Annotated in this window: 120 protein-coding genes, 13 pseudogenes, 1 riboswitch and 1 other annotated feature (2 of these 135 cut by a window edge); of the genes and pseudogenes, 33 read left to right on the top strand and 100 right to left on the bottom strand. The window is 47.4% G+C overall.

Translation table 11 applies throughout. The annotated features are described in order from the left end of the window. The 20 genes and pseudogenes from ACWGOO_RS08165 to ACWGOO_RS08070 form a co-directional block, all read right to left on the bottom strand. Positions 1-337: pseudogene (locus ACWGOO_RS08165) on the bottom strand (ABC transporter permease); its annotated part reaches 121 nt to the left of the window's first position; the annotation flags it as partial. A 271-nt stretch (positions 338-608) separates the two neighbouring features. Continuing rightward, positions 609-2,264: an ABC transporter substrate-binding protein gene (locus ACWGOO_RS08160; RefSeq protein WP_452482332.1), complete on the bottom strand. Its 1,656-nt coding sequence runs from the start codon at positions 2,262-2,264 to the stop codon at positions 609-611. A gap of 701 nt (positions 2,265-2,965) precedes the next feature. Then, the gene (locus ACWGOO_RS08155) at positions 2,966-3,934 is read right to left on the bottom strand and encodes a glycoside hydrolase family 25 protein (protein WP_452482330.1); all 969 of its coding nucleotides are present in this window, start codon (positions 3,932-3,934) and stop codon (positions 2,966-2,968) included. A 135-nt stretch (positions 3,935-4,069) separates the two neighbouring features. Continuing rightward, positions 4,070-4,516: a phage holin family protein gene (locus ACWGOO_RS08150; protein ID WP_452482328.1), complete on the bottom strand. Its 447-nt coding sequence runs from the start codon at positions 4,514-4,516 to the stop codon at positions 4,070-4,072. A gap of 83 nt (positions 4,517-4,599) precedes the next feature. After that, positions 4,600-4,866, bottom strand: coding sequence for a hypothetical protein (locus tag ACWGOO_RS08145; RefSeq protein WP_452482326.1), 267 nt, complete (start codon positions 4,864-4,866; stop codon positions 4,600-4,602). Positions 4,867-4,886: 20 nt separating this feature from the next. Continuing rightward, on the bottom strand, positions 4,887-5,498 hold the full coding sequence (locus ACWGOO_RS08140; RefSeq protein ID WP_452482324.1) for a hypothetical protein: 612 nt from the start codon (positions 5,496-5,498) through the stop codon (positions 4,887-4,889). A 12-nt stretch (positions 5,499-5,510) separates the two neighbouring features. Further along, on the bottom strand, positions 5,511-8,081 hold the full coding sequence (locus ACWGOO_RS08135; RefSeq protein ID WP_452482322.1) for a hypothetical protein: 2,571 nt from the start codon (positions 8,079-8,081) through the stop codon (positions 5,511-5,513). 1 nt (position 8,082) lies between these two features. Next, a complete protein-coding gene (locus ACWGOO_RS08130) occupies positions 8,083-8,679 on the bottom strand; it encodes a YmfQ family protein (protein WP_452482501.1) in 597 nt (198 codons plus the stop codon). A 13-nt stretch (positions 8,680-8,692) separates the two neighbouring features. After that, on the bottom strand, positions 8,693-9,844 hold the full coding sequence (locus ACWGOO_RS08125) for a baseplate J/gp47 family protein (protein WP_452482320.1): 1,152 nt from the start codon (positions 9,842-9,844) through the stop codon (positions 8,693-8,695). Continuing rightward, entirely contained in the window at positions 9,844-10,302 is a 459-nt protein-coding gene (locus ACWGOO_RS08120; RefSeq protein WP_452482318.1) for a DUF2634 domain-containing protein, read from the bottom strand. Before ACWGOO_RS08120 ends, ACWGOO_RS08125 begins: the two co-directional genes overlap by 1 nt. After that, complete coding sequence (locus tag ACWGOO_RS08115) at positions 10,295-10,702, bottom strand: hypothetical protein (RefSeq protein WP_014280222.1); 408 nt, start codon at positions 10,700-10,702, stop codon at positions 10,295-10,297. Before ACWGOO_RS08115 ends, ACWGOO_RS08120 begins: the two co-directional genes overlap by 8 nt. Beyond that, complete coding sequence (locus ACWGOO_RS08110) at positions 10,695-11,672, bottom strand: XkdQ/YqbQ family protein (RefSeq protein WP_452482315.1); 978 nt, start codon at positions 11,670-11,672, stop codon at positions 10,695-10,697. The genes ACWGOO_RS08115 and ACWGOO_RS08110 overlap by 8 nt, the downstream gene beginning before the upstream one ends. After that, positions 11,669-12,310: a LysM peptidoglycan-binding domain-containing protein gene (locus tag ACWGOO_RS08105; RefSeq protein ID WP_452482499.1), complete on the bottom strand. Its 642-nt coding sequence runs from the start codon at positions 12,308-12,310 to the stop codon at positions 11,669-11,671. Before ACWGOO_RS08105 ends, ACWGOO_RS08110 begins: the two co-directional genes overlap by 4 nt. A gap of 37 nt (positions 12,311-12,347) precedes the next feature. Further along, positions 12,348-14,369: a hypothetical protein gene (locus ACWGOO_RS08100; protein WP_452482313.1), complete on the bottom strand. Its 2,022-nt coding sequence runs from the start codon at positions 14,367-14,369 to the stop codon at positions 12,348-12,350. A gap of 177 nt (positions 14,370-14,546) precedes the next feature. Continuing rightward, entirely contained in the window at positions 14,547-14,981 is a 435-nt protein-coding gene (locus ACWGOO_RS08095; RefSeq protein WP_044645253.1) for a phage tail assembly chaperone, read from the bottom strand. Between the two features lie 74 nt (positions 14,982-15,055). Further along, entirely contained in the window at positions 15,056-15,463 is a 408-nt protein-coding gene (locus tag ACWGOO_RS08090) for a phage tail tube protein (protein WP_452482311.1), read from the bottom strand. A gap of 63 nt (positions 15,464-15,526) precedes the next feature. Then, complete coding sequence (locus ACWGOO_RS08085; RefSeq protein ID WP_354451272.1) at positions 15,527-16,993, bottom strand: phage tail sheath family protein; 1,467 nt, start codon at positions 16,991-16,993, stop codon at positions 15,527-15,529. 2 nt (positions 16,994-16,995) lie between these two features. Next, positions 16,996-17,214: a hypothetical protein gene (locus ACWGOO_RS08080; protein WP_452482309.1), complete on the bottom strand. Its 219-nt coding sequence runs from the start codon at positions 17,212-17,214 to the stop codon at positions 16,996-16,998. A gap of 10 nt (positions 17,215-17,224) precedes the next feature. Next, positions 17,225-18,196, bottom strand: a complete 972-nt coding sequence (locus ACWGOO_RS08075) for a hypothetical protein (protein ID WP_452482307.1) — start codon at positions 18,194-18,196, stop codon at positions 17,225-17,227. Positions 18,197-18,553: 357 nt separating this feature from the next. Continuing rightward, on the bottom strand, positions 18,554-19,033 hold the full coding sequence (locus tag ACWGOO_RS08070; protein WP_452482305.1) for an ArpU family phage packaging/lysis transcriptional regulator: 480 nt from the start codon (positions 19,031-19,033) through the stop codon (positions 18,554-18,556). A gap of 284 nt (positions 19,034-19,317) precedes the next feature. Here ACWGOO_RS08070 and ACWGOO_RS08065 point away from each other — a divergent pair, with 284 nt between their 5' ends. The 4 genes and pseudogenes from ACWGOO_RS08065 to ACWGOO_RS08050 all read left to right on the top strand — a co-directional run bounded on the left by ACWGOO_RS08065 (position 19,318) and on the right by ACWGOO_RS08050 (position 22,841). Then, a complete protein-coding gene (locus ACWGOO_RS08065) occupies positions 19,318-19,788 on the top strand; it encodes a helix-turn-helix domain-containing protein (RefSeq protein WP_452482303.1) in 471 nt (156 codons plus the stop codon). An 11-nt stretch (positions 19,789-19,799) separates the two neighbouring features. Then, positions 19,800-19,886: pseudogene (locus ACWGOO_RS08060) on the top strand (ImmA/IrrE family metallo-endopeptidase); the annotation flags it as partial. A gap of 204 nt (positions 19,887-20,090) precedes the next feature. Next, the gene (locus tag ACWGOO_RS08055; RefSeq protein ID WP_452482301.1) at positions 20,091-21,926 is read left to right on the top strand and encodes a 5'-nucleotidase C-terminal domain-containing protein; all 1,836 of its coding nucleotides are present in this window, start codon (positions 20,091-20,093) and stop codon (positions 21,924-21,926) included. A gap of 243 nt (positions 21,927-22,169) precedes the next feature. Continuing rightward, positions 22,170-22,841, top strand: coding sequence for an exonuclease domain-containing protein (locus tag ACWGOO_RS08050; RefSeq protein WP_452482299.1), 672 nt, complete (start codon positions 22,170-22,172; stop codon positions 22,839-22,841). A 45-nt stretch (positions 22,842-22,886) separates the two neighbouring features. On the opposite strand, the gene ACWGOO_RS08045 is transcribed toward ACWGOO_RS08050, so the two are convergent. The 3 genes from ACWGOO_RS08045 to ACWGOO_RS08035 all read right to left on the bottom strand — a co-directional run bounded on the left by ACWGOO_RS08045 (position 22,887) and on the right by ACWGOO_RS08035 (position 25,090). After that, entirely contained in the window at positions 22,887-23,870 is a 984-nt protein-coding gene (locus tag ACWGOO_RS08045) for a helix-turn-helix transcriptional regulator (protein WP_452482297.1), read from the bottom strand. Between the two features lie 71 nt (positions 23,871-23,941). Continuing rightward, positions 23,942-24,709, bottom strand: coding sequence for a hypothetical protein (locus ACWGOO_RS08040; protein WP_452482295.1), 768 nt, complete (start codon positions 24,707-24,709; stop codon positions 23,942-23,944). Between the two features lie 225 nt (positions 24,710-24,934). Further along, positions 24,935-25,090 carry a hypothetical protein gene (locus ACWGOO_RS08035; RefSeq protein WP_452482293.1) on the bottom strand — a complete coding sequence of 52 codons (156 nt, stop codon included), beginning with the start codon at positions 25,088-25,090 and terminating at the stop codon, positions 24,935-24,937. 246 nt (positions 25,091-25,336) lie between these two features. On the opposite strand from ACWGOO_RS08035, the gene ACWGOO_RS08030 reads away from it, so the two are divergent. From ACWGOO_RS08030 to ACWGOO_RS08000, 7 genes and pseudogenes are all read left to right on the top strand, one after another. Then, complete coding sequence (locus ACWGOO_RS08030; protein WP_452482511.1) at positions 25,337-25,531, top strand: hypothetical protein; 195 nt, start codon at positions 25,337-25,339, stop codon at positions 25,529-25,531. Further along, positions 25,470-25,668: pseudogene (locus ACWGOO_RS08025) on the top strand (hypothetical protein); the annotation flags it as partial. The gene ACWGOO_RS08030 and the pseudogene ACWGOO_RS08025, both read left to right, overlap by 62 nt. Positions 25,669-25,738: 70 nt before the next feature. Further along, positions 25,739-25,782, top strand: a riboswitch (PreQ1 riboswitch). Between the two features lie 134 nt (positions 25,783-25,916). Further along, a complete protein-coding gene (gene queC / locus ACWGOO_RS08020) occupies positions 25,917-26,600 on the top strand; it encodes a 7-cyano-7-deazaguanine synthase QueC (RefSeq protein ID WP_452482291.1) in 684 nt (227 codons plus the stop codon). Next, the gene (queD, locus tag ACWGOO_RS08015; protein ID WP_452482289.1) at positions 26,593-27,084 is read left to right on the top strand and encodes a 6-carboxytetrahydropterin synthase QueD; all 492 of its coding nucleotides are present in this window, start codon (positions 26,593-26,595) and stop codon (positions 27,082-27,084) included. Before queC ends, queD begins: the two co-directional genes overlap by 8 nt. Then, positions 27,077-27,883 (top strand): 7-carboxy-7-deazaguanine synthase QueE, encoded by an 807-nt coding sequence (gene queE / locus ACWGOO_RS08010; RefSeq protein WP_452482287.1) that lies wholly within the window; start codon positions 27,077-27,079, stop codon positions 27,881-27,883. The genes queD and queE overlap by 8 nt, the downstream gene beginning before the upstream one ends. 356 nt (positions 27,884-28,239) lie before the next feature. Continuing rightward, positions 28,240-28,737 (top strand): preQ(1) synthase, encoded by a 498-nt coding sequence (gene queF / locus ACWGOO_RS08005; RefSeq protein WP_452482285.1) that lies wholly within the window; start codon positions 28,240-28,242, stop codon positions 28,735-28,737. 305 nt (positions 28,738-29,042) lie between these two features. Next, on the top strand, positions 29,043-29,795 hold the full coding sequence (locus ACWGOO_RS08000) for a tetratricopeptide repeat protein (protein WP_452482283.1): 753 nt from the start codon (positions 29,043-29,045) through the stop codon (positions 29,793-29,795). Between the two features lie 48 nt (positions 29,796-29,843). Here ACWGOO_RS08000 and ACWGOO_RS07995 read toward each other — a convergent pair. Beyond that, positions 29,844-30,110, bottom strand: a pseudogene (locus ACWGOO_RS07995) (hypothetical protein); the annotation flags it as partial. Beyond that, on the bottom strand, positions 30,035-30,232 hold the full coding sequence (locus tag ACWGOO_RS07990; RefSeq protein WP_452482509.1) for a hypothetical protein: 198 nt from the start codon (positions 30,230-30,232) through the stop codon (positions 30,035-30,037). The gene ACWGOO_RS07990 and the pseudogene ACWGOO_RS07995, both read right to left, overlap by 76 nt. A 233-nt stretch (positions 30,233-30,465) precedes the next feature. On the opposite strand from ACWGOO_RS07990, the gene ACWGOO_RS07985 reads away from it, so the two are divergent. Beyond that, positions 30,466-31,734 (top strand): MFS transporter, encoded by a 1,269-nt coding sequence (locus tag ACWGOO_RS07985; RefSeq protein ID WP_452482281.1) that lies wholly within the window; start codon positions 30,466-30,468, stop codon positions 31,732-31,734. A 121-nt stretch (positions 31,735-31,855) separates the two neighbouring features. On the opposite strand, the gene ACWGOO_RS07980 is transcribed toward ACWGOO_RS07985, so the two are convergent. The 3 genes from ACWGOO_RS07980 to ACWGOO_RS07970 form a co-directional block, all read right to left on the bottom strand. Next, positions 31,856-32,065, bottom strand: a complete 210-nt coding sequence (locus ACWGOO_RS07980; RefSeq protein ID WP_452482279.1) for a hypothetical protein — start codon at positions 32,063-32,065, stop codon at positions 31,856-31,858. After that, on the bottom strand, positions 32,065-32,193 hold the full coding sequence (locus ACWGOO_RS07975; protein ID WP_452482277.1) for a hypothetical protein: 129 nt from the start codon (positions 32,191-32,193) through the stop codon (positions 32,065-32,067). The genes ACWGOO_RS07980 and ACWGOO_RS07975 overlap by 1 nt, the downstream gene beginning before the upstream one ends. A 123-nt stretch (positions 32,194-32,316) precedes the next feature. Next, complete coding sequence (locus ACWGOO_RS07970; protein ID WP_452482497.1) at positions 32,317-32,745, bottom strand: Lrp/AsnC family transcriptional regulator; 429 nt, start codon at positions 32,743-32,745, stop codon at positions 32,317-32,319. Between the two features lie 161 nt (positions 32,746-32,906). On the opposite strand from ACWGOO_RS07970, the gene ACWGOO_RS07965 reads away from it, so the two are divergent. After that, positions 32,907-33,659, top strand: a complete 753-nt coding sequence (locus ACWGOO_RS07965) for an MBL fold metallo-hydrolase (RefSeq protein ID WP_452482275.1) — start codon at positions 32,907-32,909, stop codon at positions 33,657-33,659. A gap of 231 nt (positions 33,660-33,890) precedes the next feature. Here the strand turns inward: ACWGOO_RS07965 and mmsB are convergent, their stop codons facing one another. Beyond that, complete coding sequence (gene mmsB, locus ACWGOO_RS07960) at positions 33,891-35,174, bottom strand: multiple monosaccharide ABC transporter permease (RefSeq protein WP_452482273.1); 1,284 nt, start codon at positions 35,172-35,174, stop codon at positions 33,891-33,893. Positions 35,175-35,333: 159 nt separating this feature from the next. Here mmsB and ACWGOO_RS07955 point away from each other — a divergent pair, with 159 nt between their 5' ends. Continuing rightward, positions 35,334-36,008, top strand: coding sequence for a CerR family C-terminal domain-containing protein (locus ACWGOO_RS07955; protein WP_452482271.1), 675 nt, complete (start codon positions 35,334-35,336; stop codon positions 36,006-36,008). A 56-nt stretch (positions 36,009-36,064) separates the two neighbouring features. Here the strand turns inward: ACWGOO_RS07955 and ACWGOO_RS07950 are convergent, their stop codons facing one another. From ACWGOO_RS07950 to ACWGOO_RS07940, 3 genes and pseudogenes are all read right to left on the bottom strand, one after another. Then, entirely contained in the window at positions 36,065-37,324 is a 1,260-nt protein-coding gene (locus tag ACWGOO_RS07950) for a M24 family metallopeptidase (RefSeq protein WP_137063111.1), read from the bottom strand. Positions 37,325-37,589: 265 nt separating this feature from the next. Further along, a pseudogene (locus ACWGOO_RS07945) lies at positions 37,590-37,742 on the bottom strand (nucleoside triphosphate pyrophosphohydrolase); the annotation flags it as partial. 128 nt (positions 37,743-37,870) lie between these two features. Beyond that, entirely contained in the window at positions 37,871-38,359 is a 489-nt protein-coding gene (locus tag ACWGOO_RS07940; protein ID WP_452482269.1) for a hypothetical protein, read from the bottom strand. A gap of 208 nt (positions 38,360-38,567) precedes the next feature. Here ACWGOO_RS07940 and ACWGOO_RS07935 point away from each other — a divergent pair, with 208 nt between their 5' ends. After that, positions 38,568-38,915, top strand: coding sequence for a helix-turn-helix domain-containing protein (locus tag ACWGOO_RS07935; RefSeq protein ID WP_452482267.1), 348 nt, complete (start codon positions 38,568-38,570; stop codon positions 38,913-38,915). A 45-nt stretch (positions 38,916-38,960) separates the two neighbouring features. Here the strand turns inward: ACWGOO_RS07935 and hcp are convergent, their stop codons facing one another. The 4 genes and pseudogenes from hcp to ACWGOO_RS07915 form a co-directional block, all read right to left on the bottom strand. Further along, on the bottom strand, positions 38,961-40,253 hold the full coding sequence (gene hcp, locus ACWGOO_RS07930) for a hydroxylamine reductase (RefSeq protein ID WP_452482265.1): 1,293 nt from the start codon (positions 40,251-40,253) through the stop codon (positions 38,961-38,963). Between the two features lie 145 nt (positions 40,254-40,398). After that, positions 40,399-40,870 (bottom strand): annotated as a pseudogene (locus ACWGOO_RS07925) (hypothetical protein); the annotation flags it as partial. Then, positions 40,851-41,181: pseudogene (locus ACWGOO_RS07920) on the bottom strand (substrate-binding domain-containing protein); the annotation flags it as partial. The pseudogenes ACWGOO_RS07920 and ACWGOO_RS07925, both read right to left, overlap by 20 nt. Before the next feature lie 418 nt (positions 41,182-41,599). Beyond that, entirely contained in the window at positions 41,600-42,118 is a 519-nt protein-coding gene (locus ACWGOO_RS07915; protein WP_452482263.1) for a hypothetical protein, read from the bottom strand. 191 nt (positions 42,119-42,309) lie between these two features. Between ACWGOO_RS07915 and ACWGOO_RS07910 the strand changes: the two genes are divergently transcribed. Beyond that, complete coding sequence (locus tag ACWGOO_RS07910; RefSeq protein WP_452482261.1) at positions 42,310-43,245, top strand: hypothetical protein; 936 nt, start codon at positions 42,310-42,312, stop codon at positions 43,243-43,245. Between the two features lie 73 nt (positions 43,246-43,318). After that, entirely contained in the window at positions 43,319-43,555 is a 237-nt protein-coding gene (locus ACWGOO_RS07905; protein ID WP_452482259.1) for an NHLP leader peptide family RiPP precursor, read from the top strand. 98 nt (positions 43,556-43,653) lie between these two features. Here the strand turns inward: ACWGOO_RS07905 and ACWGOO_RS07900 are convergent, their stop codons facing one another. The 3 genes from ACWGOO_RS07900 to ACWGOO_RS07890 all read right to left on the bottom strand — a co-directional run bounded on the left by ACWGOO_RS07900 (position 43,654) and on the right by ACWGOO_RS07890 (position 47,775). Beyond that, positions 43,654-45,543: an ATP-binding protein gene (locus tag ACWGOO_RS07900; protein ID WP_452482257.1), complete on the bottom strand. Its 1,890-nt coding sequence runs from the start codon at positions 45,541-45,543 to the stop codon at positions 43,654-43,656. Positions 45,544-46,196: 653 nt separating this feature from the next. Further along, the gene (locus ACWGOO_RS07895) at positions 46,197-46,898 is read right to left on the bottom strand and encodes a GNAT family N-acetyltransferase (RefSeq protein ID WP_452482255.1); all 702 of its coding nucleotides are present in this window, start codon (positions 46,896-46,898) and stop codon (positions 46,197-46,199) included. Between the two features lie 16 nt (positions 46,899-46,914). Beyond that, positions 46,915-47,775: a carbon-nitrogen hydrolase family protein gene (locus tag ACWGOO_RS07890; protein WP_452482253.1), complete on the bottom strand. Its 861-nt coding sequence runs from the start codon at positions 47,773-47,775 to the stop codon at positions 46,915-46,917. A 161-nt stretch (positions 47,776-47,936) separates the two neighbouring features. Beyond that, positions 47,937-48,209: a binding site (T-box leader), on the top strand. 85 nt (positions 48,210-48,294) lie between these two features. Here ACWGOO_RS07890 and ACWGOO_RS07885 point away from each other — a divergent pair. After that, the gene (locus ACWGOO_RS07885) at positions 48,295-49,377 is read left to right on the top strand and encodes a bifunctional 3-deoxy-7-phosphoheptulonate synthase/chorismate mutase (RefSeq protein ID WP_452482251.1); all 1,083 of its coding nucleotides are present in this window, start codon (positions 48,295-48,297) and stop codon (positions 49,375-49,377) included. Positions 49,378-49,762: 385 nt separating this feature from the next. Here ACWGOO_RS07885 and ACWGOO_RS07880 read toward each other — a convergent pair. After that, positions 49,763-49,963, bottom strand: a pseudogene (locus ACWGOO_RS07880) (MFS transporter); the annotation flags it as partial. Positions 49,964-50,101: 138 nt separating this feature from the next. Here ACWGOO_RS07880 and ACWGOO_RS07875 point away from each other — a divergent pair. Continuing rightward, on the top strand, positions 50,102-50,359 hold the full coding sequence (locus tag ACWGOO_RS07875) for a YqkE family protein (RefSeq protein WP_025685196.1): 258 nt from the start codon (positions 50,102-50,104) through the stop codon (positions 50,357-50,359). A gap of 44 nt (positions 50,360-50,403) precedes the next feature. On the opposite strand, the gene ACWGOO_RS07870 is transcribed toward ACWGOO_RS07875, so the two are convergent. Beyond that, complete coding sequence (locus tag ACWGOO_RS07870) at positions 50,404-50,574, bottom strand: hypothetical protein (RefSeq protein ID WP_200893490.1); 171 nt, start codon at positions 50,572-50,574, stop codon at positions 50,404-50,406. A 116-nt stretch (positions 50,575-50,690) separates the two neighbouring features. Here ACWGOO_RS07870 and ACWGOO_RS07865 point away from each other — a divergent pair, with 116 nt between their 5' ends. Further along, on the top strand, positions 50,691-51,368 hold the full coding sequence (locus ACWGOO_RS07865) for a peptidylprolyl isomerase (RefSeq protein WP_452482248.1): 678 nt from the start codon (positions 50,691-50,693) through the stop codon (positions 51,366-51,368). A gap of 277 nt (positions 51,369-51,645) precedes the next feature. Here the strand turns inward: ACWGOO_RS07865 and ACWGOO_RS07860 are convergent, their stop codons facing one another. Beyond that, on the bottom strand, positions 51,646-51,816 hold the full coding sequence (locus tag ACWGOO_RS07860; protein WP_452482246.1) for a hypothetical protein: 171 nt from the start codon (positions 51,814-51,816) through the stop codon (positions 51,646-51,648). Positions 51,817-51,819: 3 nt separating this feature from the next. Continuing rightward, positions 51,820-53,253, bottom strand: coding sequence for an N-acyl-D-glucosamine 2-epimerase (locus ACWGOO_RS07855; protein WP_452482244.1), 1,434 nt, complete (start codon positions 53,251-53,253; stop codon positions 51,820-51,822). 192 nt (positions 53,254-53,445) lie between these two features. On the opposite strand from ACWGOO_RS07855, the pseudogene ACWGOO_RS07850 reads away from it, so the two are divergent. Then, positions 53,446-53,594: pseudogene (locus tag ACWGOO_RS07850) on the top strand (SDR family NAD(P)-dependent oxidoreductase); the annotation flags it as partial. 240 nt (positions 53,595-53,834) lie between these two features. Further along, positions 53,835-54,047 (top strand): hypothetical protein, encoded by a 213-nt coding sequence (locus tag ACWGOO_RS07845; RefSeq protein WP_452482242.1) that lies wholly within the window; start codon positions 53,835-53,837, stop codon positions 54,045-54,047. A gap of 78 nt (positions 54,048-54,125) precedes the next feature. On the opposite strand, the gene ACWGOO_RS07840 is transcribed toward ACWGOO_RS07845, so the two are convergent. From ACWGOO_RS07840 to ACWGOO_RS07820, 5 genes are all read right to left on the bottom strand, one after another. After that, positions 54,126-55,397 (bottom strand): methyl-accepting chemotaxis protein, encoded by a 1,272-nt coding sequence (locus ACWGOO_RS07840; RefSeq protein ID WP_452482240.1) that lies wholly within the window; start codon positions 55,395-55,397, stop codon positions 54,126-54,128. 281 nt (positions 55,398-55,678) lie between these two features. Then, on the bottom strand, positions 55,679-55,942 hold the full coding sequence (locus tag ACWGOO_RS07835) for a transporter associated domain-containing protein (RefSeq protein ID WP_452482238.1): 264 nt from the start codon (positions 55,940-55,942) through the stop codon (positions 55,679-55,681). Positions 55,943-56,093: 151 nt separating this feature from the next. Beyond that, positions 56,094-57,014, bottom strand: a complete 921-nt coding sequence (locus ACWGOO_RS07830; RefSeq protein ID WP_452482236.1) for a PD-(D/E)XK nuclease family protein — start codon at positions 57,012-57,014, stop codon at positions 56,094-56,096. A 179-nt stretch (positions 57,015-57,193) separates the two neighbouring features. Further along, the gene (locus ACWGOO_RS07825; RefSeq protein ID WP_452482234.1) at positions 57,194-58,717 is read right to left on the bottom strand and encodes a copper amine oxidase N-terminal domain-containing protein; all 1,524 of its coding nucleotides are present in this window, start codon (positions 58,715-58,717) and stop codon (positions 57,194-57,196) included. Between the two features lie 102 nt (positions 58,718-58,819). Continuing rightward, positions 58,820-60,484, bottom strand: coding sequence for a PucR family transcriptional regulator (locus ACWGOO_RS07820; RefSeq protein WP_452482232.1), 1,665 nt, complete (start codon positions 60,482-60,484; stop codon positions 58,820-58,822). Between the two features lie 388 nt (positions 60,485-60,872). Between ACWGOO_RS07820 and ald the strand changes: the two genes are divergently transcribed. After that, positions 60,873-62,003 (top strand): alanine dehydrogenase, encoded by a 1,131-nt coding sequence (gene ald, locus ACWGOO_RS07815; protein ID WP_452482230.1) that lies wholly within the window; start codon positions 60,873-60,875, stop codon positions 62,001-62,003. A 97-nt stretch (positions 62,004-62,100) separates the two neighbouring features. Here the strand turns inward: ald and ACWGOO_RS07810 are convergent, their stop codons facing one another. The 11 genes and pseudogenes from ACWGOO_RS07810 to ACWGOO_RS07760 all read right to left on the bottom strand — a co-directional run bounded on the left by ACWGOO_RS07810 (position 62,101) and on the right by ACWGOO_RS07760 (position 74,509). Continuing rightward, positions 62,101-62,625 carry a mismatch-specific DNA-glycosylase gene (locus ACWGOO_RS07810; RefSeq protein ID WP_452482495.1) on the bottom strand — a complete coding sequence of 175 codons (525 nt, stop codon included), beginning with the start codon at positions 62,623-62,625 and terminating at the stop codon, positions 62,101-62,103. A gap of 116 nt (positions 62,626-62,741) precedes the next feature. Next, on the bottom strand, positions 62,742-64,061 hold the full coding sequence (locus ACWGOO_RS07805; protein WP_452482228.1) for a hypothetical protein: 1,320 nt from the start codon (positions 64,059-64,061) through the stop codon (positions 62,742-62,744). 141 nt (positions 64,062-64,202) lie between these two features. Continuing rightward, on the bottom strand, positions 64,203-65,657 hold the full coding sequence (locus ACWGOO_RS07800; protein ID WP_452482226.1) for a PstS family phosphate ABC transporter substrate-binding protein: 1,455 nt from the start codon (positions 65,655-65,657) through the stop codon (positions 64,203-64,205). Positions 65,658-66,293: 636 nt separating this feature from the next. Continuing rightward, on the bottom strand, positions 66,294-68,390 hold the full coding sequence (locus ACWGOO_RS07795) for a multidrug ABC transporter permease (protein ID WP_452482224.1): 2,097 nt from the start codon (positions 68,388-68,390) through the stop codon (positions 66,294-66,296). After that, positions 68,365-69,267 (bottom strand): ABC transporter ATP-binding protein, encoded by a 903-nt coding sequence (locus tag ACWGOO_RS07790; RefSeq protein ID WP_452482222.1) that lies wholly within the window; start codon positions 69,265-69,267, stop codon positions 68,365-68,367. The genes ACWGOO_RS07795 and ACWGOO_RS07790 overlap by 26 nt, the downstream gene beginning before the upstream one ends. Further along, complete coding sequence (locus ACWGOO_RS07785; protein ID WP_452482220.1) at positions 69,260-69,649, bottom strand: GntR family transcriptional regulator; 390 nt, start codon at positions 69,647-69,649, stop codon at positions 69,260-69,262. Before ACWGOO_RS07785 ends, ACWGOO_RS07790 begins: the two co-directional genes overlap by 8 nt. A 360-nt stretch (positions 69,650-70,009) precedes the next feature. Beyond that, positions 70,010-70,945 (bottom strand): nucleoside hydrolase, encoded by a 936-nt coding sequence (locus ACWGOO_RS07780; protein ID WP_452482218.1) that lies wholly within the window; start codon positions 70,943-70,945, stop codon positions 70,010-70,012. Positions 70,946-71,135: 190 nt separating this feature from the next. Further along, positions 71,136-71,715: pseudogene (locus ACWGOO_RS07775) on the bottom strand (family 4 glycosyl hydrolase); the annotation flags it as partial. Between the two features lie 93 nt (positions 71,716-71,808). Beyond that, positions 71,809-72,096, bottom strand: a pseudogene (locus ACWGOO_RS07770) (NAD-dependent malic enzyme); the annotation flags it as partial. A 66-nt stretch (positions 72,097-72,162) separates the two neighbouring features. Beyond that, a complete protein-coding gene (locus ACWGOO_RS07765) occupies positions 72,163-72,918 on the bottom strand; it encodes a response regulator (RefSeq protein WP_452482217.1) in 756 nt (251 codons plus the stop codon). Further along, positions 72,911-74,509 (bottom strand): ATP-binding protein, encoded by a 1,599-nt coding sequence (locus ACWGOO_RS07760; protein ID WP_452482215.1) that lies wholly within the window; start codon positions 74,507-74,509, stop codon positions 72,911-72,913. The genes ACWGOO_RS07765 and ACWGOO_RS07760 overlap by 8 nt, the downstream gene beginning before the upstream one ends. Before the next feature lie 87 nt (positions 74,510-74,596). Here ACWGOO_RS07760 and ACWGOO_RS07755 point away from each other — a divergent pair, with 87 nt between their 5' ends. Next, positions 74,597-75,631, top strand: coding sequence for a DctP family TRAP transporter solute-binding subunit (locus ACWGOO_RS07755; protein WP_452482213.1), 1,035 nt, complete (start codon positions 74,597-74,599; stop codon positions 75,629-75,631). A gap of 114 nt (positions 75,632-75,745) precedes the next feature. Then, entirely contained in the window at positions 75,746-77,050 is a 1,305-nt protein-coding gene (locus ACWGOO_RS07750; RefSeq protein ID WP_452482211.1) for a dicarboxylate/amino acid:cation symporter, read from the top strand. Positions 77,051-77,113: 63 nt separating this feature from the next. Here the strand turns inward: ACWGOO_RS07750 and ACWGOO_RS07745 are convergent, their stop codons facing one another. Then, positions 77,114-77,770 (bottom strand): DJ-1/PfpI family protein, encoded by a 657-nt coding sequence (locus ACWGOO_RS07745; RefSeq protein ID WP_452482209.1) that lies wholly within the window; start codon positions 77,768-77,770, stop codon positions 77,114-77,116. Between the two features lie 301 nt (positions 77,771-78,071). Here ACWGOO_RS07745 and ACWGOO_RS07740 point away from each other — a divergent pair, with 301 nt between their 5' ends. After that, a complete protein-coding gene (locus ACWGOO_RS07740) occupies positions 78,072-78,206 on the top strand; it encodes a helix-turn-helix domain-containing protein (protein ID WP_452482207.1) in 135 nt (44 codons plus the stop codon). Between the two features lie 126 nt (positions 78,207-78,332). Here ACWGOO_RS07740 and ACWGOO_RS07735 read toward each other — a convergent pair whose 3' ends face one another. From ACWGOO_RS07735 to ACWGOO_RS07725, 3 genes are all read right to left on the bottom strand, one after another. Beyond that, entirely contained in the window at positions 78,333-78,737 is a 405-nt protein-coding gene (locus ACWGOO_RS07735; RefSeq protein WP_452482205.1) for an ATP-binding cassette domain-containing protein, read from the bottom strand. Positions 78,738-78,912: 175 nt separating this feature from the next. After that, entirely contained in the window at positions 78,913-82,125 is a 3,213-nt protein-coding gene (locus tag ACWGOO_RS07730) for a DUF5704 domain-containing protein (protein WP_452482203.1), read from the bottom strand. 4 nt (positions 82,126-82,129) lie between these two features. Beyond that, positions 82,130-83,077 carry a copper amine oxidase N-terminal domain-containing protein gene (locus ACWGOO_RS07725; protein WP_452482201.1) on the bottom strand — a complete coding sequence of 316 codons (948 nt, stop codon included), beginning with the start codon at positions 83,075-83,077 and terminating at the stop codon, positions 82,130-82,132. An 846-nt stretch (positions 83,078-83,923) separates the two neighbouring features. Here ACWGOO_RS07725 and ACWGOO_RS07720 point away from each other — a divergent pair. Continuing rightward, complete coding sequence (locus ACWGOO_RS07720; RefSeq protein WP_452482199.1) at positions 83,924-84,469, top strand: N-acetyltransferase family protein; 546 nt, start codon at positions 83,924-83,926, stop codon at positions 84,467-84,469. Positions 84,470-84,529: 60 nt separating this feature from the next. Here ACWGOO_RS07720 and ACWGOO_RS07715 read toward each other — a convergent pair whose 3' ends face one another. Beyond that, positions 84,530-84,742, bottom strand: coding sequence for a helix-turn-helix domain-containing protein (locus ACWGOO_RS07715; protein ID WP_452482197.1), 213 nt, complete (start codon positions 84,740-84,742; stop codon positions 84,530-84,532). Between the two features lie 230 nt (positions 84,743-84,972). After that, a complete protein-coding gene (locus ACWGOO_RS07710; protein WP_452482195.1) occupies positions 84,973-85,218 on the bottom strand; it encodes a helix-turn-helix domain-containing protein in 246 nt (81 codons plus the stop codon). A gap of 318 nt (positions 85,219-85,536) precedes the next feature. On the opposite strand from ACWGOO_RS07710, the gene ACWGOO_RS07705 reads away from it, so the two are divergent. After that, positions 85,537-85,827, top strand: coding sequence for a DUF6809 family protein (locus ACWGOO_RS07705; RefSeq protein WP_354451424.1), 291 nt, complete (start codon positions 85,537-85,539; stop codon positions 85,825-85,827). A gap of 507 nt (positions 85,828-86,334) precedes the next feature. Here the strand turns inward: ACWGOO_RS07705 and ACWGOO_RS07700 are convergent. Beyond that, positions 86,335-86,727: a RidA family protein gene (locus ACWGOO_RS07700; RefSeq protein WP_452482192.1), complete on the bottom strand. Its 393-nt coding sequence runs from the start codon at positions 86,725-86,727 to the stop codon at positions 86,335-86,337. 105 nt (positions 86,728-86,832) lie between these two features. Between ACWGOO_RS07700 and ACWGOO_RS07695 the strand changes: the two genes are divergently transcribed. Both ACWGOO_RS07695 and ACWGOO_RS07690 read left to right on the top strand, forming a co-directional pair. Beyond that, the gene (locus ACWGOO_RS07695) at positions 86,833-87,174 is read left to right on the top strand and encodes a winged helix-turn-helix transcriptional regulator (protein ID WP_354451495.1); all 342 of its coding nucleotides are present in this window, start codon (positions 86,833-86,835) and stop codon (positions 87,172-87,174) included. Between the two features lie 302 nt (positions 87,175-87,476). Further along, a complete protein-coding gene (locus tag ACWGOO_RS07690; RefSeq protein ID WP_452482191.1) occupies positions 87,477-87,698 on the top strand; it encodes a hypothetical protein in 222 nt (73 codons plus the stop codon). A gap of 24 nt (positions 87,699-87,722) precedes the next feature. Here ACWGOO_RS07690 and ACWGOO_RS07685 read toward each other — a convergent pair whose 3' ends face one another. The 17 genes from ACWGOO_RS07685 to ACWGOO_RS07605 all read right to left on the bottom strand — a co-directional run bounded on the left by ACWGOO_RS07685 (position 87,723) and on the right by ACWGOO_RS07605 (position 103,404). Then, the gene (locus tag ACWGOO_RS07685; RefSeq protein ID WP_452482189.1) at positions 87,723-88,475 is read right to left on the bottom strand and encodes an amino acid ABC transporter ATP-binding protein; all 753 of its coding nucleotides are present in this window, start codon (positions 88,473-88,475) and stop codon (positions 87,723-87,725) included. A 14-nt stretch (positions 88,476-88,489) separates the two neighbouring features. Further along, on the bottom strand, positions 88,490-89,149 hold the full coding sequence (locus ACWGOO_RS07680) for an amino acid ABC transporter permease (protein WP_452482187.1): 660 nt from the start codon (positions 89,147-89,149) through the stop codon (positions 88,490-88,492). A 40-nt stretch (positions 89,150-89,189) separates the two neighbouring features. After that, positions 89,190-89,957, bottom strand: a complete 768-nt coding sequence (locus tag ACWGOO_RS07675) for an amino acid ABC transporter substrate-binding protein (RefSeq protein ID WP_452482185.1) — start codon at positions 89,955-89,957, stop codon at positions 89,190-89,192. Between the two features lie 473 nt (positions 89,958-90,430). Beyond that, on the bottom strand, positions 90,431-90,976 hold the full coding sequence (locus tag ACWGOO_RS07670; RefSeq protein ID WP_452482183.1) for a hypothetical protein: 546 nt from the start codon (positions 90,974-90,976) through the stop codon (positions 90,431-90,433). 316 nt (positions 90,977-91,292) lie between these two features. After that, positions 91,293-92,393: a toxic anion resistance protein gene (locus ACWGOO_RS07665; RefSeq protein ID WP_452482181.1), complete on the bottom strand. Its 1,101-nt coding sequence runs from the start codon at positions 92,391-92,393 to the stop codon at positions 91,293-91,295. A gap of 97 nt (positions 92,394-92,490) precedes the next feature. Then, positions 92,491-93,171 (bottom strand): hypothetical protein, encoded by a 681-nt coding sequence (locus ACWGOO_RS07660; protein WP_452482179.1) that lies wholly within the window; start codon positions 93,169-93,171, stop codon positions 92,491-92,493. Between the two features lie 58 nt (positions 93,172-93,229). Next, the gene (locus ACWGOO_RS07655) at positions 93,230-94,261 is read right to left on the bottom strand and encodes an ATP-grasp domain-containing protein (protein WP_452482177.1); all 1,032 of its coding nucleotides are present in this window, start codon (positions 94,259-94,261) and stop codon (positions 93,230-93,232) included. Beyond that, positions 94,258-95,091, bottom strand: a complete 834-nt coding sequence (locus ACWGOO_RS07650; RefSeq protein ID WP_452482176.1) for an HAD family hydrolase — start codon at positions 95,089-95,091, stop codon at positions 94,258-94,260. The genes ACWGOO_RS07655 and ACWGOO_RS07650 overlap by 4 nt, the downstream gene beginning before the upstream one ends. Next, positions 95,088-96,239 (bottom strand): cysteine protease StiP family protein, encoded by a 1,152-nt coding sequence (locus ACWGOO_RS07645; protein WP_452482175.1) that lies wholly within the window; start codon positions 96,237-96,239, stop codon positions 95,088-95,090. Before ACWGOO_RS07645 ends, ACWGOO_RS07650 begins: the two co-directional genes overlap by 4 nt. Further along, the gene (locus ACWGOO_RS07640) at positions 96,236-97,576 is read right to left on the bottom strand and encodes a phosphoribosyltransferase family protein (RefSeq protein WP_452482493.1); all 1,341 of its coding nucleotides are present in this window, start codon (positions 97,574-97,576) and stop codon (positions 96,236-96,238) included. Before ACWGOO_RS07640 ends, ACWGOO_RS07645 begins: the two co-directional genes overlap by 4 nt. A 52-nt stretch (positions 97,577-97,628) precedes the next feature. After that, positions 97,629-98,843: an HpcH/HpaI aldolase/citrate lyase family protein gene (locus tag ACWGOO_RS07635; protein WP_452482174.1), complete on the bottom strand. Its 1,215-nt coding sequence runs from the start codon at positions 98,841-98,843 to the stop codon at positions 97,629-97,631. 124 nt (positions 98,844-98,967) lie between these two features. Continuing rightward, entirely contained in the window at positions 98,968-99,702 is a 735-nt protein-coding gene (locus ACWGOO_RS07630; protein ID WP_452482173.1) for a TerC family protein, read from the bottom strand. A 26-nt stretch (positions 99,703-99,728) separates the two neighbouring features. Then, the gene (locus ACWGOO_RS07625; RefSeq protein ID WP_452482172.1) at positions 99,729-100,997 is read right to left on the bottom strand and encodes a TerD family protein; all 1,269 of its coding nucleotides are present in this window, start codon (positions 100,995-100,997) and stop codon (positions 99,729-99,731) included. A 102-nt stretch (positions 100,998-101,099) separates the two neighbouring features. Next, the gene (locus tag ACWGOO_RS07620) at positions 101,100-101,681 is read right to left on the bottom strand and encodes a TerD family protein (RefSeq protein WP_452482171.1); all 582 of its coding nucleotides are present in this window, start codon (positions 101,679-101,681) and stop codon (positions 101,100-101,102) included. A gap of 31 nt (positions 101,682-101,712) precedes the next feature. Continuing rightward, on the bottom strand, positions 101,713-102,288 hold the full coding sequence (locus ACWGOO_RS07615) for a TerD family protein (RefSeq protein WP_452482170.1): 576 nt from the start codon (positions 102,286-102,288) through the stop codon (positions 101,713-101,715). Positions 102,289-102,335: 47 nt separating this feature from the next. Continuing rightward, positions 102,336-102,929 (bottom strand): TerD family protein, encoded by a 594-nt coding sequence (locus tag ACWGOO_RS07610; RefSeq protein WP_431090231.1) that lies wholly within the window; start codon positions 102,927-102,929, stop codon positions 102,336-102,338. A 28-nt stretch (positions 102,930-102,957) separates the two neighbouring features. Then, entirely contained in the window at positions 102,958-103,404 is a 447-nt protein-coding gene (locus tag ACWGOO_RS07605; protein WP_452482169.1) for a tellurite resistance TerB family protein, read from the bottom strand. A 410-nt stretch (positions 103,405-103,814) separates the two neighbouring features. On the opposite strand from ACWGOO_RS07605, the gene ACWGOO_RS07600 reads away from it, so the two are divergent. Next, complete coding sequence (locus ACWGOO_RS07600; RefSeq protein WP_452482168.1) at positions 103,815-104,018, top strand: hypothetical protein; 204 nt, start codon at positions 103,815-103,817, stop codon at positions 104,016-104,018. Here ACWGOO_RS07600 and ACWGOO_RS07595 read toward each other — a convergent pair. The 5 genes from ACWGOO_RS07595 to ACWGOO_RS07575 all read right to left on the bottom strand — a co-directional run bounded on the left by ACWGOO_RS07595 (position 104,010) and on the right by ACWGOO_RS07575 (position 106,188). After that, positions 104,010-104,153 carry an ATP-grasp domain-containing protein gene (locus tag ACWGOO_RS07595; RefSeq protein WP_452482167.1) on the bottom strand — a complete coding sequence of 48 codons (144 nt, stop codon included), beginning with the start codon at positions 104,151-104,153 and terminating at the stop codon, positions 104,010-104,012. The genes ACWGOO_RS07600 and ACWGOO_RS07595 overlap by 9 nt on opposite strands. Before the next feature lie 222 nt (positions 104,154-104,375). Beyond that, the gene (locus tag ACWGOO_RS07590) at positions 104,376-104,684 is read right to left on the bottom strand and encodes an SH3 domain-containing protein (protein WP_452482166.1); all 309 of its coding nucleotides are present in this window, start codon (positions 104,682-104,684) and stop codon (positions 104,376-104,378) included. Positions 104,685-104,852: 168 nt separating this feature from the next. Beyond that, entirely contained in the window at positions 104,853-105,116 is a 264-nt protein-coding gene (locus ACWGOO_RS07585) for a hypothetical protein (protein WP_452482165.1), read from the bottom strand. Between the two features lie 42 nt (positions 105,117-105,158). Next, positions 105,159-105,413 carry a hypothetical protein gene (locus ACWGOO_RS07580; protein ID WP_452482164.1) on the bottom strand — a complete coding sequence of 85 codons (255 nt, stop codon included), beginning with the start codon at positions 105,411-105,413 and terminating at the stop codon, positions 105,159-105,161. A 136-nt stretch (positions 105,414-105,549) separates the two neighbouring features. Beyond that, positions 105,550-106,188: a WXG100 family type VII secretion target gene (locus tag ACWGOO_RS07575; RefSeq protein WP_452482163.1), complete on the bottom strand. Its 639-nt coding sequence runs from the start codon at positions 106,186-106,188 to the stop codon at positions 105,550-105,552. Between the two features lie 198 nt (positions 106,189-106,386). On the opposite strand from ACWGOO_RS07575, the gene ACWGOO_RS07570 reads away from it, so the two are divergent. Beyond that, complete coding sequence (locus tag ACWGOO_RS07570) at positions 106,387-107,169, top strand: Cof-type HAD-IIB family hydrolase (protein WP_452482162.1); 783 nt, start codon at positions 106,387-106,389, stop codon at positions 107,167-107,169. A 53-nt stretch (positions 107,170-107,222) separates the two neighbouring features. After that, positions 107,223-108,011 (top strand): formate/nitrite transporter family protein, encoded by a 789-nt coding sequence (locus ACWGOO_RS07565; protein ID WP_452482491.1) that lies wholly within the window; start codon positions 107,223-107,225, stop codon positions 108,009-108,011. A gap of 96 nt (positions 108,012-108,107) precedes the next feature. On the opposite strand, the pseudogene ACWGOO_RS07560 reads toward ACWGOO_RS07565, so the two are convergent. The 12 genes and pseudogenes from ACWGOO_RS07560 to ACWGOO_RS07505 form a co-directional block, all read right to left on the bottom strand. Further along, positions 108,108-108,275 (bottom strand): annotated as a pseudogene (locus ACWGOO_RS07560) (HPr family phosphocarrier protein); the annotation flags it as partial. A 108-nt stretch (positions 108,276-108,383) separates the two neighbouring features. After that, a complete protein-coding gene (locus ACWGOO_RS07555) occupies positions 108,384-109,403 on the bottom strand; it encodes a DL-endopeptidase inhibitor IseA family protein (protein WP_452482489.1) in 1,020 nt (339 codons plus the stop codon). 111 nt (positions 109,404-109,514) lie between these two features. Continuing rightward, on the bottom strand, positions 109,515-109,748 hold the full coding sequence (locus ACWGOO_RS07550) for a hypothetical protein (RefSeq protein ID WP_452482161.1): 234 nt from the start codon (positions 109,746-109,748) through the stop codon (positions 109,515-109,517). Between the two features lie 159 nt (positions 109,749-109,907). Next, entirely contained in the window at positions 109,908-110,018 is a 111-nt protein-coding gene (locus ACWGOO_RS07545) for a hypothetical protein (protein WP_452482487.1), read from the bottom strand. Positions 110,019-110,127: 109 nt separating this feature from the next. Next, positions 110,128-110,271: a rhamnogalacturonan lyase family protein gene (locus ACWGOO_RS07540; protein ID WP_452482160.1), complete on the bottom strand. Its 144-nt coding sequence runs from the start codon at positions 110,269-110,271 to the stop codon at positions 110,128-110,130. Between the two features lie 112 nt (positions 110,272-110,383). After that, positions 110,384-110,944 (bottom strand): SLOG family protein, encoded by a 561-nt coding sequence (locus ACWGOO_RS07535; RefSeq protein ID WP_452482159.1) that lies wholly within the window; start codon positions 110,942-110,944, stop codon positions 110,384-110,386. Positions 110,945-111,132: 188 nt separating this feature from the next. Further along, positions 111,133-111,474: a cupin domain-containing protein gene (locus tag ACWGOO_RS07530; protein WP_452482158.1), complete on the bottom strand. Its 342-nt coding sequence runs from the start codon at positions 111,472-111,474 to the stop codon at positions 111,133-111,135. Between the two features lie 110 nt (positions 111,475-111,584). After that, entirely contained in the window at positions 111,585-111,923 is a 339-nt protein-coding gene (locus tag ACWGOO_RS07525; protein WP_452482157.1) for an iron-sulfur cluster biosynthesis family protein, read from the bottom strand. Between the two features lie 369 nt (positions 111,924-112,292). Next, complete coding sequence (locus ACWGOO_RS07520) at positions 112,293-112,481, bottom strand: DUF5724 domain-containing protein (protein WP_452482156.1); 189 nt, start codon at positions 112,479-112,481, stop codon at positions 112,293-112,295. A gap of 87 nt (positions 112,482-112,568) precedes the next feature. Next, positions 112,569-112,766: pseudogene (locus ACWGOO_RS07515) on the bottom strand (MetQ/NlpA family ABC transporter substrate-binding protein); the annotation flags it as partial. An 11-nt stretch (positions 112,767-112,777) separates the two neighbouring features. Continuing rightward, on the bottom strand, positions 112,778-113,569 hold the full coding sequence (locus ACWGOO_RS07510) for an energy-coupling factor transporter transmembrane component T family protein (protein ID WP_452482155.1): 792 nt from the start codon (positions 113,567-113,569) through the stop codon (positions 112,778-112,780). Beyond that, positions 113,544-114,245, bottom strand: partial view of an ABC transporter ATP-binding protein gene (locus tag ACWGOO_RS07505; RefSeq protein WP_452482154.1) — the 3' end only. 783 nt of this gene lie beyond the right edge of the window; the window shows 702 of its 1,485 coding nt (coding positions 784-1,485); its start codon lies off the right edge, out of view — the gene reads right to left on this strand; the stop codon is at positions 113,544-113,546. The genes ACWGOO_RS07510 and ACWGOO_RS07505 overlap by 26 nt, the downstream gene beginning before the upstream one ends.

Genomic DNA, 114,245 nt, shown 5'->3' with positions numbered 1-114,245 from the left:
CCAAGCGCCGCCGCTTCAATGATCGCCGTTCCAATTCCCAGCGTGCCCTGTACGATAATCGGTGTTAGGCTATTCGGCAAAATGTACCGGAGTATGATTCGTACATTATTTGCCCCTAGCGCTCTGGCAGAAGGGATGTATTCCTCGGTTTTGACACTGAGCACTTTGGAGCGAACCAACCGTCCGTATGTCGGCACGTTGACGATAGCAATCGCCAGCAGAATCCCTGTAAACGCCAGTAAAATGTCGAACAGCCGCGAGATGATATGTCTGCCCATTTTCCGTAAAATCCCGCAACTAAACCTGGGGCCGTTCCTACGATCATTGAACCAATGACGACTGATTACTGATAACGGATACGCCGATCCAGAACCGTGTACAGCAAATCGACAATTAGATTAATGATGACAAACAGGAACGCAATGATTAGAATTCCGCTTCCAGGCGCTCACGATAACCGCATTCATTCCAACAACAATAGCAAAAAACATACTCGCCACCGTCAACTCCAGCGTAGCCGCCAAGTACTGGAATCAAAACGGCCAGCCTTTTTACAATATATGAGTTCATACCAGAATCACTGCCTGCTTGCGCTTGAGCTATTTGAACTATTCAAAATAAACGCTGCTATACGATTCAATACCTGCCGGAGCAGGTACGAAACCCTTGAGATTCGCTTTACCTGCCATCAGCGGTGTGCTGTGAACCAGTGGAATCCATGGCGCATCCTGTTTAATAATCACTTGCGCTTGTTTGTACAGCTCAGCACGCTTGTCCTGATCGACCTCAACCTGGGCTTTCACCAATATTTTGTGCAGCTTCTCATTGACATAAAAGCTACGGTTATTACCCGGAATCGTATCCTTGTCCAGCAAGGTGTAAAGGAAGTTGTCCGGATCGCCATGATCCCCATTCCATCCCAGCATGTACAGATCATCTTTCTGCCCCGCCTTGACATCATCCAGATAGGTGGCCCATTCTGGCGATTGGATGTTCACTTTAATACCTATTTTTTCAAAATCAGCTTGAATGGCTTCCGCTACTTTTTTGCCGTCCGGCATGTATGGACGAGATACAGGCATCGCGTAAAAAGTTAACGGCTCGGTGAGCCCGTTAGGATAGCCCGCTTCCGCCAGCAAGGATTTGGCCTTATCCAGATCGTAGGTATAATCCTGAATGCTATCGTTATACCCCCATAACGTAGGCGGTATCGGATTGACCGCAGGCTGGGCCTCTCCCGCAAACAATGCATCAATAATGGCCTGCTTGTTCACCGCATGATTAAGCGCTTGCCGTACCTTAGGATTATTGAATATCTTTTTCTTTAAATTAAATCCGATATACGCCACATTAAAGGATGGACGTTCCATTTTTTGTAGCTCATTATTGCCTGCCAGTCGCTTCGCATCGTCCGGGTTGAGATCCTCCATCAGATCAATCTCCCCGTTTTGCAGAGCATTAAATCGCGCGGTATTATCGGGAATAGAACGAACAATGACCTTGGCCAGCTTCGGCTGTGCCTCTTTCCAGTAGTTTGGATTTTTCTCCAGCGTGGTGCTATCGTTCCGTTTCCATTCCTTAAATACAAAGGGTCCCGTACCGACCGGATTGTTCTTGAAATCAGCCTTTTTCTCCTGAATAGCCTTAGGACTTGCGATACTAAAGGATGGCATAGCGATATTTTGTAAAAAAGGCGCCTGCGGCTCAGTCAGTGTAAACTGGACGGTGTTCGCATCTACCGCTTTGACCGCTTTGATCACCCGATTTCCTTCAGGGCCGAACATAGAATCATAATAATCAAACGAGTCTCCGTCAAATTTATATGGACTCTTCGGATCAGACCAGCGTTCAAAGTTAAAAACAACGGCTTCTGCATTAAAGTCGCTTCCATCATGGAATTTTACACCTTGACGCAGCTTGAACGTATAGATCAGTCCGTCCGGCGATACTTCCCAGCTCTCTGCAAGCCCCGGCTGAATCTCCGTGGTGCTCTCCTTGTATTCCAGCAGTGTGTCGAACACTTGCATTCCGATTTTTAGCGATTCACTCTCGGTCACCATAGCCGGGTCCAGCGCTACGGAATCGCCACCGCGTCCATAAATCAGCGTATCTTGTACGCCCTCTCCCGCTCCGCCTGGCACTTTTCCTGTCTCTGGTTTTGCACCTTCACTGGAACCCCCACAGCCGGAAAGTGCCAGTACAGCTCCTAGCGCAAGCACCAGCAGTACGGTCCAGATTTTGTTTTTTACGTACTTTTTGCTCATGCAGCAGACCCCCTTCACACCTCGTATATTGTTAATTCGTTGATACCGGATGAATGTCAATTCCTTAAGTTTGACATGACAAGCTTGTCCTCAAGCTGTGATCCCAGGTTCCGAGTTCATCATATAGGTGTAGTAGCAGAGGAGGTCTGGATGTTTCATGGATAGGCTTATTTTGAAGAAAACAGGCACTATTCCGCCTACTTCGTTTTCCATGTACATTTTTGTAGTTCAATTTGTATAGTAGTGCAAAAGGTGCCTGTAGAGTGAGATGGAATGAAAATCGAAGAGGAGTATGCTAGGTCGTGGTAAACGTGTGATATATACTCATAAGCCATGAGGATCCTGATCAAACAAAGTTGATTATTGGATACTTTACTATAAATTATGGAAGCAGACAAGGGGGGGGGCCATACATTAGGATATGTTTTTATACGTCATGTTAATTAATATCACAAACTATTTTACACGGTCATATTAAATAAATGCTCCTGTTTGTGATCCTCCCTCTCCAAGCAGGAGCATTCTCTTATCTTAGACATGTATAGTGTTCCTTTCATATCTTGAGATGATGAGGAACGTTCATGTTAAGAAAGGGCAGGCGGTTACCTTCAACCGCCTGTCTATTTATGCTTCAGGCGTTACTGCTTCGTTCCAATGAGAGTAAATTCGTCTTCGTCTGAGCATGAGCTTCTCTACGAAGATCATTTTGTCGTTTTAAATACACCCAGACGATTCAAGACTACAAGCAGGCGATAAAAATCATAGCTGCTCGGCAGCTTCGCATCCACAATCGGATTCGCCGGATTAAAGGCAACGGCTGCGGCTGCGGCTTCCTTTGCCCAAGCTGGTACTAGCATAGCCTGACGCGCCTCCAGATCAACTACTCGCTGATCCATTTTTTTAATATAAGCGCTCTGTTCGTTCAATGTCTGTTCGAGCACATCTTTGCTGTTTTCAAGCGTGGCAACCTGCTGCTGCAAGGCTTTAAATGCCGCTTTTTCCTCTGCTGTCATCGGTTCATCCCCCTCTTCTTCTCCTGCAAAAGCTTGGCGCAGCTCGGCCTCTGTTCCAGTATATACATTCAGATCAACAGATCCTTGAATCCCATCAACCTGTCCACTGTCGCTATATTGCCAGAAGTCCCACTGGTTCCATGCTGTGGTATCGCCGGGCACTCGTGTGCTGTAACGCGCGATCCACAGCTTATAGGCTCCCAGCGGCACCTTGAAATGTGCCGCAAATGCGTTTCCCGTATATACCATCGGCTTGCGACCACTTACCCTTTCAAATTCCGTCAAAAACGCCATGGCTACTTCATGAATCGCGGCAGAGCTAAGTCCACCCGGATTGTTCTCATAATCCATGACCGCTGGAAAGTCCAGCGCTTTTGCGCCTCCAACCCGATCCAGCACCTCGGCAAAATGTCTGGCCTCCGCTTTGGCCGCGTCAACGCTGGTTGCATCTACAAAATGGTAAGCTCCCAGTAATACCCCTGCTGCCTTCGCCCCTTTTGCGTTGGTGATAAATGTCGGATCGACGTAACGTTGCCCCTGACTCGCTTTAACAAAGGCAAACGATTTGCCGTCGGCACGTACACGTTTCCAATCTATATTCTCCTGGTATCGGGAAACGTCAATGCCCTCTGCAGCGTTAGGACTGCGATTTTGCATAAGTCGATCCCTCCTTGTCATTCATAATGTGTAGCCGATGATGTTACTATTAAAACTATGTTTGGACCGTTGAAGCGGTCCGGGCTTTTCCACCTTGGTGCTGAAATTGGGGCAGAGGTGCATTCTAACAACCTTTTATGAAGCCTTATTTCCTTTGTCGGCAGGGTCTGTTTGTTTTGTCTTTGCCCCACTCGACTTGGACTCAAAAATCGCCACCGCATTCCGTAAAATATCCGGCATCGGCACACCCATTCTGCCTACATTTTCAATAATCGACAATAGTTCATTCGCCAAATAAAAGAAAACGACGGCATCCCGGAAATAATGTGCATCCCCGAGAATACCGTCGATCAGATGAGCTACCGTAATCATCAAAAACACCGTAACCTTGCGAAAAATACCGTAATAGCCCTCTCGGCTTTTCAATGCTCCATTAATCCAGGCCGCCGCCCAGCCAGTAAAAAAGTCGATAATGACCATCCATAACAACAACGTCAACATCGTCGTCCACCCCCCGAAGAAATAACCGATCAAGGTCCCCGTGGAAAACCCCAGCCAAATCTGATCGATCTTTTCATGCATGCTTGTTCCCCCTTTTGAATTAAGGTGTAAAGTGAATGCCCTTGGGCTGATCCAGGGGCATTCAAAACCATTATTTTTGTTTTCTATACTGTTCTCTTACGAAAAATAGAGTTATACCATTTAACCGTTTCTTCCTGTTCATTCAGAACATCGGTTGATGACGAATCAGCTACGTTGCCCGGTATCAGATCAGACCGTTTGGATAAAATAATCTTCATTACTTTTTCACGCTGTTCTTCATCTAAAGCGTTGCTTCCAATGATCGTTGCGATATCACCCTCTCCCCGATCATAGCAGGTAATGCAAGCATGAGCACAAATACGCAGTTGAGCCTCTGTTAAAGCTGCCATGGTTATGACTTCACCTCCATTTATTTCCCTCTATTGTCCAGCATGAGCTGGGTCAGTGTCACTTCGAGATCGGCAATACGTTGCTTCAATTGGTCTGCCTCGCTTGGCTGTTGCTCGGTTTTTGATGTCAGTTCCTTAATAGCTTTCTCACTTAAGCCCTCACTCCAAAATGTCGTGGGATCTCTTCGCTCTGGAGCCGTAAAGGTCTGGGCAAGATAGACAGGCTCGTCCCCACATTCGTTTTCCGGCTTGCTTTGCCATTCATCATGCAGCTTCTGAAATGAAGCTTGTGGTTCCTTGCTCTGCTGCTCGTATGCGTTCTGTGCTTCTAACAGCTTTTCGTCATATTCTGCCTCATAGGTCAGCCAGCCTTGAATGTCAAAACGAGGATGGTATAAGCCCGATGGCACTATAATACCGACGGTATAGCCAGCAGGGATGTTTTCTGAATTCGCTTCATCTATAGCACTTGAACTATCGGTAGTAAGCTGATAAGTGTCTAACTGCTGGTCTGTATCAGATAGTGTGAGCGAAGATGGGGCATAAAAAGGGACGACACCCGAAAAGGCATCGTCCACTAGCTCGTCCTCCAGATAGAGGCCGCCTGTATTTACTTTAGGAACTGCTTTCATGCGCTTTCCTCCTTATTGTTCGGCTAGAAACGGCGGTATAGAATCTAAACTAATCCATCCGTTTTGCATCATACTTATCCCGTTTATAGGTAACGGGGTAACGGAACCGTTGCTATTAATATTCACACGTCCTAACACATCAGTTTGCGTGTCCGTGTTAGCAGCAGTTATCAGAACACGACTCAATTTAGGTCTATATCCGGGCGGCAAAATAAACATAGCGGTGTTAAGCGTACCGAGTTTTAAAACCCCTTTCATGTGTATAAGCCCCTCAGAGTCTTTATAGTACCCAATCTGAGATAGTATTGACGAATAGTTCGACCAGCCATTGAGCAAAGTCGGTACGATCCACGAAGGATTATCCTTCTCAGCCTTCTTATTCTCCAGCACCGACACACGCGCTGTATTCTGCTGTACGCTATCTACCAAGTCCAGCAGCAACGTTTTTTCGTTGGCGGCGCAGGTCCCTGTGAATTGTGCGGCAGGAGACACTTCCAAGGTGATGTACGTTATGGCGTAGGATTCCTGTTTATCTTGGTCGCTTGCATAGAGCAATTGTGCTAGTGCCCCTGCGCTAGTGATAAATCCAGTGCTTAACCTCCATCGTTTATCAGCTACGCCTAACTTATAAACCCCGAGTAAACGAATGGTTTTTTGGCTAAGTAGTTTGGCGCTAAAATTAGCATTATTGATGTTCATACGGTTGCCGTAAGCTGTAGCGATTTCAATGTATGCGTCGGCCCGTTCACGCAATACAATCCCCGTACCCACTTCAACCTGATTATCTCCCTCGTTAAAAGTAAGCTGGCCCTCGCTAATGATAGGCTCCACGGTAGGCGTTGAGAGTTGATATACGAGTTGGTACGGCGTTTTGTAATCCGTGGCTTGAGTTGTTGGTAGCGTGTTTGTGTAATTATTCGCTCCCCCTGATAAGACGGTGCCCCAAGCTTTTACGCCTGTTCCATCGTAAGGGTCCAATGTGGTTTGGTTTCTCATCCTCCAACCCATAAAATACGCCTTAATTTCGTCTGCTGTAGGTGTGTAACCGTCTCCCCATCCACTGTCGGCAGTAGAAATGGAAATGTACAAATCTCCCTTACTTGTAACGGCATTTGTATCTAAGGTGCTGCCTGTCGTACCCTGCGGGATGATTTTACCGTCATACTTGGTTGCCCATCCACTCGCGGCAACTGCGCCAGATACCAAACCGACTACCTTAACCTGCTTAAGTCCCGCTGAGGATGTGTCCCCAATCACCCAAGATAATGAGCCATCCAATACCAGCGAGCGCCACTTCTTGGTCTTGAAGTATTGACCGTCTCGCTCGAATACAGTTTCCGCATTAGCTCCTGTAACCGGATCGGCGTACAGGTCTGTTTGCAGTGCCAGCATTGAGTCTTCACGCGGCTTGAATGTCTTGGCTGTGCTGCCGATTGTCAGCATTAGATTAGAAAATGTAAAAGTCCCAGTCGAAGTATCCCCATTATCTATTGTTACACGCAATCTACTTGAGTTATTAGGTGCGACAAATGTTAAAGGTAGCGGTTGGGTAGTCGTGTTTCCGCCCCCCACCACATTTCCAGCAGCGTCTTCAAACGCCATGTACAATACCCCTGTTGCGTCTCCGCTGATCGTGTATGATCTACCTGTTACGATAGGTATATACGTGTTTGCCGCCTGAAAAGCCGCCGTGCCTTTAAGTGTCAAAGCGTAGGGGGATGTTATCGACATGTTGGCATGTGTTGTCCATTCATAAAAGCTCGGCAATAGGTTTTCTCCATTACGAATCGCATACGGATTACGTACAGGCACTACACTATCAACATATGGATACTTTGTGGCTACCCGTTCTGTGGTCATACCGTCCAATGCAGCATATTCAGCTGCGCTGATTTCATAGATACGAACCGAATCAAAGTAACCATATTGACCCCGAAGCCCCTTCACTACAAAATCGATATTCCCACTAATAAAGTCTTGTGTTGGACTGAATTTCTTCCAAACAGTTGTAAACTTTTCTTTGTCGGTTATCGTTTGTGTATCTCCGCCTCCATAGCCACCTCCCCATCCAATATAAATTCCGCCCTCTGCGTTACCGTTCTTAGCCTCACCAACAAGCACATAATATTTCCCTGCTTTTATGGAACCGGAAGGGATGAAAGAAAGTCCTATGCCCGTTGAAACAGTTACAGTAACCTTAAGTCCGTAGGTGGTCCCTAATGATTTATTAGAAAAATCCTGCTCATAGGTACCGTTGTATGTACCAATTGTCGAAGTATTTTCAAATCCTCCCGTACGCCCCAACAAATTTACCAACGTACGCCCGCTCAGCCCCGTGAGCGAGAACGGTGCAGCCTTCTCCGCATGAACAATTTGCACCCCAGGTTCCAGCGTTACCGACTTACGCTCCGTCGTATCCAGACGCTTCTTTAACGCATCCACACCATCATTCACATCACCTGCAAAATCGTCCACAGCACGCCAGTTTTGATCCAGATACTTCTCCAGATCAAAATACGTTGTTTTCGGAGAGGAACGATCAATTTGATTTAATCCGAGATTCGGTGTTTTTTCGCTTGCCATGTTATGCGCCACCTCCTAAATATCTATCCTGTGTTGTATGTTCATTTTCATAGATCGTCATAGACTCGACTTCAGCAATGGTCAGGTAGCGTAGTTTATATTCTACCGCCAAATGAGCCGGCTTGATCTCCTCGATAGCTGCCTTAAGATCCTCCACATTGGGCGGAATCCCGATGGTATCTATAAACTTGACTGTGAATCCCCATTCGGCGGGATGAAAGGTAACATCTACTGTACCGCCGTCATATGCTTCGGCTACATTTTTGACAAGTTTACCGGAAAAAGTACCTGCCCCTCGCAGCTTGGACTCCACTACCGAACGCCGCTGATCCAGCGGTTTACGAAGATCCGTTGCAATCCCTAGCTCCGTTTCCCAGCGCTCCAATCCCCAGGTAGCGGTACGGACGAAAAACTGAGCTACCGTCGCATCCATCGCCAGATACAAGGAATCCAGTTCACTACCCTTCGCATCCATATCGGAGCGCATTACACGGGAAATTTCATAGTAGGCAGGTAAATAGGAAAACAGCTCGCGTCCCCGCAAGCTGCTCATTTGTCCCTCTTCACCCATAGCTAGACGATTCGTTTGATCGTTCATGTTCGTTCCCTTATTACTCACTGACGCTCACCATCCCCAACACCGCCACCTGACCTGATCCAATCTCAATATTCTGATTGCTCTGTCCATTGATTTTCAGCTCAGAGAAATCAATAATGATCGGAATATCCAGTAAAACAGCAGTAATCCGGGTATACCGTACCAACGGGTCTTCCTTGTAAAAAGCAAGCTGCTTCAAATACGTCCGTACACCGCTTTCGATCAGCTTTTTGATTTCATCCAGTGTGGACGGCTTCTCTTTGGTGCGCTGTACCTTGACCGAGATGTTAATTTCCACCTCTGTCGCAGGCATGATTGTCACCACAGGACCCGCTGGTGCCAGCCCTTCGCCTTGCCCATCCTGGGTTGGATCAATGTACTTCTGCACCGCAGCGACGATATCCGGACTGGCAGCACGTTTATCCGTGTCTAGCACATATAAAGCCACCGTACCCGGCCCTTTCCAGAGCGGAACAACCTCCACACTGCCTACTCCGGCGATTTCATTCGCCCACTGCGTATACTGCGCCTTGTTGCCGCTTGTGCCCTGGTTCCGCACCTTGGCATAAAAACGCTCCAGCAACAGCTGGTCGCTCTCAATGTCCGTGCCACTTTGAGTCTCCTCCGTATTCATAACGGAGGAAACACCACTGACCGAACTCGCCATCACCTGAATGACGCCCGCGGGTACGTTACCGCTACGGCCGGGATTGACCGCCCGAATCGCCGTTTCTCCTTTACCCTGCTCATCCAGCGTGACCGCTGCCGTGGTCGCATACTCAATGGAAGCTTCCCCGGAAACATCATCTGCCGGGGTCGCCACCAAGGTTCCCGCCGGAACGGTCGTTCCCGCTGTGCCCGTGAAGGTAACCATACCTGAGGCAGCAACCGCTTCCCGCCGTGTCACTCCATGCTCTGCTGTTCGCAGATCCAGCTCAGGCGAGCGAAAATCCGGGTTGTCGCTGGCTGCTGTACTGGCAAAGCCCCGGCGCAGCAGCTCCTGCGCCCAGATCGCCGCTTCGGAGAGCATAAACGCTACTGGTGCCTGCGCATCCCAAATAAAAGAACCTTCGGACTTATCCATGTCCGAAGGCACTTTATCGAGCATACGACTCAAAATTTCCTCTTCTGTCTGGTCTACCAAATACTCCGGCAAGTCTGCCATTAGATCACCACACTTTCTACAATTTCCGTTTCATCCCGCACATTCGTAATCTGGCAGCTAAAATGGCATGCCTCACCTTCCCAGCGAAACGTGAACTGATCCACACTAGCCGTGCGGGCATCTGCCAGCAGCGCTTCGGTAACCATGCGCTTGATTTCACTTTCCTGCACACCGTGCCCATAGCTGCTGCCAATCAGCTCCTCCAGCTCGCTACCATAGTCAGGGGAATAGATCACATGACGGTAGCGGGGGGTACGAATTGCTTTTTCACACCACTGTACCCAGGCTTCTTTTTCACCTGTAACTACTATTTTACGGCTAGGACTCATGACAAACTCCCCGGCTTCAAAATCAAACCGCCAGCTTCGCCCAAATATCGCCCGGTTATCCTCCAGCACATCCGGGTCCGTGATATCCGTCCAGAGCATATCATCCGTTTCGGGAAATAAATTAGCCACGTCCACTCACCACCTTGCATACCACAACCACATCGTTGCCGCTATTCACCCGAACCGCCAGTACGCGATCTCCGGGCTTCAGTCCTTCGTTCAGGCTCAGATTCACATCCTCCAGCTCATCCTCCCCGATATAAAAGGAAGTTTTCAGCTCTTTGCCCTCCCAATTCTCCGACTCCACTGCGGTTGAGGTTCCTTTGTACATATGACGCGGTACAGATAGCAATCCCGGCAGCTCGGCGACCAGATAATCCTGAAGCTCATGTTTAAAATCGTCCAGCTTGAGTCCCGTGGAGGTGATCGTGCCCAGTACCGCGCCCACTCCGCTCAGCGCTTGCTTGGTATGCTTGTGAAATGAGGATTGCAATGCAGTAGCCAAATGCCCGTAGGGGTCCTTATTCAAGATAAAACCTCCTTTTTACATCGTCATACGTGCCCAGTTCCAGCGACATACTGCCGGGGTTCCCTAATTCCCTGCTCACTGAAATCACCAGCAGCTTCATGGAACCCAGCATCACCGCGTCTCCTGCACGAATCGTGTTCATATCTGGTGCATTTAGCGATATCGTTTGTTGTATGCCTCTCAGTTTACTTTTGGCCAACTCACGTGCGGCTGCACCCGATTTTACCTCGTCATCCTGCACGATCACCTGAAGCGTTCCATATTTGGCAATGTCTTTTTCCTCCAGTGCCATCACCTTGGACGGAACCTCGTTGCCCGTTTCACTCGCCGCCGTAGCCAGCACCTTGACTCTTGTGGCCGCGCCTTCGAGTGTACGAGATTGTGTCGTATCGGTCACTCTCTCCAAAACATACACATCTTTATTCGTTCCCAGCTCATATAGCTCCAAACCGGAGGTAATCATCCGTGGATGATACAGCTTGCCACCCGCCTTTGCCGTTTCACGCAAATCGCCCAGCATCATGGAATAAATAGACTGAGTCCGGTATACCGCGCGTCCGAGCTGCTTTTTCGTATCTGGCAATGAAGCGATTTTCAACTTCCAATCCCTGGCATATTTCTGAAAACGCTGCGTAGCCGTCTGCTTGGCAGGGAGCAAATATTCATCCTCCGACTTGTCCAAATACACCGTGCGATCATATAACGTCAGCGTCATACGCTTGAGTCCATTGTTGGAAGTTTCCACTTCCCAAATCACCGCTGGAGATAGCAAGGGGACATAGTCTTTTTTGCCATAAGGAATGCCACTAACCCGAATCGACATCCCTGGAGAAATGGGTGGCATGTCCGGCGTTACGACCAGATTTACCGTGCCCTGATAGGCGATTTGCTCCAGCGAATCCCTCAAATTAATGTTCTCCACCAGCGGCGATAAATCATATTTATCCTGTAAAATAACTTTATAGCTCATAACAGCACCAGCTTTTGCCCCGGTTTAATCGCATTCGGATTTTGACCAATGACCTTTTTGTTAAGCTGATAAATACGACTCCATTGTGAGCTGTCCCCCAGCTCCAGCTTGGCAATTTTGGACAAGGAATCCCCCGATTTAACCGTATAGGTTTTCTTCTTTTCTTTCATATCCGTGCGGGGCTTTTTGTTGACTGTAGAAGACTTCGTCCCACTGCCGGCTTTTTTGGATACTTTCATTTCACTCCAGGTCCGCAGCGAAAGATCAAAATTCACGTCCCCATATTCCCCGCCCCGAAAGGTTGAGTTATGAGACGCTACAATTACGGGTACATTTATAGCTGTCTCTGAAATGATGAAGCGTAATGGCTTTTGGGACAGCAAAAAACCATTCAACGTGTTCATGGCCTCTTGCGGATCAGGTAAATCTTTATATTTGCAATACGATTCATCGTACTCCTTGGGAAAAAAAGAAGAGAAGGAAATTTCCTTCACCTTCTCCCCTTGCGGAAAATCAAACTCCCCATAGGATAAAATCGTTGTCGTATCAAATCCCTTTTGCCGTGAGATCGTCACTTCCTCAGGATTCACCGGAAATATAAACTTAAATCCCTTGCCATCCGTTAAACTAAATTCCATATTTTTGTTCATTCTCCGTTACTCCCATCCTACTGCATTACATAGCTCCTCCACTCGCAGGTTTGGTGTTCTGCGTTGCCCGCAGAATTTCGGCTTTGAGACGATAGCCAATTTGCGTAATAAGCCCCTCCACATCCAGCTTGTTCTCATGCACAGTTACCTGAACAGCTCCGGCAGGAAGATTGAATTGGTTCGTAGTTTCCGTCTTAAAATCCTTCAAAAAGCCGGAGAGTGTTCCCATTTGTTCTGGGCTGATCTGTACCACTTGAGGAGTCGGATTACCATTGACTTTACCTTTAGCTTTAGCTCCGTTGTTCGCATGAGCCGCAGTATTCAATAGTGGGCTTGGATTTAACCCTTGGTTAGCAATAGCCATCGGTCCATAAGGATTAGGGACACCTTTTGCGCCTGGTTGCTGAGGCCCATACATCACTTGAGGACCCGGCGGTAATCCCGGAAAAGGTGGCATAGGTGTTAACGGTTTGGTAGCCACAGCTACAGCAGGTTGAGGTGGTATAGCAGGTTGAGGTACTTCAGGCGGCTTAGCTGGGGCTTTCTTAGGCTCATCTTTACCTCCAAAGGAGAAGAAGTTTGAGATACTATCACCAAAGGCTTCACTCTTTTCAGAGAGCCAACCTGTGACCTTGGATGCCTTTTCCTTAATTTCAGAGCCATGGTCTGAAATCCAACCGCCCACTTTGCCCCCTAAAAAGTCGCCTGCTAAACCGCCTACATATGAGCCAACAGCAGTACCGACACCTGGAAGCAAAAATGTTCCAATTGCTCCGCCTACCGTACTCCCAACCGACTCACCTACAGTGGAACCAATCGCTTGTGCGCGTTCCTTACCCGAAGCTGATGTAGCTATGCTTGCTGCATCTGCCAGAACCCCCAAAGGTCCACTAATGAACTTTTTACTTACGCCAAGTCCCTTACTCACTTTTTCAACTAATCCGCTATCTTTTACCATATTCAGAACAGAGGAAGCGTCTATGTCTGTTCCGCCAGTTAGCAAGTCGCCTGCAAAGCTAAGAATACCACCCGACTTGGAAGAGCGACGATTACCAGAATTTCTCCGATTATTTCTTGGACTTGGAACTCTTCGGTTAGGATTAATCCGGGGATTGGACTCTGCAGGGCCTGCGGCGCTTTGTCGTCCGCTTCTGTTTCCTTGTGTTGAGTTACGATCTCTAGTATTAATCCTTGCAATCTCTCCGGCTCTTGAATTAAAATCTCCTTGACCACCCGAGGATCGACGGCCACCGCCTCTGTCACCAGATCTTCTGCCCCCTGAACGTTTGCTTCTTCTTCCCGGGACATTTCCACCGCCAAACCCACCAGTAGATTTATCAGAGGTAACTTGAATTAATTTCTTAATTAATTCTTTAATCTCCGAAAGGTCTTTATTGCCTGATGCGCCTTCCGTGTTTCCTTCAGCTACCTCTTCTTTTTTTGAAGAAAAGAAAGTTTTCAGTCCGTTTATTGCTCCGCCTTCACTCCATGCTTTTTTTGTATCTGCCAACTTTTCTCTTGTTTTTGAAATTCTTTCAGGTATTTTAAAAATTGTTTGAGCACTTAAATCCTCACCGGTAACCCCTTTGTATACTTCTTGGACAACCTTGGCAGGCTCATTATATTTTTGCAGCGCCTCAGCCCACGCTGGAAGTTTACTTTCCTCTTTTTCCTTAGGAGGCTTATTTCCATTAAACAAAGCCATATTTTTTACTGCCCTTGTATTACTGTCTAACGCCTTTACAAGAGCATTAACACCTTCGATGGATATGTTACTACTACTACTACTCACTTTCACATTCACGTTCCCCGAGGCATTAATAATCTGGGATTTGACCCGGTTAATCTTGTTCAACAGATTATCCAGCCCTTTGGAGGCCATATCGTTCAACACAATTTCCGGGGCCATGCGGGTGCGACCGATTTTCATGACACGCCCTTGAATCCGTTCAAAATACCGTTCCATCGCGCGTAATTCGCGGTTCGCCTTAATGACGTTTTTGGGATCAATCACAAGGTTCATGCGGTAATTTAATGCTTCCGCCATATTTCAATGTTCACCTCCTTGTTTATGCTTTTGAAGCTGCCATGCTATCCATTTCCTGTTCAGCAAACGCCAGCAGCAGCATGCGCTCACCGCGGGGAAGCTGCCAAAAGTCTCCGGGGCGGAGGTGGTGCCGGACCCACAAGTGGTACAGCATCGTCGTCATTCCCCCGGAGTTGATTAGTTTTTTAGATCAGCAATTTCCACGCCAAAGCCGGACAGTTCCAGCACTTTGTCGCCTACGGCATCCAGTTCGCCTGCCAGCAGCATACGACGGACAGATTGTTCGCCACCGGACAGCTTCAAACGGCTTGTAATCCGGGGATCGCCCCAGCCGCTTAATGACAAGCCCTTCACTTCCAGCTTGCCAGTAGCTTCCGAAATCAACAGAGCGTTGAACGTCTCGGTATCTACCTTTTCATCCACTGCACCCTTCACGGTACGGCGAATGGTACACCGTTCACGAATGCTATCCACTTTGCTGGAGGTCAGACCATGCAGCACAATTTTCATATCCAGACGCTTGATACGCACCGTTTCCTCCGGCAATTTTTCAGCGGCTTCAAACAGACTATCCAAGATTTGTTCTTCTGTCATATTCTCATTCAAGCTCATATGTCATTCTCCCTTATTATCAATTGGTATTAGGGAACGGAACACCTTACGGCATCCCCTCCCCCGTGTTCATATTAGTTCGCTACAATCGGATCAAGCAGCTCATAACCTTCGAAGGTGAAGGTTGTTTCTTCCTGTACTTCCTCACCTGCTGTCCAGTTGGCAAGCTGGATTTTGTCAGGGGTGCAACGGATAAGACGAATACTCTCATGTCCAAAGGCTTCAGGGTCATCCAATTTAGTGATAATTTCAAAACGAGTGAAACCACGACGAATCATATCGGACGTTACCTTGTAGCCGCTCATGGTTCCCGTTCCTTTTTTAATACCACGTTTGTGAACCTTCCAGTCATTGCCCACGAGGTTCAACTCGCGTTTTTCCATTTCCACGCCGGCTTCCAGTTTATTGATATTCGTCTGCCATACCCCGTCCACATGCGCCTGACCATACGTACCTAAAATGACTCTTGAAGCATCCAACATTTATTTTTCCTCCTCAAAATGATCCATAATATAGTTTAGGATTTCTAATTTCCCGCGACATTCTTATTGCACGTAAAATGTACCAAACAGTTGCTCCATCACGTCGGTCAGTTTCACATTCCATTGCAGGAACACTTGATCTGGCTCCGGTTTGATGACTGGCGCATCGCCATAGTAAGCCGGATCGAGAATGACATCGTAGCCATCGGCTTCGATCACGTTGCTCAGCGACAATTGTGCCAAGTATTCTTTGATCGCACCGATGAGTGCCAGACGGCCTTCCACCGTGTTGTTAATTTTGCCAATGTAAGTCTCTTCGGCTGCACGCTGCAAGTCAGCGTTAATAGCATCCATAACGCGAATAGAACGGATTTTCTTCCATGCGTTGTTTTGTCCAGCAGCCGGGTTCACCAAGCTGCTGATCCCGCGCAACGCTTTGACCTGACGGCCGTCGAAGAACAGCAGGAAGACACCATTACGGACAGCCTGCTCCTGTTCGGAGCGTGTCCAGCGGCGAGTTACATCCTCAAAAGGCGTCACCGTATATGTCGTGGATTGATTCAGACGTTGGCCTGCGATCAGTCCGGCTACATAAGCAGCCGTTTGAGCGGAGCTGTAGTCCGTACCTGCCAGACGCACGCCAGTACCCACGTTTACGATACCTTCATGGTTGAGCGCCAGAGAACGATCAGAGGCCAGACTGACAGCGGTTTTCGATACATCATCTGCCGCAGAACCACCAAACACGGCGATAACGCCTTTGCCTTCGCTGCGGACACGCTTGATCCAGGCGGCAAAGCTTTGCAGCAAGGCCAGATCGGCTGCGTAATCCAGCGCCAGCACATTAAATTCCTGTCCTTCAAGCGCTTCCTGCATTGCGATATAATCAGCGTTAACCAGTGTGCTGTTGCCACTGTTACCGCCTGTCAGACGTACGCCGCTGACATCTACCGGAATGCCGCCATTGCCGATAACCTCAGCCTTCACCCATACGTTTTCGCTGTTCTTGTTCATCGCTTCGGCAATCGAAGCAGCCGTGCCGTCACTGCCTTTATACGTACCCAGCAGTTTAGTGCCCTCATAGAGACGCACCTCACGGGCTTGCTCGTCACCCAAAGTTGGCTGCACAGTTACAGCAAAGCCATTACCGCGGCTACCTGTGTACAGCGCCTGCAAGCGCAGCACATCGGTTGGTGCCTCACCGCCGCTTTTCAGCGTCACAGTTGCTGGTGCAGCCGTGTCATCTGCCAAACGGTAGGCCAACAGCTTTTTTGGTCCACCCAGCAGAGCCAGATACAGCGTAGAATACGCTGTCGCACCATCCATACTGTCATTCGAAAAGATTTGGCTGATCGCCGTTTCGCTGCCAACTTCTACAAACTCACGTACAGGACCCCAATTGGCTTTAACCGGTACAACGACCGTACCGCGCGAGCCACCTTGAATCGCTGAAGCCGCTGCTGCCTGAAAATTCATATACAAACCCGGCAATACCGGTTTATTCGTGTTTTCCCATGTTCCGCCTGCCATAATTAGTCCACCTTCGCTTTCATAAATTGTTCGATTTTAGTGTGTGCTTCTGCTACCGTGAACAGCTTGTCCTGTGTGCCAAAAAATGCGCCTGCCAGCACTTCTTCCTTCACGGAAAACAATTGTTCCGCGTGCTCCTTAAGCTCCTCCAGCGTATAGCGGGGGCCGCTTGCTTCCTGCCCGGCATTGACCGGGGCCTTCTCATTGTTGTCCAAGGTCACTCGGACCACCTCATTTCAAATTAGGATGAATTTCCACTCTGCGGATTAACGCCGCTTCCTCAGCCGGACGCATACGCCGCTGTACCAACGTCAGCCGGAGCTGACCGTCCAAAATCGCATCCGCCTGCAAATCTGCGGAAGCTTCAGCTGTAGACATATAACGGACCTTCTCCTGATCCAGAGGAAGCTGAATTTGGGCGGCAAAGCCCTCGACCAGAGCGGAAGCCGCGCGGTTCTCTTCGGTGGTGTCCGGAGCGGTGATGTGCCCGATGAACTGTTTGCGAAGTTCATACATGGGGGCTCCCGCCATCCTGATCTCGCAGCCACTCAGCCGCCATAGCACCGCGTGCCGTCCCGGTTGTGTGGGCCATGCATCGGCGTACACCGACCACGTCTCGCCCAGTTGCTTCTGTGTCCAGCGGGTCAGCGCCGCCAGCCATTCATCCGGCTGTGCAACACCGTTTGTCGGAGCGACCGCCGGACTACCTTCCGTTTCAGGCACATACACGCCAAAACGCAGCGTTCTGTAGGCCTTGCCCGTGACGGTATCCAGCTTTTCTGCATCCCGCACGCCCAAGTAATGCGCGGTAAAAGCCGACGTGTCCTCACCTTCGTCTGTCACCGGTTCCCGGTGCAGCCCGGCAATCAGGGCGTTCGCCCATACATCGGCCTGTGCCAGCCCGGCTTGTCCTGCGTACAGCTTGATGCGGACAACCTGCCGATATCCGACCCAGGAGGACTTCCAAATTTCCTCGCCCAGCGCCATAACGGCGTACGGCTCCTCTGCCGTCTGCGACGGTGGCTGAACATCGTATACGCGCCCTTGTAGCGCTGGAACAATGTCAATGAGCTTTTGTTTAAAGGCTTGTCTCATCCTGCGGCATGCCACCTTTGCGCATCCTGCACTCTCATGTTGTGGCTGCTTACCCAGGCTTTTTTCCACTTCCGTGTTCTCATCCGGCGCAGCCTCAACCTCATGCATTGCAGCATCCATTGCTTAGGCAACACGACTCCTCCTTTCTGTACCACGAATTCCCGGGAATCGACAGGGACGACAACCGCATGAAAAAACCGGCCCTGATGGCCGGCTAACTTTTGACTGTGTGTGTCTTCGGTATGTCCTCTTGTCTTGATTCCCGATGATATAATCTTACACCCTTTTAACGAATGCGTTGCCGGGGAAATGGACGATAAAAGTAGAGACTAGGGATGAAGTTGGGTGGTATTTTGAGAACATGTGTTCTTGTAATTAAAAAAGACCTTGACCCCCGCTATTACAGGAAATCAAAGCCTTTTAAGAAACGATATTAAAATAGAAATGAGAAAAAATGGATAATTATTACACTATCCCCATTTTCGATCCGCCCTTCTGTAAGCCTGCCTGATTCAGAACACCTTGATCCGCCAGTGCAAGCGCCATTTTGTAAAAAGCCCGGGTGCGGATTTTCGTGTACGTATCTTTGCTTACTGGCGGATCGAGCACATAATTGTAAACCTTGTAGTCGAACACATCGTCATCCTTTAAATAACGCTCACGGATGAGCAACTGTTCGCGTTCATTTAAGCGGCTGACTACGGCATCCACCATCTCGCAATAAGCCAAACGAGCTGCAGGCGCATCTACATTATATACGGCTGTCCGTGCCGTTGGATCGCTTGTCACATTCGTCGGACCGTTCGGGCGATCCTTATAACCAGCAGTGATGAAACTTTCCCGGTCCATAAAAGTAATGGTTTTATAAATCCGATATTTTTCAAATACCCCCTCCAGTGCGTTCTGCGTTTTGCGTCTGTCCAATTCGGGTAAGTTATTTTTCATGCAAAGCAACACTCCTTATCTTATCTTTATGTTTTTTGATAATGATGTATTTTTTAAATCGTACAACTCTTGCGTTTACATCTTGTTCCCCTTTTGTTCGTATTATGAGTATAACATAACATTATTTAGGATAGCTATCCATCGGTAAAAATAGCGGTATAGCTTCAAAAACAGGATATTCGCTTTATTTTTCTATACCTTTTGGCATATTACGCGCTTTTACTATTTACCTAATGGTATAATGGAACTAATCTTTTATTCTGTTGCAGAAAGGAGCCGCCATTGTGAAACAACCAGCATTCGGAACATACTTAAAGCAGCAGCGTGAGCACAAGCAATGGAGCATTAACCAATTGGCAGAAGCGGCTGACATCAGCAATTCACAAATTTCCCGGATTGAAAACGGACTGCGTGGCGTACCCAAGCCCTCTACTCTCCGCAAAATAGCGGACGCGCTCGGCGTATCGTATACCGAGATGATGAAGAACGCCGGATATTGGGGAGACGATGATTCCGTAGAGCAACATTCACACGAGTCCTATCGTTCCAACGTACCGGAATGGGCTGCTTCCAAAGACCGCCGGGATTTTAAAAAAATGCTGGAGGAAGACGGCGAATTAATGTTCGACGGCATTCCGCTGGATGAAGAAGATCGTCGACGGATCAAAGATGTGCTGACAGGTCTGTTCTGGGAAGCCAAACAGATGAACAAGCATAAACCCAAATCGCCCCCAACGGGCAGTGATCAGGAATAGCAGGTGAGTACATGAACGAACTTATTCACAAACTCGTCCGAAAATACCGTACGAACTGCCCCTTCAATATTGCAGAAGCTCTGGGTATTCATATCCGTTAGAACGCTAATGCTCATATATAATTGTCGTTTATTACGTCCTCTTCAATATAGGTAATTTCACAATAGCTTTAACAACCAATATGTAAGAAAATTTTCAGTTTCCTCATATAAAATAGAAGTTATTTTTACAATCTTCTGATAAAATGTGAACGTAAGAGGCTTCTCTAATGCATTCATTTTATAGGAGGTTGAAAGAACAAAATGAACTCATGGAAAAAAATCTCGTCTATCTTAACGACCGCCGCGCTGCTGTTCGGATGTCTTGGAACAGCAGCAGCAGACCCGGCAGCTAGCACGGGAACAGCGGGAAGTGCAACTCCTCCGGTCAGTGGTAAACACATCACCATCCTACATACGAACGATACCCATGCCCACGTAGTCACCAACGACAAGGAAATGGGGTTCGCCAAGCTGGCAGGCATCATTGACCAGTACCGTGCTTCCAATCCCAATACGCTGCTGCTGGATGACGGAGATACGGTTCATGGAACGACCTTCGCTACCTTGGTCAACGGCCAGAGCATCGTGAAAGTCATTAACAAGCTTCGCTATGATGCAATGGTACCAGGCAATCATGAGTTTAATTACGGCTGGAAGCATCTTGTGGAGCTGAGTAAGGAAATTCAATTCCCGGTACTCAGTGCCAACATTAAGCAAACAGACGGAACACGCTTGTTCCAGCCTTATGTCATTAAAGAAGTCGATGGCGTTAAAATTGGTATTATCGGCCTGACTACGCCCGAAACGGCATACAAAACGAATCCTAAAAATGTCGAGGGCATTCAATTCACCGATCCTGCTGTTGAAACCAAAGCGGCAGTAGATGAAATCCGCAGTAAAGTGGACGTTGTCGTGGTCCTCGGTCACCTGGGACAAGATGCATCCAGCAAAGACACCAGCCTTAAGGTCGTCAAGGAAGTGCCCGGCATTGATATTTTCATTGATGGACACAGCCATACCGTACTGGAAAAAGGCTTGGTCGGTGACAATGGTACACTGATCGCAAGCGCGGGTGAATATACGAAGTATCTGGGCGTTGTCGATTTATGGGTCGACGGCGGCAAGGTTACCCAAAAACAAGCCAAGCTGATTGATTCGACGCAAGCAGTCGATGTTCAGCCCAATGCTGAAATTGCTACATTGATCGCCTCTGTTCAGAAGGAACAGGAACCTATCCTCAAAGAGGTTGTAGCACGAACGAGTGTGAACCTGGAAGGAGCGCGTGAAAAGGTACGTGCAGGTGAAACGAATCTCGGCGACCTGCTCACCGATGCCATGCGTGATATTTCGGGGGCAGACGTGGCCCTGACCAACGGCGGCGGCATTCGGGCGTCCATCAAGACGGGAACGGTAACCAAGGGAGACATCATCACTGTGCTGCCATTCGGCAACCAGATTGTTACCCTGAAAGTGAAAGGCTCCGACATTCAGGCAGCACTTGAAAATGGCACAGCCTCCTATCCGGAGCCAAGCGGCGGTTTTCCACAGGTATCAGGGATCTCGTTTACAATAGATACATCGGCAGCCAAGGGAAGCCGTGTCCATTCCATCCTGATTGGCGGAAAAACGCTTGATCCTGATGCCACGTACACACTGGCAACCAATGATTTTACTGCTGTAGGCGGAGATCAGTATACAATGTTCGCCAAATATCCGCAGGCAGGTATGTTCGGATCGCTTGACGAGGCCCTGATTCGCTACATGCAAAAGGTTGGCTCCGCCAGCCTGCAAGTACAAGCAGACGGCCGCATTCAAGAAGCCAAAGCAGACGTCAAGGCTTCCGTTCCTGCCGTGCAGCCCGTACCCTCTGCTCCGGCTGCCAAACCTGCACCAGCCAAGGCTCCAACAGCCAAGCCGCAACAGACACCGGCTTCTGCACAAGCTACAAATAGCCATGTGTATGTTGTAAAGTCCGGGGATACACTGTATGGTATTTCCCGCCAATACGGGTTCACCTGGCAACAGCTTCAAAAGCTGAACAAGCTGAAAAATCCCCACCGTATTTATCCGGGACAAAGGCTTGACCTCCCGGCCTAATTTAATAAGCTTGCAAAGGCAGCGTCCAGAATCCCTGTGGTTTCGGACGCTGCTGTGTGTCTAGAGGTGTTTTTATACGATAGTTCAAACTCATTTGGACATCGCATATTTTTTTCAAAAGAAGGCCTTTTAAACGCTGACAAGTTGTGAATCGAGAGGTATGATGGAGAAGAGCCATTCGGGCAGAAAACATCCATCTCGCTCTCTAACGGGATCAGTTATATGTGTGGAAGGAGCATAAAAATGCAATACATTATTTATGATCTTGAGTTTACCGTTAGCCGTAACACCAGATATTCCTCCGAAATTATTGATATCGGTGCCGTCAAAGTCATACAGGGAGACGATGGCTTGTACATTGCGGACACGTTTCACAGCTTTGTCAGACCCTCGAATCGGCCTGTGCTTTCTACGGATACCGTGCAGTTTACCGGTATTACTCAACGGGACATTGATGCGGCCCCGCTCTTCCCTGAAGCTGCGAAGCAATTTATCGCATGGCTCGGAACGGACTCCCCCTATTACTTGTGTGCTTGGGGGCCGGATGACCGTCAGAAGCTGGTATCCCATTGCCGCACCCATCATGTGGACCTCCATTGGATTCATAATACGAATGATATACAAAAGAAAATCTCCCGTCTGTTCAGCTCCAATGGTAAATACCGTCAGATGAGCCTGTCTCAGGCGCTGGAACTGTGCAACATTGACTTTGACGGTCAACAGCACCGTGCGCTGGACGATGCACTGAATACCGCTCAGGTTTTCATGCACCATTTTGATCGTATCACATTAACTCATAACGCTTCTGACGATGAAGAAAGCCGGGGCTCAAAGCTCGTATACTCTACACCGGAAGAAGAGCAGGAGCAGTACAGTCCATTCGGCAATCTCGCCGACCTGTTTAAGGACCGTTAGGCGGATAGCACCCCGGCCCGTTCCGGGGAATCTATCATCCCCTTGTCATTCGTAGTCCCCTGCCTTTTTATCGGAATAAAATGTCCCCCAGGTTCGCAGCATTTCCTGCATTCGCTTGCGGTATCGCAAAGGCTCCAAGATTTCCGCCTCCGCTCCATATTGAGTGAGCCAGTCCATAAATTCACCATCATGATTAACCGTCACCTCAAACAATAGACTTCCATCCGGCAAATCCTTGAGAAGAGGCTTGATGAACAGCTCCTCTTCTTTGACCCGGTATACAGATTCGGCAGAAAACCTCACCACAAACCGAATATTTTGGTTCCCCTTGGTAATCGACCAGGTCCCCTTAAAAAACATTTCCATCTCAGAAGTATTCTTCTGAAATGTATACGGCAAAATCCTCATATTTCGAAAGTGGCTGATCCGAAAGGTTCTCATGGCGGCTTGCTTGTGACAAAAACCAAGCATATAAAAACGCCGATCCTGCGGAACCAGACAATAAGGATCAATCTGAACCAATGATACATCTTCATTTTGAGACGAACTGTATTCCGCTTCAATAGTCTGCTGCATAAGACTTGCCGAAACAATCAGCCTGAGCAGATAAGACTGGTTTTCCCTCTCAAGTGTCGAGCCGAGCCGGACTATATTTTTCATTTCCTGCGCGAAGCTTGTCTGGTCTATCTTTTTTTTCTGACTGGAGGCCATCACTTTCTCATAGGCACTTTCAAAAGCTCGTGGTAAAAGAGGCTTTACGGTTTCCATGACATCCCCCAGTTTGGCAAAAGCCAGTGCCTCTTCTTCCGTCCAATTGAGAGGATACAAGGCGAAGTTACTAATAAATATGTATCCTTTGCCATGCCCCATATTGGCTATTGGAATATGCATAGCGCTTAGAGCCTCCATATCTCGGTAAATGGTGCGTTCTGATGTTTCACAACGTTCGGCAAGCTCTCTTGCCAATATCCCCGGATTTGCCTGAACAATAGTAATAATCCGCATTAACCGTATCAACCGATCAGTCAAGGAAGTCTCTCCTTTACAAAAAGATAGCAACTTAGACTCACTATATTACATAAATAAACTAGCGTAATTTCCTACTTTAAGATATTAATTTTGGTAAAGCGAACATCTTCTACAGATATTCCTTTATTAACAAAGACTTTAGAACTATTCTTTTTAAATGATTCAAAAGTCCCATTCCATTTATTGCGTACGGCAAAGAGTAATTTAGCTTCCTCCAAATATTCCATGTCTTCCGTTCTCGCTGCCCGTATAAGCAGTTCATCCGCTTGTCTGGTAAGGACAAATGCCCCTCGCTCATATCCCCCCTTCTCGTACATACGCAATGCTTTCTTCACAATAGGAGCCGTCTCATTCAGCTTTATGTATTTTTCCACCTTTGAATTGGATGGAATGCTCAGCAGACCAAGATGATGCGTGTAATGGATATAGAGCTGATCCGATCGAATCAGCGTCCGTTTCTCCTGAGTTGGCTTACGCCAGCTCCACTCCATTAATCCAATGGTATGTCTTCCGGAAGAGTGCGCCGGTATAGAAAATGACAAAATAGCCTGCTTATACTTCCCCCTCCGCATATCACCACAGTAAACAAGCATGCACTCTCCGTCTTCCGAGCGATTGAAGCTGAGCCTGGCCCCATCCACTTTGAATAGATTTACCTCACTCTCTGGAATGAACCGGAGTTGCAGGTCACATCCAACTGTTTTCAGCATTAAAGCCTCTTTTCTTTTACGTATAGAACCATGGCCCCATTCTATCAGCAGATTTACTTGCCCGGACCCATTCGCAGATATAGACTCCTTGTCCCATGTGTACGTTACGTTAACCATTGACTTCACCACTGGTAAATCCCCCCTAAAAGAACATGTAACTCTAAATTACCAGTGTTATCTGACACTATATTGTCAGGGAACTTATGTTCGTTGTTCAAAATTATGCATAATAATCTATAGAATAAGGGGACTACATCAATAAATAACATTTTAACCCATTAAAATTGCATGATTAAGCAAAAAATGCAGCCTGGCACAAGCCGGGCTGCATTATAGTCTCGTTCATATATAAATTTATGAAATTGTAGTTTCTGTCAAAGAAACATTCGCTTTTGTGTAAATATCGGAAACAGGCGCAAAAGTAATGCTGTCCACCACTAGTTCCTTCGACAAAGGCTTTCCGTTTACGGTTATTTTTAGCGTTTTATAGGTTTGTTCTTTTTCGTTCATCGTTCATTTCTCCTTCTATATTCTTGCCTCATATATTTATACTCATTTCTGTTCTTCATCCATATAGGGGTGGCTCTTGTATACATGCTCGCTAGAAAATTACCGGAATGTAGCCGCTTCCTTGATAAACTTTGAACCCTAATCATTACACTGTACGTAACCATAAGATATGGGTAATTATGCTCATCATTTAACATCTTGGTGCATCAGAAGGAGGAATATCTCTGGGCACGACAAAATTCTCGCTTGGCTTTTTGCCGCCGTGTCGTCTGCGCTGCTGTAGCGCTTCTGTTTGTCTTTGGTGGAATCGGCGTTCCGGGAGCGCATGCCGCCTACTGGGATGATGTATACCAGGGCTTGGAGCAATTTTCACGGCTGCATCCATATGCGCACCAAGCTGCTGAGCGTGAAAACCATGTTATTCAGCCGCGATGTCATTAAAATGACCGGGCACGGTACTGTACTTTTTCATGCGGGTGAACATCATCGACGGCTCCAAGCAGGATCTGAACGACGATGGCGTGATCAAACGCTTTTTAAGGGAAGTCATTCCATTGGATGGAGTGTTTATCAAATAGCCCTGTCATGCTATAATGAAGGCGTCTGTCCTCTGGCAGACACCAAATGAAGAAAGTCCATGCTCCATGCATGGGAGAGGTTCGTGAACTCCCTCTATAAAAAACTAACGATGCTTTGTCCTCCGCATGAAAAAATAATCGCGGGGCAAGGCCTGTTTTTTGTTGAAGCTGGTTCAAGAACTCTCCTTCTTCCATGTGACAAGACCCTGTGTCTTTCACCATTCCAAGAAGATCGAGAGGTTTTTTTTATGTTTACCAACGAAAAAGCAGTCGTCGTATTCAGCGGCGGTCAAGACAGTACGACCTGTTTATTTTGGGCAAAAAAACATTTTGCCGAAGTAGAAACGGTGACGTTCGATTACGGTCAACGTCACAAGCAGGAAATCGAAGTAGCCGCCGGGATTGCCCACGAACTGGGTGTTCCGCAATCGGTACTGGACATGAGCCTGCTCAATCAATTAGCCCCCAATGCGCTCACACGCACCGACATTGACATTACTCAGCAGGAAGGCGAGCTGCCCAGTACCTTTGTAGACGGCCGAAACCTGCTGTTCCTCAGCTTCGCAGCGGTGCTCGCCAAGCAAAAAGAAGCACGTCACATCATCACAGGCGTTTGTGAGACGGATTTTAGCGGCTATCCCGATTGCCGTGATTCATTTATTAAATCGCTGAACGTTACTTTAAATCTTTCCATGGACTATCCTTTTGTCATTCATACCCCGCTCATGTGGTTAAATAAGGCCGAAACCTGGCAAATGGCCGATGAGCTGGAAGCCTTTGAATTTGTAAGAACCCGTACACTAACATGCTATAACGGTATTATTGGCGATGGGTGTGGCGAATGCCCTGCCTGCAAACTCCGCCGCGCCGGGCTGGAACAGTATCTGGCTGTACGCGAAGCTTCGTCGCAAGGAGTTGAAGGCCATGCGTGAACCGGGCCCCTTTCGTATCGTCGACAAGCTCCAGCAGTTCGGGACGGACATTGAACGCTCCCAGCTCCGTTACCACCGTAAACGTGTACTGGTTAGCAAGCAATTTACGTTCGATGCAGCACACCATTTGCACTGCTACGAAGGCAAATGCAAAAATCTGCACGGACATACTTATATCGTCGTTTTCGGCATTAGCGGCATACCGGATGAAATTGGTCTGACCCTTGATTTTGATGATATCAAAACCATCTGGAAAGAGCGGATTGAGCCTTATCTGGATCATCGCTACCTGAATGAGACACTGCCTCCGATGAATACAACAGCGGAAAATATGGTCGTCTGGATCTTCGAACAAATGGAGTCCGCCCTGACTTCGGAAGCATACCGCAATCGTGTGGAAGACGGACGCACTGAATTTGTGCGGTTATTCGAAACACCTACCAGCTACGCCGAATTCCGACGGGAGTGGATGCTGGATGAGTAATATCACGGCGACTCAACAAACAGCCGTACCTTCCCGGAGCCCAAAAACAGCCCCTATCCCTGTACTGGAGGTGTTTGGTCCCACCGTTCAGGGCGAAGGTATGGTCATTGGGCGCAAAACGATGTTTGTTCGTACCGCAGGCTGCGATTACCACTGCTCATGGTGCGATTCCGCCTTTACTTGGGACGGCAGCGCCAAGGATCAGATCCGTCGTCTCAGTGCCGCAGACATTTGGCAGGAGCTTCAAGCGATCGGTGGCACACGGTTTTCACATGTGACCCTATCCGGGGGCAACCCGGCCCTGCTGCCACAGCTTGGAGAGCTAATCACCCTACTGCGCAGCCAAGGCATTGCCACCGCTGTCGAAACACAAGGCTCCCGCTGGCAGGAATGGCTGTATGATATCGACGAGGTAACCCTGTCGCCCAAGCCGCCCAGCTCTAGTATGTCGACCAACTGGGACGTGCTGGATGACATTGTATCCCGCCTGTCAAATCGAAAGATTACCGGAGCATCTCCAAAGCCCTACGCCGGAGCTTGCAGCTTGAAGGTCGTCATATTCGATGACACTGATCTTGAATATGCCCGCATCGTTCACGAGCGCTACCCACATGTACCGCTGTTCCTCCAGACTGGCAATCCAGATGTGAACACGGAGAACACCGGACAGATCGCGGAATCCCTATTGCATCGTTATGAATGGCTTATCGACCGTGTCATGGACGACTCACGTCTGAACGACGTGCGGGTACTCCCGCAGCTCCACACCCTCGTATGGGGCAATAAACGCGGCGTATAGCACTAATAAGTAATATATTCCGTAGGGACTGGATGTGATCCACAAGCACACCAAATTTATACGAAGTACACTTTCGACATCTAAAGTTATAAATCAAGAGAAACCTCATCCGTGAGGAAGGGGTTTCTCAACAAGAGCTCGCTCCTTTCATCAAGGAGCAAACTTTATTCAATTCTGCCCAACCTACGTGTAAACAAGTAGGGACTTTAGGATGTTGACGGCGGTCGGCAGCGGAGCGGAGGATTTGAAGCTGGAGAAGCGCCAGCGATCAAAAGCTCAAATCCTTCGCGGAGCGACCTCCCACCACCATAACTCCCATCTCGTTTTCCAAACTACACTTAAGGAGCCTCACCACTATGACCGGAAGAACACCCGAAGAAATGACCGACGTTACTCTGCTTGGCAATCAGGGCACACAATACACCTTTGCCTATGATCCCGCCATTCTTGAAAGCTTTGACAATAAGCATCCGTACCGTGACTATTTTGTAAAGTTCAATTGTCCGGAGTTCACCAGCCTGTGTCCCATTACAGGACAGCCGGATTTTGCCACCATCTACATCAGCTACATTCCCAATATCAAAATGGTCGAAAGCAAGTCCCTCAAGCTGTACCTGTTCAGCTTCCGCAACCACGGCGATTTCCATGAGGACTGCGTAAACATCATCATGAACGACCTGATTAAGCTGATGGACCCCCGCTACATTGAAGTATGGGGCAAATTCACACCACGCGGCGGCATCTCTATCGACCCGTACACCAACTACGGCAAACCGGGAACGAAGTATGAGCAGATAGCGGAGCACCGTATGATGAACCACGATATGTACCCAGAGATGGTAGACAACCGTTAATATTTAATGTATTACGGGTATCATTAAATATATAGAATTTTCGCGAAGGAGCGTGTACACGTTGGTGCAATTAGGAAGAAACGATCTCTGCCATTGCGACAGCGGTAAATTGAAGAGAACTTCAATGAAGACAGCAATCCGTCAGCACTCGCTCCATTCAATGTAAATGCCTGGCCACCCGCTTTTTCCAACCTGGAGCATGAAACCATGTTGAGAAATATTCAGAAATTAATGGAGTCACAGGATCATGAAGGCTTTAATGATGTCCAGAAGTTTTTGAATGAACAATTAAAAAATCCTGATTTATGAGAAACAATTCTCCGAAAAGTAATGAAGAAAAAGCCTATGCATTAATGATCAAGGCAGAAGGAGAATCCTCCCCTGCAAAGAAAAAGAAACTGATTAACCAAGCCTGTGAGCTGAACCCTAACAATCCAGATGCCTTACTCATGCTCTCCAGATTATCGACGGATATCTCAGAAGCCACCGAACTAGCCAGGTCTGCTATGAAGTTTGCTCAAGAGGAGCTGGATGATGACTTTTTCACGCAAAACAAGGGCTACTTTTGGGGAATGGTTGAAACTCGCCCCTACATGCGTGCTAAAGATGTGTATGCCAAACTGGTATATACCTCAGGTAGAGCTAGCGCCGCATGTACACAATATGAACAGTTACTTGAATTAAATCCGAATGATAATCAGGGAATCCGTTATAGCCTGTTGCAATGCTACTTGGAATTGGAGCGTTTGGACCAAGCAGAACGACTGCTCCAATCATATGAAGACGACGCGTCGACGGAATTCCAGTACGGTAAGCTCATACTGGAGTATCTTAAAAATGGAGAGAACTCCAATCTGTCTTTTCTGTACAAGCTTGCCCGCAAACAAAACCAACATGTCCCTGCCTATCTCCTTGGGAAAAAATCCTTGCCATCAACACAGCCTGAGTACATGACACCTGGCGACCAGAATGATGCTATACAATATGCGAGTAGCCATGAAGGACTTTGGATCAAGTTATATGGATTGGTCGAATGGATGAGGAAGCAGATTAGCTAACGAGGCAAATCCACGCCATGCGGTGGCATTCCGTCGCCCCGTACACCATAACTTTTGGAATATGGCGTCCAGCACGCTGCTGTTTAGCTTGGTACCTGTATCCCAGGCAGCGCCGGGAGTCCAAAGTTTATGAAATCCGGAAAGCAGCCCGATGGTCGGATTTGAACTTTAAGTCTTATTAGCAGAACTATTATTTTTGTAATGATCTACAAAATATCCCCAAGATGGCTCTGATGGAGCTAACGTTGTTGATACTGTTGCCGCACTCGCATAACTTCCACCCAATGAAAAAAAGGCATCCCAAGAGCCGTATATACGGCTCTTGAGATACCGACCCACGAACCATCCTTTAATTGTGCAAAAAGCTCGTCAGGCGAATCAACCAACCGTGCAACATTAGATAATCCGCTAAGCTGCACGGCCGGATATTTCTTCATCCGGTCATAGCTCCACACGGTGCCATCATGATGCACAGTGATCCAGACGGATGGTAAACGTTTGAAATTTCAAGTGACGTGTAGAAAATCCAGCTAAATCAAGCAATTACAAGTATGCAGCAGGATGGGAAAGAACCACCGAGTAAAGGCGGCCTTTATCCCCCTTTCAGCCATTTGCTGTAAACGGATCGCTTCCTATATCTTAAAATATACATACATAATCGGAGGTTGCCATGACTACTAAAACTGCTGCAAAAAAAGAAACGGGCCAATCGCTCCCACTGCCTGGGCCTCAAGCGAAGGGCACCGTTTTTGCGATTCTCATTGCCATCGGTTTCGTTCATCTGTTCAATGACTCGATTCAATCGGTCATTCCTGCGATCTTTCCGATCTTAAAAGAATCCATGAACCTCAGCTACACGCAGATCGGCTGGATTTCATTCGCCATCAATTTTACAGCTTCGATCATGCAGCCGGTCATTGGCTTGTTTTCGGACAAGAGACCTACGCCCGTGATCCTTCCCATCGGCATGGGCTTTACGCTGACAGGCATGCTGCTGCTTGCTTATGCTGCCGATTATAAAGCGGTGCTAATCGCGGTCATTTTCGTGGGTCTGGGCTCTGCCGCCTTTCACCCGGAAGGCTCGCGAGTGTCCCATATGGCATCCGGACCACGCCGGGGGCTGGCTCAGTCCATTTTCCAGGTCGGCGGCAATGCAGGCCAATCGCTGGCACCCATGCTTACGAGCTGGATTTTTATCCCATTGGGTCAATTTGGAGCCATCTGGTTTACAGGTGTTGCGGCAGCGGGTATCGTCGTCCAATCGTTCATCGCCCGCTGGTATGGTAACGTCCTGCGCACAGAAGGCTATGCACGTAAAAAAGCGGCGGCACGCCGCATGAAGCCCGAAATACGCAAACGTATTATGTTTGCCATGATTGTTCTCATTCTGCTGGTATTCGTTCGTTCGTGGTACTTGACCTCGGTCGGAAGCTACTATTCGTTTTACTTGATGAAAGTGTTCAAAATGTCACTGGCTGATGCGCAGCTGTACATCTTCCTATTTCTCGGAGCTGGAGCGCTTGGCACCTTCTTTGGCGGCCCGCTGGCGGACCGTTTTGGTAAACGCAATATGATTTTCCTGTCCATGGTATTGGCCGCACCTCTTACGCTGTTGCTGCCTTACGCCAACCAATTCTGGACTGCTATCCTGCTGCCGATCATCGGATTTATTATGCTGTCGAGCTTTTCGATTACGGTCGTATATGCGCAAATGCTCGTTCCCGGCAAAATCGGGACCATCTCCGGTCTGATCACGGGCCTCGCTTTTGGCCTTGGCGGTGTAGGTGCGCTCGTGCTCGGCAAGTGGATTGATAAGGTAGGCATCACCAATATCATGTTCTTGTGCGGCTTTTTGCCTCTGCTCGGCATTTTGACATTCCTGCTTCCTACAGATAAAACCTTAAACCGCTGGGCGGAAGAAAACGGAGCCGAAGTGTAACAGGCAAGCGAAAACTGCAACGTATGATCGTCACAATATCCTCATTGAATCCTCATCGTTCGCATGTTATCCTACAGATCGTGTGGCGGCCATCCCGGCCGCTTCACACCTTCGTAGTTGCCTAACCTGATTCCCCAAGCAAGCCAAGAAACATACCCTCTTCTATCCCGAATAATCCAGTCAGCTCTCTTCTTCCGCCAAACGCATCAAAATGCCCGCAATCGGGACCATCTGAAGCAGCTTTTTCTATCCAAACTGACGTGATAAGTGTTAATAACTTCTCTCCACCCTTGCATTTTGGAAAAAACTTGTGCCTGGCGTGAAGAATCATCAAACAAGGCCATTTCCTGAAGGTACTTTGAGCGACAATCCGAGCAAAATAGGAATATCCGCCACAATGGTCTTCAATTCATGACGCAATCGTTCTTGACTTTTCCGATATGCTGTAAACTGCTTCATAGAAGTACACGTCTCCTTTAAACCATGCTGTTTAATGTAATGGGTAATACGTAAGTAAGGTAAGTTCAGGTTTCTTTTATTACCAAATAAAAAAACTCCCGGCGTAAGCGCCAGAAGCCTTTATCATTCAATTTCTCCTATCGAAAAGCTTAATTTGTAATTACCAAACTGCGTCAATTCATCCAGCATAGCAGTCAACTCTGACTGCGAGGACATGCGCGAACGCATCCAGTAACAGCCCTCCCCACTAACCCGATGAATCTCGACGATATAAGGATGCTCTCGTGCAAAAGCCTGAAAAGCACTGTGAGCGGTTCCCGAATTCAAAAACACCGTAATAAAGGCATGGATGGTCTGTCCAATTTTTTCAGGGTTCCAGCGTAGCGTGTAACCCTCGATGATGCCCGCATCCTGCATTTTTCGAACACGCGCTCCTACCGCTTGGCCCGTCAAATGAACAAGCTGACCCATCTCCTTATGAGATAAAGAGCTGTCCTCTATCAGATGATGAAGAATACGCAGATCGGTGTGATCGGGTACGAATAGTTCCATATTTATTTTTCCTTTCATGATGAAACGAGAATTCTTGTTTTCCTTTCAGCAGGCCATATCCTATATCTCCTTGCGTCCGATATGATTGTAACAGAAACAAACAACTGCCGAATATATCCGGCTAAAAAAATCTGTCTACAGTACAAAAGGAGCTTTCAAATATGAAAATCACACTAATACGCAACGCAACCCTATGGCTGGAGTACGCCGGAGTAAAATTCCTGATCGACCCGATGCTGAGCGAGCCTGGCGTAAATCCGCCTATTCCCAATACGGAAAATGACCGCCGTAACCCGCTGGTTCCATTGCCGCCGCAATGGGAAACCCTTGGACAGCCTGACGTAGTTATCGTTACGCATGTGCACCTGGATCACTGGGACCCGGCAGCAGCGCAATGGCTGGATAAACAGCTTCCTGTCCTCTGCCAGCCCGGAAATGAAGATCAGATCGCCGCTGACGGTTTTACGCAGGTAACTCCGGTTTGGGTGGTTGGTTCTGTGGGAGATATTGAAATGATCCGCACAACCGGGCATCATGGTACTGGAGAAATTGGGGAAATGATGGGGCCTGTATCGGGCTTTGTATTTCAGGCTCCGGGCGAGCCTGTTGTCTATTTGGCCGGGGACACAATCTGGTGCAGTGAAGTATCAGAAGCACTCGACAAGTACCATCCGGAGTGGACGATTGTCAATGCCGGAGGAGCGCGGTTCACGGTTGGTGATCCAATTACGATGACTGCACAGGATGTGACGACGGTTGCGCAACACGCCCCCTATACACAAGTAGTGGCTGTCCACATGGAATCAATCAACCATTGTCTGCTAACCCGTTCTGAACTTACAGAATATATTACCCACGAAGGTCTGAATGATCGTGTGCATATTCCGATAGATGGAGCGAGTATTTCGGGATAATGGATTTCAAAACCGCCTAAAGAAGTGATTAATCATGAATTGGCAATTCGGATGACGGCTCCTACATTACAGGCCAAACACTGCATGTGAACGGCGGACAAATGGTGACGACTTAAATACGCAGGATTCGATAGCCGCAAGGCCCAACCAACAAGGAACCTCCAGCATCCACGTTTCAAGTGGGAGTGGAGGTTCCTTGTATACGATTATGGAATATGAAGTTTAAGCCGATTATTTGTTTTTGTTATAAATATCGAAGGCAACCGCCAGCAGCAGCACCAAGCCCTTAATGCCTTGCTGCCAGTCAATGACCAGACCGATCAGGGACATGCCGTTATTCAGTACGCCCATAACCAGACCACCGATAATCGCTCCGAAAACCGTCCCGATCCCGCCGGATGCCGAAGCCCCACCAATAAAGCAAGCTGCGATGGCATCCAGCTCAAAGTTCGTACCTGCTCTTGGTGTAGCCGCGTTCAGACGTGCAGCGAAGATCAGGCCGGAAATGGCGGCCAGCACGCCCATGTTGACGAATACCCAGAACGTTACTTTTTTCGTTTTGACACCGGACAGACCCGCCGCCTTTTCATTTCCACCCAGCTCATACACATGTCGGCCCATAACCGTGCGGTTCATGACGAAGGAGTATACGACGATCAGAATAAACAGCAAGACGAGAATGTTCGGAATTCCCGCGTAGCTCGCGAGCATAAAAGTGAACAGATGGATGACAGCAGCCACCACAACCAACTTGAGGACGAATAAAGTCTGTGACGGAACCTCGAAACCGTATTTAAGCTGGGAACGGCGTTCGCGAAGTTCATTGACGATAAACCATATCGTGAGCGCGATGCCGACAATGACGGATACCAGGTTATAACCCGAAGAAGCGAAATCCGGCAGGAAGCCTGAGCTAATTTTCTGGAAGCCACCCGGAAAAGGAGAGATGGATTGACCTTCCAGCACGATCATCGTCAATCCGCGAAAGAGCAGCATTCCCGCCAAAGTCACGATAAACGCCGGAATCCGCCCATAGGCGACCCAGAACCCTTGCCATGCGCCGATTAGCGCTCCGACTACCAAGGATGCAATGACGGCGATCCACGCCGGAAGCTGCCAATCTACCATCATAATGGCGGCCACTGCTCCGACAAAAGCGGCTATCGAGCCGACAGACAAATCAATATGCCTCGTGATGATGACCAGCACCATCCCGATGGCGAGCACGAGAATGTAGCTGTTTTGCAGAATTAGATTTGTAATATTAATAGGCTTCAGCAGCAGAGCAATTTCACTCTTCATCCCCGAACCATTAGCCTCATTAGTATTCAGTACAGTGGTTTTGATATCACTTTCGCTGAAACTGTGCAGCCATTTTAATTCATCCATATAAACATAGTACAAATCATATAGGGCATTCTTATTTTGTTCAATATTATCCTGTGCATAGATATACGTAGAATCACCATTTAACACATTCTTCCAATCCTTGAGGGTATTGACTGGCCACCACACCAAAAGCAACTTCCATGGAATGGGCGGTTCTGCCTGGCATTTTCACAGCCATGTACACCAGCATGGGCCTTTTTGTTTTACGTGTCGCACTTCATAACGGAAGTTAGTTTGATTAATTCATTTGAATTAATTATACTCAACAGTATGGAGGAATAGACATTGAATACAAACCTAAGCAGCGATATGAATAAAGGAAATGAAGACTCCACCCAAACTCGTTTATTAGAAGCAGGGCTACGGATCTTTGGATTAAATGGCTATGAAGGCGTACGTACGCGGACTCTTGCACATGAAGCTGGTGTGAACCAATCGGCGATTCCGTATTATTTCGGTGGAAAAAAAGGATTGTACTTAGCGGTTGCCCGTCGCTTGACAGAAGCCGTTCAAGATGATTTTTTGAAGCAATCTCTAATTGAGACAGAAGAGATTGAGAAACGGTCAAAAGAAGAAGCCGCAGAAGCTCTTAAAAAAGTCATGACGCAATTTTCCAAGACGATGATTGGCAATCATGAAGCCAATGCAAGAAGTGTATTTATCGCAAGAGAGCAGTTGCAGCCTACAGAGGCTTATGACATTTTGTATGAACAATTCTTCCAGCCACTACATCAGATGATTGCCGTCTTGGTGAGTAAATTAATGGATCTAGACGCAAAAGATCCAAAAACGATATTAATCGCACATGCAATTATTGGACAATCGGTTGCGTTCTCTGTGGCGAAGGAAACCTATTTCAGGCGCCAAGGGATTCAAGACTTGGATGAAGCACACGTTGCTTTGATCGCCAAGGAGCTTGGCGAAATGTCGATTCGTACATGCAGTGGCTATTCTCATTAAAAAGAGGGTACGTAACAAAGACATAAACACTCTTCTATACGTACCCTTTTGCTATTTTACCAAGTTGCCCTCATCAGATGAGTAGAATTTTTATTTAGTTCAATCCCCCCAGCTTCACCCACGATCACCGTTCCGCCAAGATTAATGACCTTCTTACCAATCGCACAATTCGGCTCAAATGCAAACACCATTCCTGTCTTGAGTTCGGTCTCTAACCCTATGGATGGGATCGGCAGCACTTTCCCGTACTCTCTCGCCTCAGGCAACCGTGCAATCTCATCGCCAACCCCAATAAGACCAAATGGACTAATGGAATGAATAAGCGGATGAACGTGCCAGCCTCCTGCTTCACGCATTGGCTCATTCATCGCTTTGACCACGTCTCCGAAAGTAGCCCCATGCCGCAGTTCTTTTACTCCGTTCTCATACGATTGTCTCGCTGCCGCTGCCGCCCGCTCAAAATCCGGATGCACAGCTCCTACAGCGATTGAAGGCTGGTGCTGCGTCTCCAGCATTCCGAATGATGAAAATACCTCGGCCAAAATAATATCTCCTTCTTGGATCACCCGCGGCCCCTCTGGTCGATATGTCCATGCGGGCAATCCCCATCCTACGAACTCTGGTCCTGATCCCATTAATATCGTTGTCGTGAACCCGACATGGGTCGCACAAGCATTCATCGCTGCCGCATAGATCTCATTTTCTCTCACGCCTGGCTTCGTTGCCTCAAGCATCGCCTGACACATTTTTTCCCCAACGTTCGCTGACCATTTTAATACCTCGATCTCCTCCTGACTTTTCACAGAAGACAGTGCGAAAAATTTGTGTCCTACAGACTTAAAGGTCCCATTCGGTAATCCCTTTAGGATCGTTTGCCAAGTATTATAGGGCATGGCTCCATCAAAGTAATAGGGAGGATAAGGCTCTAAGCCAATCACACCAAATGCTTTATTTGTAAGCCCTCTCTCTTCCATAATCTTGACAATGTGCGCACCCATTTTTCCGACATACATATTTTCCGGGCGTATCCAGCCTTGCGTATTCGTATATCCAGCTTGAATATGATCTTCCACAGCAGTGGCTAAAAAGACAACTGAGATCGGCTCTTCATTCTTAGGGAAAATGACAATAGAACCTGGACGCTCATTCGTAAAGTAGGTGTCCGGGTTAAATACAGCAGGGAACGCACCTTCTCGATCTCCATACACAATCAATACATCCACATGCTCTTCTTCCATTAGCTGATTTGCAATATTCCATCTACGATCTCTTTCCTCAAGTGAGTAGGTAGGGATTCTAGTATCTTGATTGTTCATACCTCTTTCTCCTCCTAACATTTATTTCTTTCCAGAGTTCATTGCTGATCGTTGCCTTTTGTCATCATCCAACCGTATACATGCGAATGGCTCCCTTCCAATAGATGTCATGAATGAACCTGTTACATTGCAAGTATAATTCATTCATTTGATTAATTCAATTGAATTAAATTGACGGAAGCTTCTTAACAATGGTTTCATACGAACATCTCATCAATGGCATGTACATAAAAATCATCAAACGTTAACTATACATAATATATAAGGCTTCAAAATATTCCGCAGCTTCTTCACGAAGCTTGGTTCTCAGTTCCTGCTTATATTCCTCCGGGTCCAAAATACGCGTTCGGCATTCCTTACCCTGAGACGTAATGATATGCGGAATCCGATCCCGCACCAGCTTGTTGTATGTAGGCATCTGAAATAACACCCTTTCTGTTTTGGAGCCTTTAGGCCGCAGCCAACATCTCCCTTTTTGCCATTAAATCATCGTGAGAAAAGGTTGAGTGTCATTAATATATGATTTAACTACTTAATGGACTGCTTCTATATAAAAATAGATGGATACCGCTCAGCCGGATCAGCTATAATTCGCCGAGATAGACGTATCAAAATATGATCTGTTCTAAAAAGCAGCCTATCGACCTCCTCCAGCTTCATCGGTTTGTTATATGCATTATCCTCTGCGGAAATAAGGTAATGCACTGTACCGATAAACAGTACCATATCCAAATTCGGCTCAGTATCCGTGTGGATTAAAGTTAGCAAATCGGTTATAGATAGGTTAATGGATGATAGAATGATTTGATATCGATGAATATAAACAGCCTTAGCCATGGAAAACATCGCCCGGTCACAGAGAACGAGACAGTTGTGAAATTGATGATGGTTGCGCATGATCTGTGCAAGCTTAATCTGATATTGCGCTAGCTTGTGGAAATCCATCATGCAATTCAATATGTTGGAGTCACTAGGATTAGGCTGTATGGAATCCGGATCACTATGTAGGTGGTTACTTAAGGAGTCATTTTTCACGGGAGTCAACTCCTGAATTTGGATTTAAAGAGCAGTAAAGGCATCGTAGAACCCATAAGGAACCAACAAAAAGTTTAAAATTCTAGCTATCGGACAAGCTTTATAATGAATATTACTATATAGTAGTTTTTAATTCAATTTACTTATTAACAGTTATTAATTAGAAGTAACTCTTTCTCTACACTTCTAACTATAGAGAGGTGTAATCATGTCTGAAATTTTAGAATTAGTCGGTACACGCATTCGGGATATTCGGAAGTCTAAAGGGCTTTCCCAAGAAGCTTTAGCCGAAAAAGCAGGATTCAATTCGAGTTATATCGGTTTTATTGAGCGCGCAGAGAGAAATATATCTTTGAAAAATTTGGAGAAAATAGCGAAGTCATTGAACGTGAGCGTTTATCAGTTGCTTACATATGTGAAGGAAGATGATGAGCTTACCGAAGAAGATTCGAGTGTAAAAAGTATTTTGGCTCTGCTAAGAACGCGTGAATCCAAAGATACTGAGCTGGCATTGAAAATTCTTACGGACATATTTATAAGAATTGATGAACGCTGAAACAAAAAGGAACTGCACTTTGCAGTTCCTCCCCATTCCAATCTCCTACGACAACGCCAGCATTGCTTTCATATCTTCCTCCGCTGTAGTAATCAGCTTCAAGCCAAACAGCTCCACGAGCACATCCAGCACGCCAGAAGATATAAACTCGGGCGGTTTCGGTCCGATGCGAATATCCTGAATGCCAAGGCTGAACAAGCCTAGCAGGATAGCAACAGCTTTTTGCTCAAACCAGGACAACACGATGCTGACTGGCAGCTCATTCACCGTACAACCGAAAGCATCCGCTAACGCCAGAGCAATTTTCACCGTAGAACCGGAATTGTTGCATTGCCCCAGATCAATATAACGGGGAATCCCCGTGTCTCCCACGGTACCGTAATCCACGTCATTAAAGCGGAATTTGCCACAGGACGTGGTTAAAATAACCGTATCGTTCGGCAAGGAAGTTGCCAGCTCGCGGTAATAGTTACCGCCTTTACCTGGCGCGTCACAGCCTGCAATGACGAAGAAACGGCGGATATGCCCGTCTTTAACTGCCTGAATAATCTCAGGAGCCAGCCCGATAACCGTCTCGTGGTGATATCCCGTCGTAAGCACCTGTTCCGAATCTACATCTGCGGCTGGTAGGGCTAACGCACGCTCGATCAATGGTGAAAAGTCGTCGTCCATGATCTTGGCTACTCCCTCCAGCCCGGCTACTTCATAAGAGAAGAAGCGGTCTGCATACGTGCCTTTAATCGGCATAACACAATTCGTCGTGGCGAGAATCGCACCCGGGAACTCCTCGAACAGTCTGCGTTGATCGTACCAGGCTTTACCGATATTCCCTTTGAGATGTGCATATTTCTTCAATGCCGGATAACCGTGGGCAGGCAGCATTTCTGAGTGGGTATAGATGTTGATGCCTTTACCCTCCGTCTGCCGCAGCAATTCCTCCAGCGCATATAAATTATGTCCGGTCACGACGATGCATTGACCTTCGATTTTATTTTGGCTCACGGTAATCGGCTGCGGAATGCCAAAACGATCCGTATGCGCACGATCCAGTACATCCATGATCCGTACAGCCGCATTTCCGACTTTCATCGCCATTTCCAAATGCTCTTGAACATTAAAGTTAGAATTGGTTAAGGTCATATATAACGCTTCATGCGTGATACGATCCACCTCAGGATCGCTATAGCCCAACTGACGAGCGTGTGTCGCGTAGGCCGCTATGCCTTTTAATGCAAAAATCATCGTATCCTGCAAGCTCGCTATCGTTTCATTCTTGCCGCACACCCCAACTACGGTACACCCGCCACTCGGCGTCTGTTCACACTGATAACAAAACATATCGTTTTTCCTCCAAATATTGATAGACATTTATTCGTTATCCACAGCGTAACAGACCCCCAAACTGCGGAGGTGTGATTATACACACATTTTTTATCACATTTCATCATGAGAGCGTCATCAAACGGCGAATATGCTCCAGCATCCAGCCTGTAAACTCGGAAGCCCGGAACATGAACAGTAATTCCCTTCCTCTGGCCTCACGGGTAAACATTCCGCTGTCACCTGTCCCGAACCATTACCTGCATGCTGCGCCGTCTGTTTATACCAGTCTTCTTCGGTCGGGCTGTGCGTGCTTCGAGCATACATTTCGTTGCTGGTGTAGTCGCCTTTTCCGTTCACAATCAGTATCCCTGCGATTTCAGGATAAACGTGGTAAAGCCCTGCAAAAACTGCTTCGTCCCAGACAGCATATCCTGCTCCTGCTCCCGTGTGACCGTCAGCCAGCGTCCAGTTGACCAGCAGACCTAATCCCAGTGATGGTACGATGCCAAAAACAGAAATAACAACAAGAGCCGATAAAGCAAAGGCATATTGCGTAAGCGCAAAAGCTGCGTCCTTTTGTCCGACCATGCGCGTATACGCTTCCATGGATCATCATTTCGCATAATAATCATCTACATTCACCCGTGTCCGTGTAACAACGGATATTCCTGTGTCCACCCGACCGGGCAGCGAAACGTTGTCACCGGAAGAGAAGGAGCGGGAATCGTCAAATGATGGTGCAGATGGAACTGGTATTGAAGCGACCAATAGCCCATATTCCACGTTTCCTGAGCAATGGTTGCCGAAATCGTGCCGCCCCGGATCATGTCCAAGGTCGCTTTATTCGTATCAAAAGAAATGATTTTCAGCGGATGACGACTCTTTAGGCTCAGCACCGCTTCACTACACCTGTTCCTCCCGTTACATCGGTCACAAACATCCCCGGCGCAGTGAGTAAATATGTATTTTTACAAGGGCATGTTCGAGGAAATGATTATACCTGTCAGCGGATATCATCTATGGCTTGTAGTGATGATTTTTCAGTTTTATATTTTATTTCTCTTATTTGCAAAAGCAGCCGGACATGTGCAAACGTTTCTCCGTCGACGCTGATTACGTTTGTCGTCGCGGCAAGTGTTTCTCTCGGCCTCAGTTGGCTGTTCGCTCATCTGCCGGGAGCAACTGGATGGTCGGCTCAAAAGGCAAACAGCGCTTGACCTGGCCGTTTCGGTTCCAGCCGCTTTCCTCCAAGCGCGGTTCCAAAAGCACGCAAGAGCTTGGCTAATAGAAAAAGGGATGCTCATTCGTTGTGACAGAGCATCCCTTTTTTTGCGTAAAGGGTACATTTGTGAGTTTTGAGATTAGTGTTCGTTAGCCGAGGGTGAGGATGTACCTGCTCCCTGCCCCTGCTTCAATTTGGCTTCATGCGGTGCTCCGGACTTTCGGTCAAACGTAATGGGGCCTTTGCGATTAACCAACCGTTTCAGATCAACGGTCATTTCATTTTTCAGCTTATCAATCAGTTGCTCCTCCTTGATGCCTTTACTTTTGGCGATATCAACCAACGATTTTCCTTGTCCCAGCTCATTTTCCAAACGGGCAGGAGTGATGCCCAGAAGCTTGGCGACCTTCTCATTCAAATGGTGATTCCAGCCGCCTGGTCCTCTGCCGTGTCCATGTCTGTGAGCATGCCCATGTTCATGACGGCCCTGTGGTTCAGCATTCCGTTGAAGGGCTTTTCCTTGGCTTGAAGCGTTAGGAACGGGAGCTTGCAGTGGGTTACCCGGTTCAGCACCGGAAGCTCCGGCAACACCCGCAGTCCCATACATCATCACCCCTCCATATAGAATAGCAGCGGTCAATTTCCATTGGTTTTTCATGATGCAGACCCTTCTTTCGTCCTTTTTCATACTATATTTTCTCTTTCTGCTTCTTTTATTCATCCTACATATTTTCGCAAAATCGTTAATGTAAAAATAACAAAGTGTTGAAAATTGCAATCTGTTCTATAATGGCAGGTAACAACTAGATATCGCTATAAAATTATCCACAAGAGATGCAGGTGATAACGATGGAATGGTATTTTGCATACAAAGATGAATTGGAAAATGTTTTTCGTCAAGCGGAAGAACGGACGGCCGCGTTTCCTGCTCCATTTCAGAGCCAGGGCTTGGACTATCTGGCCCGTTTTAATCCGTTACGGGAGGACAGCACGCGTAACTACATATGCTACTTGCTTCCGTTCTGGCTGCAAGAACTCACCGGGCTGGCTCCCGAAATTTGCCGTAAGCTGGCTCTCGGCAACGTGTTCGTCATGGCTCATTATTTGATTCAGGACGATGTGATGGATACAGCAGCAGACAACCGAAAAACGCAACTCGCCTTAAGCCAATTGTTCTATACCGAATGTTTGGACGTATACCGGGACCTTTTTCCCGCGTCCTCTCCTTTTTGGACGTATGCCCGAACGTATATTGGTGAATGGGCCGTTAGTGTGACATCTGAGGGAACAGAGGACTATTTTCAGGAAGAACGACATCAGGTGGCGCTGAAAGCCAGTCCGTTAAAAATGGCTGGCACGGGTGCTTTGCTGCTCGCAGGGCGGGCCGATCTGATCCAGACCATTACAGATATGACAGATACAGCGCTGGTTGTACTTCAAATGTCGGATGACTGGGCCGACTGGTTGGAGGACTTGGAGGAAAATAGCTACAACTGCCTTTTGTCCCATATCAGCGCCGAGCAAAAGACGGCTTATCGCGAAGGACTGGAGCCGGAGCAGATTCGGGAGGCGATTTATGTACGCGGCGCGCTTGCCAGTTACGTGAGTATTGCCGATCAGGCGGTGCGGAAATTGGAAAATATGGAGCCGGACATCCCTAGCCTGCGCATGTTCACACGTTCTATCGCAGAAGAACTGGGTGAAGAGGCGGCAGAAATTGAAGCCGGACGTTCGCATTTGCGAAGAGGCGGACTGGATTTTTGGCTCTCCAAAAATATGAAATAATTCTAGGTTTTAATGTGATTTTGTGGTATGCTGGCTAGGTAAATATAACCAATTGAATGAGAGGGTGATTTTGATGGCTACTGAAGTTCTTCAAACACAAGTCATTCAAAAAGCGTGGGAGGATCCCAGCTTCAGAGAAAAACTGATTACAGATCCCAAATCTGCAATTCGTGATGTGTTAGGAGTCGTTATCCCCGATCATATCCAAATCAAAACGTTAGAGGAAACACCCGATCAGTTTTATCTGGTCATCCCTCCAGACCCTTCCGGCGTACTCGCTACATCCCGGAAACCACGCTCCATGTGGTAAATTGTTTTTTGTAGCTTATTGGTTTTGTAATTCTTGAACACCATGCGGGTGGGTTCAGCAAGCTTCCTTCCGTTCTCCCTAGCACAAAAAGCCGGAAATTATCCGACTACGGGGAAGCGGATGGTCGCTTCTGTTCCCACTCCTTTTGCACTTGTAAAAGTTATTTTGCCGTTCATCGTTTCAATAATCCGAAAGGTCACCATCATGCCCAAACCTGTGCCTTTGGTCTTATTGGAAAAGTAAGGCTCACCCAGTCTGGATAAGGCCTGCGCGTCCATTCCTTCGCCATTATCCCGAATATGAATAACAGCTTCTCCGTTCTCCACATAAGCCCATATATGAATATGACCCTGATCTCGCAACGCTTCAATGCTGTTTTTAATAATATTGATGAACGCCTGCTTGAACTTGGAGGAATTCCCCCGAACTTTGATTTCTTGAGGAATATCCAAAGAAATTTTGCCGCATTGCAAATTAGCCATCGGACTGATGATTCCTTCAATATGCTTAAATTCATCCAAGATGGACAACGTTTTGGTGTGCTCAAATTCAGGCTTGGCAAATGTCAGAAAATCGGTGATAATCCCGGAAGCACGATCCAGCTCTTCCAGCGCAATATGCAGATAGTTTTTGTTTTTGCCGTCCTCCTGCTTGCTCATCAACTGGAGAAATCCACGGGTAACTTGAAGCGGATTGCGTACCTCATGAGCTACAGATGCAGCCAGATCGCTAATAATCTCCATTTTCTCCGAACGTTGAAGTTCATTATTGAACATCTCCAGCTCTCTGGAATACCGAACCACCTGCTTATGCTTTTCTGCCAGCCTTCTGCCCAAAATCGCAATCAGCGCCAGCACAAAGCCGAGCACGCCCCATTTCCACATAAACATATTGTAGTGTCCGTCCCTGATGAAGAACCAGGTCAGTTCACCGATGGAAATGACTGCGAAAAAAGCAAAGCCAGTTGATAGAATGATTGCTTCGTGGTCCCCTTTGATCGCCATACGGACTGAAGCAAACGCCAGCAGTACGAGTAAAGCCACGAGCAATATGCTCAGCACGCTTACACTGAAAAAATAATATACATCGTTTAACCTCTCCTGTGCTCCCCAATTTACAATCATCATCATGAAGCAGAACAAGGAGTAAGCTGTCAGCACTTTTCGAAATCTGCGAATCAGTATAATTGAACTTATATTTTGTTCAAAAAAGTAGGCTAGTGAGGGCAGGAGAATAAACAGTCCTACATCAAAAAGCTGTAAATAGAGCTCGCCGTAGCTGCGATAGAACGTATACAGGAAAGGTGAATACGTCACGACCATCAGACCAATTGAAAGCACAATTGCGCTTAGGGACAGCCACATTGCCATGCTCGTACGGAATAGAAAGAATGAGCAGATCAGCAATACCAGAGCTATAAAAATAAAGGTGCTCCCCAGTACAATATCCAGAACATCCATTCTGACCAAAGTCCCCAACAAATCACGATAATCACCAGTCATCACATTTCCGATAATGCCCAGTCTGTTCTTGCTGCTTTCCGTCCATATGTATAATGTTTTACCGCTGTCTTCCGGTCTAAGCGGGATCAGAATACGATTATTTTCATAATCGTACCCGCGATAGGACTCGTAGAAATTGATGCCGTCCTTATACAGCGCAATATGTCTGCCATAAATATTTCCAAAAAGCACCGCCGACATTTCATCATTCAGCGATGGCAGCCGAATACGAATCCAGGCAGAGCCAGTGTTCGCGGGCTGCTTGGGCAACTGTGAATCAGCATTAATATGCATCCAAACTTTGCTTGGATCCCGCACCTCATCAAGTGATCCATCCTCCCCTTCCACTCCCCATCTCATATCCCAGGAGGGTATTCGGTATTCCATTTCGGAGGTCGTTTTGGCTGCATAGGCGGGTAGGCCTATCGACAACAGTATTACAATAACCGCCAGCAGGGCGGCGACAGCTTTGGGCACAAGCCTCATGTTAAGCACCTCAAAGTTACATAGTAGGATTTACAAGCTTGTATACGCTCTATCATTTTTCAACATCCTGAAATAATATTATTCTATACGATGATGTTCATACCTTCTTCATAAGAAGTATATCATGTTATTTTTACTCACTTTTTGTCAAATATTCATATTTTTTATGATCATCCCTGCTTACATGGCTTCATCTGTTCTCTAAGGCCAATCCATGGTTCGCACTCTTCACCCTCATATTATCGTCCAAATATCCGAAAATAAATAACCGCGTATTTCTACCATTTCAATTCCTATCCCTCCATGTCCTCTTTATCATATCACAGCAGTTACATGATTTTAACCTCGTACAGACACACTAACCCCAGATTTAATCGTTCTGCCGTTTGAGTAAAGTCGGAATAAGCAATAAACTAACAAAGGAGCTAGAGCACGATAGCAAACCAAGATCATAGAAGCTCGCAGTAGGCTGAACGAGGCAGGTTTTAGGTCTCCATCGGCTTGTACACAGACTTGCTCCTTACCGTTTATTTGACGGGGCCGAACCCACCATAAAAAGTAACGTACTTATTTCCATGGTATTAGCAGTATGGCTTGAATTCTGGACGCAAAAACCTTGCTACCATTTTCATGCTAGGTTTGCGAACGAGAGATCATGATCGTTTATTTAGTGTTGTAGTGATGTAGTGATCGGTATGAAACGGATTTCGCCATTCCATCAAGGCCGCATAATTACGCGATTGTTCATCATCCAGATAATTGGGCATGATACAAACAGGCACCCGCCCGCAACGAAGCAGGAACGTTAACACCGGGTCCTTGAGCTCGCCGGATACCACGGCATCTACATACGCTTCGGCGCTTAACTGGTCTGCATGATGCTGATAACCGGGCATACGTCCCGCGCCCAGCAAACGATCCAGTCCACGCTCAATGACGAGATGGTATAAGGAAAAAATAAGCCATTTGCCCAGACCCAGTCGACGGTATGAGGGATGGACAGCCAGATCAATGACATACAGTGCCTTACCGTCCTCGCGGTGGGTACGGATGTAACCGTCGCCTGCAACTTCCTCCCACGTATGTTGGGGATGCTCGGGGTTATAGTGCATCAGCAGGCTGGTCACCGAGCCAGCCAGTTCCCCCTCGATTTCAACACACAGCGCCCCTTCTGCAAAATGCTCAACCTGACTGGCAATCTGCTCCCGGCTCCACAACAGCTCCTGCGGATAGGGTGGCGGAAAGCTCTCCTGCTGAATATGCAGCAGCCCCACATAATCGGCTATGGAATAATTACGGATGACCGCTCGCAGCGGGCGATCTCCATCACAGACAAACCATTCTTTGCGATACATGACGCCCTTCCTTTCGTTAGCTCCAGTCTGTGTACAAATCTGTTCGGCGGTCACGCCATGTGGTCACTGAGCCGCGCTCGCGCACATCATACAACAGTTGCAAATCAAGATCCGCGGTGACAATCATATCGTTGTTTAGCTCACCTTCCACCATAATGCCGCGTGGCGGAAATGGAATATCATTCGGTGTAATGACTGCCGCCTGTCCATAGTTGGCCCGCATAAAATCAACCGTAGGCAAAGCGCCTACCGTGCCTGTCAAAACCACATACACCTGATTTTCAACCGCTCTGGCGTGGCTTGTATATCGAACCCGGTAAAAACCGTGGCGATCATCTGTACAGGATGGACAGAAAATGATATCTGCTCCCTTCGCCTTGGCCATGCGTACGATTTCGGGAAATTCAATATCATAGCAGGTCAGCATCGCTATTTTACCCCTGGATGTCTCAAACACATTCAGCCCCTCGCCGGGAGCCATATTCCATTCTTGCACCTCAGTCGGTGTGATGTGAATTTTGTCTTGTGTGACTACGCGTCCGTCCGGGTAAAACAAGTGCGCCGTATTATACAAACGTTCGTTTCGTTGCACCACATGGGTACCGCCGATGATATGCATCCCGGTCCGGTGGGCGAATGAAGTGAATAATTCAAGATAACGATCTGTAAAATCCGGCAGGTCGTTAATGGTCAGGGCCTTGCCTTGACTATCACCAATCGACATGAGCTGGGTCGTAAAAAACTCGGGAAACAGAACAAATTCCGCACCAAATTCCTCGGCTGTTTTGATATAATGCTCCGATTGAAGGGCAAATTCTTCGAACGAATCAATCGTATGCAGATGGTATTGAACCGCCGACACTCTGATTTTGCTCATAATTCCTCCTTGTACATAACGTCTTTTAAATGGAAAGGGATTCTCGTTGCTGTTCACATTATAACCGATTCAAAACCGGGCGAGAATCGAACCTGACAAACAGGTCTTGCCTTCTGCACCTACTTTGTTTAAAATAAGGGCAACTCTTTTGAATTACATAAACAAAGACATGGACGGAGACAAGTAAACGTCTAATCGGATTTCCACAGAAAGGTACGAATTGCTGAGAGCGTACCGAAATCCCGCGTTGAAATTCACTCCCGAGTCGAGCCTTGAACCAGCATAAGGATTCATTTCTTATCTGCACTAGAGGTTTCCGGAAGCCCCCGTTACGGGCATCAAGCTCAGAAATTGCTACTGTCGGCTGGAATGACGTTAACGACTTGTATGTATACTTCTGTAATTAGGGTGGTACCACGGCATTCGTCCCTTGCGGCGAGTGCCTTTTTGTGTTTTTTTCGAAAAAAGCTCTGCTGATTGACAGAAAAGACAATTTTTATTCGGGAAAGGATGTTATTTATGTCGACAAATGAAAATTCTTTGGAGCTGCTGCGGGAACAGCTCGATGCTACCAACCTGCAATTGCTGGAGCTGCTATCGCAGCGTGCTGAGCTGGCTGGACAGCTTGGTAAATTAAAAGAAGCTCAAGGGGTGCCTGACTTTGATCCGGTACGCGAGCAACAAATGCTGGACAAGCTGATCGCTGCTAACCGTGGACCGTTCGACGACGCTACGATCCGCCAGTTGTTCAAAAATATTTTCAAGGCTTCCCTGAACTATCAAAAAGAAGAACACAAAAAGCATCTGATCGTCAGCCGCAAAAATCAGCCGGATAGCACGGTCATCAATGTTAAGGACACACTCGTTGGCGGCAAAGCCTCCGTTATGGTTGCAGGTCCCTGCTCGGTGGAAAGCTACCAGCAAACCCGTGAAGTCGGGGAAGCTCTGAAAGAGGCGGGCGTTCCAATTCTTCGTGGTGGCGCGTTCAAGCCGCGTACGTCTCCGTATGATTTCCAGGGACTGGGCGTTGAGGGTCTGCAAATTCTCAAACGCGTAGGTGATGAGCTGGGACTGGCTACAATCAGTGAAATCGTCGATCCAAGACATTTGGAAGAAGCAATTCAATACATCGATATCATTCAAATTGGTGCGCGTAACATGCATAACTTCGAACTACTCAAAGCTGCGGGCGAAACAAGAACTCCGATCCTGCTCAAACGCGGACTTGCAGCGACAATGGAAGAATTCCTTCATGCTGCGGAATACATCGTTTCCCGTGGCAACACGCAGGTGATGCTGATCGAACGCGGTATTCGTACGTATGAAAAATGGACACGTAACACGCTGGACATTTCCGCTGTGCCGATTTTGAAAAAGGAAAGCCATCTGCCTGTTCTAGTCGACGTGACCCACTCCACAGGACGCAAGGACATCCTAGCCCCTTGTGCCAAGGCCGCACTTGCTGCTGGAGCTGACGGGATCATGGTGGAAGTCCATCCGAACCCGGCAGTCGCTTTGTCCGATGCCCAGCAACAGCTGAATATTCCTGAATTCCACAACTTCCTGTCCGAAGTAAAAGAATCCGGTTTGTTCAAAGTGTAGTATAACGCTTTCATCTTTTTGATTTATGATATAGGATTGTGACTGATCATGCAGGCAAAACCTAGATACATGTATGCTCAATTTCTTTTTGAAGCATAATGTATTTAGGTTTTTTTATACCTAAAATTAGATATAAAACCATATGTGAAAGTTCAGAAGGGGAAAAGAAAATGGAAGCTAAAGCGACGAAGGCTAGAACAGCTATTACGACCGATGAAGAAGTCGATGATATGAATTCGGTTATTCGCTTTCTTCTCTATTCCAAAGAATGATTTATCCGGTACGGTAAGTTCTACAGTTCCCGCAGAAGTACAAGACAATGGAAAGCATCAGCTAAAACATTACCAACGTGTGATTGTAACTGTAAAATAACGAACGGAACGTCCAATGAAAAGGCATAACCTGTTTTATCCTCAGGCGAACCTGTTCTGACCCATGCGATGGCGGCAGGAATAAACCCGGAGAGCAGACCCTGAAACAGCCGTACCCCTACGAACACATACGGATCAGCCACAAAGGCACATATTAAATATAATACCGCCAGACTAAAGCCTGAACGAATCAGCATCGGCTTCCGTCCATACTTATGATGCTACACGTCCCTTCTCCTCATTCCATTATTATCCTCTAAATTAGAAAAGCCCACAGCAAACCTCACCCTTCAACCGTGGAACAACCATGCAGAAGCTGATATAATCGAATGGAATGGAATGGAGTTGATGACATGGCTAAAAAAAGAAATTCGTCTTCCCCCGCTCCTGCGGCTCAGGACAAACCTGCAACGTTAAAAGATCTGTTGAGTCAGGACGTGCTGAATAAGCTCAAGGCTCAGGCCAATGAAGCCCAGGCAGAGCAGGACAAACGTAAGGAAGACGAACGGCAGCGTGCCCTCGAAGCAAAAAAAGCAGAACAGAAGAAGCTGGACAACAACTTCGAGCATCTGCTGAATAACAGCAATCTGGACTGGCACAAATATAAATAGGCCAAAACCATCCCGGTTTTGGCCTATCTCCACGCTTGATTATATTATAGCCAATCACGGATGTGTTGTACCGAGTACAGCACCCCTACCCAAACCGGCAGACTGAACGCCATCCCCCATATGAGGCCTTTAGCCAGCTTTTTGTCTACCTCCACCATGATCCTGCCCCTTTCCTTGGGAATAGCAGCAGTATGGGTCAAGAATACGGTATTCAAACCCGTATTTCCTTATCCCCACAAAAAAAGGTATGATAGAAAACGGAAGAGTGCTCTGCGCTGCCCTAAACTATAATTTAGGATTTTACACTTCTAACCTTTCAGGAGGAATACAAATGATCCGAAAAACGATACGTCCCTGGTATATGCTGTGCCTGCTGGCTACCATGCTCGTGCTGGTTGCCGGATGCGGCACAAAAGCGACAGATGTTGAAGCCGCAAGCCGGACAAGCAGTACAACCCCTGCCGCGACTAAAGACAAAAGTAAACCTGTTTCCCATCCTATCGTCACGATTGTCATGAACGACGGTAAAAAGATTAAACTTGAGCTGTACCCGGAAGTAGCACCGAACACTGTTAACAATTTCATTTCCCTGGTGCAAAAGGGCGCTTACAACGGTACGATCTTCCATCGTGTCATCCCCGGCTTCATGATTCAGGGCGGTGACCCGCAGGGTAACGGTACAGGCGGCCCCGGCTACAGCATCAAAGGCGAGTTCAAGAGCAACGGTGTCAATAATACGCTCAAGCACACGCGCGGCGTACTATCCATGGCCCGCTCAGCGGATCTGGATTCAGCCGGATCGCAATTTTTCATCATGGTTGCGGATGCGGATTACCTTGACGGTCAATACGCTGCTTTCGGCAAAGTAACGTCTGGATTGGACGTAGTAGATGCCATCGTGAACTCCAAGCGTGACAGCAATGATAAACCCATCAAACCAGCTATGATGAAAAAAGTAACCGTGGACACGCTGGGTAAGAAATATCCGGCTCCAGTCAAAGTAAAGTAAGATTATATCGGCCCTGTGCGTATGCATGGGGCCGTTTTACATGTTCTACAGAGATGTTTATCGTGTTCCACTGTAATGTTTATTTGGCTGCTGCCTCTGTGATGTAGTAAGAGTATATACACAAAAGAGAGCGTTTTCAATTATTATTTTTAAAGCTTTTTCACTGTTACAAGGGCCTGTCAGCGTTCGACAAAAGAAGCACTGAAAGAGATACTGTATGAACAGTATAAGCCGTCTAATTGAATTTGGTTTCTACCGAACGAATACCTTCCATCTCCTAAGGCAGCGACAGCACTTCCTCCACTCCCTCTGACCGGGACAGCTTTAAAGCCATATGAATATTGAACTGCTCGCCGTTATTGATGCGCTCGGCGTAAAAGCTGTGAGTAGACGGAGTAGCAAGCTGATAAAACCGGCTATGGAGCAAGGACTGTGCTGCCAAACCCAAATATTAAGGAACTTGCACTTCGTGCTCCGGCAGATTGTGATGTGCCTTCCTTCCCTTGAGCAGCCCTAGCTCCGGTGTATCCTGTACCCCTTCAAATCTCAGGCTGAGCGCCCTCGGCGGCAAATTACGTATACGTAGCAGTAGACGATTACCGTCTGCCGCTGCGTCCACAAGCTCTAATGGTCTCAGCGAATCGTTCCTGCCTGTGCGAATCAGATCGCCCGTTGCACCAGCCAAACTCTCCCGGCTCCAGACACGCAGCTCATTCACAGACGGCACGGCAATCCGCTTGCTGAAAGAAACGACCACCTCATCTGAGTTCGACCTTTCTGCACGGAGCGGGATGGGCGGCTCATCGTACATATAGCCACCCAAATGGTATTCGTAGGCGGTCCAAGCGTCATAACCGCCCTTCAGAGCGGCAGCCCCGAACTGCCGGGTCCATTCGCGGTCCCGAACCATACGCGCGAGTGAACCGATATCCGCCTGCACCCCAAGGGGCAGATTCGGATAAGCGGCGCGTACCGCCTGCGTTATGCGGGCGTAGCCGTCAATATAATGCGGCGGCAGGCGGCGGCGCATCCAATCCGGCCAATGGGTCTGGAGCACATGCATATCCGGGGCTACGCACCCGATCATCGCTACCGCGTCCAGACCCTGCCATTCCCGTAGCTGGCCGGGCACATCGCCGCGTCCGTTCACAGCCAGCGACCACGTCGCCACGCAGATGTCCGGCCGGACATCACGCACGCCGCCTGCGCCGTTCACCAGCTCGCCGATCAGCGCGTTCACGGCGTCCACGCGCAGATCGACCCACTGCGCGTACAGCTCAGGGACCTTCCGGTAGTAATTCCGCGCATGCTTGTCGCGGAAATCCGGAATGTCCTCGCCGCTGCGCTCACGGAAGGCCCGTCGGGCATGCGGCCCGATATCCCCGTACACTCCACTGCGCAGCCCGTTCCATTCGGGAAAATAAGGCTCCGCCACCTCGAACCCGTCGAACGGAATGTCGGTGACCAGCCGGGCAGCGGCTTTCTTTTTCCAATCCACATACTCCTGTGCAAAATGCGAAAGCCGCTGAAACCCGTCATTCGGTTCGCGCAGCAGCTCCATACGCCATCCCTTCCACTCTGGCGGCAACTGTGATACGCCAAAGGAACCATTGCCAAGCACCATCGCCCATACCGCGATTTCCCTGCGTTGAAAGGCCGCAACGAGCGCTCCATCCACTTCATTTTCACGCACAACAAAATAATGAACGGTCTGGTAGCCTGCAAGTGCGATTTCATCGGCTATACTGTCCCGCGAACGGTTGGCGTAATAGGGAAACAACGGATCTATTTGAATACTGGGGCCGCTCAGCGCCCACGGCTTTATTTTTCCGGTCAGGGCTATAGATTCTGTTCGTTGTGTCCCGTCATTACCGTTATAGCTCAATTGAATCCACCTCCGTTCCCCGTCTTCTTCGATATATGCTCCTGCTGGTTCGCCTATGTTACCATACTTCGCAAAATCCGTGAAATGCAGACTTACAGACGGAAATGCAGTACATACTATTTCACCATCAGCAATCAGAGGTATTGGAATAACGAGTCAGGTTAGCTTATGACGGATGAGGAGGAGGAGTCAATGGCAGAGCAGAGATTGCAAGGAAAGATAGCGGTGGTTAGTGGTGGAGATTCAGGCATCGGCAAGGCCGCGCAATTCGGTTTGCAGAGCAAGGTGCCAAAGTGGTCATGCTGGAGCGTACACCCAAGTACGCAGAGGAAACGAAAGCAGCTTCGTCACATACCAAATATTCAGAGTCACCTCTGACAGAATAAGCATGGCAATCAGAAACCAGTGAATACCCTCGCTTAACGACTTATGCGACCGAATCAGACCCCGAGTCAGCCAAAGTAGTAAAGTACATAAAATAAGCCCTAGTACAGCCCTTTGTCTCGTTTTCTGAATCCTATTTTATACCAGAAAAACAAATGTGTTATGATAAAAGATATCATTTTCAAAGGAGACTTCTCATGCCCATTAATCGCCGTTTGATCACAGATCAGGACTTCACCGAGGCGTTGGAACGTCATCTTCGTGTCCGCATATTTCAGGATGACCAGTTGATTGGTTCGGGCGGAGTCATTATCCGTTTTGACGATCAAACCATAGTCGTGCAATCCAGTGTCAGTGATTTGGCCTACCATCCCAGAAAACAATGTGAGTTTTTTGAAATTAGAAAATAGCCGCAATACACCGGAGAACCATTTTGCTTCGTTTTCCGGTGTATTGCGGCTACACTTACTTTTATGATAGGTTGCCTTCTACAACTGCATTCCACGTGTTTTCATCATGAGCTTGTTCGTAAGCACTTTCAAGTCCTCGGAAGAAGCCGAAATTTCCTGCATAATAGCCGTTTCCTCATGAGCGGCGGTATAAATCTTGTGCGCACCTTCCGAGAAGGCCCCTGACATTTGCTGAATACGATTGATCTGCTCGAAGGTTTGATCTACCCGATTCGTCTGCTCCGTCACAGCTTCTTCCATTAAGCGAATACCTTCAACAAATTCACGCACAATGGAGTTCAAACGACTCAACGTCTGATCCACCGAGCTTGTCCGTTCCGCCTCAGCGCTGACCAGTGATGTTTGCTGGTGCATTAATTGTACCGTTTCCACAATTTGCGACTGCACACGGCTAACGATGGCATTGATTTGCTGCACCGATTCCGTACTTTGTGAAGCCAATGCGCGAATCTGGTGAGCAACTACGGCAAATCCGTTACCTTCTTCTCCGGCACGTGCGGCTTCAATGGAGGCGTTCAGCGCCAGCAAATGAGTTTGTTCCGCGATACCCTTGACGGTGCTTGTAATCGCTTCAATTTGTGAAGCTTCCTTTTCCAGTCGTGCAATCACCTGCTGCGAACGACTATGCGAAGCAGTCAGCTCCCCCATTCCCTCCATCAGGGATGAAAATACCGTCTGCGTCAAATCGACCGAATGCTCCATGTGGCCTGACAGTGCCAGCATATGGCCTGATTTGCTGCGCATCATTTTAAAATCGCCCAACATTCGATCCGCTGTTTCAATAGATTGGGCAGACGCATGCTTTTGCTGCTCTACGCCTTCCAAAATATCCTCCACCACCGAAGACATGGACTCAATCTGTGCCGTAGCCTGTACAATAGCCGAACTAAGGTTTTCCGCGTTTTGCGAAGTCGCTCTTGAGCTGTACGATATCTCGTTAAACATATCTTTGATATTCAGCATCATGAGCCGGAATGCATCATAGAGCACCTTGATTTCGTCATCTGAACGACGATCCGGAATGACAACCGACAGATTCCCTGCCGAAGCTTCCTCTGCCGCCTTTGCCAGTCTAACAATCGGACGTGTGAGAAGTTTGGAGATCAACCACCCCAAAATGCCACTCCACAGAACGCCCATTAACAGAATGATTGAGATATATAGCCATTCCTGTGTACCTTGAACAAACCAGTCCTTGAGCACAAAAATAAAAAAAGCGCTTGTTCCATAGGTTATTGCAGAAATAGCGACAAATGCAGCAACCATTTTCGTACCTAGTGACATTTTCATGTAATGTAGCCCACCCCAAAAAACTCGAATTTGATTCCATTTTACCATATAATTGCTACAATTCTAGTAGTATTTTTCACAGAAAACCGTATTTATGAGCATAAAGATAGAGAGACTTTAGGCCCTCTACCTTAACAGCCAAAATAACATATATCAGACATCAGCGTGCATCAAAAAAATGGACGAACCGCACTGCTGCTTGTTTTACAGGTCATTCTTCACCTATTAAACCATTGATTTGAAGGCACTCAACCATTCCATTATTTATAATTATTGTCATTTCACTGTTCACTTGCTGTTTTTTTGATTGCTTCAATTGTGTCTATTTGGTGACTGTTTTTTTCCAGTACGGTAAACTCCCATAAACCTACAGTCATCCTCTCTCCCTGTCGGATATCAAAATGCCCTGAAAGCATCCAGCCGCCAATCGTATATACGTCCCCGGCCTCCATATTCGTCTCCAAACGCCGATTGACTTCATGAATGAGCGCTTGCGAGAGGGGTTGCATATCCTTCGGATAGTGCCAAACGCAGCTCTGCCTCACTGAGAGCCGCATCTTCCTCGGTAAATTAGAGAGCGGTTTCAATAAATAGAAGAATGACAGATATCCCATCAAACTGTAACAAGTTTTTCATGATATCAATTCCTTCCAAGAAGAGTATGCGCTCTATCCATAAGAATCTTTAACGCCCACCTTACACCGCTCGGTATTTGCACACCTCCCGAAAATTACAGCCTCCGCACGCTCTGCGTGATGGCATCGGCGTGAAAAAGGACTCGGATTTCGGTCTGTTATAGTAATCGTCATCGAGACAGGACTTCATCTCCTCGATATATCGCCCGACATGGGTAACAACCTTGTCGATATCCTCCTGCGTGGGACGGTACACCTCATGTTCTCCCGTCATTAGATACTCCACACGCACCTCGATCTTATCCAGCGGAAGCTGATAGTGCTCCTGCACATAGGAAGCATACAAGAATAGTTGGTCGGAGAAGTCGCCTTCCTTGCCTGTTTTCCAATCTACAATAACCATGTCTCCGTTACCTCTACGGTAGAGCAAATCCATTTTGACATAGACCTTCGTCTCGTGAAGCAGCATCGTATCCCATTTTTCCACCTCGACGATTCGGGCCTCATCCTGCTGCAACTCACGCCAAACGGCAGTACGGTACAGATTGTGCACTACCGTATACTGTCGCTCCTTGATCCGGGCAATTCGTTCCGGCAGCACTTCGTCATCATAATAAATTTCAGCGAGCATGATGCGATTTTTGGGGTCCTGCTGCCATAGCTCACGTTGTTGCAGCGATTCCTTGTAGCTGTCATTCAGCATGTTCTTCATCGCTGTCTCCAGGTACGCCGGACGTGGAACAGCGCCTTTTTCCATCCAACCACGTATGACCGATTCACACATTTGATGCGTAATATTCCCGAATAACATATATAAGTTGCTCAACTGCTTGAGCCGATACAACGTAACCTGCTCTTCACTGCCCTGTGTAGGGTTCCAGCCGTTATGCGAGCCGTAATAATGATAATAGTATTTGCGTAGGCATTCATCGAACGTTTGGGCCCTCGATTGTGAATAGGACCAGGACGGGTACATAGCCATGACAGGCCCTCCTTCATTAAAAATTCCATAACTCCATTATAACGCAAACCCAAGCTGTATCGGCCCGTAAAAAAGTACAACAAAAGAACCGGCTCCTGATCGGACCGGTTCCTGTCCATACCTGAATCACTCCATGCACTAGCAATGCAAATTGGAGACAGGTATGTTAAATGTATTTCTTAGTCGCGTTTCAGCTCATACTCACCAGCACTGTTACGGGTTACTGTGGCACCAAGCGCCTCGGCAACCGATTTGAAAGGAACATACAACGTACCATATTTATCCGTATATGGTGCTTGTGTCAGCGTTAATGTGCTTCCTTCCAGTGCAACCTGTTTGGAGCCGCTTTTCAGCTTGAGGGTCTTACCTGTAATATCATCCACAACTGTAATTTGTTTAGCTGCTGCATTCCATTTTAATTCGGAACTCAGTTCAACTGCCAGATCACGCAGTGGAATGAAAGCAGTACCTTTACGATTCACCAGCACATAATAATCGTCCTTAGGATCGAAGGTTGTTTCTACTTTTGTAATTTTCAAATCATTTTTTAAAATATTATAGATCGGAGAGTTTGCTTCAAAATTGCGAAGTGTCGCTCCCGGCGTAAGTTCCGCTTGTTTATTCAGGTCGATCACACCATTAGAGATATCTACCTTGTCGGCTGTTACACTACCATTTACGTTCCAGGATTGAGTTTCTGTAACAATCGAGAAAGACTTCACTGGAAGACTATCTACTTCTGGCAAAGCAACCGTCAGGTCTGACAGTGATTTACGAACATTTCCTTTTTCATCAAAATACATATCGGTTTTTAGAACCGTGTTGGAACTCAGAACCGTTTTAATTTCAGGAGACTGTGCATATAAAGTGCTTACGCCTACATCATACTGAGCAACGGCCAGATCCAAATACTTTTTAACCTCAGTATAAGCCTTATTGACCAGTTTTTCCTTGTTCATGTTGAGTTCGCTTGTGACTTGATTAGCACCTTCAACATTCATGCCGGAAGCGATATTTTTAGTAAAATCAATCACTTGCCCGATCAGTTCTTTCAAGCCTGTCTCGTCCTTGGCCAGATTGGTCAGGAACGGTTTCGCCAATGTAACCAGCTCATCGCCACGAAGTTCAGCATGCAAACGAGTCAGCTTCACTTTGTCTTTCTCACCATAAACTTCTTCGGTTACAGACGTTGCAGAGAGGGCCGAAGGGTTAGGAGCATGCTTGAGTACAAGTGCTGCGGCTGTTTTCGTCAGATCTCTTACATCTTTGGAGTATGCATAAGGATCAAATCCGGCAGGCAGACCGCTCAAACTCTCCTGCGAGTTCAAAGATATGTAATAAGGTTTTTTGGCACCTTCCAGTTGAATAGCCGCACCTTGGCGGTCCAAAGCAATTTCAAACGGCAAATTATATTTGTCGATGTGCAATGTACCCTTGGCGGAAGCGAGTTCCTCCGATTGTACCTTGGCTTCATCCACAGTGACCGAAATGGAATTGATTAAATTAACAATTTCCTGATCTCCTTGCGTAATGCCTTCTTTTGGAGTCAATTTAAGAGATATCTTCTCCGTTGACTGCTGGGATTTCACATCAAGTGTGCCCAAAAGATTTTTACTTACATCAAATCCTCCTACTGCCTGGCAACCCGTCAAAGCTACCATTAACAGAATAAGAGGGACGGCAATCCATTTTTTTATATTCATATTAATCCCCTTTCAAGATATTACCGTTATCTCTTCTATTATCTCAGTGTTAATACACATTGTAAATAAGTAGAATGAAAAAATAGAAGTAGTCATTTAGGATCATTTTTCGGCCTGTAGCATCCGGTGAGCCAGCAATGCCATCTCCAGACAACGACGTTTATCCGGGTCTGCCAGATTTCCTCCTATGATCTCGTTAATTTTGTCCAACCGATTGTAGAGCGTTTGCCTGTGAATGTACAGGATTCCGGCAGTGTAGCGTTTGGAACCATGACATTGAAAATAAGCATCCAACGTATTCAGAAGCTGCATATGGTGCTCACGGTCATGCGCAATCAGCCCGCCCAAATGGTCCTGTACAAACTCTTGTAAAAAGGGAGTGAGCGGCACGGCTTTCAACAATTGATAGATTCCGATACTGTCGTAAAAAAGTCGATCTCTCATGGCCGAAACACTTCGCGCCACTTCAATAACCTGATAAGCCTCTTCAAAGCTACGGCCTGCTCCGGTCATCCGATACCTCATTTTGCCGAAACCTGCATGAATGCGCACTTTGTCAAGCTGCCCCGCGGCATAGTTCTGAATATATTGTACGGTATGGGCAAGTACTTTCTTCATTTGCGCCGCGGAACGCAGGGTCAATTCCTCCTTGGCGCAAAGAATGTAGCACTGGTTCCCCTTCATCATGAGCAGGTTGTGTAGCGTCTCCTTTTTCAGCAAAGAACGGAGCAGTACCAAAATATCCTGGTTAATAGACTCCTTGCGCTCCTGACTGGCTTCCTTATCCTGATGCTCCACCTCAATAACCCCGGCCCAAAATAAATACTGTCCCTTGGACAGCAGACGCAGCCCCATCCGAGTCTGAGCCTGTTCTTCGCTAGGAAGCTGTCCGTTCAGCACATCCTGAATCAGTTCATTCTGGTTGCGTAACAATCGGTCTTCAAGGTACTGAGTTCTCAGCACCAGCGTAGCAGCTGCCTTGGCTGTGTAATCAAGCAGCAGCGAGAGTTCTTCTGTCGGCGTTTCACCATGCAACACCAGACCTACAGCGGAAAACACCTGCCCGAAGCAGACAACCGGCTGAAACAAGACGGCGGTGGATTCATTGAGATGAAACAGCAAGTGGCCCTCCCAGTCAGACGTCATGCTGGATTCCACCTCATTGGTATAAAAATTCGCAATGCGGTCAGCCACATCAGGCTGGATGGAAGGCACGAACCGATTGGTATCAATGGAAGACATGTAGATGACCTGCCGGGCAGCATAATCATGAAGTACCCGTAAAAGAGCACTCATATCCGTGCTGCGCAACGTCTCCTGCTGAAGCTGGCGCGAGAAGCGCTCCAGATCTTTCAGTAGTTCGTGGTGGCGGTTAATAAGCAGGGAATGAATATCTTGCGTGATTTCAACAAAGCGTACCGGCTGTTCAAATACGATGACCGGAAAATGATGCCGTTCCGCCAGCTCCAGAATTTCCGGTGGAATCTCATGGATGCTCGTACCCAACTCCACGCACAGTCCTGCGGCTTCGGAACGGATCAGCTGCTCCATATACTCAGCGCGTTCCTCCCCCTCCCTTGTTAGCCACAGGCCGGTCGTCAAAATCAGGTCATGACGACTCACAAAGGGGGTTACGTTTGTAATTTCCAGCACATGGACCCAGCCGACCCGGTGACTCGTGCCCTGCTCCCCGGCCGCCAGCTTAGCCCACCGAAATACCGGACGTTCCAGCACATCCGCAATGGTAAAGGTTTTTTTACCGTTCATCGGAATTCTCCTTATGGATATGTCTTTGTGTCATTTTATATAACACCTATTCATCAAAAAGTCGAGCCTTGAAGCTAGATAATCCGACAAAATGTATGATGTCAAGGAGCTTTTCCACTTGTAAACTGTACCTAATCTAACATGAATTCCATTTATCGACTTAAGTCCATTTAACTAATTGGCAGGGCTGCACAAAAATGATAATGCAATTTTTGGATCCGTTGGGTGCAGTAAATAGCAACATTGCAACAAAGCAGCGTAGCTGACCTGAAGAACAACGATTTGCCGTTGGATTCATGATCAACGAATACTAACACAGCAGCGTAGCTGCCCTGAAGAACAATGATTTGCCGTTGGATAACCATTATTTTCAGGAGAGGTGAACAAAATGAACATTGGAATTCCGAAAGAGATTAAAAACAATGAAAATCGTGTCTCCTTGACACCTGCCGGTGCAGCTCAGATGATCCAGCACGGACATCACGTGTTGGTAGAAAGTCATGCAGGGGTTGAAAGTGGCTTTACGGATGGAGATTATGCCACGGCGGGTGCAACGATTGTACAGCACGCAGCGGATGTGTGGTCTCAGGCGGATCTGATTATTAAGGTGAAGGAGCCGTTATCGGCAGAATACGGATATTTTCGGCAAGGATTGATTTTGCTCACCTATCTCCATCTGGCTGCCGAGCCGGCACTGGCACGGGCTCTGACGGACAATGGCGTAACTGCCATCTCCTATGAAACCATAGATGTCGGGGGAAGCCTTCCGCTGCTTACCCCGATGAGCGAGGTCGCAGGTCGAATGGCTGTGCAAATCGGTGCACAATTGTTGGAAAAACCGAAGGGCGGCAAAGGCATTCTACTGGCAGGCGTGCCGGGAGTCAAGCGCGGCAAAGTGACCATTATTGGCGGCGGGGTCGTCGGCACGAATGCTGCCAAGGTCGCCATCGGTCTCGGCGCGGATGTGACGCTGATCGACCTGAGCCTGCATCGGCTGCGCCAGCTGGACGATATTTTCGGCAATCAGCTCCATACGCTGGTATCCACACCTTCCAACATTGCCGAAGCCGTAGCGCAGAGTGATTTGCTGATCGGTGCTGTCCTGGTCACCGGAGCCAAAGCTCCTCGTCTCGTAACCGAGGCCATGGTGCAGACGATGCAGCCTGGCTCTGTGATCGTGGATGTCGCCATCGACCAGGGAGGTATTGTCGAGACGATCGACCACATTACGACACACGATCAGCCGACTTATGTGAAGCATGGCGTCATTCACTACGCCGTAGCGAACATGCCTGGCGCAGTGCCGCAGACCTCGACGCTTGCTCTGACGAATGCGACGCTTCCCTTCGCCCTCCAGCTTGCGGATCAGGGCGTGCAGGAGGCCCTTCGCAGAAGCAAACCTCTGCTCAGCGGTACAAATGTCCTGAACGGTCATATCACCTACGAGGCGGTAGCCCGTGATCTGGGATATCCTTACGTTCCGGTAGATCAGGCGTGGCAGGCAAACCCCTTAAAATAGAGTCTGCGGTAGCTCAAAGAACCACACGTTCTTCCCCTCGGGGCATGAACTGTGTGGTTCTTTTTCTTCTAGCTGAATCCATTATTCTCGCTGCATATCAGATGAATTCTGCTGTTAGAAACGTCTGGAGACGGCGGTAAATATCTGTGATCTCTTCCAGTGACATGCGAACCAGTCCGCTGGATGAAGGAGCTACAAATTCATACATCTCGGGGATCTGCGGTTCGGGCTGGAATCCCCAATCTGCTTTGGATTTTTTACTGTATTCGGTGTATACACCTTTGCCGACAAAGCAGGCTACCTTGGGACGGTATTCCTTTAGCTTGGCATGTAGCTTCAGACGTCCTTCGGCGTATTCTTCGCGCGCAATATCCTCCACTCCCCGCGTGGGCCGGGAAACAATGTTCGTAAATCCGTAGCCAAGCTTGAGCAGCTCCCCATCCTCCGATGGATCGTACAAGCGAGGGGTCAACCCCGCTCCCTCCAGTATGCGCCAAAAACGGTTGCGCGGGTTCGCATAATGATGCCCCACTTCGCCTGATTTCAAGCTGGGATTGAAGCCGATGAATACGACGGATAATCCGTAATCCAGATGATCATCAAGCGAAGCTTTTTCACCCATATGCCATGTGCCCTGTCCGATGAGTGGCACCTCACGGCCAGCAGCCCATAAGATTGCACTTTTCCTCGGTTGGCTCATATGTTCTCTCCCTTTACTTTATACTCACGACTTATCTGCTAGGAACCTGATGCCGCAGGCTTGTCAAAGACATGGCTCTGCGTCCAATGCTGTCCACCATCCGAGGTGGTATACATAACCGGGGCCTTCTCTGAATCCGAAAAAATAGCCCAGCCTTCCTTGGCATTGGCCATCCCGATTTGCTGGCCGCCATAGCCGTCAAAGCTCTGCTTGCCGTTGTTCCACGTCTTGCCTCCGTCATTCGTCCAGCCGATGGTATTGGGCTTGTCGCACGGTGCGCAGTAGCCGCCCATCAATGCGGTACTGCTATTTACGGCATAGAGCATACCCGGTGCCCCTCCTTCGTTCTTGGGAACCTGATTGTCTTGCTGGCTAATGCCCGGAGCGGGACCGGCACCAGCGGTGGCATTGGCCAGCACAGCACGCCAGCTTTGGCCGCTATCGGCGGTATGCCAGAGCGAATATGAAGTCTGATTCATACCCGTATCCCCAACCAGCTCAATCCATGCGTTTCTGCGTTCTACCGAACGAATGATTACACCGTTCAGAGGCGCTTCGGTGGTCCGTGACAGAACGGTGGTCCACTTCTGACCGCCATTCGTTGTGTGTAAGATACGGAACGAGCCCTCTGTGCTTTGCGTTACCACCCAACCATTTTGCTGATCATGATAGTATGGTTGTCCAACGGTGTGATCAGGTACGGGAAGCGCGGACCAGGTTTGGCCGCCGTCCTTCGTATATTGGTTTCCGCTGAATCCTTCCTTGGACGATACAAAGTGTAAAAAGCCCGCTTGTCCTTGATTCGGCACCGTCCCGGTACTTTCCCAGCGCTTGCCCCCATCCTGAGTCGCCAGCAGCGTACCGCTGTCTGCCATGACGGCCCATGCCTGCTGCCCATTCAAGGCAAAAATTTGCTGCACTGTCCCTTGACCCTGATATTGCACATCCCATGCCGCTCCGGCTGAACTGGATGTACCTGCGTCTGTCCGGGCAATCCAGCCCTTCCCGCCGATCCAGCCGGATTTACCGTCAATCAGGCGCAGCGCGGTAACATCGTCCATGCGAACCTTCGCCGCATTCGCATCTGTGGACGCTTGTCCACCTGCCCCCGATACAGTGCCTGTGCCGCCAGTTGTGCCATTTTCCCCGTCAGAAGCGGTCTGCTGTCCAGGTGTATTTACAGCGGCTCCCGAAGCACCCGGTTGCGCGGAAACAGAACCCTTTTGCCCATCTTGAACGGTTTGCCCGTTCTGCTCTTTCTGTCCAGTCTGTCCTGCTTGGGTTGCACCTGCTCCACAACCTGCTGTCATGATGGATACAGCGAGCAAAAGCGCCCATGCCGGTAATTTTTTCTTCATTTTCGTTCATCCCCTTACTGTGTTAGTACAATGCTGCTTGGGTATGTAATCGCAACAAGGTATATCCTATGTATTACCCTGCTGTCTTCGTTTCACTCTTGACGGATGGAAACCCTAACTCGACTGTATGGAAAATCTCGTCTACGGATTTACAGGAACAAGACCGCCTTTTTCAATGATCCGTTTGCCATCTTCGCTTTGCAGCCACTGGAGCAACCGTTGAACCGAAGGGCTGGATTTCTCTCCTTCCCGTGTGACCACGAACAATTGAGCGGTGAACGGATACTGTTGCGAACGGATATGCTCCTTGTTGGGCACTACTCCGTCAATGGACAAAAATTTAACCTTTTGCCTCTTATTGATCACATTGGCAAAATGATAAAACGAATACCCGAGCGCATTGTGATCCTTGTTAAAATCGGCGACTGCATTAATCATACCACCCATGATGCCCATCGTGCGCTCCCGGGGCGGCTCGGCCATCTCATGGTCTGCCATCACTTTCTTTTGCATATAGGTCTGACTTCCCGAATTTTCTTCCCGCTGATAGGCTACAATCGGCTGATCCTTGCCTCCCACTTCACTCCAATTATGAATGGAGCCTTCATAAATACGACGAATCTGCTGTGAAGACAGCGTATGAACCGGATTGTCCATGTGAACGAGAAAAATAAACGCATCCCGCCCAATGAGAGTAAGCTTCATTGTCACTCCCTGACTTTTTGCAAGTTGCAGTTCCCCATCGGATGGTCCAGCCACCAGAATAAGATCTGCCTTCTTGTCGATCAGATTTACATACGCCTGATGCGTTGTGTTGAATCTCAATTCGTGCGCCGCACGCGCCTTGCTCATTCCGGTCAGCTCATGCAGCATATCCTGTGCGAACGGAATCGCCGCTGTAGCCCCGTCGACCACTGGAAAATCCCGTTCTGCGATCAATGGACGATGAGGCAGCATTAGTGTAATGGTCAGCACAATGACGAGCGCGGCAGACATAGCGGCCACGACCCATTGCCATCTACGATCCACCATTCCGTTCTTTCCTGTCACCGCCGGATAACGATCCACCCCAACTCCCACTATCATTCCGGCGACTGGCAGCAGTGCAGTCAGCAGAAACCAGATTTCACCATGCTGTGTATACGGCTCTAATACCTCCAGCACAGGCTCCGCCCACGCATGATAGATTGAAAACAGCTGCCACGAGTTGCCCCACACTTCGGCTGGTTGGCCGCCAGAGCCTTGTAAGCCCACAATCCATAAACCCAGACCGCATAATAATGATAACAGCCCGGTCAGCATGAGCGGAAGCTTGCGCAGACTGGAAATACGCGCACTCCAGATACCGTAAGCCGCAAAAAACAGACCCACGATCCAGGCGTACAAAATCATCATCACAATGACCGCTGTATCCGTCACACCTTCGCGCCTCAGCAGAAGCTGTACGTTAGATGCCACAGCCATACTCCAAAATACATTAAACATGACTGAAAACAATCCAAACATAAATGTACCGCCCAGCCACGACCAAAACCACGCTAGCCGCATGGAGGCGCCTTTTTCCGGCTCGGTTATAACTTCCTTTGGATCAGACATGTACATCCCCCTATAGCATTTAAATGAAATGAGCCTTTAAGCCACTGCTTTTTCATTGTACAATTATGGTAAACATTAGTATACGAGGAGATGGTAAAAATGTCCTTCCGGTATTTCACTGCCAACCGCCGCATGGCTTTTGATTTTGTTTTTACCATAAAGAAGTATGCTCAAAAAGGCCTTCCCTAGAGGAAGGCCTTTTTGGTATTGAATTCAGCAATTCTATATCGCTCTTGCCTGGATCAAAAACCGTGCGGCTTCACGTCCCAATACCCATCACGTTGAATGTCCAGATGTAGACTATACAACTGTTCTGTATATCTCTCTGGTGAAAGTCAGCAATCTGCCATTCCATCGTCTTTAGTTGCCTTTCAGACCTGTAACCGCTTGAGAAAGGGACCCGTCCGCATACTCGCTATAAGGCGCTTCCAAACGGTCGTTAATCTCACACCATCCATGCCCCCACCTGTTGGGTCAAGAACGACCGCCCGTATGCAATATACGCGGCACTTCCACAGGTGAAAATGCCTCATGCTTGTTCAGCACAAGATCGAATCCGTTATCTTCAAATGGAAGTGAATGGGGCTGATATTATTTATCTAATCGGGGAGCCCTTGCCTGCTGTTCTGTGCCGTTTTAAGGAGCTGCTGGTAGAGCCTTCGCAAGCTCAGATGTTATGTCTTTTGGATCTAATAAGTAGTAGAGCGTGTGAAATCCGGAACCACTGATCGACTTGATTTTGACCTGGAACAGATACGTGCCTCTCTCCACTTCTGGAGTGTAGTTATAAGAATTTCGCTTTTCCAGCACAGTATTCCAGAGTTTCGGATCTTCAATTGCAGCGGCTTTATACTTCTGCTGCAATATCTTAAACAAATTTACGGCTTCAATATTCTTACCAGGCTGATAGGGCTTCTTCTCTTGAGAAACCATTGGAACAGCCCGCACAGACATAATATCTTTTGCCGTAATGATTACCCTGTCAGCATATCCTTTGTGCTCCAGCCACCCATTCAACTTGTGAAAGGATAAGCGCCAATTATAGGAAACGCTGCGAGTCCACTCTGGTTCTTCTCCTAAAATAGAGGAAGTTTTGTTAAGAATATCAATATCCCCCAACTTATAAGAGCCTGACTGCATTTCGCTATAACTCATGCCCAAAACTTCTTCTTTCAATATAGTCTCCATTTCACGAATATCTTTCGGATCAGTCAGAACTATTCGCCGTTCATTATCATCTGCCGATTGAATGCTGATCGTCTCCGCTTTGCCATACAGCTTATCCAGCGAGTAACTTACTGTTTTGTACGGCTCCGATACCATGACTTTCGCCAGCGTTGCCCGGAAAGGCTGCTCAGGAAATGTATAGCTACGAGTCATAATGGAACCATCATCCAAACAATACACAATGGATATCATTTGTTGTGGTTCTTTATTGGACCCGGACGTCTCGCCAGCTGAATGGGCTCTCACAAGCTCACGCTGTAAATTCAGCACAGCGGCGATAAAAGCTTTATCTTGCGAAAAATAGAGATTTTTCCGTGTTGATTCCCCATCCAGATACAAATTGGGCCCGGCATAAACTTGCTCCACTGAATGCGCGGCTGGAATCCGTTCCTCGTAGCCTATCCAACTAGACGTGGGGATGTACATTGCCAGACCCAATACTGCACCGTATGCGACCAACTCCAGCAAAGCACGAACACGTACGATTTGCCACGTCTTGCGGATTACCATCTCCACAACGATATAACCTAAAATAGCTCCGAGCACATAACCGAAGATCGACCAGTCTTTACCCTGCCTCCCTGCGCTATAAAAATATTCTCCTATCATCAGCATGGCACATAACATGACTCCTGCCTTAAAAAGGGGTTGGAAGAAAGTAAAGGCCATTGCCTGCGTTGCCTTCTCTACCAGCCGTTTGCGATATAACACATAGCTTAAAATCACAAACAGCAAGGAAACACCAATATAAATAAGCAACTCCACATATGAAAACGCGCTACTCGTAAAATCCATAATGCGGACGAACGGCGATAAACTATGCCAAATATTATTGCTACTACGCAACCCCACGCCATTACTATTTTGAACAATGGTTCCACTAATTTGAGAGTAGCCATATAGATTGTGCCCCAGAAAATCGATAATCATGGAAGACAGAAAAAAGGGCAATAAAAGCAAAGCATACACTACAACGGATTGCAGCAGCGATTGTCCGACACAAATACCTACAAACACGGTAAAGGCGAACAGAAAAATTGTAAGAACCGAGATGACCAGTGCCCATGAGCCAATATCATTCATATGAAAAATATAAGGCAGATCATTCGCGGCATTAACCCAAGCCGTCACTCCCGCCGTGAGCCACACGGGTACGAGCAAGAGGATAAGACCACTGATCAAATGTGCCGTTAGCAGATGTTCCCTGCGTAATGGCAGACTGTGATACAAATCAGATGGCCCCTGCCGCTGAATAAAACGAATCAACATCACACCGGCCAGCACCGGCACGTTCAATAGAAAAAGATTGTGTAATCCGGTGTTTGCGCTTGTATAATCGAACAAGTTTCTCAAAACCTCGGGCACCCGTTCGTCTCCGATGCTCATAAATAACGGCAGCGGCAGCGTAAACAATAATCCCGCCAAGTACAACAGACCGATCCAGGCATGCTGTCTCAGGCTTTGGAGAATCACGCCGCCGCTACAGAAGAATCGGTTGGATGTCATAACCTGCGTCCTCCATTTCATAAATGAAAATTTCCTCCAGCGTCAACGGCAGCAAATCGAACACATGCGGCTCATACGCCTGAATCGTCTCTGTAATCCGCTCTCGTTCCCCCCGAATAATAAGCAGCAGAACACTGCCTCTGCGCTCCTTATGTACAACCGAAAGTTGTCCGCAGACGACTTCCTCATGCGTGCTATCACGAAAGGCAACCTGCACCTTATGCGTATCGGACTTGAGGTCGTCAACCTCTTTTTCCAACAACATACGTCCCTGATGCATAATACCGACATGATCACACATGTCTTCAATTTCACGCAAATTATGGGATGAAATTACGACAGTCATCTCACGTGCGGCGGTTTCCTGGAACAGCAAATTTTTGATCATTCGTCGCATTACCGGGTCCAGTCCGTCAATCGGTTCATCCAAAATCAGCAGCTCAGGCATGCAACTCAAAGCAAGCAAAAAAGCGGCCTGACGCTTCATCCCCTTGGAAAAACGGTGAAGTTTACGCTTTGGATCAAGCTTGAAAATGTCGGTTAGCTGTATGTAGCGTTCCTCACTCCAGCTCGGATAAATGGAGCGGTAAAACCGGGCCATCTGGCGAATCGTCGCTTGCGGAAAAAAATAGGGGGTATCCGTCATAAACAGAATGTGCTGCTTGACTTCCGGCTGCTCATACACCGGCTGCCCACCGATTAGCACCTTGCCAGTATCCGGTCGGTAAATCCCGGCGATAATTTTGAGCAGTGTCGTTTTACCTGCTCCGTTGGAGCCCAAAAGTCCAAAAATAGAGCCTTTCTTCACCGTAAGGGCGAGCTGATCGACAGCCTTTTCTTCTGTAAATGTTTTTGTGACTTCCCTTAATTCAATCAAGGGACATCCCCCTTTCCTTCAATTGCGTAGCTTCCATGTATAAGGCGTTCACTTCTTGCAGCGTAAAACCGAAATGGACAGCTTCGATCATCTGCTTCAACAGCGCCGCCCGAATCTCATCCCGCTTCATTTGCTGCGGCTGATGCTCGGCAGGGGTGACAAAGCTGCCCTTGCCTTGGACGGAATAGATGTATCCTTCGCGTTCCAGCTCTCGATACGCCTTCTGAATCGTATTGGGGTTTACCGTAAGCTGAGCGGATAAAACCCGAACAGAAGGCAATTGCTCATCCGACTGAAGCGATCCGTATACGATCATTTCCTTTACCTTGTCTATTAGCTGTTCGTAGATCGGCTTGCGGCTGCGGATATCCAGCTCGAACATGGGCTTCCTCCTTTCAAGACTTGATCAGGTTCATCTGCATCCTCTTAACTGTTCTAACTGTACTACTATTAATAATACAGTTAGAACAGTTTGTCAATCATTTCTTTGGGGATTTATTACAGAAAAAAAGAAACACCGTGCGTACCATTCCACTTGAACCTAAAAATAGCCGTGATGCGCTAAGGATGGCTATCCCTGTCGGGGCATGATTGTACATGTGTTCCAGCAAAGGCAGTCGTTGAGCAGCATAAACCACAATGAATCTCCTCCTTTGTGGTTTATGAGTGCGCAGCCTACATGCATACATGCATACAAAAAATTGCCGATGCAGAGCCATCGGCAATTTTTTGAATTATTTTTTTATACCACTCGGCTCAGAAAATGACGCAAAAACCGCTCCGCATCCACCTCAAGTGCCACGTCAATACTTGTCTGCGAATGAGCATGATCCTTGCCCGGTACTTCACGGGTGCGACCAACCTCGGCGGAATCCCCCAGCTCGACGGCAATGTGCATCGGACGCGTCTCCACAAAGCTGGAATCAATCGCCAGCCCTACGGCCAACGGATCATGCAAAGCACAGCCTGCGATACCAGGTCTAAAATTTCGATAGGCTTCCATATAAAAGTCCGTCATATCTGCCATAAACGTGCCCAACTCGGTCCCTTGCTCACGCCATTTGTCCACTTCATGCTGAGGAAGCAGCGTTTGCATAGTCACGTCCAGCCCAACCAACGTGAGCGGAAAACCCGCTCCCAACACACAAGCTGCGGCTTCAGGATCGGCATATATATTCGCTTCAGCGGTCGGGGTTACGTTGCCTCTGACCGTGACCGCGCCGCCCATAATGATCAGACGGTCAAGCAATTGCGGCAGTTCGGGACAACGATCCAGTGCAATCGCAAGGTTCGTCAGTGGTCCCACCGCAACAAGGGTAAGCTTGCCTTCATAACGACGAGCCTGTCCAATGATAAAATCAGCCGCATCACCCGATGCAGCCTGTCGGGAAGGCGAGTCCTTCAACTGGTTGCCAATCCCGTCCTCGCCGTGGATATGCCGGGAATACGGCTTGAACAGTTCACGGGCATACGGTTTTTGTGCGCCGGATACGACCGGAGCATCTGCACCGAGCTTTTCCAACAAGATCAGCGAGTTGCGTGTCGCTTCTTCAACCGAGATGTTGCCAAAGGTAGTTGTGATGCCAAGTAGCTCCAATTCCGGCGAATGGACCGCGTACGCAATGGCAAGCGCGTCGTCAATGCCAGTATCTACATCTAAAATTAACTTTTTGCTCATGATGACCCTCCACAGTAGAACTGCATTCTTTTTTTCCATTATACTCAATTAAAATAAATATTCCCTCCCTTTTCTCAGTAGAGGGAAACATCAAAATTCCGTAATATTCCATAAAAATTAATAAATATGAGGAAAATTTTTCCGTAACTTATCATTCAGCGCTACCAAGTTATTCAAGCACATTCTATCCTGTCGGGATCAGGTTGCCAGCAGCCAGGCGTTCGCGGGCCTCGACAATCGCTGCTCCATATTGCAGCAACCATGCCTCCTGCGCTACCAGCATTTCATCGACCATTTGCCAGATTTCCTTCGAATTGCACACCGCACCCACCAGCGGGTCCATCATAAACGCCTGCCGCAACAGCTTGTCGTCCCCATACACGGCAGCTTCAACCGCCAAACGCTGCACGGAAATGCTAACATTGCGACAGCCGCAGGACCGAGCGGCAGTTCACCCACATGAGGCATGGAAATGCCGTTACGATCTACATATCCCGGCGCTTCAATGATCGCATCGTTCGGCAGATTGGAAATCACACCGTTGTTGACGACATTAAAATGCCCCCGGTATACACGTCCTGTCTCCAATCCTCCAATAATGTACGAACCATGCTCTTCACCGCGTTTCTCGGCCTTGTACTCCAGTGGATCTTCCTTCATCCAGTTTGGAAAATCTGTTTCAAACCAGTTACGTCCTTCCGTACATACACGCAGATAGCCTCCCGTTTCTCTGTTGATCCAGCTTCCCAGTCAATCCAGTCGAGAATTTCGCATGTACATAATTTCGGTAGAATGATGATCATGGTAAGGTATGGTATAGTTATGCCATTACTTGTAATAGTAAGCAAAAAAATGGGTAATAGCGACAGATCATCCCGATTTTTGATCGGAAAATTAGGCTGTATGGATATTTCACCTCCAAGGTGCGCAAGAAACGTGCGGTCAGAAACGTTAATGAGTTGAAGGCCTGCTAACGACTTGAGTGATTCGATGAGCAAAGCCTCTGCTATTTCAACGATGTCGACGGTGATATCCCGAACGGACGAATCCTGTCCAGGACGAATAACATCAATGGAAGTAATGTCTCCCCCTGCGCGGCTGAGGGTTGATGCGACCTCACCGAAGTTTACTTTGGAATGAACGAGCTTTATGTAGTTCCCTCTGCTTTTACATGTTGCCGCTTTCACGAAAACGTTGGGAAGCTTTTGTCCATATTGTTACTTATAGTCATTCTGGTCACGCAGCAGCTCATACCGATTAACGGGACGACCCACACCGCCATAATGCACAACAAGGCGCACGATCCCTCTTTTCTCCAGATAATCCAGGTATCTTCTTGCCGTTACACGGGCAATCCCTACTCCCTCCGCGGTTTCTTCAGCAGACAGCTTGCCGCCATGCTGCTCCATGACCGCAAGCACCTGCTTCAAGGTGGCAGCATTCAAGCCCTTTGGCAGCTCATCGTAAGACATCGCCCATACCTCGTACACTGGAATGGGGACTACCGCTTCCTTAGCAGCTTCTCTATTTTGCATAATGAGGTCCAGCTCTTCCTGGGTTCCTACTTCTTCCGCCCATAATCCAGCCTGCTGTACCCGGTAACGCTCCAGCGTATGGTGGATACGCTCTACCTTGAACGGCTTCATGATATAATCGAACGCTCCGTTTCGCATCATTTCGCGGATCGTCTCCGTATCCTTCGCGGCGGTCACAACAACTACATCTACAGGCAATGCCATGGAACGGATGCACTGCAAGGTCGTTATCCCGCCCAGCGATGGCATGAACACGTCAAGAAAAACCAGATCAGGCTTTAGCTCCTCGATCAGTTCCAACCCCCTAAGCCCATTGGAAGCCAGACCTACGACCTGAAATCCGCCAACCTGTTCGATAAAAAGCCGATTCACCTCTTGTACCATCGGATCATCCTCGACCAGCAGCACACGAAAAAGTGATTTAATAGGTTTACTCATCGTCGCTCCCTCTCCCCCTCAAAGGAAATAGAATCTCTATCGAGGTTCCCAAACCAAGTGAAGACTCGCATGTCAGGCGACCATTCCCCTTGGTGACAATCCCGCTCAGTAAATGCAGCCCCATGCCACGGCTCTCTCCGTTCTTGGTCGTAAATCCGCGTTCAAGCATTCGTTTCTTCGTTGTCTCCGACATTCCACAGCCATTATCCTCAACCAATATAGACATATATTCGTCATCCTGCTGGATGCTGACATAAATCTCCTTGCAGCCGACTTCTGTATCCATCAGTGCATCAAAGGCATTCTCAATTAAATTTCCGAGTAACAGAACAAAATCATGTCGGTCAATCAGCCGGGGAAACTGATTCATTCTGCTGTTAGGATCAATCCTAATATCAATGCCAAGCTCTTTACTACGGCTAATTTTACCCAATAGTAGGCCTGCAACTCCGTCATCATCGAAATGCTGTTGAAGGAAGCGTGTAATCTCCTCCTGTTGTTCGGTCACCTCGAACAGATAGCTCAAAGCCTCATTCTGCTGCCCAAGCTGGAGCAAGCCAGCGACGGTATGCATCTTGTTCATATGCTCATGATTTTGTGCACGAAGCGCATGAACAAACTCTTTGACACCTGTGAGCTCCTCGGCCATTCTCGTCACCTCGGTCTTGTCCTGAAATATGGCGATTGCCCCTAGAGTAACTCCCTGTTCGCGAATGGGAATTCGGTTACTCCAAATAATGGTTCCTCCAATTTTTAGCTCATGGCTCAGAATTGCGACGCTTGAATCAAGTACTTCGGGCAAACGGGTATCCGGGATGACCTCACGGATCGGCAATCCCGCTACATCACGGTGCACATCGAAAATTTGTTTGGCCCGTTCGTTGAAAATCGTAATGATGCAGTTGCGGTCAATGGCAATGACGCCCTCGTGCATCGCTTGAAAGGCTGCGCTTCGCTCACGAAACATTCTCGCAATCTCCCGCGGCTCCAGATTGAACATCTGGAGCTTAATATGACGGGCCAGCAATGCGGAGCCAATCACACCAAACATCAGCGAAAGCAACGAAGTCATGACGATAGATTGTTCCTCCTGACGGATAATCTCCGTCACGCTTGGCAGCAGGCCGCCCGCCACGACGACGCCCACCTGCTCCGAGGAAGCATTCATAATCGGCACAAAGGAACGCAAACCGATGCCTGCTTCGCTGCGCACTTTGGAGACATACATATGTTCAGCAAAAGCGGCATCATCATCCCGAGTCTGAAACGTTCCGCCGATTCGCTCCGAAAGTGGATGAGACAACCGTTTGCGGTTCATATCGAGCACGACGATATAAGCCGCATCGTTTAATATCCGAATTTTGTCCGCCATAGGTGCAATCACGGCAGAAGCATTCGGATCATCAATTCTTTCCACTACGTCCGGCAGGTTCGCAACCGTCTGAGCCGTAATCGTAAGCCGCTGTTTGAGTTCTTCTTCCTTGAATCGGGTGGCGCTACCAAACAGAAAAAGACCGCCGATCAAAAGAGAAAAAAGAACGACTCCAAATGAAAGCATCATTATTTTCCAATATATACGAAGTCTGTTCATCCTCTTCTCCTTTCCTTTAAACCGTTTACCTTTGAATATCATTGTGGAATAATGAGTCTACAATAGCAACAGATGGGAGGTTACTTTATGAAAAGAGCTGCTGGATTTGGCATTCTGCTCGTACTGGGTATCCTAACGGCTTCTGTGATCGGTTTTCAAAAGGATTTTGGTGAGGAGCTCCCTTATGATAATGAATTTATCGGTCTTAAAGATCGGATCGTGATCAAATTTAGCCATGTGGTGGCAGAAAACTCGCCCAAAGGACTGGCTACCGCTCATTTTGCACAACGGGTTAAAGAAAAGTCCAACGATCGGATTGAGATTCAAGTGTTCCCAAATGGAATACGCTATTCAGAAACCACGGAAGTTGCTGCACTTCAGCGGGGAGAGATTCAGATGATAGCTCCTTCGTTTTCCAATTTGAATGCGATTGATCAAGCCTGGCTAGTGATGGATCTCCCGTTTGCCTTCGAGGATCAGGCTGAGGTCGATCAGGCACTGAACGGAAAATTGGGCAAACGGTTATCGCAAACACTTGACCCCTTTGGAATGAAAGGCGTCGCTTTCTGGTCGAACGGCTTTCGGCAAATGACTAACAACGCTCATCCACTCAGCACACCCACCGATTTTACGGGCTTGAAATTTCGTATCCAGCCAAGCCTGGTATTAGAACGTCAGTTTGAAGTGCTGGGAGCATCGACCATCAGCACTCCTTTTAATGAAATATACCACAACCTAGAGACGGGCACGGCAGATGGACAGGAGAACACGATATCCAATATCCTTACCAAACGGTTTTACCAAGTGCAACGCAATATGACCATCAGCAACCACAGCTATCTGGGTTATGCCGTCGTAATTAACAAATCCTATTGGGATCGCCTCCCAAGTGACGCTAAGCTGGTGCTGCAGGAGGCACTTGAGGAAACGACGCGTTGGAACAAACGGGAAATAGATGAAAATGCGAATCGCCTTCGCCAGTTGCAACAGACCGGAGACATTAAAATTACCCACCTGTCCGAGGGTGAGCGTAAGCTTTGGAGGGAAAAACTGCGCGTGCTCTATCCGGAGTTCACTCCCATCATCGGGTCGGACCTGATGGATATGATTCAAGGACCATAAAGACCAAAAAGAACGTTATGACCGTATTCTTGTTTGCCAAGAACGAAGCTTTTACACTGGGGATACACAAATAAAGCGTTTTCAAAAACAAAAAGAAAGCGAGAGCGTATCCCAATGAAACTGAGAATTAATTTTAAAAACTTGACGGTTCAGGTCGTTATCGCCATTGTGCTGGGTATTCTTTTAGGTCACTTTTTTCCTGCAACAGGGGAAAAACTCAAAATTCTCGGAGACGCCTTTATCAAGCTCATTAAGATGGTCATCGCACCCATTGTATTTTTTACAATTGTACACGGGATTGCCAGCATGGGAGACATGAAAAAAGTCGGTCGCATCGGCGGAAAGGCCCTTCTCTATTTTGAAATCGTTACCACGATTGCGCTGGCTATTGGTCTAATCGTTGTTAACCTAGTTAGACCGGGAGATGGCATTGATGTGAGCAAAGCAACTGGAGACGTATCTCAATATGCTCAAAAAGCAACAGAAACAAGTCATGGGCTCGTTGATTTCATCGTCGGCATTATTCCTGAAAATGTAGTGAGCGCTATGGCAGGCGGAGATTTACTGCCTATTCTGTTCTTTGCCATCCTCTTCGGGCTGTCACTGACGGCCATGGGGGAGCAAGCCAAACCCGTCATTGTCCTGTTCGACAAGCTGTCGCGCGCCTTCTTTGGCATCGTGAATATGATCATGAAATTGTCCCCAATCGCCGCATTCGGTGCCATGTCTTATACGATTGGTAAATTCGGCATTGGGTCGTTAACCTCTCTGGGCAAGCTGATGGGCTCCGTTTACCTGACCATGGCCGTATTCATTATCATTGTGCTCGGTATGATTGCTCGCATGTACGGTTTCAGCATTTTCAAGTTTATCGCTTATATCAAAGAAGAAATTTTACTCGTACTTGGTACTTCATCCTCGGAGTCTGCCCTGCCACGTATGATGGACAAAATGGAGAAATACGGTTGTTCCAAAACGGTGGTCGGCCTAGTCATTCCAACAGGCTACTCGTTTAACCTGGATGGTACGGCGATCTATCTGTCCATGGCCGCCATGTTTGTGGCTCAGGCCTCCGGGGTCGATATGACCGTGTGGCAGCAATTGACACTGCTCGGTATTCTCATGCTGACCTCGAAGGGAGCAGCAGGCGTCACGGGCTCCGGATTTATCACGCTGGCAGCCACACTCGCGGCGTTCCCTTCCATCCCGCTGGCGGGAATGGCGCTGCTGCTCGGTGTGGACCGCTTCATGTCGGAAGCGCGAGCCATCACCAATCTGATTGGTAACGGGGTCGCTACCGTCATCGTCGCCAAATCGGAAAATGAGTTTCGTCCCGGCAAGCAGTCAGAAATTATTCCAGCACCAGCTGAGCTTGAAAAAGCCAGTCCCTTAAACAGCCCGGTTACTGAATCTGTATAATAAGGCATGCTTTTTGGAAACTGCCCAATACCGCTATTGAGAACGTGCTGATTTATTCTTGATTTACACATTGGGCTCCCGTTTTGCAAACTCTTGTAACATACCTCTTATTTGTTCTACCAATAAAGTAGGCGCTTTCTTTGGTGAACCCGTGTCAAACGGAGGCTGAGGATCGTATTCCAGAATCAGCTGGACTCCTTTACTCATATCTTCTCCCAATTCCCATGCTATTAGTTGGAGTGCCATATCAATACCAGAGGAGACACCGGCTGCTGTTACGATTTTGCCCTGACGAACCACTCTCTCATCTGTTGGAATGGTTCCAAGAGATTGGAGCAAGTCTAAGGATCCCCAATGACTGGTGGCTACGATTCCATTTAATAAGCCTGCGGCGCTCAAAATCAGAGAGCCGTTACAAACCGACGTGGTCCATTTCGTAGCTTCATGTATTTGCCGAATCCAATTTAACGTTTCTTCGTCATTCATTGGAGTTTTATAATTTGGCGGACTGCAACCTGGAACAACAAGAATATCAGCTGAGGTAACTTCAGAAAAACTGTAATCGGCATGCAAATAGCCCATATTTGAGTCCAGTTTGATTAACCCTTTTTTCTTAGCGACAAACTTCACTTCACATTTCAGTGTAGCAGCAAATACATCGTATGGACCAATTGCATCTAATGCTGTGATTCCATCAAAAAGCATGATTGCGATTTTCATGATGATCTCTCCTTTGAAGTGGGATTTTATTCTTACACACCAATACTAACATACATATACGGGGTATGGGTATATAAAATATTGTGAAAACACTGCTCGGCTTTCTGGTCATCAATAACCAAACACGGAAATGTTTCATGGAGAACCACTCACGAATCATTTACAGAAGCTCTGGCGCACTTGGCTTGACAATCCGTCTCCCCACATCTCCAACCCACTTTTACACAAGGAACTCAATTATCATCCTAATTATTAGGCTAAAAGTATGCTCAGGGTATATGGTATGACCCCGATGAAATAGTTGCTGAACTACCGAATTGAGCAGTCCAAAAAGCTTTTGCTGCAAACTGCATGGTCCCTTGCCCGCATTTCAGAAGAAATCGGTTTTCATCATGTATCGCATTTTTCGTCCTGTTTTCCGCAAAAGTTTGCCTAGTCACATTCGTAGTTTACGAATATGACTTTTGCATAATTCGATTCCCAATGCTTCATGCAAAATGCTCAGGCTTGAAAAAATCATTCCTCCAGCTCTGTACCAGAGGCAAGACTCAAGGATCCCTTCTCATTTAACTGAAAGGACAAGAGCGATATGACCTCCCGACAGCTCATGCGGCATGCGGGAGGTCAAATCCGAAAACCCCCCAAGCTCCAGCACCTGCTCTACCCGCTCCTGCTCATGTTGCTTCATATGCGCAGGCGTTTCTCTGTGCGTACGGATTGGACAAAGAACATGCTCTGCCACATTCATATGCGGCCACAAGGCGAAGGACTGGAAAACCATACCGATTCGCCTTTTTTCCGGCGGTAACCGAATACCATTTCCGGCTACGATATTGCCATTCATGCTGATGTGCCCGGAGCTGGGCTGCTCGAATCCAGCAAGGATACGCAGAAATGTTGTTTTCCCGCACCCGGAGGGTCCTAAAAATGCCATAAATTCTCCATCCGCAATGGTTAAATCAATCACTTGAAGCGCCTAAGCGCTGGCACAGGTTTTGCTGATTTGTTTTATTTCAATACTCATGATCGCACTCCCTTACGTGTCGCCCATTTCTGAACAAGCAACACAATGGCTCCCCCTGCCGCGATGAGAACGACGATCAGACTGGACAACGCAGTAGAATAACTGTACTTCCCCAGTTCTAATGTGGAACAAAGGAGCTGAAATCGTCCCGGCTGGACTGGTCCGCATGGTAAAACACGACATCCCCATCCTGTAAATGAAAGGGTTGCCCGTACGGATCTTTTACTTCTCTCCGGTAGCCTTCCAGTTGCCACTGGTTCAGCAACGGGCCGTTAATATATTGCAAATGTGGATGCTCGGTATCCCCCTGACGGAGCGACTCCAAATTGAAGTTAACAATGATATAGCCCGTTTTCTTAAATATGCTCGCATGCTCGTTTAGCTCCAGACGACGGCTTTCTTCACGTAAATCCGTCCCTTTAGGGACCACGTACACATCAGCAGGCAGGCTATATTCGCCATACCAGCGCTGAATCGACGCATTGGCACGGTCGACATCGACTCCATCCGGCAGGTCCGTCTTGGGACCGATCAAGGTACGCACCGTCGCAGGCAGCACCAGCCAATCGTAGCGGCCGATCCACGTCTTGCTACGCGTAATACGCTGGGCATACAGGGAAACATAGCGTTCCAGCGTCGACTGGCTCCGCTGTGTTTCACTCAACTCATGCTTGTATTGGTAGGCTGCTGTATCCTGCATTTCCTCCGTCGGTACATTGCGCAGCCGTTCATTTAAAATGACATATCGCTTCTCCCGATCCTCCGCTGATCCCAAACGGATGAACTTGCGGCTTCCCGCATGTGTATACAGATCCACTTTTTCTCGCTGGCGACCCTCCTTGCTCACCCAATAAAATGATGGCGTGATGCGGATACCGTCTTTGGCACTGAACATATTCCCTTTGGTTTTGAGGTCAAACTTGAAATGGTAGCCTGTCTTGACCGCTACATTGGAGTAGCCTTCATGCGGATGACTGCCGGGCCGGACAGGCAAGGTAAATGGCTCCTGGTTCCCCCTTGGCAGTCCGTCGATGTTCCCTAGTCCCGTCCAATAGGACAGTCCGCTATGCACCGGACTTCCTTTACGCTGTCGGAATACCCGCTCCCAATGGTAGTCGGCAATATCCGTGATATGAAAATCATACATCCGTCCGATGACCTCGATCTCTACCACATCATTGGCAACATGATGCGCGATATCCGTATTGGCATGACGCTGTTCAGTGAACCCGTCCGGTGCGTTTTCTGCAATCGTACGAAACTCGACGGTATAGTTCCCTTCATCCACCCATACGGGCAAATAGAAGTCTGTGTCCCGTTGCCTTACCGGAATATCGATCCAGGTTCCACGCGGATAGAACTGAGTTTCCCCCTTGTCGTACACATCGAACGGAAATCGTACCTGCTTGGTTCGCACATATTTGGCATACTCCCGATCACCATAGCCGGGAATATTCAGATGCGGGCCCGCCGTTGAAATCGTCACGCGGAAAGGACGTTCCAGAATGAGTGCTGATCTACCTTTCGTCGGTTGGGTTTTCTGGTTGTGGGCCGCATCGTCTGATACGCTTGAAAGATTCACCACGGGCGTGTGAACGGTCACGGTGTTGATCCCTTGGATCGGCAAAGTCTTATCTGCACCGCCATTGATATTTCCTTTTAGAATCGCATAGATGATATCACCGCTACTAGGCGTATTGGGCTTATTTGTCTTGTGCTTTTCAATCATGTGGCCCGGGCTGTAAAGCACATTCTCTCCAATCTTTACAGGTTCAGGAATTTTGCCAGGAGTCGGGCCTTTTTCCTTGACACGCTGGTGGTCCATGATCGTCTGACCGTTGAATTTCACAGTATCGTTTTCCACTTCCACGTCTGGTGTAGCCTTCTGGGCCACAGGCTCCAGTGACCTTTGTTCATTGGGCACCTTCGGCATACTCTTGCCGCCATAAATATAAAGTGTACCCCCGTCGATGATGCCCGGATCTGGCCCCGAATAATAATTGCCGTTGTTCGCGGACTCTAAAGCAGGAGGGGCATAGTCTTTCGGCGGAATCGTAATACTTCCTCCCGGCAGTGCATAGTTGCGTAGCTGCGCGTTCTTGATACCGTACACTTCGAGGTTGTCGATCGTCCAGTAAGAGTACGGTTTTACAATTTCGTATTTGTAATACTCTACGACCTTCATATGCCGGGTATCGTTGATATCTTCCCATTCCAGATCATAAGTGCGCTTCAGCTTGACGTTGTAGGTGCACTCGCCTTTGAGCTGTTGAAAGGTGTTTTGAAACAGGTAATTTCGGGCCAGCACGTTTCCATACAGGTTTTCGGAGGTCGGGATGCCCTTGGCTACATCAAAGCGTGACGCGCCTCGCTGGTCGGCTTTGATCACAGCAGACACCATCGGGTCGAGGTATTTGTCCGACTGGCTACCGCTAGGCGTAGGTCGAGTGCATTTCGTGTCATGAGGCGGTCCCTTCTCCTTGTAATAAAGATTGACCGTGTACTGCTCAAACTTGCCGTCATACGTCAATGCCGGGAGCTGACCGGGCGTAATGTCGCCACTTGGAGACGCCCCGGTGGAGCTTTTCTTGTAACCCACGTATTCGTAATTTTCATCACTTCCTGGAGTAAAGTCATACGTTTGACCAACTTTCAGGTCTTCATTACGTGTTGGAAACACGTTGTCAAGCGACTTTCCTGTCTCGGTATAATGCTTCACGGTCAGGCCGCCATCCAGTTCGATCTTGAACAGGATCGGCTGGTAGATACGCCAGGCTTCGACCTCTTTGGCACAGCTCGGGCAGCTATCTTCTTTGATGTTTTTAGCCTGTACTTCTGCATCGAGTTTTATATTCACAGTGATTGGAATGATAGCGGTATCTGTCCCCACTCCCTTCGGCTGAAAGTGATGTTTATCATCCTCCACTGTGCCTTTACTCATCGCGTAAGCATACTGTGCGTAGCTATCAGAACGGGATTCCTGGAAGTATTCCGGATTTCTCCCATTGTCCGCTTTTGTGTACAAGCGAGCCGTTACGTTCTTGATTTTACGACCCGGAAACTGAAATTTGTAGGTGAATTTGGCTTCACCATGCATTCCCTTCCCTGGCTCCTTACCGCCATCTGTAACCCACTTACCAGCGGTGTTCTTCCACATATCAAAGTACATCATACCAACAAAGTAACGGTCATTCTTGTCTGCATAGTAAGACAGCGGTGTGATTTCTGTATCAGCTGCCGCCTTATCGGTGGAAAAAGAAAAAGGTGGAAGCTGCAACAAAAGCAGTACCCCCACCAGCAATACGGCCAGAATGCGTTCCGTGTTCTTCATGTGCTTAGTTTCCCTTCCACGGGTTGACCAGCATAGGGATGTAGTCATCTGACGCTAATCCGAATGCAATATATTCAATGTCTTGCAATTTAAAGGATTTGTAATTTTTAATGCCTTGAAAGAGTTCATCTCCAGACGAATAAATTGGGTAATATACCATCTTTGTACCGTCTCCATTATCTTGCATCAAGCCGTCCATCGGAAAACGCACACGTGCATCCTTATTCTTCGTCAAGTAAAATATGCTACCTGCTGTAGTAGACTTCGTTTTCACCCTCATACGCAGATAAGGCACACCCTTTGGAGATGTGTAAGGCTCAATCGAATAAATACCTTCAAGTAGCTTAATAGGCAGATCAGATTGCTTGAAGATCACTACTTTGTTGTATGGCTTACCTGCAACATCGTTTATAAGATTTGGTATCTTGTTTATTGCCTTCTTATACGGCTCAATACTCACTGCCTGATGCCCCGTATCCTCTAGCGAAGCTATGTCCTTCTTCCCAATCCAAACCCAACGGCTAATCTTATCCCATTCCACCGTCTGACCCAAGCCTTCACTTACCAGCCGCAGCGGTACAAAAGTACGATTCTGCTTCAAAATAATCTTTGTCTCATACGTTTTGGTCTGTCCATCCACAGTGGCCGTGTTCTGCCCCACCGTCATGTTGACCACATGTGCATCATTCTTAATCGACACAGCCAACTGACCGCCTGTTTTCTCCCAGCCAACTTTAGCCCCCAGCGCTTCGGATACAAAACGAATGGGTACCATCACATAATCGTTATCATCCTGAAATGGTTTAGCGTCGGGAAACTGTATTTTTTTCGCATTCAATAATACTTCAATTGGTTTGGAGCTGCTTGCTGCTTCCGTCGTTGAAATTGTACTTGTTGCTCCCCATAGCAATGTGACTGCGGTCAAACTCAACATCCACTTTTTCATACTCATCTCTCTATCCCCTTTGTCTGTTTAAACTATAAACTATGTACTATCAGCCCTAATCCCACGAACTTATCACATCCCCACTTTCGGAAAATAATGGATACAACTTATACATTATATGATTTACCTATCACAAAATCTATAAGAAAAACTTCTAATATCAAGCATTCTAAAAAAGCCGCACTACATTTCCCCAAAATCTCAACAAAAAGGGCTGCCTCTCCCCTGTAAGGAAGAAACAGCCCGTGTGCTTCACGCGCAATAAACTATAAATATATCAGTTCAAACCATAATGATTGTTCCAGCATCATCCAATATTTCTTCCATCATAAATCATAACTGACTAAAAATCAAACGTTACTTTTTTCTCACGAAACATCTTAAATATCATTCATACAAACCTGAACTGCCAGTTTGATATAGCTGCTCATACACGTCCTGTTTAACCATTCTCAGTCCAAAATCAGCAATGTAAGCGTTACAACTCCAATGTACAAATCCTTGTCCATTGGTAAAATCAACATTTTCAACCGATTTATATATAATTTTAACCTATAGTGGGATGAGTTACGGCGGTGGGCACGAGCGCTACGCGTGCAGATTGTTCTTCCGATCGCTGTTATCCCCGGATTTATCTATTGAATAGAATCTATAAAGGGTAAAATCCGGGGATAGCCTATGCTTACGATGCGAGCTTTCCTCTGGAAAGCTTTTAGCTGAGCGGAAAGAGGGCTTGTAGCTTCTTGATTTGTAAAGAAAAAGGAGCCCCTCATGCTCCTTTTTTCATTATAAAAGTTATACTAAAGAATAGAACAAGTCGAACACACCAACTCAATATGAATGGAGTATATCATGATCATTAATAAGCAAGAGTTTTATGTGAATGGGCTAAATTATACCGTTAGATCGGCAATCGACAAGGATGCGGCAGATTTATCTAAATTAAGATTACAGATTGATGGAGAGACAGAAAATTTGGATAGAGAGCAAGGGGAGGCATTTATAGATACATCGGGGTTTGAACAGATTATACAAACAGACACTGTAAAACCAAGAAATTTATTTTTAGTTGCTGTAGTTGGTGATCGAATCGTGGGGTTTTCAAGATGCGAAGGAGTTTATTTAAATAGATTCGCTCATAAAGTAGAATTTGGAGTCTGCGTATGTAAAGAATTTTGGGGATATGGTATGGGGAAAAATCTGCTGAAAGCATCTATCGAATGGGCTGATTTCAATGGCATTCAAAAAATGTCGTTGAATGTTTTAGAAACAAACGATAAGGCCATTGCGCTGTATAAACAACTGGGGTTTGAGATCGAAGGTATATTAAAAAAAGACAAAATTCTGTCCGAAGGTAAGTACCACAACACAGTTATGATGGGACGATTTAATGAATAATTCCAGAAATAAAACTCCTGTGAATCATCACGGGAGCTTTATTTTGCATGTTATGCCTTTTTACCTGTAACGTTTAGGATTGTCTGTCTGATCAAGAATAAAGTCGATACTCACCTTGTGGAAATCTGCCAATTTGATTAAGACAACACTTGGAACGTCCAAGTTCCCATTTTCATATCGAGAATAGGTCGTTTGTGAGATATGTAAGAAGTCAGCCATGGTCTGTTGTGTTAAGTCTTTGTCCTCACGTAAATTGCGAATTCTCTTATACACTGCTCATCACCCAAGCAAAGTTTACGGCATGCGAAAACTGCATATTGATTTTTATGCGTTTTTCGCATAAAATTTATTTATCTTCAACTTTACCTTGAAATCTTGAGTCGCCCCTTCATATGCAAAAACTCTCAATTGGGACAGACGGATTCTACTAAATTCGTTTTGTTAAAGTGAATATTTTCCGACGAAGCGTATAACAGAATATTGAAATAAAGCTCCTGCGGTCATTATAGAGCTTTATTTTGCATGCTATTCTTTTTACCTGCACAACGTTCAGGATTATCTGTCTGACCAAGAATAAAGTCGATACTTACCCTGTGGAAATCTGCCAACTTGATTAAGACAACACTTGGAACGTCCAAGTTCCCATTTTCATATCGAGAGTAGGTCGTTTGTGAGATATGTAAGAAGTCAGCCATGGTCTGTTGTGTTAAGTCTTTGTCCTCACGTAAATCGCGAATTCTCTTATACATTGCTCATCACCCAAGCAAAGTTTACGGCATGCGAAAACTGCATATTGATTTTTATGCGTTTTTCGCATAAAAATTTATTTACCCATGTAAAATGAACTAAAGAATACAGCAAATGGAACAAGAACGGAGTGGGCGGAATGGTGCTGTACAAGCGATAGCGTTCGCCTTTGTGCCCGGATTTCAACCTTCTTAGCTTGATTAAGAAATCCGGGCACAACAGCGATGGGAAGCACCATCCGACCGCGTAGTGGCGCCTTATGTACATCTTTCGCTCAGCTTATTATAAATAATCAGCATTCTTAGGGAGGCATATTGAAAATGATTTTGGAGGATATGTATTATGGGAGTTGGCGTCCCAGTGAACAAATAAAGTCAACCGATCCTGAGTCTCAAAAAGTGAATCAAAAAATTAATGAACATATGGAGATGCTGAAAAATAAATTATCAGAAATCGATTTTGAGCAAATGGAAGTCATGTTTGATTTATTAAACGAGTCAACCTCCCTGCACTCCGCAGCAGCATTCATCCACGGGTATCGAACGGGAGCCTTAACGATGATTGAAGTATTTAGCCGAGAGAAGGAATTGGGGGATGGTAATAAACCATGAAGATTGACTATGTCCTCAGCTAAAATCGGACGATTTAATGGATGGTTTCATTAAAAACACATAAAGAGGAAAACGTACAATTACCTTGAAGTCTTGAGTCGTCCCTTCATATGCAAAAACTCTCATGAGGACAGACCGATTCTACTAAATTCGTTTAGTTAAAGTAAATACTTTCCGAGGAAGCGTATAACAGAATAGTTGCACTTGCTGCCACATAAAAATACACCCTCGTAAACATAAAGTGCGTGAGTGTATTTTTAGATTAAGCAGATCTTAGTTCTATTGTAATTCCGTTTATGAGTATTTATTTAAAATAGGTATCTCTCCAAACAGATTCTTTAAATTAAATGTTTTTTCTGACGTAAAACTCCCCCGCTAGCAGCGCAGTTTTGTGCCAGCGTATGGTGCTGGACTTCAGTGTGCGACGACCCTTCCGCTTCGAGCCAATAGCGGTCGCGCCTTTTCGAAGCCCGACCGCCCGGCGCTGCGCTGACCGCGGTGGCCGAGTTAGTCGGTGTGTGCAACGGCGCGGATTTCAATCAGTTGGTGAGGGAACGCCAGACCCGACACGCCGATGAGGGTGACGGCCGGCCGATGGTCGCCCACATACTCCTTGTACAGCACGACGCACTGCTCGAAATGCTCTTGCGGGTTTGTCAGAAAGATCTCCATCTCAGCGATGTTCGACCTCGTGACACCAAATCCCGCCAGCACGCGATCGAGATTCTCCAACGTCTGCCGGCTCTGTGCCTCGAAATCGCCCTCGCCAACGAATGCGCCCTGCATATCGTGGGAAAATTGTCCCGAAATGTAGATGGTGCCGTTGACGCTGTAGCCTTGGGTGACGCCGAAAGCTTCTTCCCATGCAACACCGTGATTGTAGGTTATGGCATTAGTCATTTTTTTCTCTCCTTTATTTCAAAGTAAGGTTAGTATAAAATGAATGCAAATAAAAAAGTAGTACGCACTATTTTGATAGGTACTACCCGAAAGGATAGTGTAAATATGAGTATGGCTGAATATAAAGGTAAGGTTAAAAATATTCAAGATACCCCTTTTGGTTATACATTATCAGTTATTGGTGGAAAATGGAAGATGGTTATTATTTACCTCCTAGCAGAAAACCAACCGGTTCGCTTTAATGATCTGAAAAGGCAGATAGGAGCTATTACTTATAAAACATTGAGTTCACAACTTAAAGAATTGGAAGCGGATGGTATGGTGAATCGGAAAGAGTATCCCCAAGTTCCCCCTAAAGTCGAGTACAGTCTCACAGATAAAGCGGAAACACTATTACCTGTTTTGGAAGAGTTATGTGAGTGGGGAGTAAAAAACCAAAATAATTAAATCCAGTTTTTTAATTGCTCCCGGTATTAGAGAGAACATGTTGATGGCTGGAGAAACCCATTGAAATGCCTAAACCAAGGGTTTATTCGGTCATTCAAGCTGCAAAAGTGAGTTACTAACAAGCTGTGGGCTATTTGACGCTTACTGAACGGGGATATTAACGATGATTGAAGTATTTAGCAGGGAACACGAGTTTATACCAAAACGAGTGTGAGGCGAACCGATTATGGATGGGAAGATTTAACGAATGAGTTCAGAAAAAAGCACTTCAAGGCAAAAGTCATCTTTTGCCTTGAAGTGCTTTGCTTTGTACGAATCCTTCTATTTCGCTGCTGCCGCTCGGTATTGGGGCAGTTGTTCCTTGGCCACGGCGGGGTCAGCTTAACGACCTGATACCTGCCTCACACTACCTATTTAAAAATATGTTGCTGCGCAGGTGGTCGGTCAGCGGAGCGGGTAGAATTGTTCTGAAGAAGCGAAGCGTTCGGATGAACAATCTGCACGCGCAGCGCCTGCCTCCCTGACACACACCACACCAGTAACTACTTTTAATCCCCCACCCGATTCAAAAACGCCTTCGTCCGTTCCAGCTGCGGATTACCGAAAATTTGCTCCGGCGTACCGGACTCTGCAATCTCTCCATTGTCCATAAAAATGACACGGTCCGCCACATCTCTCGCAAAGTTCATTTCGTGGGTCACGATGACCATCGTCATATGCTCCTCAGCCAGCTTTTGGATAACCCGCAGCACCTCGCCCGTCAGCTCGGGATCAAGGGCCGAGGTTGGCTCGTCGAATAGCAAAATGTCGGGGTTCATCATCATTGCCCGAGCAATCGCCACACGCTGCTTCTGTCCGCCCGACAGTCGGGATGGATACGCATCCGCTTTATCCGCCAAGCCGACTTTAGCCAGCAGCTCAGCGCTTTGGCGGCGCAACTCGGCCTTACTCATTTTTTTCACCAGCTTTGGAGCCAACTCCAAATTATCCTGCACCGTCAAGTGAGGGAACAGATTAAAATGCTGGAATACCATGCCCATCCCCGTGGTAATGCCTTTAATGTCGCCTGCCGGGGCGTACTGACCATTTTCCACCAATGCTTTATCATGAATGCGGATCGTCCCGCCCGTCACATCTTCCAGATAAACCAGACTGCGAAGCATCGTGCTTTTACCCGAGCCTGAAGGACCGATGACCGCGACGACCTCACCCGCCTTGACGTCAAAGCTCACTCTTTTCAGAACGTCGAGCTTACCGAACGATTTTTTCAAATCGGTTACTTCTATTGCGTTATTGTTCATATCCCGACATTCCTTTACTCGAATTTAAAACGTTTTTCCAGCGCTCTGAAGAACAGTGTCAGCACCAAAGCCAACAACAAATAGATCATAGCCGCTACAAAATAAGGCACAATCGAAAAATCACGGTTCACAGCCGTATTCGCAAAATGCAGCAGTTCCGGTACAGCTACCGCATATAGCAACGCCGTATCTTTGACCAGTGTTGTCGCCTCATTCGTGACCGCAGGCAAAGCAATCCGTACCATTTGCGGCACAATGACTCTAATCAGCGTCTGCGATTTGCTCAAGCCCAGCACTTGTGAAGCCTCATATTGCCCTTTATCAATCGACAACATCCCGCCTCTGAAAATTTCTGCAAAATAAGCCGCATAATTCAGTACAAATGCCAGCACCGCAGCCGTTGTCCGATCCATTACCAGATACTCCCCAATGACAGGCAACATCGGCAGACCAAAACAAAAGAACAATAATTGCAGCAAAAGCGGCGTGCCGCGTATGACATAAATGTACGTGTGCATCAGCCAGACGATAGGCTTAATCCGGCTTTTTACCAGCAACGTAACGATAAACCCCAGTGGAATAGACAAGATGAGCGTGATGAAAAATAAAATAACCGTCATCTGCGCCCCTTCAAGCATAGGTTTCATAATTCGTAAAATATATTCCATACTCATGACCTTCGACTCCTAAACCTTTAGTTCAATACACTACGTATTAATTCAAAACTTTATCTTCTCCAAACCACTTTCTCGAAATCTCGGCAGCTTTGCCGTTCTTGTGTAGCTCATTCAAAGCGGATTGCAATTGCGTCAACAGCTCTTCATTTCCTTTTTTCACACCGATGCCGTACTCCTCAGGGGCCAGTGATTCACCAAGCAGTTTATACGTTCCTGGCTCTTTGGACATATAGTATTTGGCTACCACTTCGTCAATGACAACCGCATCCAGACGTCCGGTTTTCAGATCAGTCAACGCAAGAACATTATCGGGATACTCAGACACTGGCTTCAGCTTGCTCTTGATCGGATTCGCATCCAGTGCATCGGCTGCCGAGGACAACGTTTGGACACCCACGTTTTTGCCCGCCAGATCGTCCAGCTTCGTGAGATTGGATTTGGCCGGAAGCACGATCACCTGACTATTTTTAAGATAGGGCTTCGTAAACAGCACTTTTTCCTTACGCTCATCCGTAATCGTATAGCCGTTCCAAATCAGATCAATACGGCCGCTGTTCAGCTCGGATTCTTTGGCAGACCAGTCAATCGGCTGAAACTCCACTTGCTTGCCCATTTGTTCCGCAGTCGCCTTGGCATAATCAATATCAAAGCCGGTCAGCTCGTTATTTTCATCTCTAAAGCCCATCGGCGCGAATTTATCATCAATTCCAATAATCAACTTACTGTTATCCTTACTGCCGGAACATCCGGCCAGCACGATCATAACCAATCCAATCATCATTGTAAACATGGCTGTTTTCCTCATCTTATTCCCTCCAGCAATGGTAACCTTCCTATCCAAAGGACAGGCGGCAAACACTTTAGTTCGTTAACACGTTATCAGAGTATCATCATAACATATCGCAGGATACTCGTCGAGAGGAAGGAGCGGAATCTTAGCCTTATATGCTTTTATTTATTTCATAACGATTTTTATAAAACCTGTAAAGGTTAAAATCCGAGGACAAAAGCGAACGCTTCGCTTCTTCAGAACAATTATGCCCGCTTCGCTGGCAACCGCCGTAGAGCTTCTACACTTTTTCCAAGGTGTGTAAGGTAGAGAGAGGGGTAGGCCAATTGGTTTAACTTGGCCTACCTTGTTTTGACTGAGGTAAGATGGATAACACAAAAAAGAGAGAGTTCCGTGGAGTTTATTCGTGGGACTCTCTCTTTTTGATATCTATTCTTTTAAAAAGAGCTTTGTAGGATTCTCACATGACAAGGCTTAGTCCGTCTAATCTACCATCTGCGGCGGTCGTCGCCTCTCAGGGGAAAGTCGCTCAAATCTCCGAGTTGGTCATGCGCATCTTTGTAAATTCGGATCATAGCTTGTACCTTGTTAAACTCGCTGTCTTCCGGGCCGAATCCTTCCATATACATTTTTTGAATGATGTTCTGGAAAAATTCAATACGCTTGTGGATGGAATCCTGCTCCATATGCAGCACATCTTCAAAGCTGTGTGCCTCAGCAAATCCAGACAGTTCATCTGGCTCCTGCTCTCGATATCGCTCTCTCCGAGTTTCGGGATTGAGATCAATAGAGGTGCGCAAGGCTGACAACAAAATATTCTCCCGTACCAGCATGACATGAAAATCTTTGTTCTTAAACAGATCCGTCACGATCAGGCGGCATATTTCCTTATTCTGCAACAGAATCCCGTCAAAAGGATGCAGCGTCCACACACCGTGATTAAAAAATAAATTGAAATTAAAGCTACTGCTTCCATACCGATACACAATGTTGATTTTCGATTCGTCGATGATTTCAAATGAAAATTCCAGCATGCATTCTCCTTTTGGATTCCAATATTTAACTCTATCCTATCAGAAAATGCATGATTTTCAATAAAAAAATTTATTTCACAGAATCATTTAATTCCACGATAGAATCGGCTTTTTCGCTACTGGCAGCCAAGAGCAGATATACAATCACACACCCTAAAATAAAGGACATCATATGCTCGTTCTCTCCTTTGTTATTTCACTTTTTAAGAGTTTATGCACGAGATTGCTATGTATGATCATCATGTCCTTTATCTGCTGCCCCCAAACCAAAAAAAGACGCCTTTCGGCGTCATTCGATATAAGCTGTACTCAAAAATCACTTCAGAAACGAGCTTAGTCCTTCGGAAGAATCGTTATCCTTCAAACTCTTGGACTGTTCCTTCCCTTCGATCCCCAAACGTTGGCTGAGGTTGGCGTTGATTGCCGTCATTTTGCTTGTATAAGCATGACAGCTTTCAATAATTTGACGGTTGGATTTTTCGGACAAATCCAAGGCAGATACCAAATCCCCAATCGCCTGATTCACAGCTTCCAGTGACATCGAGGGCTTGCTAAGTAAATCGGTTGTTCTCTCGGTCGTCGTTTTGAGAAGCTTGGCATTTTCCTTGAATTGATTCTCAATCGTACGATTCGTGGCATCCACGGCTGAAATGATTTTGTCCTGATCCGCCAGCGCCATCGCAATCATAGCCGATACAGTGATCAGATTCGACGTTTTATCAATGGCATTATTTACGGAATCAATCAGTTTATCATTATTATCATTAATAATATCCGTGGCCGCAATTGCCTGATTGTAGAGCAAAATCATTTCGGTCATCGACTGCGTACGAGTAACTACCTTGCGCAGTCCCCGTTCCAGATGAGGCTTCCGCGTTTCATTCTCCGGCTTGGCAATCTCATTCTCGAACAGCTCCTTCAACCGATTGCCAAAGGCGATCTTCGTCTGCAAATGGTAGATTTCCTCAATGGAAGCCTTTTTCAACTGCCTCATGCTGACGATATTTTCTTCCAGATTGTCCTTACCGTCTCTCAAGGCTGTAATGATTTGCTCGATGTTCGTTTTGACCGACTGATATTTATAAATGTAGTTTTTCAATGGGCTTTTCCGTAGAAGCTTGCCGAAAAAGCTCACATTTTTGCTCTGTTGGAGCGTTTCGCATTCATCCCGCAGCTTTAAGATCATGTTCGATACCTCGGCCCGGTCGCCGGACATGAGATCGTTCACCGGACGATCCAGCATTTTGAGAGTCTGTCCCGCACGCTCCTGCGTTCTAACCCCCAGCTTCCCAATGTCGTCCATTAAGGTATCCAGGCTCATGACATCGCTCTGTGACACCTTCTGAATCAGCTGTGAAGCCTCCTCGGTCACCTTTTGTTCGTCTTCTTTTTTCAATTCAGCCCATGGGGTCGCCATAACGCTAACCTCCTATCCTCAACAATAACTGTTACCCACAGGCTAATAGTTATTGTTGGGGGCAGCTATGCTGCTGATTTTTATTTTTCTAAATAACCTACAATTCCGAGCTACTGTAACGCTGGTGAATCAGCTCGGCTTTGCTTTGTAATTCCATCAGATCCTTGTGCTCCACGGTGGATACAATCACCGATATTTTGCTATCCACATCCCGCAAGCCGTTTAATAACGTTCTCCGGTTGGTTCGCTTGGCATCACCGCTGAGCCGGAGAAACGGATTAATCAGTCCGTTCAGGTCCTTCAAAATCAATCTCCGAACGGTGTGGTTTACTTCGCTGTTATTTAATTCATGCAAAAGCGGAATCACCCGCTGTAAACGTGCGAACAGAGCCAATGCCTTCTCGACGATCTCGTTATCGAGCGCATCCTTTTGCCCCTCGGAGATTACCATATCCTCCAATACCTCCAGATACTCCATAACCTGAGCAAATTCGCTGCTCACCTGGTCTGGTAAGCGTGGTTTTCCAGTCACAGGCTTCGATGGTTCCGAGGCTTCCTTTTCAATTTGCTGTGTCTCAACAGCTTGCTCCTGTACTACCGGAATAACGGAACCCGTCAGATTGGGACGGGGATGGCGGATAGCCATAATGGCGTTGTATCCCCCTAAGCAAATGACCGGAATCGCCAAACACACAAACAACGGTAACCAAAAACTCAGCAAAAGCGCAATCAGATAACTGGCCACGGCAATCGTGGTTCCCCACATTTTTGACGTCATAGCTTGTACCTCCTGACGTAAACCCTTACCATATTGTAGAAAAAACACTCTACATGTGTCAATGTAAGGATTCACGTATGGTGATCGGCTGCTCGATATGACTGGCTAAAATGTCGTATTGCGCGTGAAGCGGACCGACCTCGTGACCCAAAGCCGATTTCACCGCCAGATAAGGAAAATTGATGCCGGACAAGCATGATACATGCAGTCCCCCGGACATCCGTGGATTGATCTCCAGCAGCTTGGGACGCTCGCCGTTATATTTTACCTGAATGTTATAGTTGTACGGAATGTGATACGCCTCAGCCACCTTATGCGCTACATCCAGTAACTCGGTATGCTGCTCCAGCAATCGTAATCGCCCTCCCGCCTTCCTGCGCGGAACTGCTGCCAGCAGCTTTCCATTTCGGTCAGCCAGGCAATCAATACTGTATTCGTAGCCCTCCAGCAGCTCCATCACCATCAGGTTGGGAAACGACTCTGTGGATGATAATACCCGATATGCCTCCTCGAACGAGATATGGTTCAGCGCATGACCGAACAGCTCCTCCAGCGGGTTACGTTCGTCGTCAATGATGCGAAAGCCCATTCCGCCCTCTGCATTACATGGCTTGAAGCATACCTTATGCCCGCGTGCCGTTAACGTCTCATAAGCCTGTTTAAACTGCTCCGCATTGCTGGCAATAGCATAATCGGGAATCGTGACAATGTCCTTTTGGCGAATGGATTCGTAAAACAGATCCTTTTCCATTAACTGCTCCAGCAGTTCGGTATCCCGGCATACGATGACCTTCGTTCCAATCTCGTCGAACAGATGAAGATGCCTACTGATATCAAGCATATTCCACCGTGGTATAAATACATCCATTCCGTGACGTTGGCAAAAATCCGCACAATAACGTGCATACTCCACGCCACTTGTGTGCGGCTCCACCTCAGCCACATCACTGGCCTGTAATGCCATATGCTGCGGGTCCGAGTGCGTCGCATAGATCTCGAACGGAATACCGTCCTCATTGTTACGAATAGCATTCATATAATGATACGCAACCGAAAACCAGCGGTTAAAATACACTTTGACCTTCTTCACAGAGCCTTGCCCCCTATCTGTCTTGAAATGAGCTGTACTTCATGGACATAAGCCACAATCTCATCCGCAGCATATACACCCGACATATCCGTAAAACGGTAATTGACCTCCAGCTTATCCCGCAGCTGTTCCCGGTACAGCTCGCCATGACGCGGAGCAATCGCATAGTCGGCATAGTCCAGCAGACAACGGTCCAGCAAAGAATCGCCGGACGCAACGATAGGCCCCCCATCCGTGAGGTTACGGATATGCTCCACAGCTGCCCGTTTATTCACGGCAGCAGGCACCAGATATACCTTACGCCCCTGAATGGATACCTCCCAGCCCATTTCACGCATGATTCGCGCCTTCTCCAGCACCTGCTCCAATGGCATCCGATCTCGTTCAATAACGAATGCGTAAAATAACTCGTCGCAGAAACGCTCACTCCTAACCCAATCCTCATGCAGCACCTGTCCGAATACATGACGTGCTTCTTCTGCATTAGCACCATCTCGGCGCACCTGCTCGTGAATGCGGCGATTCCACTCCCGATCCACCTCGCCTCCGACGATGATGTTACCGCCATTACTGGTCACGGCATACGCCGGAACCAGTTCCGTTTGAAACACCGTGATCCGTCCATACTGTGCCATCGTGCGAGTCGTCACAGGCATAAACATCACGTCTTTGGGCAGCGTCTTCAGCAGTTGAAGGGCCTGTGCGGAAATAAACGCCGCTGTTGCCCCTTCCATGTGTTCCGCAGGCAGCAGCCCAGGCGACTCCAACGGCACGCCAAGCGAGCGTTTGGAGTATATTAGCGTCTGATCCAGATCGCTTGCGTAGATCATTCTTGTCCTCCCTTGAGCGGCTTGATGATCCCGCAGCAGGAATAGGTCAGCCCTTTAAATACCTCGACAGGCACTCCCCGGTCCTTTGCCAGCAGCACGATATGCCGAAGATTCGGATTATCCTCACGATCAATTAGGATTTTCCACGGCACCCTGCGCAGCAGCACACGGGTCGTCTCCCCCACACCGGGCTTGACCAGATTGATATCCCGAATACCAAAAGCCTCTTGAATTGCCTCGATATCCCGTAAGCCCTGCCACGTCAGCGCAGGTGGATTTAATGTCATCTGTTCTGCATACGTAGCGGCAGTTTCAGCCACGTCTTGAAAGTAACTGGAAACCGTATCCACAAACGTCATGGACTGATCGACCGACCGCCAGGATTCATAAAATTTGGCCCCATGAAAATCGTCCGTGCCGATCAGATCGTCGCGTAATACCGTTCGGCTCATCAAACCCGATACGGTCGAATTCAGACAAGCGCTCGGAATCAAATAATCTTCCCGTGTACCGAAGGTATCTGAGCAGCTACCCGGATCGGCCAGCACCGCCAGATCATCATTCAGGCGCAATCCGTAATCCGCGTTCATCTCATGGCAAGCCTCTATCAGCACCTGCCGTATCGCCCCTTTTCCCGTCCAGCCATCGACAAACTGGAGTTCCATATCCAGCCCGTGCTGCTGTAAAATATACAAAATAGCATTCCGATCAATGCCTTTGCCGCGAATAATAGAAATACTGTAATGCGGCAGGGAAACGCCATACTTCCAGTCAATATACCGTTTGATCAAGATACCGATGGGCGTTCCTGCTCTGGCAAGCGAAATAATCGCCGTGTTCAGGCCCCTTTTTCTCACAATCATTTCAGCCACAGAAGCTGCGGCTAACGCGACTTTTTCGGCCGATTGGGCAAGCGTTTCGTGAAACAATGCAATATATTCCGCTGTAGGCTCATATTCCACCGGAAGCATTTCTGAATAATGGACTCCCGACTGAATCGCCTCTTCACGATCCTCCGTCCCTTTTTCCAACGTAACACGGCTCAAATCCTTCAATAAAAATGTCACATCCGATGCAGGGTAGCTCCCCAACGGTTCGGGCGTATGAATGTTCTTCTGCTGTATTTGCTCCATGAGTGCTTGCTTCATATCCGCGCTCCTTTACTCTCCTGCCCAGTTAACCGATTAAAATAAACGACATGTACTTGATCGCAGCCAAGACGGGTCAAAGCATCCAGCATGGGCTTCATTCGCTGCACGACTGACTCCCTTTCGATCAAAACAAATATCTCGTCATACTGACCAGAGTCTACATTATAAATAAAATTGGGTACCGTCCCATCATCAGGCGAGGGGTAAGGCACACCACAAACGACGCCATACCCTTCCTCACGATGGGGATAAACCGGACTGCGCGTCGTCGACTGATAATACACATTCGAGCCTAACTCCGCTGCGATTCGCATCGGAATGTACATAAATTCCCCCGTACCCATTACCAGCGTGCGCTGCCCTGAACGAAGCTTCTTCAATCGTTCCGCAGTACGTGTAATTTCCGCATCCAACGCAGTATTATCAGCGGATTGCAGTCCGAAACGACCTGTATATTTCAAATAAGGAGCCTTATTGGCGTATCCGTCCGTTGAAATTGAGCTGTGTACTACCCGTTCAAAACCAGGCGCATCCTTTTCAAAACAGTGGTCAATTACTTCAGAAGCGTCTGTCGTATCCTCTGCTATGCTAGTAGCAGCATGTTCTGCGTGTCCGGCTCGTCCAGCGTATTCTGCATGATCCAGCATCGGCACTCCCTGTACCTCAATCTTTCCTTTAAGCAAGCTTAAAGGCGTAATCGTAATGCCCAACTCTGCCTCCAGATCGGTGAAAGCCTGCTCATCGCTGTCTGTCCGCCAATCCAATAACGAAGCAATCACATATTGCTTTCTTGGAAAATGGGCCTGAATATCCCGAATAATATTAAGGGTCGTTTTGCCCGTCGTAATTTCATCATCTACCAGCACAATGGGGCCGTCTCCCGAAAATGCACTCTCATCCAGCGCATAGCAGCAATGATCAACAGCGTGCGAATGCTCTTCTTCAAACCGAATGATCGGCTGAAGACCCGGAATATCCTCGCGCGTCGTATGAATATACGAAGCACCATCCGCAAACACCTGGTACATGGCGTGTCCCAGCGCCGTAGCCGTCTCGGCAAAGCCAACAAACTTGATCGGCTCCGCAAAAGCCAAACGTTCTTCCATCAGCTTACAATACGCTTCTTGGGCATAGTCCGAATCCAGAAGTCCCTTCACAGCCTCTCCAATCAGCTCATCCATCTGTTGTCCTGCCTGTGGGACAAGTTCCTTGTACAGCAGTATAGCCAGCGCCGCACCACTCAGCAGAGAGGTGTAAGGGTTTACCGGAATATGCTTGCCCAGCACCTTGCTAACAAACAAAAACGAACGCTTCTTGTTCACCCGCGCCGCCATCGCAAACAGCTTGTCTACTGGAAGGCAGAATGGATTATGTGTTTCCGTGATTTTAACGCTGAACTGCTCCAGGATAGGCAGCAGGTGTGTTTTCGTGGTTGGGTAAGAGGCTGACAAAATGTTGTTGTTCATGTAACACCCCGTATACTTTTGATCTGTTTATAATACGATGAGCCCAATTTAAATGCGGCTTAATTTCATTCATTTTGTTGGCATAGGTGCTTTTGAATACGCCCACACTACCGTCATTACGCTCCACAATCGCCAGGGCATCCATGTACTCTTCATGTGTCACTGCGTACATGGCCTGTACCGGCTTAATATGGGAAGGATGAATGATCGTTTTGCCGATGATGCCATTTTCCTTGTCCATCATGACCTCTCGGATCAGTCCGTCCACCGCATCTGAAATGAAGTCCATCCTCAGGTTGCGTCCCTGCTTACCAAATGCATCCTCGAAGGGTGACACTCTTAGTTGAGGCTTGAATACCCGTTCCCGATGGGAGAAATATTCCCACACTGGGCCGGAAATGACATAATCCGAGTTCACGCGTCCAAACAGGTTGATAATATCAGCGATGCAATCTCGAATGACGGCAATCTCATAGATTGTAATATCCGGGCTACGTCTCAAGCCAAACAGACTGGAAAAATCAGTTGCCCCAATTCGTACATTCAGCACATACTCCTGATACTGGTCCAAAATCTCTTTGATCGACAGCAACTCATTCCAGCGGGTTTCCCGGTAAATGATGCTGGAGCTTTCGAGAATCGGTAAACCGTACAACACAGGAATATTCCGTTCAGCCTTACCCCGGTTATATCCGGCAATGAGTTCAAAATATGCTCGTCCATTGTCAGAAGAAAACTTGGGCAAAACAAAGCCCGTCAGTAGCGACAGAGATTCTCCCAACCCGTTTAGTAGCCGTTCCAACTGTTCCACAGACCGCACACGTACAAACAGCAGTGGTAAACTCTGTTCACTCATCGCGCCTGTCCGCACATACGACAAAAGTTGAAGCAACTGCTGTGCCAGCGACTGTTCTGCATGCTCGACCTGTTGATCCCCTATGGCATCCTCCAAATCCAGCATGACCGTCGTCAATCCCTCATGTTTTCCATTCTTGATCTCTTCCGCTACTTCCGAACGGGTCGCAGGCATGTACAAAGCCGCCCCTATTGCGTAAGCCAATATACTTTTGGGGGATCGGTTATGAAATTCTGACGGCGGCGTACAAAAGATCGCTTCTACTTCCTCAGAGGTCAAATCATTAAAATATTTCAGGGCCTTCTCCTCCTCTTGCTCTTTCTTGCCTAATTGAAGCCCTGTTGCTCGGGTATAAAAGAAATCCCCCCTTAGATTCAGGAGGGATTTCGCTATACTTTATACATTAAGCCTCTTCGTCGGCCTTTTTCTTTCTTTTCGCCGAGCTCATCACCATTGTGCCTACAAAGACGGCAATCAAAATGCCGAAGAATAAAACTTGCGACATATGAAAGCCAAAAGCAGCAGCCAGCATTTTACCCCCGATAATGGCGATCAGAATAAAGGCTGTCTGTTCCAGTTCCGGAAATTTATCAATGAGCTTGAGGAACACTTGAGCAACACCGCGCATCATCAGAACGCCGAGAATACCACCCATGAACAGCACCCATACTTTCTCGCTCACACCAAAAGCGGCAATGACGCTGTCAATACTGAAGGCAATATCCATCAGTTCGACCATTAATACGGTTTTCCAGAAAGAAGTAGGTTTGTTTTTCACTTCTCCTTCACCTTCGGACTTGAATAAGCCCTTATAAGCAATATAGAGAAGATAGGCCGCACCCAGTACCTTAATCAGCGTGAACTTAATCAGGAATGTACCCAATCCGATGGCCAGAAACCTGAATACATACGCACCCAAAATCCCGTAAAATAAGGCTCTCTTCTGTTGCTCCTTCGGTAAATGCTTAACCATAACTGCGAGAACCAGGGCATTATCCGCCGACAAAAGACCTTCCAGCAAAATGAGAGTTCCAATAATCCCCCAACTCACCGGATCAGTAAACGTCGCTACAACATCACTCCATGAGAAGAAATGGCCGTAGTTCTCGCTGATATTTTTAAATAAATCATTCAACATGAAAAGAGTGCCTCCGATAATTCAGTTTATTTGCTACCCTGCGACCAACGCATGCCCCAGTTATGTGCACGATCCAACTCACGATGACCGCCATAGAACTGCACGAGTCTCTCAATGCTGAACGTTTCATCGTTCACGTTTTGGAGCATGGCAATCGCACACATCCCTTTGCGGTTGTCATGTTCATTCAGGTGAACGACAATGTCCGGTCCGTCCTTCTGGTGCAACGTGACCACCCCGTCCGCCTGCGACCAGTTCGTAACGCCTTCATAAATGAAGGTAAACACCAAAATTCGCTTGATTTCAGAAATTTTAGCACCGTTAATGCGGAGATTTTCCCCTGTTTTCACAGAGCCTGTACGGTCGTCGCCGTCCAAAGCAATGTACGGGAAGCGATTCAGCGAGCCAAAAACTTCACCTAGCGCCTGAATAACACCTTTATCCCCGTCCTTCATCTCATATAAGCAGCCCAGATCCAGATCGACACCCTTGGAGCCACGACTGAAAAAGCCCTTGCTCTGCTGCACCTGATTCCAGTTCAGATTGATTAGGATTTCACCCAATCCGCCTGAGCCTTTTTTCAGATTAATGGTGTCGCCCTTCTTCTTCAGCTCAATTTTCCGCAGATTCAGATTCACCGGTGTTGCAGATGGCTCTGGCTTCGGAGCAGGAGGTGTTGGCGGCGGTGTTGGTGCTGGCTGAGGCGTTGGAGACGGTGGTGTAGGCACTGGCGCCGGAGGAGCCGGATTATTTTCCACTTCAATCCCAAAATTAACGCACAACGCATCCAATCCACCGGAAAAACCTGCGCCAATTGCGTTGAATTTCCATTCCCCGTTATGACGATACAGTTCACCAATGACAATGGCCGTTTCCACTGTAAATCCGCTGTCCAAATTAAACCGCAAAACCTCTCCGCTAACCGGATGAGCAAAACGAATGAACACGCCTTGAACCTGTCCAAAATTTTGCCGTTTCTGATCCGCGTCATAAATGGTTAGCGTAAACGCAATCTTCTCGATGTTTGCAGGAATTCGCGTCAGATCAAGGGCAAATTGCTTTTTGTCACCGGACTGTTGTCCGTCTGAATATGTGATAAAGGGCGTGGTCGGATTGTTATAAAAAATTAAATCCTCATCGCCCGATACTTTTCCTCCAGAACCCAGCAAAAATGCCGAAGTATCCAGTTCCAGAGACGCTGGGGACTCCCAGCCAATCCCTACGTTGACATGGGTCAGACCCGGATTCGTTTTCGTTAAATCCGCCTTCTGTCCCTTTACTACGATAACAGCCATGATCGTGTCACCTTTCTGTCCGTTTGTCATGTGTCAGCGTACGCCAATTCAATGGCTCAAAAAGAAAGGGTAGCGCCCTATGGACACCACCCCAAGTGGATATTATTGAGCGTCCAAGCCATAGTTTTTAGCAAGCGCACCCAATCCACCAGCAAAGCCGCTACCGATCGCCTGGAATTTCCAGTCCGCATTCTGACGGTAAAATTCACAGAATACCACGGCCGTTTCGGTGGAGAAATCCTCTCCCAAATCGTAGCGCAGCACTTCACGATCCGTCGCTGCGTCTACCACACGTACGAAAGCATTGGACACTTGACCAAAGTTTTGCGCACGTGCCTCGTAATCATAAATGGTAACCGTGATCCCGATACGGTGGATGTTCGCAGGAATCTTCGAAAAATCAACGATGATTTGCTCGTCATCCCCATCGCCCTCACCTGTGCGGTTATCGCCCGTATGGGTCACAGATCCTGCTCCGCCTGTTGGATTGTTATAAAATACAAAATCATCTGCAGCTTTTGCTTTACCGTCTTCATAAAGCAGGAAAGCCGAAGCATCCAGGTCAAAGTCCGTCCCACCGCTGTATTTATTCGTATCCCATCCAAGCCCTACGACAACACGGGTCAAGCCGGGATTGGTTTTCGTCAGATCAATACGTTGTCCTTTGGAAAGACTAATGGTCATACCGCATACCTGCTTTCTTTGTATAGATTTTTTACGCCAAACCGTAATCGCGCGTCAATCCTGCAAGACCATCTTGGTAGCCGCTGCCAATGGCATTGAACTTCCACTCTCCGCTATGACGATACAATTCGCCTACAACAACGCCCGTTTCGATCGAGAAATCTTCTCCCAGATCAAAGCGGATCAATTCTTCACTATTCGCCTCGTTTATAATACGAGCATAAGCACGGGAAACTTGTCCAAAGTTTTGGCTGCGTTCTTGTGCTTCATAGATGGTAATCGTAAAAGCGATCTTTTCTACGTTAGCTGGCACGCTGCCCAAATCAATTTTAATTTGCTCGTCATCTCCGTCACCATCACCCGTACGGTTATCACCGGTATGAACAACAGAGCCGTTCTCATTTTGTGGGTTATTGAAAAAGACGAAGTTCTTATCCGATTCTACTTTACCTTCTGCATTAGCCAAAAATACGGATACGTCCAAGTCAAAATCCTTACCGCCATCGTATTTGTTCGTGTCCCAACCGAGACCAACCGTGATTTTGGACAAGCCTGGATTTGTTTTCGTCAAATCGATCTTTTGACCTTTGGATAAGTTAATTGCCATGATAAGAACCCCTTTTCCATAATTAAGTTTGGTATTTGTAAAATAAATTACATATAGCGCTGAGCCAGCACATTAATATGTGCGGCATTCGTACCTTCACCGATGGCAGCAAACTTCCATTCGTCGTTATGACGATAGAGTTCTCCACAAACCAATGCAGTCAGCCCTTCATAATTATCAGATAAATTAAACGTCACCAGTTCCTTGGAATTAGCACCGTCCAGAATGCGGATATACGCTTTCTCGATCATGCCAAAATCCTGTTTCCGGTTTACGCAATCATATATATTTACAACAACAAGCACTTTGTGGACACTGGCAGGAATACGTGCCAAGTCAATCACAATTTGTTCATCATCACCGTCACCTTGTCCAGTCAAATTATCACCGGAATGTACGATAGAGCCGCATGGGCTTTTTTTATTGTGGAAGCATACTACGTTATCCGATTGAGTCAGTTTTCCGTTTGCGTCCAGTAAAATGGCAGAAGCGTCACAATCAATATTCGGTTGTTTCTTGATGCCAAAAAATCCTTTGGACTGCACCGGGTCCCATCCCAATCCAGCAATAACTTTGGTTAGACCTGCGTTTCCTTTGGTCAAATCAATTTTCTGGCCCTTAACCAGATTAATTACAGCCACTGATTAACACACCTCCCTTCCGTAAAATTTACAGACTAAATTCAGACGGATTCAAACCCAGCGCACCGCAAATTTCAGCGACAATTCGTTGTTCATCTGCATCAAAGTCACCGTCAGCAGCACCAATGGCACTACATACGCCAACGACGAGTCGGCCCACTTCAGGCTTGCCTTTCAATTTGCCAATCGCTTTGAGTGCTTCCTGTTTGCCGATTTCAGGCGAAAATTCAAAGTTCGCTACATAGTAATTGAAGCGATTGATGACCTCTCCCATATCAAACACTTTCAGTTCCTCACTTAGATTTATATATCCGGCCATTTTTGATTTCTCTTCCGGACTAATAGTACCGTCAGCAAAGGCTACCAGCGCACAACCCGCCACAACAGCCTCCATGAAATCTTTATTTTTAAACTTCTTAACTTGGTCTCCAAGACCCTTTTTAGTTGTGTTCAGCCAATTTTTAAATGTACTCATGTTGCCCTCCACAAAATCATATTTGGGTGAAACGCATCCTAGTTAATTTCTTCCTTTACTATAACCTGAATTACATTCTTTTTCTACAATAATATACAAAAATACAGTAAATACGATCTATTTTTTGTCGGTATCCTCTCTACCTTTAGCCCTATTTTCTGCTGAAAGGCCCTCTTCCATCATCTATCATTTGGTACCCCAATTGCAAGTCCATAGATACCACGCGGGTAGGTCATATGGATATATAGCTAATTCAACCCTATTCTTCCAGATGGATTGACAGTTCGAGAGGAACAAAATGTTATTTTATCAAATTACAAGTATTTTGCTAATAAATAATATTAAATAGTATAGTCTATTTAGGAGAGAATTTCACATGACCGCACCTTTTGCAGCCTAAGACCATCCTCTTGGAAAATGCCCCCCTATCCGCAGCACTGTATGCAGAAGGTATTCTGGATAACACTGACGTAAAACCGTCCGTTCCCCTGACACAAAACAACGCGATCCGTATAGCTGTAAAAGTCGCCGGATTGACTGAGTTGGCTGCTACATACCCTGCGAATAAGGCGCAGGGTTCCAATTCGATGGAAGCCCTACGCCTTTTACCATAATCCGCGGTTCACCACAGCTTTTTTCAAGTTTGCATAAAACGCTTCAAGGTCTGTGTGTTCTGGCAATCCCGAAACCTGCCCGTCTCCCAATTCTATAATGATCCATTGTCCCGCTTGCGTACGAGCAATATCCATCGTGAAATGGACTCCGAACCTGACTTGCTATCTTTATAAAGTCCCCCAGATCTGCCTGAACTTCCTCATAAGCCGCTTCATCCCAATAATTGACCATAAATACTGGCTTATCGTTAGCTTATACTTGTACTTAAATATTCCTGAATCTTGCATAAAATAACTCTTTTGATGTTATACGGTTCCTCCTGAAGATGACCCTTAAATTGAAATTTTAAGATCTCCCTACCCTCGCAAAACAACGCGGCTACTAATCGAACCAATTAAACCATCAGAAGTTTCAACATGATACCATGTTCGCCCATCACTAGGATCCAACGCAGTATCTTGTAGAAATTCTAAATAGTCTTGATTGCGTACAATACCAACAGTTTTACTGCTGATGGATGGTTCTGCACGCAAATTCGCTTGGCTCACGGTAACCTGCCAGTATTCAATCTCCTCAGTATCTGCATAGCTACTGTAGTAACGTCCATCAGACTTGATAATGACCCGACTGCTTACCCAACCTATTTTCCCTTCCCATGTCTGCACTTACCAGATGCGATCATCATTAGGGTCTATGTATTTGTGGTGCAGATATTCAAGCTCCTCGTCACGTTCAAGTACAGCCATTGACTGAGAATGGATATCTGGTCCCTTTCGAAGATTCACCTGTGCCTCGGTAACACGCCAATACCATGTATCTTCTTCAATCGCGGTTTACTTAACTGGATAACTAGATTTTACGGATTTCTTTGGTAATGCTTCAGAGGTTGAAGTGCTGTCAGTTGCCGTTTTAACCTTAGATGCAGTTGCATTGCCAGTAATACTTTGGGTGTCAGAACTTGTAGCGGTTGAATTCTTAGCTTCCTGAACCTTACTCGGATCAGACTGCTCCTTATTGCCGTTAATATTAATATCAATTTGAGATGGTACGTTACATCCAGCAAGCATTATTAAGCTGAGTTTCCAACTGTCGCTCACCTGTTCCAGAAAAAAAGACTGTAGATTGTATAGATACCACTTCTAGTTATAGTCCTCCCAGTAGCGGTACTCCATTTCATTATCACCTTTGGTGACGATGATCATGTTTTCGATATGTCCAGTTTCTTTGTTGGTTCGGTAGATCATGGTGCGGATTTCGTCCTCATCGGGTACAGAAAATAGCACCTTGTCACTGATCATACCGCCGCCGATGCCGACGACGTGCTCTTCCCAGCCGGAGGCTGCACCTGAACCGAGGCCCGAACTTGCTCCACTATCCCCAGTCCCACGCGACAATATAAGACCTATGCCATATCCGGTGACGATCTGGGCCGTTTTACCCAGAGCGTGCTCTTCGGCGGATTGGGTATGCTCTTGGACTCAGTAATCATATTTATTGGTATTTTGATCATATTTAGCAACATTTTCTTTTTTATCCATCATTAATATCCATTCTCGTGCCATCCTTGCCCGTCAACTCGGTGACGGCGACGAGAGAATCGGATGTGATCCTGGACGTTTCTCCTGTATTGTAATCTGTACGGGTCACCGAGTCCTCATATTGCAGCTGCAGGACATTCATCTGATCGTGGATTTTCTGCATGACCTGCATGTCTCCAATCGCCTCGGCATCTTTCAGTGATTTCTCATATTGATGGTATTTATCGGCGTCGACCTGATCCCAATCATCTATGTTTTTGGGCGTCTTGGAGGCATCTCCAACGTGGTTTTCAGCTTCTCCACTGCCCGCCGACGCTGTACTAGCGCTCATAGCCGCCGCCAGCGCAGTCCAGAAGCCACGCGGATTGCCATCCGCATTTCTAAACTTCGAAGCGATGCTTTTCAGCTCAATTTCAATGGATTGGACCTTGTTTAACACGGAAGAAAGCGTATATTTAGCCGTCCGATAGTCGTTATAAAAGCGATTTCTCTCCATACCGTCCCACTGGCTGTGAAGGTTGTTCATTGTGTTATCCAGGCCGTTTAACTGGTTATATAGTGTTCCGTGGGCATTGGCAAATTGGGAGGCCACGCTATCCAGTTGCTCCGGTGTGACTTGGATTTTTGTCATGATGATCACATCCCGTCTATGAAAATAGGAGATATACATTATATTTTACAGGAATCCTTATTTCATATTGTAAGCTATAGAAGTCGGACATTCATGAGGATTTATACGTATTTGTGTATTCAGAAGCAGTTCCTTTGATATAATGAATCCATATGAGTCCATTTCGACAATACATTATTGAAAGTCAGGTGTAAGGACATGTCAGACAAAAAAATTATCTTTTTCGATATCGACGGTACATTACTGGACGATGACAAGAAAATGCCGCTAACTGCAGAAAAGGCTGTCTTTACTTTGAAAGAGCAGGGTCATGAGGTGGCCATTGCAACAGGCCGCGCGCCTTTTATGTTCAAGGAAATCCGCGAGCAGTTGAAAATTGATTCTTACGTCAGCTTTAATGGGCAATATGTCGTGCTTCGCGGGGAAGTGGTTGCTACGAATCCGCTGAACAGAGAAGCTTTGCAAGCGATGACTGATCTGGCTCTCACACATAATCATGCGATCGTATATATAGATCATGCTAATATGAAGGCCAATATTCCTAACCATGAGCTTGTCGAAAGGTCGATCCGAACATTAAAGGCCCAGCTTTCGGTTGGATATGATCCGCTATTTTTCCAAGGAAGAGACATTTATCAGACACTGTTGATGTGTACGGCAGAAGAAGAACCCTTTTATGAAGCGGTATTCGAAGCTTTTGACTTTGTACGCTGGCATCCGAGTTCTGTGGACGTTGTTCCTCACGGTGGCTCCAAAGCAAAGGGCATCCGCGAAATTACGTCCAGACTGGGCATTGCCGATGAAAATCAATACGCTTTTGGCGATGGTTTGAACGATGTGGAGATGCTGACAGCTGTACATAACAGTGTCGCGATGGGCAACGGCTGTGATGAAGCCAAAGCCGCAGCTAAAATGGTCACAAAACGCGCAGATGAAGACGGCATTTTGTACGGGTTGCAAAAGCTTGGTTTGTTAAGCTAATAGGATTGCTGACTGGGCAATGTTTCGAGAAAAATAGGAGGTTGTCGTTGGATATGGAGACGGAAGGCTTACGCAGTGTCGAACAGCTAGCCATGAAGAAGTACAAAATTTACAAGCAAAGCCCGCTCCGGTATTTGGCACGCTCCATGCTGGCGAGTATGTTCATCGGGTTCGGCGTTATTGTGGCGTTCAAGACGGGCAACTTTTTTTACATGGAGCATTCTCCATTCACTTATCCTATGGCAGCGCTCACGTTCGGGGCGGCCATCATTCTGATCGCTTACGGCGGCGGGGATTTGTTTACAGGCAACACCTTTTATTACACCTATGCTGCGCTCCGTAAAAAGCTGCGCTGGGGACAGGTACTTCGGCTGTGGGCTGCCAGCTATGGCGGTAATTTGCTGGGTGCCGGGGTCTTCGCACTCCTTATTTTTTTAACTGGGCTGTTTGAGTCCTCCAATGTGAACAGTTTTTTGCTGAATGTGGTGGAGCATAAAATGGAAGCGCCCGCAATGCAGCTGTTCTTCCGAGCTATTTTGTGTAACTGGCTGGTCTGCCTTGCCTTTTTTGTTCCGATGTTTATGAAGGAAAATGGCGCGAAGATGTTTGCGATGATGCTGTTCGTGTTCTGCTTTTTCATTTCGGGATATGAGCATAGTGTGGCTAATATGTGTACTTTCGCCATTGCGCTCGTGCTGGACCATCCGGGTACGGTCTCTGTCGCTGGTGTGATCCATAATCTCGTTCCGGTTACGCTCGGGAATCTGGTTGGCGGCGTGCTGCTTATGGGCGTGATGTACTATTCGGTGAATCTCCCGTTTTTGGACGAAGAGGAGCATTAAAAAAGAAGCCGTGGGATTTAATTATTCCACGGCTTCTTTTTTAATTAGAGCATTTTTAATTAGAGTATGCAGTGTCTACAGGCATTTATTTGTCTGTTATCCTTCTTGAGCAGGAAAATGAATAAATTCCTCCAGTTCCTTAAACAGCATCTTGGGATTGACGGTGTCGGGCACCACCAGAGTCAGCGGTTCATCCAGCTTTAGCACATACATGCCTAGAATGGATTTGGCATCTGCCATGCCGCTTTTGCCATGAATCCAAATGCCAATGGGTGTCATCATTACCCAGCATTCCCCTGCCTTGAATTGTGACTTACGAAACAAGTCTCAACTTCACTTTACCCCATATGAAGCATGTTGCAAATTCTTAATTTAGAAAATGACATGCGGCGCGGTGCTTATTTTCCAGTAGCTGCCGACCTTTTCAAAATTCACGGTGATTTTCTCGTTCGCCTGCTTGGTTCCTGCCGGATAAGGCACGGTCAGCAGATAGCTACGCTTAACCGGAGTCATCGTCACCATTTTCGCTGTAGCCCGGTTGAACTCCAGCAGGTTACCACCATCTGCATCCAGTTGAGCAAGTTTTCCGTTAATTTCAACGAAAAATTTGCCAACAAATTGCTCACTGGCCTGCTTCGTATAGGCCTGCGTCAGATAGCTGATCAGCTTGGTCTTTGTGCCGATGTCCTCGGAAAGATAGCGGTAGCTTTTGCCGTTCCACTGGAACGATTCGCCCACCGTGCTACCACCTCTGATCGCGTACAGATAACGCGACTGCGCCTCCAGCACGAGCGGAATGGTGCTCTCGTGATTCAGCTTGTCCAGTTGCGTTGGTTTCACGCTGGTAGCCGCGGCTGCTGGCGCCGAAGTGGACGGCTCCTGCGGCTTCGCAGTCGACGGTACGGACGGGGCCGATGCTGCTGGAACCGACGGCGCTGGGGCTGGCACTGGCACCTTGGCTGGGGCGGATGCTGCCGGGGCTGGCACCTTGGCTGGAGCGGATGCTGACGGACTGGCAACGCCCGGTTGCGTCGCTTCCGCTGGAGCGGTCACGGCGGGCGCTGGCACCTTGGCTGGGGCGGATGCTGACGGACTGGCAACGCCCGGTTGCGTCGCTTCCGCTGGAGCGGTCACGGCGGGCGCTGGCACCTTGGCTGGGGCGGATGCTGCCGGACTGGCAACGCCCGGTTGCGTCGCTTCCGCCGGAGCGGTCACGGCGGGCGCTGGCACCTTGGCTGGGGCAGATGCTGCCGGACTGGCAACGCCCGGTTGCGTCGCCTCCGCTGGAGCGGTAACGGCGGGCGCGGCAGCTGCGGCCTGCGTTACGCTCATAAGTGCGGTTGCGATACACAGCGCGGATAGCTTCGTATTTATTTTCGTACCTGTTTTCATCATTCGATGCACCTCCATAATCATATACCTGCATAAACTCCATACTTTTCTATTATAAGAATCCCGCACCACAATTGGGTTGCTAAATTGTTTCTATTTGCCTTTATTTGTTCATTCTGCACGAAGTTTGTCCGTATTTGCCGGGTGCGTTTCTTCTGACTGCTTCACTCGCTTTGCCTCCACCTCCTTCAGGGATTGTGACAGTTGCTTAACAGACCGATCAAGCTGCTCCAATCTGCGGCTAAGGGTGACAAGGATATATTTTAACAGAATCAGACTTAATGCAGCAGGGAATCCGACATTGGTTACGAGTGCAATCATACCTTCCGTCGTTAGAGAAGTCACATATCCCGCCTCCTTTTTCATGCGTATATTTCACTAATAAGAACTAATGTTCCCATTTTTCACGAAAATCATACGTCGGATTCTTGTTGGCATGACAAAAAGAGCCCCGATCAATCCGGAGCCCTTCCGTTTTTATCCATTCGCGTGAGTGGGTATAGTTCACTTGTCGATTTTACCAGCGCTCGACGAGGTATGATCCAGCAGTTCACGCAGCAGGTCGCCATCCCACCAGATTCCAAAATGAATGAAGGACAGTAGCGTATTCGTAATAAGCTCTCCTTTAGCCGAGCGTACGCCGATGCCCGGTGCCCATGCTCGTTCCCCTTCGTGTACGGATCAATATCTGCCGACATGCCTCTTCCAGTATCCTTGCCTGTATTTACGCCCATAACATGTTTCCACTACGAGGGTCATACATGGCAGCGCCGTAAGTCTCATTTTTGTCCTCGTTTACCTTGAACACTTCATACTCTGAACGGTACGGGTCCAGATCCCCAACATGAAGTGCGTCCCCGTCTCCCATTGTACGTGTAACTCACCTTATCCGGGGCTGTACCGCCTGCTGGATGGGAACATCCAGATCATTGTCGCTCCAGACTTTCACCGCAATCTTTTTTTCATCTGAATCCTTAACTTCAGAGATCCATGAATAATCGTTCTTCATCCGCTATGCTCTGGATATCTTCCGAGCTGATGCTGATATATTGATAGTCTTCTGCCTGCTGTTTTTTTAATGCCAGCTCTTTCATAAAACGCGGACTGCCCTCTGCCGCATCCTCGTCATAAACGAGCAATAAACCATCGGTTTTGCGGAAAAGCAGTTCATCCCGTGCCTTAAGTTGCCATATTCCCTGATAAGGCTGGCGGCTGACTACTCCCACATAATCAACCCCCTTACAGATCTGCTGAAAATACTCCTTTTTATCCTCCTTCCACTTTTCCTCCATATTTTGATAGGCCGCCATAATGGAGCATTTTAAGTGAGGATATTGCTGCTTCAGTGAAATTGCCACTTCACAGGCCCACAGATCCACCCCGTACTGACCGGGGGTAATAATCCACTCCAGTCCTTCTTCAATCAGGGGAATGAGCCTGCCTATGATCGCCTTTTTGATATAGGGAATGCCTTCGTGCTTTTGGCTGAAAATATTCAATTCATGGGCTCGGTAGCCCGAAACGAGCAAGTTTCTCATCATCTCAACGTCCTTCTCGAATGATCATAATGGTTATTGTACCATTTACAAAGGAGGCCACTACATAACTTAGTTCTTTGGAGCGCTGAGTGGATATATCCAAAAAGACGAACTTCGCTCCATTTTTGCTGGATGAGGTTCGTCTTTTTGGATTCGCTACTGGTTATGGGTTGATGCTGATTTAGTTTCTATTATATATTTTGAGCGTAATGCTCGTTGGGCGTTTTCGTTAAAACGACATAAAGGCTGGATTCGATATCTGTGCCGTTGCGATAAGAGAAACTCTCATCCCCAGTGATATGAATGATATCCCCTTTGGCCACCGCTGTTTCCGTCCCATTGCTGGTTACTACCCCATGTCCATCAAGAACCAGGATATAAACGTTAGCACCCGGATGGTTATGGGTCGGCAACTCGGTTCCGGGGCTAAAATTGAGAATAAAGATAACATTTTCTGCTTCTTTATGAATAATGCGTTTAGTAAATGTATTCTCCTGATATTCTTGAAATTGGGCAAGGTTATTCTTTTCCATAAAAATCACTCCTTATTTAGATCTTATTCCCAACTTATTAAAAACGGATTTCATACTCGCAATAGTCGTCTCCGTTTACATTACGTGCTTTCCCTAGCATCCAGCACTCTTCAAGTGGCCGATTTTACACGCACATCTTTCATTCTAATGTTGCTGCTGAATAGGCCCGCATCACTGCTCAATTTAAACGACGGATAATTAGGGTCTGCCTCAAGCCTCATTCTGCTGTCGAATTGCTGCTCCTGCTGCCGGTCTACAAAAAAAGAATAGGGCTCGGACTGAATGACTATATCGGTAGCATCGGGCGCAGTGACCACCAAGATGACAATTACGCCGTTACATCCACAGCCCTCTGTGTCATAAAACAACTTAAATACTCCCGGTCGTGCTGAAAGCGCGCTTGCTAATCGTTCAACTGACAATGGGTCCAACTGTAATTGTATATCCATGAGGCTATTCTTCTCCTTTATGCCTGAATACTTGGAACCGTGATTCCAAAAGAGCGAAATGTAAACGATGTATATGTATACATTATAGTTAAGCTTTTCAATATACTTGTGTGACTGCACTCACCTTTTGAACGATGGAGTGATGGTCGGCGTCGAACCATTTCATTCGCTATACGACATCGCCACCGCTTGCAGTCTTAACAGTGGTGCTCTAATCTGTATAGCCTGACTAATCTACCTTGTGGATGCTGCAAGAATCACGATAAACAAAAAGTGTAACCCTCCTAATTTAGAAGAGTTGCATCTTTTTTTAAGAATAAGACCTCGTCAATAGCCCCTCCATCTGCTGCATTTCCTCTTCCGCCAGCATCAGCTTGCGCGCCTTGGAACAGCGAACTCTCGAATGCTCATACTTTTGTCGGACAGGCTTGAGAAAATAAATTCACGCTGCACCGTATCATCCGGATTCCGCACAATTTGATTCAGCAGTTCACCGCGTAGATTAAAGCTATTCTGATCCAGCACCTTATTAAGGATAGAAAAGAAAAAAACCTGCACAGGGAACTCCATCTGCTCATCACAGACTTCATTACCCTATACAGGCCACAACTAATCATAAAACAACGTTTCAACACTCGTATGTATTTAAAATGCTGGAACGACGCTGTCCTTGTAATTATCCTCGAAAAATTTACGAACCTTCCGACCGGTCATTCGCTTCGCCAGCTTTTGAATGGCATCCGAATCCGCATTATCCTTGCGCGCTACCAGATTAATAGCAAAGTGAGTATCGTCCTTTTCAGTAATTAACGCGTCCTTCTTCGGCGTCAGGCCCAACGGCCTTTTGGCAACAATTAGCGTACATCCCATGTCTCCACATAAGGAAACTGAATACCAAGTCTCCAAGCCAGTGCAATCATCACCACAAAATAACAAATAAACACGATATCTACGGCCGAATAACGGATTTCATAATAATACGTGCGCTTGGTTTCATTGGCAAACCCCTTGGCCTCCATGGCAATAGCAATTCGCTGGGCGCGCCGGATGCTTTGAGCCAGCAGCGGAATCGCATATCTGCGGAGCGTAGCATACATATTCCATTTGGACACATGCTGATGTACACCCCGAATGCGGTGAGCATGTCTCAACGTTTGGAATTCCTCCAGCATTATCGGCATCATCCGCATCGCCGCCAAAAAGCTGTACGCATATTTCGGAGGAAGCCTCCATTGCTGCATCAGCGAATAAAACAGATTCACCGGGCGGGTTGTCAAACCAAATAACAGTCCTGCCGCCGCCATACTCAGCGCACGAAGTCCAAGATGCATTCCCCGATAAAAGCTTTCCTGCGTGATATGGATCAGGCCCCATGTCCACCAGGTCGTCACCCCTTTACCGAACATCATCATGCCTGTGGAGGTTGAAATAAACACCAGTATAAAAGGAGAACCATACAGCAGCAGTCGCTTCCACGAATGGCCTGACCAGACGAGCAACAGCAGCATAGCACACGCTACATTGAACATCACGTTCGGATTGTGAATCAGAATGACGACCACGAACAACAAGGAAAACATAACAAGCTTTAGCCCCGGATTAACCCGGTGAAGCCATGTTTCATGAGGGGGAAAAGACAGGTTCATGCCGCAGGTCCCCCTTCTGTATCCGCCATATATCCGTGCAATATCGACGGACAATTTCCGGGTCATGCGTGACCATCACAATCGCCGTGCCTGCCGCTCTAAGCTGTTCCAGCATGTCCAGCATGACAAAGGTATTGCGCGCATCCTGCCCAAAGGTCGGCTCATCCAGCAGCAGCACCGCTGGCTCACGGATAATGGCCGTGGCAATGCTCAGCCGCCTTTTTTGCCCCAACGATAGCTGATACGGATGACGTTCATCCAGCCGTTCCAGCCCAAACTGTACGAGCATTCGATCCACTCGCTCCCGGCGCTGTTCAGCTGTAAACAAGCTCTCCGGCAGCGAATACTCCAGTTCCTTCCGAACGGTGTGCGCTACGAATTGCAGCTCCGGATTTTGAAACACGAACGCAATACGCTCTGCCAGCTGTTCCGTACCGCCAGCCTCTATTCCGTTCACGCTGTAACTTCCCTGCGTTCGGATTAAGCGCATCATGGAGAGCAGCAGCGAGCTTTTACCAGCCCCATTTTCACCGACCACACCAATCCAGTCCCCCGGCTTCACCTGCGCTTGCTCTACATGAATGACTGAATTCGAACCCCGAAGGCCGCTAAAATGCTCCAGCTCCAGTATAGGAGTACCCGCTGCCAAGATGAACGCCCCGCAGTCATTCCCCAC

The sequence above is a fragment of the Paenibacillus sp. NPDC055715 genome (assembly GCF_053617595.1).
This window is presented reverse-complemented; position numbering and strand designations above follow the sequence as displayed.

Excerpts from the sequence above, each read along its gene's own strand:
- ald (WP_452482230.1), top strand. The coding sequence starts at position 60,873 with ATGAACATTGGAATTCCGAAAGAGATTAAAAACAATGAAAATCGTGTC.
- ACWGOO_RS07895 (WP_452482255.1), bottom strand. The coding sequence starts at position 46,898 with ATGTATCGCAAAGAATGGTTTGTCTGTGATGGAGATCGCCCGCTGCGA.
- ACWGOO_RS07630 (WP_452482173.1), bottom strand. The coding sequence starts at position 99,702 with ATGTTGAATGATTTATTTAAAAATATCAGCGAGAACTACGGCCATTTC.
- ACWGOO_RS07660 (WP_452482179.1), bottom strand. The coding sequence starts at position 93,171 with ATGACGTCAAAAATGTGGGGAACCACGATTGCCGTGGCCAGTTATCTG.
- ACWGOO_RS07985 (WP_452482281.1), top strand. The coding sequence starts at position 30,466 with ATGACTACTAAAACTGCTGCAAAAAAAGAAACGGGCCAATCGCTCCCA.
- ACWGOO_RS07750 (WP_452482211.1), top strand. The coding sequence starts at position 75,746 with ATGAAACTGAGAATTAATTTTAAAAACTTGACGGTTCAGGTCGTTATC.
- ACWGOO_RS08000 (WP_452482283.1), top strand. The coding sequence starts at position 29,043 with ATGAGAAACAATTCTCCGAAAAGTAATGAAGAAAAAGCCTATGCATTA.
- ACWGOO_RS07535 (WP_452482159.1), bottom strand. The coding sequence starts at position 110,944 with ATGATGAGAAACTTGCTCGTTTCGGGCTACCGAGCCCATGAATTGAAT.
- ACWGOO_RS08110 (WP_452482315.1), bottom strand. The coding sequence starts at position 11,672 with ATGAGCTATAAAGTTATTTTACAGGATAAATATGATTTATCGCCGCTG.
- ACWGOO_RS08155 (WP_452482330.1), bottom strand. The coding sequence starts at position 3,934 with ATGCAAAATCGCAGTCCTAACGCTGCAGAGGGCATTGACGTTTCCCGA.
- ACWGOO_RS07725 (WP_452482201.1), bottom strand. The coding sequence starts at position 83,077 with ATGAGTATGAAAAAGTGGATGTTGAGTTTGACCGCAGTCACATTGCTA.
- ACWGOO_RS08055 (WP_452482301.1), top strand. The coding sequence starts at position 20,091 with ATGAACTCATGGAAAAAAATCTCGTCTATCTTAACGACCGCCGCGCTG.
- ACWGOO_RS07710 (WP_452482195.1), bottom strand. The coding sequence starts at position 85,218 with ATGTATAAGAGAATTCGCGATTTACGTGAGGACAAAGACTTAACACAA.
- ACWGOO_RS08105 (WP_452482499.1), bottom strand. The coding sequence starts at position 12,310 with ATGGAATTTAGTTTAACGGATGGCAAGGGATTTAAGTTTATATTTCCG.
- ACWGOO_RS07780 (WP_452482218.1), bottom strand. The coding sequence starts at position 70,945 with ATGAGCAAAAAGTTAATTTTAGATGTAGATACTGGCATTGACGACGCG.
- ACWGOO_RS08070 (WP_452482305.1), bottom strand. The coding sequence starts at position 19,033 with ATGAAAAATAACTTACCCGAATTGGACAGACGCAAAACGCAGAACGCA.
- ACWGOO_RS08100 (WP_452482313.1), bottom strand. The coding sequence starts at position 14,369 with ATGGCGGAAGCATTAAATTACCGCATGAACCTTGTGATTGATCCCAAA.
- ACWGOO_RS07640 (WP_452482493.1), bottom strand. The coding sequence starts at position 97,576 with ATGGCGGCGCGGGTGAACAAGAAGCGTTCGTTTTTGTTTGTTAGCAAG.
- ACWGOO_RS08075 (WP_452482307.1), bottom strand. The coding sequence starts at position 18,196 with ATGCATGAGGTTGAGGCTGCGCCGGATGAGAACACGGAAGTGGAAAAA.
- ACWGOO_RS07845 (WP_452482242.1), top strand. The coding sequence starts at position 53,835 with ATGCCCATTAATCGCCGTTTGATCACAGATCAGGACTTCACCGAGGCG.
- ACWGOO_RS07825 (WP_452482234.1), bottom strand. The coding sequence starts at position 58,717 with ATGAATATAAAAAAATGGATTGCCGTCCCTCTTATTCTGTTAATGGTA.
- ACWGOO_RS07575 (WP_452482163.1), bottom strand. The coding sequence starts at position 106,188 with ATGACAAAAATCCAAGTCACACCGGAGCAACTGGATAGCGTGGCCTCC.
- ACWGOO_RS07755 (WP_452482213.1), top strand. The coding sequence starts at position 74,597 with ATGAAAAGAGCTGCTGGATTTGGCATTCTGCTCGTACTGGGTATCCTA.
- ACWGOO_RS08130 (WP_452482501.1), bottom strand. The coding sequence starts at position 8,679 with ATGAACGATCAAACGAATCGTCTAGCTATGGGTGAAGAGGGACAAATG.
- hcp (WP_452482265.1), bottom strand. The coding sequence starts at position 40,253 with ATGTTTTGTTATCAGTGTGAACAGACGCCGAGTGGCGGGTGTACCGTA.
- ACWGOO_RS08090 (WP_452482311.1), bottom strand. The coding sequence starts at position 15,463 with ATGTTGGATGCTTCAAGAGTCATTTTAGGTACGTATGGTCAGGCGCAT.
- ACWGOO_RS07865 (WP_452482248.1), top strand. The coding sequence starts at position 50,691 with ATGATCCGAAAAACGATACGTCCCTGGTATATGCTGTGCCTGCTGGCT.
- ACWGOO_RS07525 (WP_452482157.1), bottom strand. The coding sequence starts at position 111,923 with ATGGATATACAATTACAGTTGGACCCATTGTCAGTTGAACGATTAGCA.
- queD (WP_452482289.1), top strand. The coding sequence starts at position 26,593 with ATGCGTGAACCGGGCCCCTTTCGTATCGTCGACAAGCTCCAGCAGTTC.
- ACWGOO_RS07785 (WP_452482220.1), bottom strand. The coding sequence starts at position 69,649 with ATGTTCGAGCTGGATATCCGCAGCCGCAAGCCGATCTACGAACAGCTA.
- ACWGOO_RS07605 (WP_452482169.1), bottom strand. The coding sequence starts at position 103,404 with ATGAGTACATTTAAAAATTGGCTGAACACAACTAAAAAGGGTCTTGGA.
- ACWGOO_RS07915 (WP_452482263.1), bottom strand. The coding sequence starts at position 42,118 with ATGAAAAACCAATGGAAATTGACCGCTGCTATTCTATATGGAGGGGTG.
- ACWGOO_RS07650 (WP_452482176.1), bottom strand. The coding sequence starts at position 95,091 with ATGATCTACGCAAGCGATCTGGATCAGACGCTAATATACTCCAAACGC.
- ACWGOO_RS07875 (WP_025685196.1), top strand. The coding sequence starts at position 50,102 with ATGGCTAAAAAAAGAAATTCGTCTTCCCCCGCTCCTGCGGCTCAGGAC.
- ACWGOO_RS07795 (WP_452482224.1), bottom strand. The coding sequence starts at position 68,390 with ATGACATCCAACCGATTCTTCTGTAGCGGCGGCGTGATTCTCCAAAGC.
- ACWGOO_RS07965 (WP_452482275.1), top strand. The coding sequence starts at position 32,907 with ATGAAAATCACACTAATACGCAACGCAACCCTATGGCTGGAGTACGCC.
- ACWGOO_RS07900 (WP_452482257.1), bottom strand. The coding sequence starts at position 45,543 with ATGAGGCTTGTGCCCAAAGCTGTCGCCGCCCTGCTGGCGGTTATTGTA.
- ACWGOO_RS07980 (WP_452482279.1), bottom strand. The coding sequence starts at position 32,065 with ATGATTCTTCACGCCAGGCACAAGTTTTTTCCAAAATGCAAGGGTGGA.
- ACWGOO_RS07700 (WP_452482192.1), bottom strand. The coding sequence starts at position 86,727 with ATGACTAATGCCATAACCTACAATCACGGTGTTGCATGGGAAGAAGCT.
- ACWGOO_RS07745 (WP_452482209.1), bottom strand. The coding sequence starts at position 77,770 with ATGAAAATCGCAATCATGCTTTTTGATGGAATCACAGCATTAGATGCA.
- ACWGOO_RS07890 (WP_452482253.1), bottom strand. The coding sequence starts at position 47,775 with ATGAGCAAAATCAGAGTGTCGGCGGTTCAATACCATCTGCATACGATT.
- ACWGOO_RS07805 (WP_452482228.1), bottom strand. The coding sequence starts at position 64,061 with ATGAAGAAAAAATTACCGGCATGGGCGCTTTTGCTCGCTGTATCCATC.
- ACWGOO_RS08125 (WP_452482320.1), bottom strand. The coding sequence starts at position 9,844 with ATGGCAGACTTGCCGGAGTATTTGGTAGACCAGACAGAAGAGGAAATT.
- ACWGOO_RS07695 (WP_354451495.1), top strand. The coding sequence starts at position 86,833 with ATGAGTATGGCTGAATATAAAGGTAAGGTTAAAAATATTCAAGATACC.
- ACWGOO_RS08035 (WP_452482293.1), bottom strand. The coding sequence starts at position 25,090 with ATGAACGAAAAAGAACAAACCTATAAAACGCTAAAAATAACCGTAAAC.
- ACWGOO_RS07720 (WP_452482199.1), top strand. The coding sequence starts at position 83,924 with ATGATCATTAATAAGCAAGAGTTTTATGTGAATGGGCTAAATTATACC.
- ACWGOO_RS07615 (WP_452482170.1), bottom strand. The coding sequence starts at position 102,288 with ATGGCAATTAACTTATCCAAAGGTCAAAAGATCGATTTGACGAAAACA.
- ACWGOO_RS07685 (WP_452482189.1), bottom strand. The coding sequence starts at position 88,475 with ATGAACAATAACGCAATAGAAGTAACCGATTTGAAAAAATCGTTCGGT.
- ACWGOO_RS07730 (WP_452482203.1), bottom strand. The coding sequence starts at position 82,125 with ATGAAGAACACGGAACGCATTCTGGCCGTATTGCTGGTGGGGGTACTG.
- ACWGOO_RS07570 (WP_452482162.1), top strand. The coding sequence starts at position 106,387 with ATGTCAGACAAAAAAATTATCTTTTTCGATATCGACGGTACATTACTG.
- ACWGOO_RS07670 (WP_452482183.1), bottom strand. The coding sequence starts at position 90,976 with ATGCTGGAATTTTCATTTGAAATCATCGACGAATCGAAAATCAACATT.
- ACWGOO_RS07510 (WP_452482155.1), bottom strand. The coding sequence starts at position 113,569 with ATGAACCTGTCTTTTCCCCCTCATGAAACATGGCTTCACCGGGTTAAT.
- ACWGOO_RS07680 (WP_452482187.1), bottom strand. The coding sequence starts at position 89,149 with ATGAGTATGGAATATATTTTACGAATTATGAAACCTATGCTTGAAGGG.
- ACWGOO_RS07625 (WP_452482172.1), bottom strand. The coding sequence starts at position 100,997 with ATGGCTGTTATCGTAGTAAAGGGACAGAAGGCGGATTTAACGAAAACG.
- queC (WP_452482291.1), top strand. The coding sequence starts at position 25,917 with ATGTTTACCAACGAAAAAGCAGTCGTCGTATTCAGCGGCGGTCAAGAC.
- ACWGOO_RS07840 (WP_452482240.1), bottom strand. The coding sequence starts at position 55,397 with ATGAAAATGTCACTAGGTACGAAAATGGTTGCTGCATTTGTCGCTATT.
- ACWGOO_RS08150 (WP_452482328.1), bottom strand. The coding sequence starts at position 4,516 with ATGCATGAAAAGATCGATCAGATTTGGCTGGGGTTTTCCACGGGGACC.
- ACWGOO_RS07800 (WP_452482226.1), bottom strand. The coding sequence starts at position 65,657 with ATGTCTGATCCAAAGGAAGTTATAACCGAGCCGGAAAAAGGCGCCTCC.
- ACWGOO_RS07970 (WP_452482497.1), bottom strand. The coding sequence starts at position 32,745 with ATGGAACTATTCGTACCCGATCACACCGATCTGCGTATTCTTCATCAT.
- ACWGOO_RS07645 (WP_452482175.1), bottom strand. The coding sequence starts at position 96,239 with ATGAAGCAAGCACTCATGGAGCAAATACAGCAGAAGAACATTCATACG.
- ACWGOO_RS08050 (WP_452482299.1), top strand. The coding sequence starts at position 22,170 with ATGCAATACATTATTTATGATCTTGAGTTTACCGTTAGCCGTAACACC.
- ACWGOO_RS07675 (WP_452482185.1), bottom strand. The coding sequence starts at position 89,957 with ATGAGGAAAACAGCCATGTTTACAATGATGATTGGATTGGTTATGATC.
- ACWGOO_RS07935 (WP_452482267.1), top strand. The coding sequence starts at position 38,568 with ATGTCTGAAATTTTAGAATTAGTCGGTACACGCATTCGGGATATTCGG.
- ACWGOO_RS08135 (WP_452482322.1), bottom strand. The coding sequence starts at position 8,081 with ATGGCAAGCGAAAAAACACCGAATCTCGGATTAAATCAAATTGATCGT.
- ACWGOO_RS07830 (WP_452482236.1), bottom strand. The coding sequence starts at position 57,014 with ATGGCTATGTACCCGTCCTGGTCCTATTCACAATCGAGGGCCCAAACG.
- queE (WP_452482287.1), top strand. The coding sequence starts at position 27,077 with ATGAGTAATATCACGGCGACTCAACAAACAGCCGTACCTTCCCGGAGC.
- ACWGOO_RS07665 (WP_452482181.1), bottom strand. The coding sequence starts at position 92,393 with ATGGCGACCCCATGGGCTGAATTGAAAAAAGAAGACGAACAAAAGGTG.
- ACWGOO_RS07760 (WP_452482215.1), bottom strand. The coding sequence starts at position 74,509 with ATGAACAGACTTCGTATATATTGGAAAATAATGATGCTTTCATTTGGA.
- ACWGOO_RS07530 (WP_452482158.1), bottom strand. The coding sequence starts at position 111,474 with ATGGAAAAGAATAACCTTGCCCAATTTCAAGAATATCAGGAGAATACA.
- ACWGOO_RS08085 (WP_354451272.1), bottom strand. The coding sequence starts at position 16,993 with ATGGCAGGCGGAACATGGGAAAACACGAATAAACCGGTATTGCCGGGT.
- ACWGOO_RS07810 (WP_452482495.1), bottom strand. The coding sequence starts at position 62,625 with ATGGGTGAAAAAGCTTCGCTTGATGATCATCTGGATTACGGATTATCC.
- ACWGOO_RS08145 (WP_452482326.1), bottom strand. The coding sequence starts at position 4,866 with ATGGCAGCTTTAACAGAGGCTCAACTGCGTATTTGTGCTCATGCTTGC.
- ACWGOO_RS07990 (WP_452482509.1), bottom strand. The coding sequence starts at position 30,232 with ATGAAGAAATATCCGGCCGTGCAGCTTAGCGGATTATCTAATGTTGCA.
- ACWGOO_RS07905 (WP_452482259.1), top strand. The coding sequence starts at position 43,319 with ATGGCTACTGAAGTTCTTCAAACACAAGTCATTCAAAAAGCGTGGGAG.
- ACWGOO_RS07885 (WP_452482251.1), top strand. The coding sequence starts at position 48,295 with ATGTCGACAAATGAAAATTCTTTGGAGCTGCTGCGGGAACAGCTCGAT.
- ACWGOO_RS07555 (WP_452482489.1), bottom strand. The coding sequence starts at position 109,403 with ATGAAAACAGGTACGAAAATAAATACGAAGCTATCCGCGCTGTGTATC.
- ACWGOO_RS08140 (WP_452482324.1), bottom strand. The coding sequence starts at position 5,498 with ATGAAAGCAGTTCCTAAAGTAAATACAGGCGGCCTCTATCTGGAGGAC.
- ACWGOO_RS07705 (WP_354451424.1), top strand. The coding sequence starts at position 85,537 with ATGATTTTGGAGGATATGTATTATGGGAGTTGGCGTCCCAGTGAACAA.
- ACWGOO_RS07820 (WP_452482232.1), bottom strand. The coding sequence starts at position 60,484 with ATGAACGGTAAAAAAACCTTTACCATTGCGGATGTGCTGGAACGTCCG.
- ACWGOO_RS07975 (WP_452482277.1), bottom strand. The coding sequence starts at position 32,193 with ATGAAGCAGTTTACAGCATATCGGAAAAGTCAAGAACGATTGCGTCAT.
- ACWGOO_RS07595 (WP_452482167.1), bottom strand. The coding sequence starts at position 104,153 with ATGGATATTGCTCGTACGCAAGCGGGACAATGGATCATTATAGAATTG.
- ACWGOO_RS08095 (WP_044645253.1), bottom strand. The coding sequence starts at position 14,981 with ATGAGCTTGAATGAGAATATGACAGAAGAACAAATCTTGGATAGTCTG.
- ACWGOO_RS08160 (WP_452482332.1), bottom strand. The coding sequence starts at position 2,264 with ATGAGCAAAAAGTACGTAAAAAACAAAATCTGGACCGTACTGCTGGTG.
- ACWGOO_RS07620 (WP_452482171.1), bottom strand. The coding sequence starts at position 101,681 with ATGACCATTAGTCTTTCCAAAGGACAACGTATTGATCTGACGAAAACC.
- ACWGOO_RS07540 (WP_452482160.1), bottom strand. The coding sequence starts at position 110,271 with ATGGGAGACGGGGACGCACTTCATGTTGGGGATCTGGACCCGTACCGT.
- ACWGOO_RS07565 (WP_452482491.1), top strand. The coding sequence starts at position 107,223 with ATGGAGACGGAAGGCTTACGCAGTGTCGAACAGCTAGCCATGAAGAAG.
- ACWGOO_RS07765 (WP_452482217.1), bottom strand. The coding sequence starts at position 72,918 with ATGAGTAAACCTATTAAATCACTTTTTCGTGTGCTGCTGGTCGAGGAT.
- ACWGOO_RS07910 (WP_452482261.1), top strand. The coding sequence starts at position 42,310 with ATGGAATGGTATTTTGCATACAAAGATGAATTGGAAAATGTTTTTCGT.
- queF (WP_452482285.1), top strand. The coding sequence starts at position 28,240 with ATGACCGGAAGAACACCCGAAGAAATGACCGACGTTACTCTGCTTGGC.
- ACWGOO_RS07950 (WP_137063111.1), bottom strand. The coding sequence starts at position 37,324 with ATGAACAATCAAGATACTAGAATCCCTACCTACTCACTTGAGGAAAGA.